The sequence below is a fragment of the Rhodococcus sp. MSC1_016 genome (assembly GCF_023667485.2).
Taxonomy (GTDB): Bacteria; Actinomycetota; Actinomycetes; order Mycobacteriales; family Mycobacteriaceae; genus Rhodococcus_F; species Rhodococcus_F oxybenzonivorans.
In genome coordinates this window covers 1,085,610-1,200,952 of sequence record NZ_JAMOZI020000001.1, presented here as the reverse complement: position 1 = coordinate 1,200,952, position 115,343 = coordinate 1,085,610, and the positions used below count along the sequence as shown (strand labels likewise).

General features: G+C 66.1%; 83 protein-coding genes and 2 pseudogenes (2 of these 85 cut by a window edge). 15 read left to right on the top strand and 70 right to left on the bottom strand.

Annotation, left to right across the window (positions count from 1 at the left end):
• The 19 genes from rpsE to rpsJ form a co-directional block, all read right to left on the bottom strand.
• Positions 1–656, bottom strand: the 5' portion of a protein-coding gene (rpsE, locus tag L1080_RS05465; RefSeq protein ID WP_109331576.1) for a 30S ribosomal protein S5. Its footprint begins 1 nt before the window's first position; 656 of the gene's 657 nt are visible here — the first part of the coding sequence; its start codon is at positions 654–656; its stop codon straddles the left edge of the window (only 2 of its three bases are visible, at positions 1–2).
• 31 nt (positions 657–687) lie between these two features.
• The gene (rplR, locus tag L1080_RS05460; RefSeq protein ID WP_109331582.1) at positions 688–1,095 is read right to left on the bottom strand and encodes a 50S ribosomal protein L18; all 408 of its coding nucleotides are present in this window, start codon (positions 1,093–1,095) and stop codon (positions 688–690) included.
• Between the two features lies 1 nt (position 1,096).
• Positions 1,097–1,636, bottom strand: a complete 540-nt coding sequence (gene rplF / locus L1080_RS05455; RefSeq protein WP_109331583.1) for a 50S ribosomal protein L6 — start codon at positions 1,634–1,636, stop codon at positions 1,097–1,099.
• 14 nt (positions 1,637–1,650) lie between these two features.
• Positions 1,651–2,049, bottom strand: a complete 399-nt coding sequence (gene rpsH / locus L1080_RS05450; protein ID WP_005239657.1) for a 30S ribosomal protein S8 — start codon at positions 2,047–2,049, stop codon at positions 1,651–1,653.
• A gap of 153 nt (positions 2,050–2,202) precedes the next feature.
• Positions 2,203–2,388, bottom strand: coding sequence for a type Z 30S ribosomal protein S14 (locus L1080_RS05445; RefSeq protein WP_005239644.1), 186 nt, complete (start codon positions 2,386–2,388; stop codon positions 2,203–2,205).
• Between the two features lie 4 nt (positions 2,389–2,392).
• Positions 2,393–2,959 carry a 50S ribosomal protein L5 gene (rplE, locus tag L1080_RS05440; RefSeq protein WP_109331587.1) on the bottom strand — a complete coding sequence of 189 codons (567 nt, stop codon included), beginning with the start codon at positions 2,957–2,959 and terminating at the stop codon, positions 2,393–2,395.
• 1 nt (position 2,960) lies between these two features.
• The gene (gene rplX / locus L1080_RS05435) at positions 2,961–3,278 is read right to left on the bottom strand and encodes a 50S ribosomal protein L24 (protein WP_109331588.1); all 318 of its coding nucleotides are present in this window, start codon (positions 3,276–3,278) and stop codon (positions 2,961–2,963) included.
• Positions 3,278–3,646, bottom strand: coding sequence for a 50S ribosomal protein L14 (rplN, locus tag L1080_RS05430; RefSeq protein WP_005239639.1), 369 nt, complete (start codon positions 3,644–3,646; stop codon positions 3,278–3,280). Before rplN ends, rplX begins: the two co-directional genes overlap by 1 nt.
• Positions 3,647–3,848: 202 nt before the next feature.
• On the bottom strand, positions 3,849–4,130 hold the full coding sequence (gene rpsQ, locus L1080_RS05425) for a 30S ribosomal protein S17 (protein ID WP_109331594.1): 282 nt from the start codon (positions 4,128–4,130) through the stop codon (positions 3,849–3,851).
• Positions 4,127–4,363 (bottom strand): 50S ribosomal protein L29, encoded by a 237-nt coding sequence (rpmC, locus tag L1080_RS05420; RefSeq protein WP_109331597.1) that lies wholly within the window; start codon positions 4,361–4,363, stop codon positions 4,127–4,129. Before rpmC ends, rpsQ begins: the two co-directional genes overlap by 4 nt.
• The gene (gene rplP, locus L1080_RS05415; protein WP_005239636.1) at positions 4,363–4,779 is read right to left on the bottom strand and encodes a 50S ribosomal protein L16; all 417 of its coding nucleotides are present in this window, start codon (positions 4,777–4,779) and stop codon (positions 4,363–4,365) included. The genes rpmC and rplP overlap by 1 nt, the downstream gene beginning before the upstream one ends.
• Positions 4,780–4,782: 3 nt before the next feature.
• Positions 4,783–5,589 (bottom strand): 30S ribosomal protein S3, encoded by an 807-nt coding sequence (gene rpsC / locus L1080_RS05410; RefSeq protein ID WP_005239635.1) that lies wholly within the window; start codon positions 5,587–5,589, stop codon positions 4,783–4,785.
• Entirely contained in the window at positions 5,589–5,993 is a 405-nt protein-coding gene (gene rplV / locus L1080_RS05405) for a 50S ribosomal protein L22 (protein WP_109331598.1), read from the bottom strand. Before rplV ends, rpsC begins: the two co-directional genes overlap by 1 nt.
• Positions 5,990–6,271, bottom strand: coding sequence for a 30S ribosomal protein S19 (gene rpsS / locus L1080_RS05400; RefSeq protein WP_003940820.1), 282 nt, complete (start codon positions 6,269–6,271; stop codon positions 5,990–5,992). Before rpsS ends, rplV begins: the two co-directional genes overlap by 4 nt.
• Positions 6,272–6,284: 13 nt before the next feature.
• Positions 6,285–7,121 (bottom strand): 50S ribosomal protein L2, encoded by an 837-nt coding sequence (gene rplB / locus L1080_RS05395; RefSeq protein WP_015889918.1) that lies wholly within the window; start codon positions 7,119–7,121, stop codon positions 6,285–6,287.
• Positions 7,122–7,160: 39 nt separating this feature from the next.
• Entirely contained in the window at positions 7,161–7,466 is a 306-nt protein-coding gene (gene rplW, locus L1080_RS05390) for a 50S ribosomal protein L23 (protein WP_109331599.1), read from the bottom strand.
• Complete coding sequence (gene rplD / locus L1080_RS05385; RefSeq protein ID WP_109331600.1) at positions 7,463–8,152, bottom strand: 50S ribosomal protein L4; 690 nt, start codon at positions 8,150–8,152, stop codon at positions 7,463–7,465. Before rplD ends, rplW begins: the two co-directional genes overlap by 4 nt.
• A complete protein-coding gene (gene rplC / locus L1080_RS05380; protein WP_009479366.1) occupies positions 8,149–8,805 on the bottom strand; it encodes a 50S ribosomal protein L3 in 657 nt (218 codons plus the stop codon). The genes rplD and rplC overlap by 4 nt, the downstream gene beginning before the upstream one ends.
• A gap of 20 nt (positions 8,806–8,825) precedes the next feature.
• Positions 8,826–9,131, bottom strand: coding sequence for a 30S ribosomal protein S10 (gene rpsJ / locus L1080_RS05375; RefSeq protein WP_003938093.1), 306 nt, complete (start codon positions 9,129–9,131; stop codon positions 8,826–8,828).
• A gap of 468 nt (positions 9,132–9,599) precedes the next feature.
• On the opposite strand from rpsJ, the gene L1080_RS05370 reads away from it, so the two are divergent.
• The 4 genes from L1080_RS05370 (at position 9,600) to L1080_RS05355 (ending at position 13,065) form a co-directional block, all read left to right on the top strand.
• Positions 9,600–10,097, top strand: a complete 498-nt coding sequence (locus L1080_RS05370; protein WP_159925628.1) for a hotdog fold domain-containing protein — start codon at positions 9,600–9,602, stop codon at positions 10,095–10,097.
• A gap of 342 nt (positions 10,098–10,439) precedes the next feature.
• Positions 10,440–11,408, top strand: a complete 969-nt coding sequence (locus L1080_RS05365; RefSeq protein ID WP_109331608.1) for an ATP-binding cassette domain-containing protein — start codon at positions 10,440–10,442, stop codon at positions 11,406–11,408.
• A complete protein-coding gene (locus L1080_RS05360; RefSeq protein ID WP_109331609.1) occupies positions 11,405–12,220 on the top strand; it encodes an ABC transporter permease in 816 nt (271 codons plus the stop codon). Before L1080_RS05365 ends, L1080_RS05360 begins: the two co-directional genes overlap by 4 nt.
• On the top strand, positions 12,217–13,065 hold the full coding sequence (locus L1080_RS05355) for an ABC transporter permease (RefSeq protein ID WP_109331610.1): 849 nt from the start codon (positions 12,217–12,219) through the stop codon (positions 13,063–13,065). Before L1080_RS05360 ends, L1080_RS05355 begins: the two co-directional genes overlap by 4 nt.
• A 39-nt stretch (positions 13,066–13,104) precedes the next feature.
• Here L1080_RS05355 and L1080_RS05350 read toward each other — a convergent pair whose 3' ends face one another.
• From L1080_RS05350 to L1080_RS05305, 10 genes are all read right to left on the bottom strand, one after another.
• Positions 13,105–14,289 carry an MCE family protein gene (locus tag L1080_RS05350; RefSeq protein ID WP_250768970.1) on the bottom strand — a complete coding sequence of 395 codons (1,185 nt, stop codon included), beginning with the start codon at positions 14,287–14,289 and terminating at the stop codon, positions 13,105–13,107.
• Positions 14,289–15,320, bottom strand: a complete 1,032-nt coding sequence (locus L1080_RS05345) for an MCE family protein (protein ID WP_250768968.1) — start codon at positions 15,318–15,320, stop codon at positions 14,289–14,291. Before L1080_RS05345 ends, L1080_RS05350 begins: the two co-directional genes overlap by 1 nt.
• A 14-nt stretch (positions 15,321–15,334) precedes the next feature.
• Positions 15,335–16,423 carry an MCE family protein gene (locus L1080_RS05340; RefSeq protein WP_250768966.1) on the bottom strand — a complete coding sequence of 363 codons (1,089 nt, stop codon included), beginning with the start codon at positions 16,421–16,423 and terminating at the stop codon, positions 15,335–15,337.
• A complete protein-coding gene (locus tag L1080_RS05335) occupies positions 16,420–17,460 on the bottom strand; it encodes an MCE family protein (protein ID WP_250768965.1) in 1,041 nt (346 codons plus the stop codon). Before L1080_RS05335 ends, L1080_RS05340 begins: the two co-directional genes overlap by 4 nt.
• Entirely contained in the window at positions 17,457–18,473 is a 1,017-nt protein-coding gene (locus L1080_RS05330; protein ID WP_250768963.1) for an MCE family protein, read from the bottom strand. The genes L1080_RS05335 and L1080_RS05330 overlap by 4 nt, the downstream gene beginning before the upstream one ends.
• Positions 18,470–19,522: an MCE family protein gene (locus L1080_RS05325; RefSeq protein ID WP_250768959.1), complete on the bottom strand. Its 1,053-nt coding sequence runs from the start codon at positions 19,520–19,522 to the stop codon at positions 18,470–18,472. Before L1080_RS05325 ends, L1080_RS05330 begins: the two co-directional genes overlap by 4 nt.
• A complete protein-coding gene (locus L1080_RS05320) occupies positions 19,522–20,382 on the bottom strand; it encodes an MlaE family ABC transporter permease (RefSeq protein WP_250769226.1) in 861 nt (286 codons plus the stop codon). The genes L1080_RS05325 and L1080_RS05320 overlap by 1 nt, the downstream gene beginning before the upstream one ends.
• 2 nt (positions 20,383–20,384) lie before the next feature.
• Positions 20,385–21,194, bottom strand: a complete 810-nt coding sequence (locus tag L1080_RS05315; RefSeq protein WP_250768956.1) for an MlaE family ABC transporter permease — start codon at positions 21,192–21,194, stop codon at positions 20,385–20,387.
• A gap of 12 nt (positions 21,195–21,206) precedes the next feature.
• Positions 21,207–22,796 carry a fatty-acid--CoA ligase FadD5 gene (gene fadD5 / locus L1080_RS05310; protein WP_250768953.1) on the bottom strand — a complete coding sequence of 530 codons (1,590 nt, stop codon included), beginning with the start codon at positions 22,794–22,796 and terminating at the stop codon, positions 21,207–21,209.
• 163 nt (positions 22,797–22,959) lie between these two features.
• Positions 22,960–23,751, bottom strand: coding sequence for an enoyl-CoA hydratase (locus L1080_RS05305; protein ID WP_250768950.1), 792 nt, complete (start codon positions 23,749–23,751; stop codon positions 22,960–22,962).
• Positions 23,752–24,125: 374 nt separating this feature from the next.
• On the opposite strand from L1080_RS05305, the gene L1080_RS05300 reads away from it, so the two are divergent.
• Positions 24,126–25,364 carry a TetR/AcrR family transcriptional regulator gene (locus tag L1080_RS05300; protein WP_308202121.1) on the top strand — a complete coding sequence of 413 codons (1,239 nt, stop codon included), beginning with the start codon at positions 24,126–24,128 and terminating at the stop codon, positions 25,362–25,364.
• Here the strand turns inward: L1080_RS05300 and L1080_RS05295 are convergent.
• Both L1080_RS05295 and L1080_RS05290 read right to left on the bottom strand, forming a co-directional pair.
• Positions 25,314–26,285 (bottom strand): oxygenase MpaB family protein, encoded by a 972-nt coding sequence (locus tag L1080_RS05295; RefSeq protein WP_374433286.1) that lies wholly within the window; start codon positions 26,283–26,285, stop codon positions 25,314–25,316. The two genes, L1080_RS05300 and L1080_RS05295, sit on opposite strands and share 51 nt — an antisense overlap.
• A gap of 26 nt (positions 26,286–26,311) precedes the next feature.
• Complete coding sequence (locus tag L1080_RS05290) at positions 26,312–27,844, bottom strand: aldehyde dehydrogenase family protein (RefSeq protein WP_250768941.1); 1,533 nt, start codon at positions 27,842–27,844, stop codon at positions 26,312–26,314.
• 154 nt (positions 27,845–27,998) lie between these two features.
• On the opposite strand from L1080_RS05290, the gene L1080_RS05285 reads away from it, so the two are divergent.
• Both L1080_RS05285 and L1080_RS05280 read left to right on the top strand, forming a co-directional pair.
• Entirely contained in the window at positions 27,999–29,171 is a 1,173-nt protein-coding gene (locus L1080_RS05285) for an acyl-CoA dehydrogenase family protein (protein ID WP_250768938.1), read from the top strand.
• Between the two features lie 46 nt (positions 29,172–29,217).
• Positions 29,218–29,907: a GntR family transcriptional regulator gene (locus L1080_RS05280; RefSeq protein ID WP_159925600.1), complete on the top strand. Its 690-nt coding sequence runs from the start codon at positions 29,218–29,220 to the stop codon at positions 29,905–29,907.
• A 36-nt stretch (positions 29,908–29,943) separates the two neighbouring features.
• On the opposite strand, the gene L1080_RS05275 is transcribed toward L1080_RS05280, so the two are convergent.
• Positions 29,944–30,885: an esterase/lipase family protein gene (locus L1080_RS05275; protein ID WP_159925598.1), complete on the bottom strand. Its 942-nt coding sequence runs from the start codon at positions 30,883–30,885 to the stop codon at positions 29,944–29,946.
• 229 nt (positions 30,886–31,114) lie between these two features.
• Here L1080_RS05275 and L1080_RS05270 point away from each other — a divergent pair, with 229 nt between their 5' ends.
• Genes L1080_RS05270 through L1080_RS05255 form a run of 4 tightly spaced genes read left to right on the top strand, consistent with a single transcriptional unit; the run spans position 31,115 to position 35,488 of the window.
• Positions 31,115–31,534, top strand: a complete 420-nt coding sequence (locus tag L1080_RS05270) for a chorismate mutase family protein (protein ID WP_213577824.1) — start codon at positions 31,115–31,117, stop codon at positions 31,532–31,534.
• A complete protein-coding gene (gene pabB, locus L1080_RS05265) occupies positions 31,531–33,603 on the top strand; it encodes an aminodeoxychorismate synthase component I (protein ID WP_250768935.1) in 2,073 nt (690 codons plus the stop codon). Before L1080_RS05270 ends, pabB begins: the two co-directional genes overlap by 4 nt.
• A complete protein-coding gene (locus tag L1080_RS05260) occupies positions 33,600–34,532 on the top strand; it encodes a prephenate dehydrogenase (protein ID WP_250768932.1) in 933 nt (310 codons plus the stop codon). The genes pabB and L1080_RS05260 overlap by 4 nt, the downstream gene beginning before the upstream one ends.
• Complete coding sequence (locus L1080_RS05255) at positions 34,529–35,488, top strand: AurF N-oxygenase family protein (protein ID WP_250768929.1); 960 nt, start codon at positions 34,529–34,531, stop codon at positions 35,486–35,488. Before L1080_RS05260 ends, L1080_RS05255 begins: the two co-directional genes overlap by 4 nt.
• Positions 35,489–35,492: 4 nt before the next feature.
• Here L1080_RS05255 and L1080_RS05250 read toward each other — a convergent pair whose 3' ends face one another.
• The 9 genes from L1080_RS05250 to L1080_RS05210 form a co-directional block, all read right to left on the bottom strand.
• Entirely contained in the window at positions 35,493–36,377 is an 885-nt protein-coding gene (locus L1080_RS05250) for a glycosyltransferase family 2 protein (protein WP_159925589.1), read from the bottom strand.
• A gap of 259 nt (positions 36,378–36,636) precedes the next feature.
• Positions 36,637–70,413, bottom strand: coding sequence for a non-ribosomal peptide synthase/polyketide synthase (locus L1080_RS05245; protein WP_250768926.1), 33,777 nt, complete (start codon positions 70,411–70,413; stop codon positions 36,637–36,639).
• 1,212 nt (positions 70,414–71,625) lie between these two features.
• Positions 71,626–73,587, bottom strand: a complete 1,962-nt coding sequence (locus L1080_RS05240) for an acetoacetate--CoA ligase (RefSeq protein WP_250768923.1) — start codon at positions 73,585–73,587, stop codon at positions 71,626–71,628.
• A 47-nt stretch (positions 73,588–73,634) separates the two neighbouring features.
• On the bottom strand, positions 73,635–74,789 hold the full coding sequence (locus tag L1080_RS05235) for an acetyl-CoA C-acetyltransferase (RefSeq protein ID WP_250769223.1): 1,155 nt from the start codon (positions 74,787–74,789) through the stop codon (positions 73,635–73,637).
• Positions 74,790–74,901: 112 nt separating this feature from the next.
• Positions 74,902–75,717, bottom strand: a complete 816-nt coding sequence (locus L1080_RS05230) for an HpcH/HpaI aldolase/citrate lyase family protein (RefSeq protein WP_250768920.1) — start codon at positions 75,715–75,717, stop codon at positions 74,902–74,904.
• Entirely contained in the window at positions 75,714–76,205 is a 492-nt protein-coding gene (locus L1080_RS05225) for a MaoC family dehydratase (RefSeq protein ID WP_109331659.1), read from the bottom strand. The genes L1080_RS05230 and L1080_RS05225 overlap by 4 nt, the downstream gene beginning before the upstream one ends.
• Positions 76,202–77,365 (bottom strand): acyl-CoA dehydrogenase family protein, encoded by a 1,164-nt coding sequence (locus L1080_RS05220; RefSeq protein WP_109331669.1) that lies wholly within the window; start codon positions 77,363–77,365, stop codon positions 76,202–76,204. Before L1080_RS05220 ends, L1080_RS05225 begins: the two co-directional genes overlap by 4 nt.
• On the bottom strand, positions 77,362–79,362 hold the full coding sequence (locus L1080_RS05215; RefSeq protein WP_250769220.1) for an acetyl/propionyl/methylcrotonyl-CoA carboxylase subunit alpha: 2,001 nt from the start codon (positions 79,360–79,362) through the stop codon (positions 77,362–77,364). The genes L1080_RS05220 and L1080_RS05215 overlap by 4 nt, the downstream gene beginning before the upstream one ends.
• 15 nt (positions 79,363–79,377) lie before the next feature.
• A complete protein-coding gene (locus tag L1080_RS05210) occupies positions 79,378–80,967 on the bottom strand; it encodes a carboxyl transferase domain-containing protein (RefSeq protein ID WP_250768917.1) in 1,590 nt (529 codons plus the stop codon).
• A gap of 115 nt (positions 80,968–81,082) precedes the next feature.
• Here L1080_RS05210 and L1080_RS05205 point away from each other — a divergent pair, with 115 nt between their 5' ends.
• Positions 81,083–81,727 carry an SACE_7040 family transcriptional regulator gene (locus L1080_RS05205; RefSeq protein WP_374433277.1) on the top strand — a complete coding sequence of 215 codons (645 nt, stop codon included), beginning with the start codon at positions 81,083–81,085 and terminating at the stop codon, positions 81,725–81,727.
• Between the two features lie 69 nt (positions 81,728–81,796).
• On the opposite strand, the gene L1080_RS05200 is transcribed toward L1080_RS05205, so the two are convergent.
• The 20 genes from L1080_RS05200 to mftA all read right to left on the bottom strand — a co-directional run bounded on the left by L1080_RS05200 (position 81,797) and on the right by mftA (position 104,643).
• Positions 81,797–82,066: a GlsB/YeaQ/YmgE family stress response membrane protein gene (locus tag L1080_RS05200; RefSeq protein ID WP_159925581.1), complete on the bottom strand. Its 270-nt coding sequence runs from the start codon at positions 82,064–82,066 to the stop codon at positions 81,797–81,799.
• A gap of 132 nt (positions 82,067–82,198) precedes the next feature.
• On the bottom strand, positions 82,199–83,836 hold the full coding sequence (locus tag L1080_RS05195) for an AMP-binding protein (protein ID WP_250768913.1): 1,638 nt from the start codon (positions 83,834–83,836) through the stop codon (positions 82,199–82,201).
• 99 nt (positions 83,837–83,935) lie between these two features.
• Complete coding sequence (locus L1080_RS05190; RefSeq protein WP_201453448.1) at positions 83,936–85,276, bottom strand: MFS transporter; 1,341 nt, start codon at positions 85,274–85,276, stop codon at positions 83,936–83,938.
• 123 nt (positions 85,277–85,399) lie between these two features.
• Positions 85,400–85,945 carry a hypothetical protein gene (locus L1080_RS05185; RefSeq protein WP_250768910.1) on the bottom strand — a complete coding sequence of 182 codons (546 nt, stop codon included), beginning with the start codon at positions 85,943–85,945 and terminating at the stop codon, positions 85,400–85,402.
• 79 nt (positions 85,946–86,024) lie between these two features.
• Positions 86,025–86,804 carry an ethanolamine ammonia-lyase subunit EutC gene (eutC, locus tag L1080_RS05180; protein ID WP_159925575.1) on the bottom strand — a complete coding sequence of 260 codons (780 nt, stop codon included), beginning with the start codon at positions 86,802–86,804 and terminating at the stop codon, positions 86,025–86,027.
• The gene (locus L1080_RS05175) at positions 86,801–88,213 is read right to left on the bottom strand and encodes an ethanolamine ammonia-lyase subunit EutB (RefSeq protein WP_109331683.1); all 1,413 of its coding nucleotides are present in this window, start codon (positions 88,211–88,213) and stop codon (positions 86,801–86,803) included. The genes eutC and L1080_RS05175 overlap by 4 nt, the downstream gene beginning before the upstream one ends.
• On the bottom strand, positions 88,210–89,664 hold the full coding sequence (eat, locus tag L1080_RS05170) for an ethanolamine permease (protein WP_159925573.1): 1,455 nt from the start codon (positions 89,662–89,664) through the stop codon (positions 88,210–88,212). The genes L1080_RS05175 and eat overlap by 4 nt, the downstream gene beginning before the upstream one ends.
• 118 nt (positions 89,665–89,782) lie before the next feature.
• On the bottom strand, positions 89,783–90,325 hold the full coding sequence (locus L1080_RS05165; protein WP_109331685.1) for a DUF779 domain-containing protein: 543 nt from the start codon (positions 90,323–90,325) through the stop codon (positions 89,783–89,785).
• Complete coding sequence (gene adh, locus L1080_RS05160; RefSeq protein ID WP_109331686.1) at positions 90,325–91,848, bottom strand: aldehyde dehydrogenase; 1,524 nt, start codon at positions 91,846–91,848, stop codon at positions 90,325–90,327. The genes L1080_RS05165 and adh overlap by 1 nt, the downstream gene beginning before the upstream one ends.
• A 76-nt stretch (positions 91,849–91,924) precedes the next feature.
• A complete protein-coding gene (locus L1080_RS05155; protein ID WP_250768907.1) occupies positions 91,925–93,235 on the bottom strand; it encodes a sigma-54-dependent transcriptional regulator family protein in 1,311 nt (436 codons plus the stop codon).
• Positions 93,236–93,315: 80 nt separating this feature from the next.
• Positions 93,316–94,791 (bottom strand): mycofactocin dehydrogenase MftG, encoded by a 1,476-nt coding sequence (gene mftG / locus L1080_RS05150; RefSeq protein ID WP_250768904.1) that lies wholly within the window; start codon positions 94,789–94,791, stop codon positions 93,316–93,318.
• Positions 94,791–96,188 carry a mycofactocin biosynthesis glycosyltransferase MftF gene (gene mftF, locus L1080_RS05145; RefSeq protein WP_250768901.1) on the bottom strand — a complete coding sequence of 466 codons (1,398 nt, stop codon included), beginning with the start codon at positions 96,186–96,188 and terminating at the stop codon, positions 94,791–94,793. The genes mftG and mftF overlap by 1 nt, the downstream gene beginning before the upstream one ends.
• A 106-nt stretch (positions 96,189–96,294) precedes the next feature.
• A complete protein-coding gene (gene mftE, locus L1080_RS05140) occupies positions 96,295–96,987 on the bottom strand; it encodes a mycofactocin biosynthesis peptidyl-dipeptidase MftE (RefSeq protein ID WP_109331689.1) in 693 nt (230 codons plus the stop codon).
• Positions 96,988–97,024: 37 nt separating this feature from the next.
• The gene (locus L1080_RS05135) at positions 97,025–98,983 is read right to left on the bottom strand and encodes a mycofactocin system FadH/OYE family oxidoreductase 2 (protein WP_250768807.1); all 1,959 of its coding nucleotides are present in this window, start codon (positions 98,981–98,983) and stop codon (positions 97,025–97,027) included.
• The gene (locus tag L1080_RS05130) at positions 98,980–99,792 is read right to left on the bottom strand and encodes a mycofactocin-coupled SDR family oxidoreductase (RefSeq protein ID WP_109331691.1); all 813 of its coding nucleotides are present in this window, start codon (positions 99,790–99,792) and stop codon (positions 98,980–98,982) included. Before L1080_RS05130 ends, L1080_RS05135 begins: the two co-directional genes overlap by 4 nt.
• Positions 99,768–101,738, bottom strand: a complete 1,971-nt coding sequence (locus L1080_RS05125; protein ID WP_250768802.1) for a mycofactocin system FadH/OYE family oxidoreductase 1 — start codon at positions 101,736–101,738, stop codon at positions 99,768–99,770. Before L1080_RS05125 ends, L1080_RS05130 begins: the two co-directional genes overlap by 25 nt.
• Before the next feature lie 14 nt (positions 101,739–101,752).
• A complete protein-coding gene (gene mftD, locus L1080_RS05120; RefSeq protein WP_250769214.1) occupies positions 101,753–102,934 on the bottom strand; it encodes a pre-mycofactocin synthase MftD in 1,182 nt (393 codons plus the stop codon).
• A 31-nt stretch (positions 102,935–102,965) separates the two neighbouring features.
• Positions 102,966–104,213, bottom strand: a complete 1,248-nt coding sequence (gene mftC / locus L1080_RS05115; RefSeq protein ID WP_159925555.1) for a mycofactocin radical SAM maturase — start codon at positions 104,211–104,213, stop codon at positions 102,966–102,968.
• Positions 104,214–104,249: 36 nt separating this feature from the next.
• Complete coding sequence (gene mftB, locus L1080_RS05110; protein ID WP_109331694.1) at positions 104,250–104,546, bottom strand: mycofactocin biosynthesis chaperone MftB; 297 nt, start codon at positions 104,544–104,546, stop codon at positions 104,250–104,252.
• Between the two features lies 1 nt (position 104,547).
• Positions 104,548–104,643, bottom strand: coding sequence for a mycofactocin precursor MftA (mftA, locus tag L1080_RS05105; RefSeq protein ID WP_005573048.1), 96 nt, complete (start codon positions 104,641–104,643; stop codon positions 104,548–104,550).
• Between the two features lie 133 nt (positions 104,644–104,776).
• Between mftA and mftR the strand changes: the two genes are divergently transcribed.
• Positions 104,777–105,400, top strand: a complete 624-nt coding sequence (gene mftR, locus L1080_RS05100) for a mycofactocin system transcriptional regulator (protein WP_250768799.1) — start codon at positions 104,777–104,779, stop codon at positions 105,398–105,400.
• Positions 105,401–105,438: 38 nt separating this feature from the next.
• Complete coding sequence (mftM, locus tag L1080_RS05095; protein WP_250768797.1) at positions 105,439–106,263, top strand: mycofactocin oligosaccharide methyltransferase MftM; 825 nt, start codon at positions 105,439–105,441, stop codon at positions 106,261–106,263.
• Between the two features lie 5 nt (positions 106,264–106,268).
• On the opposite strand, the pseudogene L1080_RS05090 reads toward mftM, so the two are convergent.
• The 5 genes and pseudogenes from L1080_RS05090 to map form a co-directional block, all read right to left on the bottom strand.
• Positions 106,269–106,928 (bottom strand): annotated as a pseudogene (locus L1080_RS05090) (HNH endonuclease); the annotation flags it as partial.
• Between the two features lie 2 nt (positions 106,929–106,930).
• Entirely contained in the window at positions 106,931–108,742 is a 1,812-nt protein-coding gene (locus L1080_RS05085) for a zinc ribbon domain-containing protein (RefSeq protein WP_250768794.1), read from the bottom strand.
• Between the two features lie 120 nt (positions 108,743–108,862).
• Positions 108,863–109,333: a recombinase family protein gene (locus L1080_RS05080; protein WP_250769193.1), complete on the bottom strand. Its 471-nt coding sequence runs from the start codon at positions 109,331–109,333 to the stop codon at positions 108,863–108,865.
• Between the two features lie 86 nt (positions 109,334–109,419).
• A pseudogene (locus L1080_RS05075) lies at positions 109,420–110,057 on the bottom strand (HNH endonuclease); the annotation flags it as partial.
• Between the two features lie 365 nt (positions 110,058–110,422).
• A complete protein-coding gene (gene map, locus L1080_RS05070; RefSeq protein ID WP_250768793.1) occupies positions 110,423–111,208 on the bottom strand; it encodes a type I methionyl aminopeptidase in 786 nt (261 codons plus the stop codon).
• A gap of 97 nt (positions 111,209–111,305) precedes the next feature.
• On the opposite strand from map, the gene L1080_RS05065 reads away from it, so the two are divergent.
• A complete protein-coding gene (locus L1080_RS05065; RefSeq protein WP_159925545.1) occupies positions 111,306–111,548 on the top strand; it encodes a helix-turn-helix domain-containing protein in 243 nt (80 codons plus the stop codon).
• On the opposite strand, the gene L1080_RS05060 is transcribed toward L1080_RS05065, so the two are convergent.
• The 4 genes in view from L1080_RS05060 to L1080_RS05045 are tightly spaced (at most 41 nt apart) and all read right to left on the bottom strand, a layout consistent with a single transcriptional unit that may run on beyond the window.
• Entirely contained in the window at positions 111,535–113,199 is a 1,665-nt protein-coding gene (locus tag L1080_RS05060) for an ABC transporter permease (RefSeq protein ID WP_250768790.1), read from the bottom strand. The genes L1080_RS05065 and L1080_RS05060 overlap by 14 nt on opposite strands.
• Entirely contained in the window at positions 113,196–114,134 is a 939-nt protein-coding gene (locus L1080_RS05055) for an ABC transporter ATP-binding protein (protein ID WP_250768786.1), read from the bottom strand. The genes L1080_RS05060 and L1080_RS05055 overlap by 4 nt, the downstream gene beginning before the upstream one ends.
• A gap of 41 nt (positions 114,135–114,175) precedes the next feature.
• The gene (locus L1080_RS05050) at positions 114,176–114,862 is read right to left on the bottom strand and encodes a MadR family response regulator transcription factor (RefSeq protein ID WP_213577120.1); all 687 of its coding nucleotides are present in this window, start codon (positions 114,860–114,862) and stop codon (positions 114,176–114,178) included.
• On the bottom strand, positions 114,859–115,343 hold the 3' end of the coding sequence (locus L1080_RS05045; RefSeq protein ID WP_159925537.1) for a MadS family sensor histidine kinase. 877 nt of this gene lie beyond the right edge of the window; only the last 485 of its 1,362 coding nucleotides appear in the window; its start codon lies off the right edge, out of view; it ends in the stop codon at positions 114,859–114,861. The genes L1080_RS05050 and L1080_RS05045 overlap by 4 nt, the downstream gene beginning before the upstream one ends.

The window sequence follows — 115,343 nt, the reverse complement described above, 5'->3', positions numbered from 1 at the left end:
TACTTCACGCTCCCAGCCTGTGCACGCGCACGCAGCATGCCGGCGGGGGCCACATCCTCGAGGGCGAGACCGCGACGAGCGGCAACTTCCTCGGGGCGCTGCAGACCCTTGAGCGCAGCAACGGTCGCATGGACGACGTTGATGGCGTTGTCGCTACCGAGCGACTTCGACAGGATGTCGTGGATGCCCGCGCACTCCAGCACCGCACGCACCGCGCCACCGGCGATGACACCGGTACCGGCGCTCGCGGGACGCAGCATGACGATGCCGGCAGCGGCTTCACCCTGGACGGGGTGCGTGATGGTGCCGCCGATCATCGGAACGCGGAAGAAGCTCTTACGAGCCTCCTCGACACCCTTCTGGATGGCCGCAGGAACTTCCTTGGCCTTGCCGTAGCCGACGCCGACCAGTCCGTTGCCGTCGCCCACGATCACCAGTGCGGTGAAGCTGAAGCGACGACCACCCTTGACGACCTTCGACACGCGGTTGATCGTGACGACCCGCTCGATGTGGTTCGACTTCTCGGCTGACTGTCCGCCGCGACGATCGTCGCGACCGCCACCACGACGGTCGCCGCCGCCGCGGTTGTCCCCCGTGTTGGGTCCATTCTGTCCGGCGGGTCCGCTTCCGCCGTCACGCCTCTGACGTCCCGGCATCAGGCTGTCCTTCCGTTCGAAATGATGGTCATCAGAACTTCAACCCGCCTTCGCGAGCTGCGTCTGCCAGGGCCGCGATGCGACCGTGGTAGCCGTGTCCACCGTGGTCGAAGACCACAGTCTCGACTCCGGCAGCCTTCGCGCGCTCGGCGATCAGCTGACCGACCTTCGCGCTGAGGGTCTTCTTGTCGCCGTCCGCAGCGCGCACGTCTGCCTCGGTGGTCGACGCCGCGGCCAGCGTGTGGCCCGCGAGGTCGTCCACCAGCTGGACGTGGATGTGGCGCGAGGACCGGTTGACGACCAAGCGGGGACGCTCGGGCGTGCCGGACACCTTCTTGCGGAGACGGAAGTGACGACGCACCTTCGACAGGCGACGCTTCGTGGACGCATCCTTGCCCAGCGGAATTCGCTTGGCTTTCTGGTTTGCAGTCTGGCTCATATCACTTACCCGTCTTTCCGACCTTGCGGCGGATCTGCTCACCCTCGTAACGCACGCCCTTGCCCTTGTACGGGTCCGGACGGCGGAGACGACGGATGTTGGCCGAGATCTGCCCGACCTTCTGCTTGTCGATGCCCGACACGGAGAACTTGGTGGGCGACTCGACCGCGAAGGTGATGCCTTCCGGAGCCTCGATCGGGACCGGGTGGCTGTATCCGAGCGCGAACTCGAGGTCCTTGCCCTTGAGAGCAACGCGGTAACCGACGCCGTGGATCTCCATCTTGGTGGTGTAACCGTCGGTCACACCGGTGACCAGGTTCTGCACCAGCGTGCGAGAAAGACCGTGGAGTGCACGGCTACGACGCTCGTCGTCCGGACGGGTGACGCTGAGCGTTCCGTCCTCGTTCTTCTCGATGGTGATCGGCTCTGCGATGGTGAGGCCGAGGGTGCCCTTCGGCCCCTTGACCGTGACGTCCTGGCCGTCGATCGACACGTCGACACCGGCGGGGACGGTAACGGGAATCTTTCCGATACGCGACATTGTGGTGGCCTCCCTTACCAGACGTAGGCGAGGACTTCCCCGCCCACTCCTTGATTGGCCGCCTGGCGATCGGTGAGCAGGCCGGTGGACGTGGAAATGATCGCCACGCCGAGGCCGCCCAGAACCTTGGGCAGGTTGGTGGACTTTGCGTACACACGCAGACCGGGCTTCGAGACACGACGCACGCCGGCAAGGCTGCGCTCACGGCTCGGGCCGTACTTGAGGTCGACGATGAGGGTCTTACCGACCTCGGCGTCCTCGGTGCGGTAGTCGGCGATGTAGCCCTCACGCTTGAGGATCTCGGCGATGTTCGCCTTGATCTTCGAGTGGGGCAACTTCACCTCATCGTGGTACGCCGTGTTGGCGTTGCGCAGACGTGTCAAGAAGTCTGCGATGGGGTCGGTCATGGTCATGAGGTTGACCTCTACCTTTCTCACAACGGTTCCCTCTGCCGTGTCCGGCGCAGGCCTATCGCGAAGTAGGTCTTACGTTTCCCGGCCCGAGATTACGAACCGGAAGTCTGTGGTGGGTGACGTCGTCATCGTCGAGGCGACGACGTCACCGGATCACCAGGAGCTCTTGTGAACGCCGGGCAGCTCGCCGGCGTGCGCCATCTCTCGGACGCAGATTCGGCACAGGCCGAACTTGCGGAACACCGAGTGCGGACGACCGCACCGCTGGCAGCGGGTGTAGGCGCGCACCGCGAACTTGGGCTTCTTGTTGGCCTTGTTGACCAATGCCTTCTTAGCCATTAGCTCAGTTCTCCTTGAACGGGAAGCCGAGGTGCTTGAGCAGGGCACGGCCTTCTTCGTTGTTGGTCGCGGTGGTCACCACGGTGATGTCCATGCCGCGCGGGCGGTCGATCTTGTCCACGTCGATCTCGTGGAACATCGACTGCTCGTTCAGGCCGAACGTGTAGTTGCCGTTGCCGTCGAACTGGGTTCCCGACAGGCCACGGAAGTCCCTGATGCGGGGAAGGGCCACGGACACGAGACGGTCCAGGAATTCCCACATGCGGTCGCCACGAAGCGTGACGCGGGCACCGATCGGCATGCCCTCGCGAAGCTTGAACTGCGCGATGGACTTGCGTGCCTTGCGGATCTCGGGCTTCTGACCGGTGATCAGGGCGAGGTCGTTGACGGCACCGTTGATGAGCTTGGCGTCGCGGGCGGCGTCACCGACACCCATGTTGACGACGACCTTGACGACGCCCGGGATCTGCATCACGTTGGCGTAGTCGAATTCGCTGTTCAGCGCAGCCTTGATCTCTTCGCGGTAGCGAGTCTTCAGGCGCGGCTGGATCTTGTTCTCAGTGGAGGTCATGTCAGATGTCCTTCCCGTTCTTCCGGGAAATCCGAACGCGCTTGCCGGACTCTTCGTCGGTCCGGTAGCCCACGCGGGTGGGGTTGCCGTCCGAGTCGATGACCGCGACGTTGGAAACGTGGATCGGGGCTTCCTGCGTCACGATGCCGCCGGAGGAAGCTCCGCGCTCGTTCGCGGAAACCGCGGTGTGCTTCTTGATGCGGTTCACGCCTTCGACGAGGACCTTGTTGGTCGCGGGGTAGGCCTGAATGACCTTGCCCTTCGCGCCCTTGTCCTTGCCGGCGATGACCAGCACGGTGTCACCCTTGTGCACCTTCATCACAGCACCTCCGGGGCGAGCGAGACGATCTTCATGAACTTCTTCTCACGCAGCTCACGGCCGACGGGGCCGAAGATGCGGGTGCCACGGGGATCGTTGTCCGGCTTGATGAGGACGGCGGCGTTCTCGTCGAACTTGATGTACGACCCGTCCGGACGGCGACGTTCCTTCGTGGTGCGGACGATGACGGCCTTGACGACCTCGCCCTTCTTGATGTTTCCACCCGGGATGGCGTCCTTGACGGTGGCGACGATGATGTCACCGATCCCGGCGTAGCGGCGTGACGAACCACCGAGAACGCGGATGCAGAGAATCTCCTTGGCACCCGTGTTGTCGGCGACGCGCAGCCGCGACTCCTGCTGAATCACTTACTTCTCCTTGACCTGGTGTTTTCGACTGGAGCGACCAACTGGCGATCACTCTGTCGTGCACGGCAGATTTCCGACCCGACGTGCGCGGTCCGTACCCGTACCCTGCATGAGGCCGCCCTGATGGGTGGCACAACGGTGGGGTTGCCGTGCATCTGTCGCAAGGCAACCCCACCATCATACTGGACACATATTGTGGTTCTTACTTGGCCTTCTCGACGACCTCGACGAGGCGCCAGTGCTTCGTCGCGGACAGCGGACGGGTTTCCATCAGCTGCACGAGGTCACCGACACCGGCGACACCGTTCTCGTCGTGGGCCTTGACCTTGCTGGTCCGGCGGATGATCTTGCCGTAGAGCGGGTGCTTGACCCGGTCTTCGAGCTCGACCACGATCGTCTTCTCCATCTTGTCGGAGACGACGTATCCGGTGCGGACCTTGCGGCTGCCGCGCTCTGTAGTGCTCACTGCTTTTTCCTCACTCATGCCGCGTCACCTGCGTCCGGACCAACGGCCAGCCCGAGCTCACGCTCACGCAGAACGGTGTAGATACGCGCGATGTCGTGACGGACGGTCCGAAGCCGGCGGTTGTTGTCCATCTGGCCGGTGGCCATCTGGAAACGAAGGTTGAACAGCTCTTCCTTCGACTCACGAAGCCGGGTGACCAGCTCTTCTTCGGTGAGCTCGCGGAGCTCTGCGGCTGGGGTTCCAGTAGCCATCAGAACTGCTCCTCCCTTGTCACGATCCGGCACTTGCAGGGGAGCTTGTGCATCGCGCGGCGCAGGGCCTCGCGTGCGATCTCCTCGTTGGGGTAGCTCATCTCGAACATCACGCGACCAGGCTTGACGTTCGCGATCCACCACTCGGGGGAACCCTTACCGGAACCCATGCGGGTTTCGGCCGGCTTCTTGGTGAGGGGGCGATCCGGGAAGATGTTGATCCAGATCTTGCCGCCACGCTTGATGTGCCGGGTCATGGCGATACGAGCGGACTCGATCTGCCGGTTGGTGATGTAGGCAGGCTCGAGAGCCTGGATGCCGTAGTCACCGAAGGTCACCTGGGTTCCACCCTTGGCGGCACCCGAACGGCTCGGATGGTGCTGCTTGCGGTGCTTGACCCGCCGTGGGATCAACATGCGTCAGCCCTCCTTCTGTTCAGTCGTAGCGGGTGCATCGGCGGTGGCGGTCGCTGCGCGACCGGCCTCGGTGCTGGTCGCGGTGGTGCCGGTGGCACCGGAACGACGGGGGCGGCTCGGACGCTCGCGCCGCGGACGATCGCCGGCGGGAGCAGCCACGTTGGCGGCGAGCTCACGCTTGCCACCGACGATGTCGCCCTTGTAGATCCAGACCTTCACGCCGATGCGGCCGAAGGTGGTCTTGGCCTCGTAGAGGCCGTAGTCGATGTCGGCGCGCAGCGTGTGCAGCGGGACGCGACCTTCGCGGTAGAACTCCGAGCGGGACATCTCGGCACCACCGAGACGACCGGAGCACTGGACCCGGATGCCCTTGACGTTCGGCTGACGCATGGCCGACTGGATGGCCTTACGCATGGCGCGACGGAAAGCGACGCGGTTCGAGAGCTGCTCGGCGACACCCTGGGCGACGAGCTGAGCCTCGGCCTCGGCGTTCTTGACCTCGAGGATGTTCAGCTGGACCTGCTTGCCGGTCAGCTTCTCGAGCTCGGAACGGATGCGGTCGGCCTCGGCGCCGCGGCGGCCGATGACGATGCCCGGACGCGCGGTGTGGATGTCCACACGCACACGGTCACGGGTGCGCTCGATCTCGACCTTCGCGATGCCCGCGCGCTCCATGCCGGTGGCGAGGAGCTTACGGATGGCGACGTCTTCCTTGACGTACTCCGCGTACTGCTTGTCTGCGTACCAGCGGGACTTCCAGTCGGTGGTGATGCCGAGTCGGAAGCCGTGCGGGTTGATTTTCTGGCCCACTACTGAGCACTTCCCTTCCGGCGATTACGGGTCGATGTTCCGGTCTTCGGCAGGCTCTCTACGATCACGGTGATGTGGCTCGTCCGCTTACGGATACGGAACGCACGTCCCTGTGCACGCGGCTGGAACCGCTTGAGGGTCGCGCCCTCGTCCACGTACGCCGTGGCAACGACAAGCGTGCTCGGGTCGAGGTCGAGGTTGTTCTCGGCGTTGGCTGCAGCGCTGGCGATCACCTTGGCGACCGGCTCGCTCGCTGCCTGCGGCGCGAACTTCAGAATGGAGAGGGCGTCTTCAACCGAACGCCCGCGGACCAGGTCCACAACTCGACGCGCCTTCATCGGCGTGACGCGCACGTGGCGCGCAATTGCCTTGGCGGTCGGGTTGGCGGTTTCGGTGTTGCTCATCGCCTCTTCGCCTTCCGATCATCCTTGATGTGACCCTTGAACGTGCGGGTCGGTGCAAACTCTCCGAGCTTGTGTCCGACCATCGAGTCGGAGACGAACACGGGGACGTGCTTGCGGCCGTCGTGAACCGCAAACGTGTGGCCGATGAAGTCCGGGATGATCGTGGAACGACGGGACCAGGTCTTGATGACCTGCTTGGTTCCCTTTTCGTTCTGCACGTCCACCTTCGCGAGGAGGTGGTCATCGACGAACGGGCCCTTCTTGAGGCTGCGTGGCATCCTTCACTCCCTCCTAGCGCTTGTTCTTGCCGGTACGGCGACGACGGACAATGAGCTTGTCACTCGCCTTGTTCTTGCGGGTGCGGCCTTCGGGCTTGCCCCACGGGCTGACCGGGTGGCGACCACCGGAGGTCTTACCCTCACCACCACCGTGCGGGTGGTCGACCGGGTTCATCACGACACCACGGACGGTCGGGCGCTTGCCCTTCCACCGCATACGGCCGGCCTTGCCCCAGTTGATGTTCGACTGTTCGGCGTTGCCGACCTCACCGATCGAGGCGCGGCAGCGAACGTCGACGCGACGGATTTCGCCGGACGGCATACGCAGCGTGGCGTAGGTGCCTTCCTTACCGAGCAACTGGATGCTGGAACCAGCCGAGCGGGCCATCTTGGCGCCGCCACCGGGGCGGAGCTCGACGGCGTGGATGGTGGTACCCGTCGGGATGTTGCGCAGGGGCAGGTTGTTGCCGGGTTTGATGTCGGCGCCTGCACCGGACTCGACCGGCGCACCCTGGAACAGGCCCTTGGGGGCGATGATGTAGCGCTTCTCGCCATCTGCGTAGTGCAGCAGGGCGATACGCGCGGTGCGGTTGGGGTCGTACTCGATGTGCGCGACCTTGGCCGGCACGCCGTCCTTGTCGTTGCGACGGAAATCGATCAACCGGTAGGCGCGCTTGTGACCGCCACCCTTGTGCCGGGTGGTGATACGACCGTGTGCGTTACGTCCACCGCGTCCGTGGAGCGGGCGAACCAGCGACTTCTCGGGGGTCGACCGAGTGATCTCGGCGAAGTCCGAGACGCTCGAGCCACGACGGCCCGGAGTTGTCGGCTTGTACTTACGGATTGCCATGAGTCTTCTCGTCCTCTATGTCTCGTCAAGTCCCGGCGCTTACGCGACCGGTCCTCCGAAGATCTCGATGGGCTTGCTGTCGGCCGAGAGGGTCACGAGCGCGCGCTTGGTGTCCTTGCGCTTGCCGTAACCGAACCGGGTCCGCTTGCGCTTGCCCTGACGGTTGGCGGTGTTGACGCTTGTCACGGTGACGCCGAAGATCTTCTCGACGGCAATCTTGATCTGCGTCTTGTTCGAGTCCGGGTGCACCAGGAAGGTGTAGGTGCCTTCCTCGATCAGTCCGTAGGACTTCTCGGAGATGACCGGAGCCAGCAGGATGTCGCGGGGGTCAGCGATGGTCGTCACTTGGCCTCCTCCTTGTTCTCTTCCTGGACGCTCTCGGCGGGCCCGTGGATGAACGTGTTGAGCGCCTCGACGCTGAACACGACGTCATCGCTGTTGAGCACGTCGTACGTGTTGAGCTGGTCGGGTGCGATGGGATGCACACCGTCCAGGTTCTGCACGCTCTTCCACGCCGCGATGTCTTCACGTCCGACGACGAGCAGGACCTTCTTGCGGTCCGAGATCTCGCCCAGGAACGCCTTGGCGCCCTTCGTCGAGGGAGTCTGACCGGCGACCAGCTCGGTGATCACGTGGATACGCTCGTTGCGCGCCCGGTCGGAGAGGGCTCCGCGCAGGGCGGCGGCCTTCATCTTCTTGGGCGTCCGCTGGCTGTAGTCACGCGGCTGCGGGCCGTGGACGGTGCCACCACCGGCGAACTGCGGTGCACGGGTCGAGCCCTGACGAGCGCGGCCGGTGCCCTTCTGGCGGTACGGCTTCTTTCCACCGCCGCGAACCTCGCCGCGGGTCTTGGTGGAGTGGGTGCCCTGACGCGCAGCTGCGAGCTGAGCGACGACAACCTGGTGGAGAAGCGCGATGTTGGCAGGCGCGTCGAAGATCTCCGCGGGGAGATCGACGGTGCCGTTGGTCTTGCCGCCGGCGACCTTGACGTCCAGCGTCAGCTTGGTCGTCGATGTCTCGGTGCTGGTCATGCCCGTGCACCACCCTTCACTGCACTCTTGACGATCACGAGGCCACCCTTGCGGCCGGGGATCGCACCCTTGATCAGCAGCAGGCCGTTCTCGGCGTCCACCTTGTGGACCGAGAGGTTCTGCGTCGTGATGCGGTCGCTACCCATGCGGCCGGACATGCGCATGCCCTTGAACACGCGGCCCGGAGTGGCGCAGCCACCGATGGAACCGGGGCGACGGTGCACAGCCTGGGCGCCGTGCGAGGCGCCCTGGCCGGCGAAGCCGTGGCGCTTCATGGTTCCGGCGAAGCCCTTACCCTTGCTGGTTCCGGTGACGTCGACGTAGGCGCCGTCCTCGAAGACCTCGGCGGTAAGTTCCTGGCCGACCTCGTACTCCGAGGTGTCGGCAACGCGGAGCTCCACAACGTGGCGGCGCGGGGTGACGCCGGCCTTGGCGAATTGGCCGGAAGTCGGCTTGTTCACCTTGCGCGGGTCGATGGCGCCGAACGCGAGCTGCACGGCGCTGTAGCCGTCACGCTCTTCGGTACGAATCTGGGTCACGACGTTGGGCCCGGCCTTCACGACGGTGACCGGAACGACCCGGTTGTTCTCGTCGAAGACCTGGGTCATGCCGAGCTTCGTGCCCAGGATTCCCTTGATCTTGGTATCAGTCATTGTTTTTGTCTCCGCCGCGCTCACTGAATATTGACGTCGACGCTGGCCGGAAGGTCGATGCGCATGAGCGCGTCCACCGTCTTGGGCGTCGGGTCGAGGATGTCGATAAGCCGCTTGTGAGTACGCATCTCGAAGTGCTCGCGCGAGTCCTTGTACTTGTGCGGCGAGCGGATGACGCAGTACACGTTCTTTTCGGTCGGCAACGGCACGGGTCCAACGACGCGGGCCCCGGTACGGGTCACCGTCTCGACGATCTTGCGCGCTGACGCGTCGATCGCCTCATGGTCGTAGGCCTTGAGCCTGATGCGGATCTTCTGTCCCGCCACGCTTAGTGTCCTTTTCTTGCCGCGTTTCGTAGAACCACCCGAGTCGGGCCGAACTACCTCGTCGTCTGCACAGTCCTTACCTGGGCCGCAACTGTCCGAACGCTAGGCGACCGGGACGCACCCGATCCGCTGCCGCTGTTCATCTGTCATGGTTCTCCGGTACACGCGGTCGGGCGTGTCGCCCTCCCACTCATTCTCCGACCCGCAACTTTTCAGCTTTCGGGCCGGGAATTCGCACCGGATGCACTCGAAATCGAGTGCACAGTAGGTACTGCTTCCGTCTTGCATGGGCCGCGAACAGCTCTTTCGAACCGCTCGACGACGTTCTTCACCCCACCTGTTTCAGGCCGCAATAGATCGCGTCCCAGACAAGGCAACCCGACCAGTATGCCGTACGAGGCCCGAGACTTCAAACCGACCCGGACCGGTGCCGCAGCCACAGAACTTACTTTCGAGTAAGGTGTCGGGATGACGACTTCGAGTCCTACCTTCGCCGCCTGGCAGAAGCTTCCGGACAACGCCCTCGGTCACACTCTCTTCTCTCTGGCGATGTGTGTACGCGTTCCCTACTTCGGCTCGGTGCTCCCCCGCGTCGTCGACATGCGGCCCGGACGTTGTGAGGTTCACGCCCCGAAATGGTGGGGCGTGCGCAACCACCTCGGCACCTTTCACGCGATCGCCGCCTGCAACCTCGCCGAGGTCGCCATGGGCATGCTGTCCGAAGCGACCGTGCCGAGCACGCATCGATGGATTCCGAAGTCCATGACGGTCGACTACCTCGCCAAGGCGAACGGATCGCTGCGGGCGATCGCCGAACTACCGGAGCCGCCGGACTTTGCCACCATCACCGAGGGCGCCGAATTGGTGGTGCCGGTACGCATCGTCGACCGCGCGGGGAACGAGGTGGTCCACGCTGACATCACGACGTGGGTGACACCCCGCAGTGCGGGACCGGAGACTTCCTAGCTCTCGGGCAAGCAGCCACGGTGAGCGCACCGACGCGGAAGCGGAGATGGCCGACGGCACGACGCATGTCGAACCTCACATTTCGGTCCCGGCCCCTCTGCGGCGGCGAATTGCCCTGCGGGAGTACTGCGGACACCGGGCCTGACGTTCGCACACCATGGCCGTCGACGTGGAAGACGCAGAGGTTGCGGCGGTCACGGGAGTGGAACTGGTACAGGTGTGCGGCATTTATCGTGTACCTGTCTGCGCGCGTTACAGAAGATTCCGCGGCCCCTTCCCCGGGCGTGGACATGGTTCGCGGGTCTGGCTTCATCTCACTTCTCGCGTGCCATACTCGAGGACATGCCTGCACCTGACACCGCCGTACTTGTCGAGGGAATCGAAAAATCCTTCGGTGACGTCGCAGCGTTGCGGGGCGTGAGCTTCGAGGTACCCCGCGGCACGGTTCTGGGCATCCTCGGTCCCAACGGGGCCGGAAAGACCACCACCGTCAACGTCCTGTCCACACTGCTCCGGCCTGATGCCGGACGGGCCTTCGTCGCCGGGCACGACGTCGTCACCGAATCGGCGGACGTGCGCCGGAGCATCATGATGACGGGGCAGTACGCGGCCCTCGACGAGTCGTTGACCGGCCGCGAGAACCTCGTGCTGTTCGGGCGTCTGATGGGTCTGCCCAAGGGCGACGCGAAGGCGCGGGCCCAGGATCTCCTCACTCAGTTCGACCTCCTCGACGCCGGTGACCGAAAGGTGTCCGGCTACTCGGGCGGTATGCGTCGACGCGTCGACATCGCGTGCGGTCTGGTGATCCGGCCGGAAGTGGTGTTCCTCGACGAACCGACCACTGGTCTCGACCCCCGCAGCCGTCAGGGCGTGTGGGGTCTCGTGTCTGCGCTGAAAGATCAGGGCATCACCATTCTGCTCACCACGCAGTACCTCGAAGAGGCCGACTTGCTGAGCGACAACATCGTGGTCATCGACAAGGGCACGGTGATCGCCGAAGGCTCGGCGGACGACCTCAAGGCCCGCACCGGCGGCAGCTATTGCGAAGTGGTGCCGGTCCAACTCTCCGATCTGCCGCGCGTGCGCGAGGTTCTTGCAGGCCTGTGCCCTCCCGACCGCGTCATCGAGGAAGGTTCCGACCGCTTGTCGATTCCGGCCGAGCACGGTGCCCAGACTCTCGCCGAGGTGCTTCGTCGCCTCGACATGGCTGGTGTGAAACTTGCCGACATCGCACTCCGACGGCCGTCGCTCGACGACGTGTTCCTCTCGCTCACCGGACATGCACGCGTCGACGAGAGCCTGCCGTCGTGACGGCGCCCCCGCAGGTAGCCTTCGAACGCGCGCTCGCGGGCAAGCACCGCAAGCCCCAGCCGTCCAACGTGCAGCAGTGGGTTGCACTGACCCAGCGAAATCTCCACACCATGTCGGTGACGGGTCAGTTCTTCATTGCGGTGCTGGCGCCGTTGATCTTCACGGTCGGCTTCTACCTACCGCTGCGTCTGGTGATGAAGTTCCAGGGCGTCGACTACGCCCAGTTCGTCATGCCGATCATCGTGCTCCAAGCGATGGCGTTCACGGCCGTGTCCGCCGCGCATCGAGCAGCGACCGAGGCGTCGAACGGTATGAATACCCGATTCCAGACCATGCCCGTGGGAGCAGCCATACCCTTGGCGGCGCGCATGTCGGCGTCACTCGTGCACTCGTCCATTTCGCTCGTCGCTGCCGTGACCTACGGGTATCTCATCGGTTTCAGGTTCGATGGCGGCACGCGGCTGACCCTCGGCTTCTGTGCCCTGGCGATGCTCATCGGGTTCGCACTCACGACCGGTGCCGATGCGCTCGGAACGCTGACGGGGAGCCCGGAAGTCACCAGCCAGGCGCTCACGCTCCCGCAGCTGATTCTGGGGATGTTCTCCTCCGGATTCGTTCCGGTGAGCCAGTTCCCGGAGTGGGCGCAGGGCTTCGTGCGGAACCAGCCGATATCTCAGTTCTCCGAATCGATGCGTGCCATGACCGAGGGGACGATCACCCTGCACCAGATGACGCCGACTCTGCTGTGGTGCGCCGGACTCGTGCTCGCTTTCGTTCCGTTGTCGATCTGGTCGAATGTGAGGCGCGGATGACCACCGAGTATCGAGCCGAGGCGCCAACCCGGGTGACGTTCCCCGCGGTGTCGAAGCCGCATCCCGAGAATTCGGCATCCGCCCTGGTGGTTCACAGCCTGTTGCAGACGAAACGGCTTCTTGTGCGTTGGGCTCGCGACCCCGGAACGATGATCCAGGCCATCGTCTATCCCGCGCTGATGCTCGTCATGTTCTGGGCAGTGTTGGGCATCTCGATCACCAAGGCCACGGGCGTCAACAGTCTGTACGGCACCGTCCCCATGATCACTCTGGTCGGCGCCATGTTCGGCTCCATCGCGGGGGGACTGTCCCTCAAGAAGGAATGGGCCAACGGCCTGCTCGGCAGGTTCTGGGTTCTCCCCGTCCACAGGGCTTCTCCCCTGGTCAGCCGGCTGCTGGCCGAGTGTGTGCGCATCTCTCTGACGACGGTCCTCATCATCGCCGTCGGAATTGCCCTCGGTTTTCGGTTCGACCAGGGCGTCCTCGCCGGCGTGGGCCTCATGCTTCTGCCACTTCTCTTCGGCGTCAGCTTCGCGACGATGGTGACGGCCCTAGCTGTCAACGCGGGGAAGGCGCCACTCGTCGAACTGCTGTCCCTGCTCTGCACCCTTCTGCTGTTCTTCAACTCGGGATTCGTACCCACCGCCGCGTACCCGACCTGGTTGCAGTCGTTCGTCGAGAACCAGCCGATGTCCTGTGCCATCGACGCGATGAAGGGTCTGTCGATGGGCGGTCCGGTGGCGGAACCACTGATCAAGACGATCGCCTGGTCGATCGGTGGACTGATCGTATTCACCTACCCCGCGGTGCGCGGATACCGAAGGGCCGCAGGGACTCCCCCGTAGCACCCACGTCCGCGTGCGGTCCCGTCGAGTCCCGCGGAATCAGCGAGGGGTCCTGCCTGTGAGGGGTGGCTGAATCACCAACGGGTCGTCTGCGGCCGGCGGACCGTACACACCCCCGCTCCGAGTCGCGTTCTCCTGCCCGAGATCGTCGGGGCGTGGAACATTGACCGCACCACGCTGTTCGAGGTACTCCTGCGACTGGCACGTCCAGTCGAGGGCCGGTTCACGTGGTTCCGCCTCGGTGACCAGTCGGCGGGGGGCGTCGTACACGCACATCGGGCCCTGCGTGCCGACGAGGAGCAGATCGGCCAGTCCGCCCTTCTCGATCGAACCGATCTTCGGCAGTGCCGTGGGCATGATCGACAGGCCGTAGTCGAGTGACGGTTGCCGATCCGCCACGATGCGGGTGGGGAGGACCAGATCGGCGAGCATGGTGCCGAGGGAGTCGCGGTTGCCGGCAAGCAGGGAGTCGAGGCTCGCCATCGTTTGGGGCGAGCGTCCCATCAATTCGACGAGGGCCGCATCGTTGGCCTGCAGTTGTTCGAAGACATTTCGTGCGGTGCTCGCCGATCCGGGCAGTGCTGCAGCCAATCCGTCGGCGCTGTCCAGGAGTGGCATTCCCTTGTCGACGATGGTGGTGAGCGCTTCTGTGCGGCTGTCGAGTAGCTGCGCTGCCTCGGCCGAATTGTCGAGCAGGTTCTGCAGGTCCGGTCCGGTTCCCTGGAAGGCGGTGCCGAACGTGTCGGCAATCGTCGAGAGGTCGCGCACGTCGAGTGTGTTCACCAGGTCGGTCGCCTGAACGAGGGTAGCGTCCAGCGACTTCGGAACCCCGTCCGCCGGGATGGCGATGACGTCTCCGTCGACCAGATAGGGCGGCTGGTCGGTGGTGGGCATGATGTCGAGCGACTGAATGCCGACCGGATTCTCGGTGCTGATCTTCGCGACGGACCCGATCGGTATCTCGGTGCCCGGATGCAGTTCGATTCCGAGCACGATGCCCGAACCGGACGGGCTGACGTCGACCGATTCGACTGTGCCCACTCCCACACCGCGGTAGTTCACCGAGGTTCCGCGGGCGAGCCCGGCTGCGTTGTCCAGCTCGGCGCTCAGCCGGAGAGGATCGCCGAACGTGTCCGGTCCGGCGACGTACCGCAACCCGAACAGGATCGCGACCAGCGAGATCACAACGAACATGACGAGCTGCGCCACGACGTGCCGGGTCATCAGCGGACACCTCCGCCGAGGACCTCGGCCAGCGTCCGGGCTTCCGGGACCTCGAGGGGCGCCGAGCCGGTGAGCAGTTTCGCGATGACCGCCGTGACGTCGAAAGTCCCGTTGAAGGTCACGTAGTCGCCGGGTGTGGCGGCGGCGAATCCACCGAGGAACCGTGCGACCGCGTCCAGTGTCGGCGCCAGCTCCGATTCGAACCCTTCGAGGGCGGCCAGTACCGTGCCGGCGTCATCGATTTCGGCCGACAGCTCCGTTCCGGCGCTCCCGAGGACACGTTCGGCTTCCCCGGTGAGTGCGGACGCCTGGTGCATGAGCGCGGTGATCTGTTCACGCTGGGACAGCAGTAGGTCGATCACCGGCGACATTTCGGTCAGCGCGCGATCCAGTATCGGCTGCCCGGCCGCCAATTCGGCGGAAAACGCATGGGACGCCCCTATTGCCCTGTTCAGTTCGTCACGGTGGTCGTCGACGACGCCCAGCGTGTCGTTCAACATGTCCGCGAGGTCTCGCACCTTGTCGGAGCGGCCGGCGAAGGCTGCGCTCAATTCCCTCATGATGGTGCTCATCTGATCGATTCCACTGCCGTTGAGCACGGTGGCGAGCGCTGCCAGTCCACTTTCGATGTCCGGGCCGCGCGACGTGCGTACCAATGGAATCGTGTCACCGTCGCCCATCGGCGCCCCGATTCCGTCCTCCAAGTTCAACCGCACGAACGGATTGCCGAGGGCAGTGGGCAACTCGATCCGCGCGGTGACATCTCGAGGCACACGGACGTCGTCACGAATCCGCATCTCGAGCCTGGCCGTGAAGTTTCGGGTGGACACCTCGGATACGCGACCGATCACATCCTGTCCGGCCCGGACTTCGGCACCGGGTACGACCCGGTCGGCACCCGCGAACTCTGCGGTGATGCGATACGACGGCCCGTCGGGCGCGTGACCGACCGACAGGCCTTGAAGGCTGAGCGAGCATCCGGACGTGATCGCGGCGGCCCCGAGGATCACCACAGTCGTCAGTGCGTGCATTCTGCTAAGAATCGTCATCGTCCTCCGACCATGAGTTCATGTAGCCCGAACGGATCGGACATGCTGGGAGGGAATTGAATCGGGTTGGTGATTCCTGGCCCGCGGCAGAGGATCGGATCGACCACCTGACACAGAGGCGACGTCGGCTCGGCCTGCGCAAGAGTGGTCGAGATGTTCAATCGGATGCGGGCACGCTGGTCGGGGGTGACCGCACGCTGAATGTTGTCGACAAGCAAGGGCAGCAGATCCATGATCTCGGCGAGGTCGGTGTCGTGCTGTCGAAGAACTCCACTCATTCCGGCGAGGTTGTCGATACTGGCACTCAGGTCGCCGCCGCGAGCGGCAACGAGCTGATCGATGTGGTCCAGCAGGGTCGTGAGCTGCACTATCGTGGAGCCGATCTCGAACTGCTGTCCGGCGAACTCGTCGCCGACGACAGTCAGCGACTGTGCCAGCGAGTCGATCTGAGCCTGCCGCGCCGAGATCGTCGTGACGAGCACCTCCACATTATCGATGAGGGCGCCGAGATCCTCGCTGTTGCCGGCGACGACCGAACTCGCCTGGGACAGCGTGCGGATGGCATCGTTCATCGCCTGGCCCGTACCGTGCGTGGACGCCGCGGTGGCCGAGAGTGCGGCTCCCACGTTGCCGCCTTCCGGACCGAGCACCTCGACCACAGTCTCGACACTGTCCATCAGTTGGTCCCAGGTAATCGGCGAGTGACTGCGCTCGAGCGGGATGGTGTCGCCACTGCCCAGTACCGGTCCCCCGGTGTAGGCCGGTCCGAGTTCGACGAAGCGTTCACCGATCGCGGACGACACCAGCACATACGAATGCGCATCCGCAGGAAGGCTGACGTCGGCGGCGACCGACATGGTGACCAGAACGGTCGCACCCCTCGGTTCCACCGCCTCGACGGCGCCCACCGGGACACCCAACACGGTGACCTTGGTTCCGGGAAAGACCCCGTTCACGTAGGCGAACTCCGAATGCACTGTGGTTGAGGACGAACGGAAGATCACCAGCCAACCGGCCACTGCGATCGCCACGACGAGCCCGACCGTCAGAGCGATCCCCACAGCCCTGCGCGCCGCGGTCTTCACGAACACCCCGTCAGCAGTCCGACGACGCACAGCAGGTTGTCCGCGATGAAGGCGGAGGGTGCGGAGACGTCGGCCCAATCGCCCGTTCCGGTCGAGTTGACCAGGGCGCGTGCGGCCGGTGCACCCTGTGTGAGGAGGGTATCGACATTGCCCAGGTTGGCGTTGAGGCGGTCCGTCACCGCACGTGCGTTCGCAAGCAGGAGGTCGAGATCGTGTGTGTTCTCGCCGAGGAACTGCGACGCCTGAGCGACCAGGGACTCCAGATCGTCGACCATCTGACGTATCGCTTCCCGTCGCGTCGCCAGCGTCTTCATGACGACCTCGGCGTTTCCCAGCAGCGTCGACAACTGGTCCTGTTGACTTACCAGCACATCCGTCACAGTTCGGGAACTGTCGAGCAATTGCGAGATCTGGTCGGCATTCTTGGCCAGGATCGCGGACGCTGCGCTGATCCCTGCCAGCGCATCCCGATTGAGGGTGGCATCCGTGGGCATCGTGTCCGTGACCGTCGCAACCATCTTCTGCAGTCCCTCGACGTCCAGTTCGCTCGCTGCTTCGATCGCGCCGGACCCGATGTCGTCGAGGGAGTAGGGCACGCTGGTGCGGCTCAGCGGGATCACTCCGTTCGACGGCGTTTCACCCGGCCCGGAAGGCGCGACATCGAGATATCTCTTACCGAGGATGGTCGACAGTTTCACTCCCGCCGAAGTCGTGGAGCCGAGGCGTCGTTCACCGTCGAGCCGGAAATGTACGTGGACCCGATCGCCGGCAAGCTCGACCTCCGTGACCCGGCCGGCAGGAACTCCGGCGACGTAGACGTAGTCCGAGGTGGTCAGGCCTGCCGCGTTGGCGAGTTCCGCCGTGTACGCGTCGGTCCGAACGGTAAAGCTCAGCCGAGGGACGACGAGGACGACTACCAGAACCAGTGTGGCGGCCGTGATTCCCACGGCTCCCACGGCAAGAGGACTGACCGGTCGCACACGTTCCTTGCCGGACAGGGAGTCCCAAACGTCCCGAACCTTGTCCACGAACGTCATTGGCAATACCTCGAATGCAGGTCTGGACCCAATGCGCCTTCCTGACCGTCGACATTGACGATGAAGGTGCACAGGTAGATGTTGAGCCACGATCCGTACTCGCCGGCGCGGTTGACGGAGGCGAAGAAGCTCGGAGTCGCCGTCATCAGGTGGTCGAACTCGGCGTTCGCGCCGAGCATCGCACCCGTAAGCGAATTCATCCGGTCTACCGTTCGGGTGAGTTCGGGAACTCGGCCGTCGAGGATGTCGATCATGGAGGCACTGACGGCAGCCGTGTTGTCGAGGGTGTCGATCAACACGTCGTTGTTCTCGGCGAGCATCCCGGTGAACGCGGTGAGGCTTTCCACCAAGTGCGAGAGTTCTGGTCCCCTGGCGGCCGCGGTGGTGGCGACGACCTCGAGATTGCCGATCAGCTCACCGATGACCTGATCGTGATTCGCCAGATTTCCGGTCACCGCGGTGACCCGTCGCAGCAGGGTGTCGACACTCGTTCTCCGGCCGTCGAATACGGCGACGACCTCGGAGGCGAGTTCGTTGACCAGTGTGGGGTCGATCGCCTCGAACAGGGGCTTGAAACCATTGAACAGACCCGTCAGGTCCAGGGCAGGCGAAGTGCGGTCGAGCGGGATCGTCTCCCCCTCCTCGAGCGTGCCTTTCCCGATTTCTCCTGCACTCAGGTCGAGGTACCGGACACCCAGCAAGTCGCCGTACCGGATGGCGACGGTGGTGTCGGCGGGCAACTTCTGATCGCGCTCCACCCGGAAACCGACCAGGGCAGAGGCGGTTCCGGCATCACCGTCCACGATCTGCACCGAATCGACCTTTCCTACTCGCACGCCGGCGATGGTGACGTCGCTGCCAGGCGTGACGCCCTGGGCGTCGGTGAACATCGCCTTGAATCCGACCGTCGGGCCGGGGACGGGGACGCGCAGGGTGTTGACCACGAGAACTGCGGCGAACACCGCGACGACCAGGAAGATCGCCAATTTGAACGCCGATCTGCGGACGTTCATCGACCACGTCCTTCACCGCAGTTGGGCCCGCTGAGGCCGGGATAACGAGGGCAGTCCGCAGCGGTGTACGGCCGCGGATTCGACAGGTCGGCGGCGACCCGCACAGCAAACTTGCCGGTCGCGAAAACCGATGCCCCTGCCTCGCCGAACGGACCGAGCTCGTCGAGTGTTGCCCGCAGCATGTCGGACTTACTCGCCATCGTGCCGAGGGTGGGTGAAAGATCCAGTGCTACAGCGATCAACGAATCGGCGTTCTCCTCCACGACTGCCCCCGAGTTCCTGGAGACGACGAGACTGGCGGCGAGAAACCCGGTGAAGCTGTCGGCGTTCTCCACCAGGGTGTGCGACAGGGACGTCGCCGCCTCCATCGTTGCCAGTAGATCCGGGGACGCCGCAGCCAGCTGCTCACTGAGACGGGCGATCTGCGGGGCGCGCTGCGCCACCGAATCGACGAGCGGCGCTGTCGCCTGCGCGACCTCGTGGAAGCTGTCGAGAGTGTGACCCAGCTGCTCGCCTCGGCCGCGCAGCGCGTCCGCGACGGCACTGAGGGCCGCCTGCATCTGTTCCGGCTCCACCTCGGACAACAGCTGGTAGACGCGCGAGTACAGGTCGTACATCTGCACCGTTTCGGTAGAGGTGTCGGGTGGGAGGTGCGCTCCCTCGGCGAGTCTCGCTCCGGCTGCGGCGCCGGTGGGTACGAGGTCCACGATCTGGTCGCCGAACAGGGTGCGGGGCACGATCCGAACGCGAACGCTCGCCGGGATGTGGTGGATCTGCTGGGGATCGAGGCTGATCTCCAACCCCGACTTCTCGATGCCGGGATCGACACTGGCCACGGTGCCCACCGCGGCGCCTCGGTACGACACCGTCGAATGCGACTTCACGGCGCCCGCCTCTGCAGGCAGGGTCGCGTGCACGACGGGATCGGTCACGATCGACTCGGTGCCGAAGCCGACGAGGAGAATCGATCCGGTGGCGAGGGCGACGACGCCGAGCAGTCCGCGAACGGCGAGGGCGATCGTCCCTGGGCCGCCCGGGCGGCCCCGCATCACGGCAGCCCCAGCGCGGGAGCGGACGGCACGAGACCCCAGAGTGCAAGAGTCAATAGCAGGTCCACGATTCCGATGGCGAGGATGCTGGTGCGCAACGCGCGCCCGGCGGCCCGGCCGACGCCCTCGGGACCTCCGAATGCGTGATACCCGTACGAGCAGTGCACCAGCGCAATGATGGTGGCGAAGACGATCGCCTTGACGAACGAGTACAGGATGTCGGTGGGAGTGAGCATGAGATGGAAGTAGTAATCGTAGGTACCAGCGGACTGTCCGGCGAAGGTGACGATCACCAGCCGCGACGCCAGGTAGGATGACAGGAGCCCCACGATGTAGAGCGGCACGACACAGATCAGGCAGGACACGAGCCGGGTGCTCGCCAGAAACGGCAGCGAGCGGATCGCCATCGCGTCGAGCGCGCTGATCTCCTCCGAGATCCGCATCGATCCCAGCTGCGCGGTGAACCCGGTCCCGACCTTGGCCGCGAGCGCTATCGACGCAATCACCGGCGCCAGCTCACGCGTGTTCAGAATCGCGGACAGGAGCCCGGACAACGACCCCATTCCCAGTAGATCGAGCCCGCGCAAACCCTCGATGCCCACCTGAGTGGCCGCAACTGCGGACATGGCGAACACGACTCCGATCGCGCCGCCGCCGGCGAGCACAGTGGCGCCACCGAAGCTGATGTCACCGACCTGACGCATGATGTGCCGCCAGTACTTCACCACTGCGAGGGGGATTCCTGCGACTGCGCTTCCGTAGAAAGTGAATTCCCGGCCCAGCCCCGTCAGCAGATTCAGGGGTTGACGAGCCTTCGACTTCGCCCAGTGCGCCGCGGACCATCTGGCATCGACCACCACCATCAGTAACCACCCACTGGGACGACGAGAACGGAATAAAGCTGACTGAGGACGGTATTCACGATGAACACCAAGATGAAAGCGAGGACCACTGCCTCGTTGACGGCATCGGCAACACCACTGGGACCGCCCTTGGTGTGCAGGCCCTTGAAGCTGGCGATCAGCGCTGAGGTGACGGCGAAGGCGGCGGACTTGACGAGCGCGACGACGAAATCCGAGAGCCGGGTGTACTGGGACAGTGCGGTGAGGAAGCTGCCGGCCGAGGTGTCCTGGACGACGACCTGAAAGAAGAAGCAGGCCGACACACCGATCGCCGTGACCATCGCACACAGCGCGACCCCGACGACGACCGATACGAGAACCCTCGGGACGACCAGCCTTTCGATCACGTTGAGCCCGATGACTTCCATGGCCTCGACCTCTTCCCGGATCGTGCGCGACCCCAGGTCGGCGCAGATCGCGGAACCCCCGACACCGGCCAGCATCAACGCGCATACCAGTGCAGACGCCTGCCCGACGATCACGAAGCCGACGACCGCCCCGGTATATCCCTCGGCACCGAGCTGACCGGCGAGACTGCCGATCGTCACAGCGATCAGAACCCCGATCGGGATCATGAGAAGCAGTGCAGGCGCCGAGGTGACCGACGCGAGCCGCCACGCCTGGTCGAGAAATTCTCGCCATGCCAGCTTGCGCCTGCTGAGCACTCGCACTGCGGCAACCACAGTCGCAATCGAGAAACCGATGAGCGCGCCGACCTCATGGGCGAACTGGCTCAACGGCCCCTTCGTGGGTGGCAGTTCGAATGTCATCTCGGCACGGGTTCAGACCACGACGCTGTTCGCGCCGTGCATTTTTCGAAGTTCGCCCTTGACGACCTTGCCGCTGGCATTGCGCGGTAACGCCTCGACGACGACGACGTCTTTCGGATGCTTGTAGCGAGCCAGTTTGTCGTCGAGCCATGCCGTGAGCTCGTCGGCCGAGAGGTCGTCACCGTCGTCGGCGAGCGCCATGATGGCCACGGGCACTTCGGTCCACTTCGGGTCGGGGCGGCCGACGACGGCTGCCTCGCGGATCCTCGGATGTGCGAACAGTACGTTCTCCACCTCGGCGCAGTAGATGTTCTCGCCACCCGAGATGATCATGTCTTTCTTGCGGTCCACGACGTAGACGAAGCCTTCCTCGTCCTGCCGCACGAGGTCACCGGAGTGGAACCAGCCGCCGGCGAAAGCCTCGGCTGTGGCGGTCGGGTTTTGCCAGTACTCCTGCATCATGGTCGGTCCGCGGTAGACGATTTCGCCGACGGTGCCCGGCTCGACGTCGTTCATCTCGTCGTCCACGATGCGGGTGTGGAGCGTCGGGATCGGCTTGCCCACGGAACCGAGTTTGCGCATCGCGTCGTCGCCGTCGAGCACGCACGTGATCGGTGACATTTCGGTCTGCCCGAACACCGCGACGATCAGAGCGTGCGGGAAGGTGTCCGCCATGGAACGGAGGACCGTATCCGACGCCGGGGCTGCACCCCAGCTGATGACTCGCAGCGCGAGATCGCGACCCTCGACGGTGGGGTCGGCACACACTGCCTGCCACTGAACCGGTACCAGGAAAACGGAGGTGACCCGTTCCTGTTCCCACACGTCCAGCATCTCGGTGGGATGAAAGGCCTTGAGGGGATGGATCACTGTGGTCCCCCCGAGCATCAGCATGGGGGCGACGGAACCGAGCGCGGCGACGTGGAATACCGGTGACGCAAGGAACCCGATGTCGTCACCCCGGTCGTAGCGCATGGCGCGGATGCAGGTGATGGCCTGCCCGACCATGTTCGAGTGGGACAGCACCGCCCCTTTGGGGGTTCCGGTGGTTCCGGAGGTGTACAGAATGAGCGACGGGGTGTCCTCCGGAAGGTCGACAGGGTTGTACGCAGGCCCGCCTTCGACGAGTAGCGCCTCGTAGCCGAGCACGTCGCCCTCGGTCACCGCGCCCATGTTCACGACCAGGCTCAGCTCCGGAACTTCCTGGCGTACGGCCGCGACCAGCGGCGCGAGCGCCGGCTCGGTGAACACGGCACGTGCACCGGAATCGCGTGCGATGAACGCGACCTCAGGGGGTGTGAGCCGAAAGTTGACCGGCACGGCGATGGCGCCGAGCGCATTGATCGCGAGCACCGCTTCGAAGAACTCGGTCCGGTTGAGGGTCAGGAGGAGGACGCGATCACCGAACGCGACTCCACGGCGGGACAGTGCCCCGGCAAGCGCCTCGGAGCGGTCGTGGAGTTGACGCCAGGAGGTGTTCTGCCCGAGGAAGCGAAACGCGGCATGGTCCGGCTTCATCTCGGCATGGGTCGCTACCCAATTGTTCCAGTGGTTGCGGCGGGATTGCAGTGGCTGGGTGAGCAGCTCGCTACGAGATGGCATTGTGTTCGTGGTCCCTTCGCTGTACTCGTCTCTTCCAGCGCGCTTCGACGGACCTGCGCGATGGCTGTGACGAGTATTACAGATCATGACTGTGATCGGAACGGTTTTGTTAACCGGAATTCGCATAGTGAACGGATGCGGACGGCTCGAATGATCGGTGGAATCACCCCAGGAATCGAGCCGCTCGCTTGCCGAGCATCGCGGTCACTCCCTCGACGAAATCCTGCCCCTGCAGCAGTTCGGTCTGCCCGGCCTTTTCCCGCTCGAGGGCACCTTCGAGCGCTGTCAGCGTCGATGCCGTGAGCGCCCTCTTGGTCAGTTCGACGGCACGCCGCGGACCATGAGCCAGCTTCGCCGCGACGGCGTCGACGTGAGCCGCCAGTTCACCGACCGGTAAGACTCCCGCGATCAACCCTTCGCGCTCGGCCTCCGGCGCCCCCAGGCGTTCACCGAGCAACGCCATCCGGGTTGCCCTCGCGCGGCCGATCGACGCAGCGATGAGCGCACTGGAACCGCCGTCGGGCATCAGCCCGATGTTGACGAACGCAAGGAGCAGGTACGCATCCTGGCAGGCGTAGGTGAGGTCGGCTGCCAGCGCGATCGAGGCGCCGACCCCTGCTGCGGCACCGCTCACCTGCGCTATGACAGGCACCGGCAGGTCGACGATGGCTCGTACCACCCTGTTCGCCGCCTCCATCACCACCTCGGGTGACGCCTCCCTACCGCCCGCCGCCGCGGCGGCGGCGAGGTCGGCACCCGTGCTGAAAGCCTTTCCCGCTCCGGAAATGACGACGACCCGGACGGAGCGGTCGATGGCCGCGTCGGTGAGGATCGCACCGAGAGCTGTCATGTGCGCCAGGTCCAGCGCATTCATCCGGTCGGGGCGATCGATGGTGATCCGGAGGATCCCGCCGTCGCTGACGACGCGGAGGCCGTCGACCGCGGGAGCGGTCACGACGCTGCCCCGACGCGCATACCCGTCGCGTCAGAAAGTCGTCGAGTGATCAATGCTTCGGCTTCGGTGAATTTCGTTCTCAGCATCTCAGTGCACCTCTTCATAGGTGCCGCCCCGCGGCGGCCCGGTTATCGACGACGTAGAGCGTGCGCGGCCCCGAACCGGCTGAACGCGCATGCGAATACTGGTTAACTTATTCGCCAACTCACACCGGTGTCAATGCTGGGCAAGCACTATCAGTACGTGTACACAGCGATTTCGGCATGTTGGCGCGAGCCGGGCCCCGGAACTGCACCCGGAGTCGATCGATACGCACGGGAGTGCCGGTTAAGATGACGAACAGATAAACTGGCAGCACAGGCCGACTACCGGAGGTGACCGTGGCCCGGACCAACACGGCGGCCGGCGCCGCCACCGAAAGGCCCATTCGCCGTCGGCCGAAAGACCGCAAGGCGCAGATCGCCACCGTCGCGGCGGAAGCGTTCAGCGAGCGCGGCTACCACGCCGTCGGCGTCGACGACATCGCAGCCACCATCGGAATCTCAGGTCCCGCCCTCTACCGGCACTATCCCAACAAGTACGCCCTGTTCGTTCATGCAGCCACCACGACCGCCGATGCACTGCGCACCGCCGCCGACGATGCACTCGCAGGCCTCGACGAGGCGGCCGCCGGGGAGCGGCTCGACCGGCTGATCTCCGCGCTGGTCACCAACACGATCGAACACCGCAAACTGGGGGGCCTCTACCGGTGGGAGGGCAGGTACCTCCAGGCCGACGACCGCACGCGCATCCGGAACGTCTTCGTCCACGTAACCCAATGCGTGGCGGCGCCGCTGCGAGAGCTGCGGCCGGAACTGTCGGCCGTCGATGCCACGACTCAGGGTGCCGCGACGCTCAGCGTGATGGCCAGTATCAGCGCACACCGCACCGCCCTGGCTACTCGTCGCCTCCACGCGCTTCTGACGAGCGCGTGTGAGTCGATTCTCCGCACAACCCTTCCGCCTGCCGTACCGACCGGTGACGTGCCGGCACGAGTCGAGGGCACGGGCGGGCTGACCATGACGTCCAAGCGCGAGTTGCTGATCAACGAGGCCGTGCACATTTTCGACCGGAACGGCTATCACGACTCGAGTATCGAGGAAATCGGCGCGGCCGCTGGGATCAATGCCTCCAGTGTGTACCGGCACTTCCCCAGCAAGGCAGATCTTTTGGCGGCAGTTTTCTATCGTGCGGCGGATCGGCTCGCAGTGGCGACGTCGGCTGCCTTGTCCGCCGCTACCGACCCTCGGGCGGCGCTGTGCACCCTGGCGGAGTCGTATCTGGAATTGGCCTTCCGCACTCCGGCCGTGCTGTCCGTCTACTTCGCCGAAATCGGGAATCTGCCCGAGAACGAACGACGAAATCTCCGCAACGTGCAGCGTCTCCACGTCGAGGAGTGGGTACATCTCGTCACCGCGGTGCGGTCGGAGCTTTCGGCAGCCGAGGCGCGGTTCCTCGTACATGCCGCGCTCGGCCTGGTACTCGACATCGGCCGGCTCATCCACTTCGATACCGCCGAGGAGTCACGCGCCCGGCTCCACGCTCTGATGGTGGCCGTCCTCCTCGGACAATGACGGACCAAGGGCGCCGCGGTGGTTGTCCTTGTCTGCGCCGAGGTCCCGCGGCCGGTAGCCCACCGGATAACCCGGATAAGTGCGATTTCGCGCGTCCCGGGCGGCCTTCGAGCTGGTGCGCGGCGGCAGGAAGCGTACGAACTTGCCCCGCAATCGGAGCACACGCCGGGCGGTGTGCTGCAACCACACCGGTGCAGCGTCGAAACCGAACGCCGACAGCATCATCGGGTCGAGCAGAGCATTTACTCCCTGCGCCACGAAGGGCCGCAACGGCCTGGGGAACCACGAGCAGAACAAATCTCGCGTGTAGGTTCCGACGCGATGGTTGTCCTCCGTGTACCGGAAGTGTTTCCGCTCGTAGTCGGCTTTGAATCGGTAGAAATCCTCGTAGCTCGTGGGAATGTCCTTGATACCCATTCGAACCCCGACGCCGCGGTAGAAGTGGAAACACGCGAGGCGCTCGTGCGGAGTGAGCCGCCGCCACCCGAAGCGGTCGATCCAATCGATCGGCTCGTAGATGAACGTGGTGAGCACGTACAGCATGTCGTCATTGTCGATGTCGTACTTGCCGTGCATGCGGTTGACCACACGCAGGGATTCGATCCCCCGCTCGGAGTCGTACCCGTGTTCGACGAGTTCTGCCATCAGGAGGGCCGTGTCGTCGTAGCGCTTCTGTGGCCGCTTCTCGAATTCACCGGTGCGCTGGAGCAATTCGGAGACGGTCGGGACACAGTAGGTCCGGAACAACGCGAACTCGAGGGACCGCTGGTAGTCCCAGGGAAACTCGAAACCTGCCGTGATGCGGTGAATCTCCTGGTGATCACGCACCGGATCGAGTTGTTCGATTCGGTGTACCCAGCCATACCTGCCGCGGGGAGCGGCGCCTGGGGGCCTGTCGGCACTGTCGTTCTTCATCAGCATGGGATTGTCGCCCTTTCCGGCCGCACTCAGCGCCCGTGACGGTTCTTCAGCATCCAGGCGGAAGCAAGCATGTCGCGCTTCTTTCGCTCCATCGTCAGCAGATTCAACGGTGCCGCGAACCGCTGCCGGGCGATCGACTTGACCCTACAGAACTCGCGCAGCCCGTCCGCTCCGTGGATGCGACCGAAACCCGAGTCTCCGACGCCGCCGAAGGGCAACGCAGCGACACCGGCGAAGCCGAGTACCGAACCGATCGTGACGACGCCGACCCGCAAGGCTTCGGCCACGCGCATCGCCTTTCCGGCGTCCTTCGTGAATACGGAAGCACCGAGGCCGAAGGCGGTGCCGTTCGCTCTCGTCACCGCCTCGTCGAGACTCGCGACCTTGTTCACCACGACCGTCGGCCCGAAGGTCTCCTCGCAGATCGCCGTGCTGTTCTCCGGGACGTTGGTCAGGACGATCGGGCCCACGTAGCCGTCCTTGATGGAGTCGAGCCCGCCGACCACGGCGGAGCCACCCTTGTCCAACGCATCCTGTACGTGACGGCGCACGACGTCCGACTGGCTGGTCATCGTCATCGGCCCGTAGGACGCATCCTTCGGACCTGGGTGCAAAGCTTTCGCCTTGTCGGTGACCAATCGGACGAAATCGTCGTAGACCGAATCGACCACGTAGATTCGCTCCACTCCGGCGCACGTCTGCCCGGCGTTGCCCATGGCACCGAAGACGGCGAAGCCGGCCGCTTCCTCGAGATCTGCGTCCGAGTCGACCAGCATGGCGTCCTTGCCGCCTGCCTCCACGACGAGCGGAGTGAGCGTTTCCGCACACGCGGCCATCACCCGCTTGCCCGTCGCGGCAGAACCTGTGAAGGCGATCTTGTCCACGCCGGCTGCGACGAGCGCCGATCCGGTGGACCCATCACCCGTGACGACCTGGAGGACAGGCTGATGCGGGACGAGGGCCGCCCACTTCTCGGCGATCCATACCGCCACCCCGGGGGTCAGCTCGCTGGGCTTGAACACTACGGCGTTGCCCGCCGCCATTGCGTAGGAGACGGAGCCCATCGGGGTGTACACCGGATAGTTCCACGGACCGATGACGCCGACCACGCCCATCGGCTCGTATCCGACGCTGCTCGCCTGATTGGCACTGACCAGGCCGGAAGCCACCTTGCGGCGGCGCAAGACTTTGCCGGCGTTCTTGGCCGCCCAGTCGAGGTGCTCGATCGCGAGCATGACCTCGAGGAGTGCGTCGTCGTACGGCTTTCCCGTTTCGGCCGCAACCAGCCGGGCGAGTTGCTCGCCGTCCCGCGCCATCGACTTCTTCCAGTCGAGCAGCCACTTCTTTCGGCCGTCGAAACCGAGTCCCTTCCACCACTGAGCTGCGCTGCGGGCTCGCTCGACCGCGTCACGCACGTCACGCTTGCCGTGGATGGAGTACTCGGCCAGTACCTCGCCGGTGCGCGGGTCCAGGGACGAGAACGTTCCTGGTGACGGCTCCGCGGAAGGCAACGGCGTGGTGCCCGCACTCGTGTCGGTCGTTTCGGCCTGCTGTGGCATGGCACTTCCTCCCTGGGATCACATCAAATATATGTGATGTGATGTAATGTAGTGGACATCACAGTATGCGGCAGACCGCATTCCGGCAAGCCCCGCACAGACCCCTGCGCCGGGCCGGCCGTCCGCCGCCTCACCCACGAGGAGCCCTTCGCACATGAGCGTCGAATTCACCAGTGAACAGAAAGACTTCGCCGCGGCGATCGCCGATTTCTGCAGGCGCGAGACCGGCACCCGGGAACTGCGGGACAAGCTGACGAACCACGGGGAGCACAACCACAACCAAGACGTCTACGAGAAGATGGCCAAGCTCGGCTGGCTCGGAATCACGGTTCCGGAGGAATACGGCGGCTCGGGCGCAGGCCTCGTCGACATGTGCATCCTTCTGGAGGAGGCTGCCAAGGGAATGGCCCCGATCGGTGGCATCGGGCCGACGTGGATCACCGGTGGCGCATACGCCAAGTTCGGTACCGAGGCCCAGAAGGACGTCGTCCTGCGCGGCATCGTGGCCGGCCGATCGCAGTCGATCTCGATGTCCGAACCGGAGGCCGGATCGGACGTCGGAAATCTCAGCACCCGCGCGGAGAAGACCGCCGACGGCTGGGTGATCAACGGGCAGAAGACGTGGTGTTCCAACGCGCACTTTGCCGACAACATCCTCCTCGTGGCCCGCACGGGGCAACCGGTCAAGCGCGGCGCGGGGAGTTCTGCCGGGGAGGGAAAGCACGAGGGGCTGACGATGTTCCACGTGCCCGCCGGGACGGAAGGGCTGACGATCAGCGGCATCGGCACCATGGGCGGCAAGGAGGTTAACGACCTCTACTTCACCGATTGCGCGCTTCCCGCGGATGCCGTGGTCGGCGAGGTCGGCAACGGCTGGCGGCAACTGATGACCGGCTTGAACTTCGAACGCCTGATCCTCGCGGCCATGATGCTCGGTACGGCGCAGCGGGCGTTCAACGACACCCTCGAGTTCATCACCCAGCGCAAGCAGTTCGGGAGGCCGGTCGGAACGTTCCAGGTACTACGTCACCGTATCGCCGATCTCGCCACCGAAATCGAGTGCTGCAAGCTTCTCGTCTACAGCGTCGCCAAGGAGGCCGACGCCCACCCGGACAAGATGCTGGCCCGCGAAGCGTCGATGGCCAAGTTGAAGGTCACCGAGACTGCCAAGAAGGTGGCGCTCGAAGGCATGCAGATGATGGGCGGTTACGGCTACGCCACCGAGTTCGACATGGAGAAGCACGTTCGCTCGACCCTCGTCTCCAGCATCTACGGCGGCACCAACGAAATTCAGCGCGACATCATCGGTAAGACCTACGGCTTGTAAGCACCGCTCGCGGTTTATGCTGGTTGCCGCATCTAAGGAGTTACCCATGACGTTGCCCTCCGTGTCACGAAGCTCAGCGGCCCTGCGCCGTCGACCGCAGCTGTCCGACGACGTCGCCGTGCACGTGCGGAACCTGATCATGTCCGGGGGCGTTCGTCCGGGTGACTTCATCCGGCTCGACGACACCGCCGCGGAGTTGGGAGTCAGCGTCACGCCGGTGCGCGAAGCCCTCCTGACCCTGCGCGGTGAAGGGCTCGTCGAACTCGTCCCCCACCGCGGCTACGTGGTCGCCCCACTCAGTCGCGAGGACATCCACGACCTCTTCTGGCTCCAGAGTCAGATAGGCGAGGAACTCGCGGTGCGGGCCACCCGGGCGGCCACCCCCGAAGCCATCGAGGAATTGACCGACATCAACGACAAGCTCGAGCGGGCGGTGGAGGACAACGACGCCGCCCGCATCGAGGATCTCGAGTTCAAGTTCCACCGGGTCATCAACCACCTGGCGAACGCGAACAAGCTGTCGTGGTTTCTTCTCAGCGCCACTCGCTACACGCCGGCGCACTTCTACTCCTCGGACCCCGACTGGGGCGAGTCGGCGGTCGCGAGCCATCGCCGTCTCATCGCGGCCATGGCGGAGAAGAAGGCCGACGTGGTGGGAGCCGAGAACAAGGCACACTTCATGGACGGTGCCCAGCGATTGGTCGCCCACCTCGACGAGATCGGCATCTGGGACTGAGTCCGTCCCGACTGGGTGCCGCCCTCAGGGCACGTCTCAGCCCACCTCACAGGGGGCCGGGTTCCGGTCGGCGTACGTGGGGTCGAGAGCCCGCTGAATGATGTAGAGCGCGCGCGGATCGGTCGTCAGCTCGTTGTGCTCGGCAGCGTTCGACTCGCACCCGTCCTGAAGCCACACGTTGTGCACGGTCGCACCCGGTCCGGCGGTGAGGAACGTGTTCTCCGGCGGAGTCGAGACCGTGTCCCGGCGACTCGCGACCACTGTGTACTCGATACCCGGGTCCGTGTCGCCCGCGGCATTGAGAACCTGCAGGAACGGCGAACCGACCATCTGCTGGATGTACGAGGGCCCGACGGCCACGCCGGCGAGCGTCGTCACGGGCACACCCAGCGCCTGGGCGACGGCACCGAGCATCTGCACGTCCCCGAAACTGGTGCCGTGATTGGTAGCACCCAGCGTGACGAGCGAATGCACCTTGTTCAGGGCGGGATTGTTGCGATCGGCGCCACCCTCGAAACGGAGGTACTGCCGGGAGAGCGTGCCACCGAGCGAGTGCCCGACGATGTCGACCTGCGGGGCACCCGTCGTGGAACGGACCCGATCGACGAACACCGCGAGTTGCTGGGCCGACTCGGCGATGTCGGCACCGCCGAACATGCGCAGCAGATTGCCTTCGGTGAGACCGGCGACCTGCCCGTAGTTGAGGGCGAAGACGCAGTACCCCTCGGCCGCGAGAGCCGGCGCGAGGTCCTTCCAGGTGGCCGCCATGCTGACCCACGTGCCGTGCACGAGCACGACCGGGCGGGGGTGCTCGGGCGAGGGCTTGCAGTTCCAGTCGTTCGCCCCGGGCAGCACCGCAGGATCTGCGACGGGCTCGGGCTCAGTCGCCGCAGGGTCCGCCGCTGCAGGTGCCGCGCCGAGCATCAAGATGCCCGCAAGCACTAACATCAGGGCCTGGGTGGCCGACGAAATACGCATATGCCTCATATCCTGGATAGGCCGAAAATAGACTTCTGGTTACGTTACCCAAAAGTCCATCGAAGTCTCAATCCGTGATTGAGACTATGGGGGTGATCACCACCGGTTCGCATCCGCAACCCGACATTTCGCCGTCTCGGCAGTCCGGGAGGCGCGGAGAAACGAACCACCACTGAGACACGATAGTCGGGATGAGAAAGCTACTGCCGATCGAGTGACTGGGGCGACTATGTATTTCTCCGTAGAAGAGGGGAAGAGCGATGATTCCGGAAAGGCCCCTGACGCCTCGGCGCACCAGGCACTCGAGGATCTGCGCGCCGAACTCGACGCCGTCGACGCCACGCTGCTCGACGCCGTAGGCCGGCGACTCGAAGTGTGCCGACGTATCGGTGAACTCAAGCGACGCTCCGACATCGCGATGATGCAACCGCACCGGATCGGCCTGGTGCACGAACGCGCTCGCCGCTACGCGGACAGCCACTCCCTGTCCCCCGCCTTCTTCGACGCGCTCTACGACCTGCTGATCGCCGAGACCTGCAGGCTCGAGGAGTTGGTCATCAACGGCGAGACGGGCGCGAGCGGTCCCGGTGACAGTGGCCACAACGGCCACCACCGCCCCCATCCCTCGACGAATGTCGAATCGTCATGAGTACGCGGACGCTGCTCGTCGACAACTACGACTCCTTCACCTACAACCTCTTCACCTTGCTCGCGGAGGTGAACGGCGAGCCCCCGACCGTCGTGCACAACGACGTCGAATGGGACTCCGTGCGGTGGTCCGAGTTCGACAACATCGTCATCTCCCCCGGTCCAGGACGCCCCGAACGCCCCCGTGATTTCGGCATCAGCGCCCGGGTGATCGCCGAAACCGGACTGCCCGTCCTGGGGGTGTGCCTCGGTCATCAGGGACTGTGCCAGTTGTTCGGCGGACAGGTCGTCCTGGCGCCGGAGCCGATGCACGGCCGCGTATCGCTCGTCGAACACCACGGCAGCGAACTCTTCGAGGGCATCCCGTCGCCGTTCCCCACCGTGCGGTACCACTCGTTGATCGCGCGGGATCTGCCCGAGGACCTCGAGGCGACGGCGTGGACCACCGACGGTCTCCTGATGGGCGTGCGTCACCGGAGCCGGGCCCTGTGGGGCGTTCAATTCCACCCCGAGTCGATCAGTACGGCGTTCGGACACGAACTGCTCGCGAACTTCCGCGACCTCACCCCGACGCACTCGGGTACACCGACTCCCGGGTCGATGCTGAAGATTCCCGTCCCGCACGCGCCGTACGTCATCTCGCAGGTCCGCATCGACCACGAGGTCGACCCGCGCACCACCTTCGAGGATCTGTTCGCCACGGGGCCGAACGCCTTCTGGCTCGACGGCACGTCGGCATCGGAACCGACTTCTCGCTTCACCATCATGGGCAACTGCTCCGGGCCCCGAGCCGAGTACATCACCTACGACGTCGGTGAATCGATCGTGCGGATCATGCGCGAGGGGCTACCCGTGGAACAGGTCCACGCCCCGTTCTTCGACTACCTCGAACGCCAACTGGCGGCCAGGTCGGTTCCCGGACTCCCCGGCGTGCCGTTCGGGCTGGGCTACGTCGGCTATCTGGGCTACGAACTGAAGGCCCAGACGGGTGGCGCCGCCGCCCACCGATCGCCCACCCCCGACGCTGCACTCGTGTTCGCCGACCGAGCCGTGGTCATCGATCATTCCAGCGAGCGCACGTATGCGCTGTGTCTCAGCGATCACCAGGACGATCCCGAGATGCGTCGGTGGCTCGACGAGATGGAGGCGGCGCTACGGCGGCTCGCGGAGCCCGACCACCCGGCGTCGGCAGTGCCTCCGATCAGGAAACCCGAATCGACGGAGCTGGCACTGCGTCACGACCACGACCGGTATCTCGAGCACATCGCGTCCTCGCTCGCCGAGATTCGGACGGGCGAGTCGTACGAGGTGTGCCTGACCAACATGGCGACCGTCGATCAGACGATCGATCCACTGCACACCTTCGAGCTGCTTCGCACCATCAGCCCCACTCCGTACAGTGCGTACCTCCAATTCGCGGGCCTGTCGGTTCTCAGCGCGTCGCCCGAACGCTTCCTACGGATCGGCCCGGACCGCGTGGTGGAGTCGAAACCGATCAAGGGAACGCGTCCGCGTGGGGCGACCCCGGCCAAGGATGCGGCCCTGCGTCAGGACCTGCTCGACAGCGAAAAGGACCGCGCCGAGAACCTGATGATCGTGGATCTCACGCGCAACGATCTGGCGCGGGTGTGTGTGCCGGGGTCGGTGCACGTTCCCAAGCTCTTCGACGTGGAAACGTATGCAGCGGTCCACCAGCTGGTGTCCACGGTGCGTGGGACGCTCAGTGCCGACGCCTCGGTCGTCCAGTGCGTCCGCGCCGCCTTCCCCGGCGGTTCCATGACGGGCGCGCCGAAGATCCGGACGATGGAGATCATCGACCGGCTCGAGTCGGGACCGCGCGGTGTCTACTCGGGAGCGATCGGTTACTTCTCGCTGACCGGCACCGCCGACCTGTCGATCGTCATTCGCACCATCGTCGCTACCGACAGCGAAGTGACCTTCGGGATCGGCGGCGCCATCACGGCACTGTCCGATCCGGAGGAAGAATTCGACGAGGCCATGGTCAAGGCCGCCACCATGGTGCGGGCGTTGTCCGTCACCGCGGACACCCCGAACGAAATAGGACCATGACCATTCCGGCGACATCATCCCGGACCGTCGCACTGATCGGCGGCCGCGGTGATGTCGGCCGAATGCTGACCGGTCGGCTCCGCGACGACGGCATGCGCGTCCGGACCGTCGACATCGACGTTCCGGATGTGGCCGACGCCGACTCCGTGCAGGGCGACATCACCGATCCGTCACCCGAGGTGCGCGCGCTGGTGCAGTCGGCTGACGCGGTGGTGCTGGCGGTACCGGAAACCGTGGCGTTGAACGCACTGACGTTCCTGTCCGAGTCGCTGGCCGAGCACGCCCTGCTGGTCGACACCCTGTCGGTGAAGTGCCGATTCGACGCCGCTCTGCGGGCGAACCCGCTGCCCAACAGCGCCCTCGGCATCAACCCGATGTTCGCCCCCGCACTGTCGCCGCAGGGCAGGCCGATCGCGGCGGTGACGTATCAGGACCGCGGTGACCTCGGCTGGTTCCTGACGTCGCTGTCCGGGTGGGGTGCGTCGGTCGTCCATCTGGACGCCGAGCGCCATGATCGGCTGACCGCGCTCACCCAGGCACTCACCCACGCCGGTGTGCTCGCATTCGGACTGGCGCTGGGCGAACTGGGGGCCGACGGCGCCGAGCTGACGGCGATGGCAACCCCACCGCACCTGATGTCTCTCGCCCTCCTCGCACGCGTGGGGAGTGGGGTACCCGAGGTGTACCGGGACATCCAGGTCGGCAATCCGTTCGCCGCGCAGGCCAGACGCGCGCTCACCGACGCGATGCGCACTGTCGACCACACCGTCGAGAACGGCACCGACCAGGACTTCGCCGACCTTATGTCCCGGTCGATCTCGACACTCGGTGACCGGCGCGAGCCCCTCGCCCGCCTGTGCGCCGAACTTTTCGCCGACCTCCAGCACACCGCGCCCCGGTTCTGGGACGGGAACGGAGAATCCTCATGACGATCGACAACGCCCACGCCCTGCCGGAGCACGACCGGAACGACCCGGTCGAAAGCGCCGTGGTTGCCCGGCTGGCCCGCAATTGGGGGCAGCGGGCGACAGTGAAGAAGCCGGAACCTGATCTCGACGCCCTGTTCGACCTCGACAAGCGGGACTACCCCGACGAACTGCTGCCTTTCGCCGACCACGACAGTTTCCGCCACGCACCTGAGGATCAGCAGAACAGACTTCGCGCGTGGGGCTGGATCGCGTTCAACAAGAACGTGATGGACATCGAGCAGTACGTCGTGAATCCGGGCTTCGATCTCGTCGCCCACGACGCCCTCGACACCGGTATCGGCGACACGTTCGCGGTAGCGGTACACGAGGCCATGGTCGACGAGCAGTACCACACGCTGATGCATCTGAACGCGAGCGCGGTGACGCGCAGGCGCCGCGGCTGGGCCATGCCGAACAACGCGTTGCCGGACGTGCTGACACTGCGCCGCCAGCGTGCCGCCACCGCTGACGCCGCCGACCCCCGGAAGCGGGCGATCACCACCTTCGCCTTCATGACGGTCGCCGAGATCTCCATCAGCTCGTACCTGGACCTCATCTCCGAGAACGAGGCGATCCAGCCGGTGAACCGGGCCACGGTGCGACTACACAATCGCGACGAGTACTGCCACGCCTCCATCGCCGACGAGATCGCGGGCGTCGTCTACGACACGCTGGGGCCCGACGACCGGCGGCATCTCCTGGACGGGCTCGTCGATGCGATGACCGCCTTCAGCAGCAACGACTACTCGACGTGGCGCACCATCGTCGAGGTCATCGACCTCCACGGCGGCCAGACGATGATCGACGACGCCGAACACGACACAGGCCGTTCTGCTCTGGTGCAGGACTTCGGCGGTATTCACAAACTGTGCAAGCACCTCGGCGTCGCGGGCGAGATGTCGTTCGACTGGACATAGCACCTCACACGTGCGCGCGAGGCTGCGGTCGCCGTTCGGCGCCGGCGAAGAGGCGGCCCAGCGAGAACGACTCCCGCTCGGGATCCCACGCACGGAACGGCACCCACATGAGGAGATAGAACGGCATCGCGGTCGCGGCGACAGCGAACGTCCCGAGGGCCGCCGACAGGCGCTTGCCGTGCAGCGCAAGCGTGCGAGGACCGCGCAGCACGTAACGCCAGTAACTACCCACCGGAGACAGATACCGACGACCGGAGATGCTCGCTTCCATCCCCGGCACCATCGCACAGGACAATCCCTCGCTCTGCAGGGTCAACGACAGATCCGTGTCCTCGTGGACGTCCTCGCCGTCGTGTAACGCGGACTTGATGTCCTCCCACGCCGTCTTGAGAATCGCCATGTTCGAACCGAAAAGTCCGGGCGCGGCGATCGACTCACCCCGCTCGAGTTTCGCCTCATTCTTCGCATTCATCTTTCGCTGCAAGGACGCGAACAGCCCCTGAAACGGAAGGTCATAGCAGGTGCAGGTACCGGTCGCCGCGGCATATCTGTCGCTGTGCCGGGAAAAGAACGATTTGATATTCGCGGCCCAATTCTCATTTATTTTCGTGTCGACATCAATTCTCGCTACGATATCTCCCGTCGCGGAATTCATTCCCGTGCTACGCGCAGGCGCACAACCCTGTGCCACTTCCTTGACGAGCCGCACCTTGGGTTCCCGGTGCTGCGCAGCAGCAACTATCGCTGCCGTCGCGTCGGTCGAGTTGTTGTCGACCACGATGACCTCGTCGATGTGATCGATCTGCTCGAATATCCTGTCCAGACACTCCTGGATTGCCGCTTCCTCGTTGTACGCCGGGATAACCACAGAGAGAGTTGAAATCGACATGACTCAGTAATAGCAAAGGTTCCGCATATCCGCGCACCGAGGCCATTAATTGGACAATTGTTCAAAATACTCTAGGTCTATCGCGAAGACCCTCGCCACTTGGAGTTATCGAGTAATTCACACTGCACGGTACCGAAGGCGGGTTATGCGCCGATTCAGTGAACTCGAGGTATTTACCGAGGCGGAAATACCACCGGGGTCGGCTCCGGCCCGTCCTGGCGGCGGAAGAGACGAGCTCTCCCACCGCCCGGACGATGCCTCAGCGTCCGGCTCGCGACCGCGCCTGTGCCACCAAGCCGGTCAGTGCCGCTACCCAGCACTGCCCGAAGTCGTCCACCTCGGAGGCCGTCAGAATTCCCGGGGGGAACGACATGAACGCCGTCAACTGCCGACCATCCGCGGTATCGGTGATCACCGATTGGATGTCGAGCACCGCCTGGGCCGGCATCTCACTGTTCACCTGTCCACCCGTCACCGAGGTCTCGAAATCGGGCAGCCAGTCCAGGCCCTGCGCCGCCTCGGGAATTTCCGCAGCATTGACGCGGCCGATGTAGTTGAACACGATCTGCGGTTCCGGCCAATTGCTCATGACCGCGGCGGTCTCCGGGTTCAGGTAACGCAGCAACCCGTAGCCGATGCCCTTGTCAGGTACCGCACCGAGCTGATTCCGTACCGCCTGTACCGCGGCTGCCGCACTCGGGCCACCCTCGATCGCCTCACCGATATCGACCCCTGCGAGATCGAGTCGAGCCGGATACATCGTGGTGAACCAGCCGACCGTACGGGACAAATCTGCACCGGGAACCACTGATTCTTCGCGACCGTGGCCCTCGAGAGTGACTACCGCCGACGGCTCGTCGATCCCACGGCCCTGCCGCCAGGCGGCCACCGCGAGTGCGAGGGCCGCGGCGAGCACGTCACCGATTTCCGCGTCGAGTGCGCCGGGAGCCGTCCCGAGCAAGGCCTCGGTGACCGGGGCCGGCACATCGACCCGGGTGCGCTCGAGAGTGCTGATGACGTCGGACCGAAGATCCAGTTCCCGCGACCCCAGCAGGGGGTCCGGGCCGGTGAGCATCCGCTCCCACACGGCCAGTTCGGCCACCCGCTCCGGACTCACGGCTGCCTCGAGGAGGCCGTCGGTCCACCGCCGCAGTGACGTTCCCACCGGCTCCAGCGACGGCGTCTGCCCCGCTGCGATCTGGGCACCGGCCGTTGCGAGGTCCGGGACCAGGATGCGCCACGAGACCGAGTCGATCACGAGGTGATGGGGCACCACCAGCAGTCGGCCCGCCCGGCTCGAATCGGCCGGGTCGAACCACACGAACTGGAGCATCGAACCTGTTCGGGGGTCGAGCCGGTCGAGCGCCTGCGCGAAGGCGGCACTCGCCACCTCGTCGAACTCCGGGGAACCGGGCTCGGCGGTGACGGCGACACGCTCCACGGCACCGTCGAGGTCGACACTGCCGGCGGGTGCGATCTCGAGGGCAGGCTCCGGCGACTCCGACACCAGCGTGGCACGGAGAGCGTCGTGCTTGTCCACCACCGCAGAGAGTGTCGCGATCAGCTGGTCACGTCCGATGCCGGCAGGAAGCGTCACCATCAGCGGCATCACGAAGCGGTCGAAATTCCCACCGCGCTCGACCATCTTCCGGGCGACCGGAGTGAGCGGCACCGTGCCGACACCGCCGCCCTCGTATTCCTGCAACGCAGCTGCCGCGGACTCGCCCGAATCGGCGACCGCCGCCAGCTCGGCGACGGTGCGCCGCTCGAACACGTCGCGTGCGGTGAAGTGGATCCCGGCCGACCGTGCCCGCGCCACCAGCTGAATGGAGACGATGCTGTCGCCACCGAGCTCGAAGAACGAGTCGTCGACACCCACGCGGTCCCGCCCGAGCAGTTCCGCGAAGATCGACGCCAGCGCCCGTTCGCTGTCGGTGCGCGGCGCCCGGAACTGGGCCGCCGAGGCGAAGTCGGGCACCGGTAGGGCACGCCGGTCGAGCTTGCCGCTGGTACCCAGTGGCAGTTCGGCCAGAACCATCACGGCGTCCGGCAGCATGTAGTCGGGCAACAATTCTGCGACGAACCCCGTGAGCGCAGCCGTGTCGACAGCCGAACCCGGCTTCGGGACGACGTACGCCACGAGCCGTGCGCCGACCTCACTGTCCCGCACGATCACAGCCGCCTGCGCCACGGTGGTGTGGCGCACGAAGGCCTCCTCCACCTCACCGAGTTCGATACGCAGGCCGCGGACCTTCACCTGGAAGTCGGTACGGCCGACGAACTCGAGTTCACCACTCTCGTTCCACCGCACGAGGTCACCGGTGCGGTACATCCGTGCGCCGTCGACGCCGAAGGGGTCGGCGACGAATCGTTCGGCGCTCAGTGCAGCGCTGTTGATGTATCCGCGCGCCAGCTGGGCCCCGTCGAGGTACAGCTCACCGGGCACACCGATCGGCGACGGCGTCAAGTGCGCGTCGAGCACGTAGGCCCGGGTGTTCCAGACCGGGCCACCGATCGGCGCGATGGTCCCGGTGCGCGAACGGTCCACGACCTGAGCCGCCGAGTTGATTGTGACCTCGGTCGGTCCGTACAGGTTGACCAGCTCGGCGGAACCAATCCGTGCGAGCCGATCCGCCGCCGACTGCGGAAGTGGTTCACCGCCGGCGAAGACCAGCCGCAGCGAACCGCACAGGTCGGCCGTGGCCGCGTCGAGGAACATCGTCAGGACCGACGGAACGAACTGGACCACGGTCACCGACTCCGCGCCCACCGTCTTCGCCATGTACTCGGGGTCGCGGTGACCGTCCGGGGAAGCGACGACGAGGGTGCCGCCGACCACTAACGGCAAGAACAGCTCCCACACCGAGGCGTCGAACGTGAAGGGTGTTTTCTGCAGGACCACGTCCTCGGCACCGATGCCGTACTCGTCCCGCATCCACTCGAGCTGGTTGGCCAGCGCCGAATGCGGAATCGCCACACCCTTGGGGCGTCCCGTCGAACCGGACGTGTACAGCGCGTACGCCAGGTTCTCCGGGTGGAGTTCACCGAGCCGCTCGGCATCCTCGACTGCAGTGTCGGCGTAGCCGGAGAGGTCGAAGTCCTCCACCAGATACACGGGCACGTCGACGTCGAGATTGGCGATGTCGTCGGCAACGCTCAGCACACACGTCGGGGCAGCGCTGTCCACCACGTAGGTGGTCCGGTCGGCCGGATGCTCCGGGTCGATCGGCACGTATGCACCACCCGCCGCGTGCACGGCGTACAGGCTGATCACCATGTCGAGGGAGCGTCGCATCGCGATGCCGACCACCGAGTCCGGTCCCACGCCCAGCGCGATCAGGTGACGGGCCAGCCGGTTCACCCGCGCGTCGAACTGCGCGTAGCTCAGTCGATCCTGCCCGGCGACCACGGCGGTCGCATCCGGGGTGCGCGCGACCTGAGCACGGAGCATCGAGGTCACGGACTGGGCGGAGACGCCGTGCGCGGTGTCGTTCCACCGGGACAGGACGAGGTCGCGTTCCTCCACCGCCAGCAGGTCGAGATCGCCGACCAGCGTGGCACCGCCGGCAGCGATGGTGTGCAGGATGCGGTCCAGGCGTGCCCCGATCCGCTCGACAGTGTCTGCCCCGAACACGTCCGGGAGGTACTTCAGTACCAGCTGGACCTCGGCGTCCGACTGCGCCAGGAGGCTCAGCGGGTAATGCGAGGCGTCGCTGATCTGCGCACCGGTGACCCGCAACCCGTCGATGTCGCTGGACTCGGTGAGACCGGCCCGATCGATCGGGTACGACTCGAACACCGTCAACGTGTCGAACAGTCCGCCGATTCCGGCGATCTGCTGGATCTCGGGCAGCCCGATGTGGTGATGCTCGAGCAGGGCCGACTGTTCGGCCTGGAGACGCTCGAGAAGCCCGAGGAGCGACTCGCGGGGATCGATGCGCACGCGGATCGGGATCGTGTTGATGAACAGGCCCACCATCGATTCGATGCCGTTGACCTCCGGCGGACGACCCGACACCGTGGCACCGAAGACGACGTCTTCGGACGCCGTCATCCGGGACAGGAGCAGACCCCACGCTGCCTGGACGATGGTGTTCATCGTCAGGCCACGATCCCGGGCGACGCGCGCCAGGTTCTCGCTGACCGCCGGACCGAGGCGTACCGCGAACTCGGCGGGCTCGGGGCGTACCGGACCGCTGGGTGCGGGGGCGAGCACGGTGGGACCGTCCAGCCCGGCAAGTGCGTGCGCCCAGGCCGTGTGTGAGGCGTGCGTGTCACGCGCGGACTGCCAGCTGAGGAAGTCGCGGTAGCCACGTACCCGCGGCAACACCGAGCTGTCTCCCCGGGTGGCGTACAACACCAACAAGTCCTTCATCAGCAACGGCATCGACCATCCGTCGAGCAGGATGTGGTGGTTGCTGATGGAGAAGCTGCAGGTATCCGGCCCCGTGCGAATCAGCAGGAATCGCATCAACGGGGGCCGCGCCATGTCGAAGCGAGCCGAGCGGTGCTCACCCAGAAGGGTGCTCATCCGTTCTTCACGTGCCGCCTCGGACAGTCCGGACAGGTCGATTTCTTCCCAGGGCAGTTCCACGGAATCGACGACCACCTGCACCGCTTCCCCGGCATCGTCGGTGACGAAGGCGGTACGCAGGTTCGCGTGACGCGCGATGAGCGCCTCGGCGGCAGCCCGCAATCGGGCGGCATCGACGGTGCCTGCGAGGCCGAGCACCACCTGTGCGGTGTACACGTCGACGGCGTCCTCGGCGAGCACCGAGTGGAAGAACATGCCGGACTGCAGCGGTGCCAGCGGCCACACGTCGGAGGCCTCCGGGTAGCGCTGTTCCAGGATCTCGAGATCGTGCTGGGTCACGGTGACGAGCGGGACGTCCGACGGGGTCAGGCCGCCGCCCTCGGGCCGTGACGCGTGCTCTGCCAACGCAGCCGCCGCCGCGTGCCAGAGTTCGGCCAGCTCCCAGACGTCGGATTCGTCGAGGATCTCCTCGGCGAACGCGATCTTCGCCTCGAGTTGGGGACCCGATGCCGATTCGGAGGTGACGGCGTTGATGCTGAGCACAGCAGGCGCGACCATCTCGTCGTCCATTGCGCCGCCGAACTCGCCCGAGTCGCTGTCGGGGACCCAGCCGAGGTCCCGGATTTCCTCCGGGAGGTCGACCGAACCCGCGCGACCGAGATAGTTGAAGCCGATCTGCGGCGTCGGCAGCGCTGCCAGCGCCGGGGCGGTCTCCTCGTTCAGGTAGCGCAGCAAGCCGAAGCCCATGCCGCGGTCCGGGACCGCCAGCAGCTGTTCCTTGACGGCCTTCAGCGCCGCACCCGCAGACCGTCCGCCGTCGAACGCCTCGGCCAGGTCGGCACGTGAGACATCGAGGCGCACGGGGAACAGGCTGGTGAACCAGCCCACGGTCCGCGACAGGTCGGCACCCGGGACAACGGATTCTTCACGGCCGTGGCCCTCGAGATTGATGAGCACCGACTGGTCGCCCGGGGCGTCGTCGACTCCGGTCTTGTTCCTGCGCCACTGCGCGACAGCGAGCGCGAGCGCCGCGAGAAGGCCGTCGTTGACGCCGCCGTTCACGGACTGCGGGATCGAGGTCAGCAACGCCTGCGTCACCGGTGTGGAGAAGGTCATGCTCAGACTGTGCGTCCGGGCGATCACATCCCGCTCCGGGTCGAAGGCCCGCTTGCCCAGCAGCGGATCGGTGCCGTCGAGCATGGTCCGCCAGAAGTCGAGTTCGGCCACGCGGTGCGGAGACTTCGCTTCCTCCACCAACCCGTGCGCCCACGCCCGCACCGACGAGCCGACCGGCTCGAGCCGCGGCTTCTCGCCCCGCGCGACCTGTGATCCCGCGGTGGCGAAGTCGGGCAACAACACTCGCCACGACACACCGTCGACGACGAGGTGGTGCGCCAGCACCAGCAGTCGTCCGCTCTGTCCGGGCAGCGACTCGGCGGGAGCGAACCAGACGAATTCCGTCATCCGCCCCGATGCGGGATCGAGTCGGCTCGCGGCGCGGTCGAGTGCCGCACGCCCCAGCCGCTCGAATGCCTCGGTCCCCGGCTTGTCGGTGAACTCGACGCGTTCGAACAGCTCATCGGCGCCGAGAGCCTCGCCGACGGGCAGTGTGTCGAACACCCACTCGTTCCCCGAGCGGGTCAACCGGGATCGGAGGATGTCGTGGTGACTCAGGATCGCGTCCACGGTCTCCACCAGCTGCTCCCGGGTCACGCCTGCGGGCGTGGTCAGCAGAACCGCCTGCGAGAACCTGTCGAATCGGCCCGCGCTTTCGGTCAGCCAGTGCGCAATCGGCGTGAGGGGTATCGAACCGACTCCGCCGCCGGGCAGTTCCTCGAGGGTCACCGACTCCACGTCGGTGGCCCAGGCGGCGACGTCGGCGAGTTCGGCAACAGTCTTGCGCTCGAACACGTCTCGCGCCGAGAACAGGACACCGGCGTTCTTGGCCCGCGTGGTCAGCTGGATCGACACGATGCTGTCGCCGCCGAGGGCGAAGAACGAATCGTCGACGCTGACCCTCTCCACACCGAGGACCTGCGCGAAGACGTCGGCGATGGCCTTCTCCATCGGCGTCGACGGCGCGCGGAACTCGGTGGCGACCGATACGAACCGGGGTTCCGGTAGTGCCTTGCGGTCCAACTTTCCTGCGGGTGTCAGCGGCACCGAGTCGATCGGCATGATCGACGAGGGCACCATGTAGCCCGGCAGTGTCTCGGACACGAACGCGGACAACTCGGCGACGTCGATCGACGCGCCCGGGGCAGGCATCACGTAGGAGACGAGGACGGTCTGACCGGTCTGCTCACGATGATGGCCGAGAGTGACCGCGAAGTCCACGCTCGGATGCCTTCCGAGTTCGGCATCGATCTCGCCGAGCTCGATCCGGAATCCGCGGACCTTCACCTGGAAATCGGATCGACCGACGTAGTCGAGGACGAGCTCGCCCTGTCCTTCCGATCCTTCGTCGTCGGCGTAGACCCAGCGGACGACGTCGCCCGTGCGGTACAGCCGCTCCCCCGGACCACCGAACGGGTTGGCGACGAAACGCTCTGCAGTGAGGGCGAATCGGTTGTGGTAGCCGCGTGCCACGCTCGGCCCCGCCACGTAGAGCTCACCCGCGACACCGACCGGGACGGGGCTGAGCCGGGAGTCGAGCACGACCACGTCGACACCGCGCGTCGGACCGCCGATGGTGACGGGCCGATCGGCCCTCATCGGGGCGCTCGACGTGCTCCAGATCGTCGCTTCGGAGGGGCCGTACAGGTTGTACATGCGCCGGCCGGGCGCCCACCGCTGCATCAGCTCGGGCGGGCAGGCCTCACCGGCCACCGACAGAACCTCGATGCCGCCCAGGCCGGCGGGATCCACCGTCGTCAGCGCCGCCGGGGTGATGAAGGCGTGGCTGACCTCCTGCTCCCTGAGCAGTCGGGCCAGTTCCTCGCCGCCGTACACGACCCCGGAGGCGATGACCATCGTCGACGAGGCGGCAACGGCCAGAAGCAATTCGAACACGGACGCGTCGAAGCTCGGCGACGCGAAGTGCAGGACCCTCGACTGCGGCGTGAGCCCCAGCCGTTCGACCTGTTCCCGCGTGACGTTCGCCAGCCCGGTGTGGGTGACGACGACGCCCTTCGGCAGACCGGTCGAGCCCGAGGTGTAGATGACATATGCGGCGTCGTCCACCCGCGTGGGACGGATTCGGGTGTCGTCGGTGACGGCCTCGGACGAGACGTGGGCGCATGCACTGTCCATGTCTTCGTCGCCCAGGACGAGCCACCGCACCGTGTCCGGCAGGTCGGTGCTGTGCGCCGCCGTGGTCAGGCCGATCTCCACGCGGGAATCGGTGACCATGTGCAGAATGCGGTCGTACGGGTAGCTCGGGTCGACGGGCACGAAGGCGGCACCCGTCTTCGCGACCGCCCAGATCGAGAGGATCGACTCCACCGATCGGGTGAGTGCAAGAGCCACGAAATCGTCCGAACCGATTCCGCGGCCGATCAGTACCCGGGCCAGACGGTTCGAGCGCTCGTCGAGTTCGCGGTATGTGACCTGCTGGTTCCCGCACACGACCGCCACAGCCTCGGGGTTCGCCTCCGCCGCGGCGGCGAGGATACGGGCCAACGTCTGCGGCGGAACCGATGCTGCACCGCGCACGGGCGCGAGGACCCGCTGCTCGTCGTTGTTCAGGACCTCGATGTCACCGATGACCACCGAGGCGTCGCGAGTGATCGCCTCGAGGATGAGGCGGAACCGGAACGCGAACGCGGCGATGGTGCGTTCGTCGAACAGGTCGGTGGCGTAGGTGAACACCGCGCGCATAGGCGCGGAGCCGCCGGTGCCCGCGGGCTCTCCGGCGGCGTCCGCGAGGGTCAGCTGGAGATCGAACTTGGCCGCGCTGACTCCCCCGTCGAGACCCTCGACGGTCAACCCCGGAAGTTCGAGGTGGGCCTGCTCGACGTTCTGGAAGGCCAGCGCAACCTGGAACAGCGGCGAGAAGGCGGTCGACCGCTCCGGCTGCAGAATCTCCACCAGACGCTCGAACGGCACATCGGTGTGCGTGAACGCGCCGAGGTCGTGCTGGCGGACCTGCGCGAGCAGATCGGCGAATCGGTCGTCGACATCCACCTGCGAGCGCAGCACCAGGGTATTGACGAACATGCCGACGAGGTCGTCGAGAGCTGCCTCACCGCGTCCTTCTATCGCGGTGCCGATGGCGATGTCCTGCGTTGTGCTGAGCCGGGCCAACAGGACTGACAACGCGGCGTGCGCCACCATGAACAGCGACGCATTGTGCTCGCGGGCGAGCACGCCGAGGCGTCGACGGAGTTCCGCATCGATCTCGAATTCGAAGTTGGCGCCTCGCATCGACTGGGCCGGGGGCCGAGGTCGGTCCGTCGGCAGCGGCAGCACGTCCGGCAACCCGGCCAGGGTCTCGCGCCAGTAGTCGATTTGCTTCGCGGCCAACGAGTCCGGGGCGTTCTCGTCGCCGAGCAGTTCATGCTGCCACAACGCGAAATCGGCGTACTGGACGTCGAGCGGGGCCCAGTTGGGTTCGGATCCGGCGGCCCGGGCGCTGTAGGCGACCACGACGTCACGCGCCAGCGGCGCCGTCGAGGCACCGTCCGCGGAGATGTGGTGGACGACGATCACCAGCACGTGATGCTCGGAGTCGAGCCGCAGGAGGCGGGCCCGGACGGGTACTGCCTTCGCGACATCGAATCCGGCGGTGACGAGGGCGATCACGTGGTTCCGCAGACCGTCCTCGTCGGCGACGCTCTCGACTTCGAGTTCCGTGAACGCCTCGGCGCGGGACACGACGACCTGCCCGGGACCCTCTCCCGTGTCCGGGTAGCGGGTGCGCAGGGTCTCGTGCCGTTCGACGACGTCCCCGAGGGCCTGTTCGAGCGCCCGGACGTCGAGTTCGCCGGTCAACCGAATGGCGAGCGGGATGTTGTAGGCCGCCGATGCGGTGTCGAACTGGTTGATGAACCACATCCGAGACTGCGCCGGGGACAACGGGATCCGCGCCGGACGCGGTTGCGGGACCAGCGCAGGCCGGCCGACCCCCGTCGAATCGGATTGCTCGACCCGTGCGGACAGGGCGATCACGCTGGGCGCCTCGAAAAGCTCACGCACACCGATCGAGGAATCGAGTGCGGCGTTCACCCGGGCCACCACACGGGTGGCCACGAGCGAGTTGCCACCCAGGTCGAAGAAGCTGGAATCGACACTGACACGCTCGTGGCCGAGCACGTCCGCGAACACTCCCGCGACGATCTCCTCGACCGGGGTCCGCGGCGCCTTGTACTGGTCCGAAACCCCCGCGAACTCGGGCTCGGGCAGCGCCTTGCGGTCGATCTTGCCGTTGATGTTGAGGGGCAACCGGGCGAGCGTCACGAGTGCCGCCGGAACCATGTATCCCGGCACCGAGCGGCCGACGGATCCGAGCACGTCCGCGATGTCGAGTGCATCTCCGGACTCCGGCACGACGTAACCGACCAGCCGGTCACCGGTGTGGCGATCGCTGTGCACGACGACGACTGCCTGAGCCACCGCGGGGTGCGCGAGAAGCGCGCGCTCGATCTCGCCGAGCTCGATGCGGAATCCACGGACCTTCACCTGGAAGTCGGAGCGGCCCACATAGTCGAGGTTGCCGTCCCTATTCCACCGCACCAGGTCACCGGTCCGGTACATCCGGGCACCCGAAGGCCCGAAGGGGTTGGCCACGAACCGTTCCGCGGTGAGGTCGTGGCGGCCGAAGTAGCCGCGCGCCAGCTGGTCACCCGCCAGATAGAGCTCACCTGTCACGCCGGCAGGCACGGGGTGCAGCCGGGTGTCGAGAACGTACGTCTGCGTGTTCCACTCGGGCCGCCCGATCGGGACGGAACCGCCCCGTTCGACGCCGCACCGGTAGTGCGTGACGCTGACCGCCGCCTCGGTCGGGCCGTACAGGTTGAAGATTTCGGCACCGCTGACGTCCCGCAGGCGCTGCACGGTGTCGGCCGGAAGAGCCTCACCGATGCAGAGAACCCGTCGCAACGACGCGAGCTGGGCAGACTCCGCCACCGAGACGAAAGCCGCGAGCAGCGACGGAACGAAGTGCACGTTCGTGACTTGCTGCTCGGCAACGAGTCCGGCGAGGTACGACGGATCTCGGTGACCGTCCGGCTTGGCGACGACGAGCCGTGCCCCCGAGGTCAGCGCCCACCAGAACTCCCACACGGAGAGGTCGAAGGTGGCCGCTGTCTTCAGCAGCACCGCATCGTCGGCGGTCAGGGGGTACTCGTCCTGCTTCCATCGCAATTGGTTCGCGATGGCACCGTGCGTGATGGTCACGCCCTTGGGCCGGCCGGTCGAGCCGGACGTGTAGATCACATAGGCCGCATGGGTCGACCGCAACGGTGCCCGGCGATCGGCATCGGTGATCGCCGTGTCCGCCGCCCCGGTGAGGTCGAGCTCGTCGAGGACGACGACATCGACACCCGTCGGCAGCGACGCGACGACGCTCCGGAGGGTCAGCACACACACGGGTTGCGCGCTGCCGAGCACGTACGCCGTCCGCTCGACGGGATGATCCGGATCGATCGGCAGGTACACGCCGCCGGCCTGCGCAATGGCATACATCCCGACCAGCAGTTCCACCGACCGCGGAAGGGCAAGGCCCACGACGGTTTCCGGTCCCACACCCAGATCGATGAGGTGGCGAGCGAGCCGGTAGACCCGTGCAGCGAATTCGCCATAGGTCAGCGACTCGTCCTCGAACACGACCGCGGTGGCGTCCGGATCCCTAACGGCCGCGGCGGTGAACATATCGGCGAGTGTCGTCTCGGGCAGTGCCCGTGCCGTGTCGTTGAACCCCGACACCACCTGGGCGCGCTCGTCGTCCCCGATCAACGGCAGATCACCGACAGCGACCTGCGGTGACGCGACGGCAGCCGAGAGCACCCGCACGAACCGATCCGCGAAGCTCTGCACGGTTACCGCGTCGAACAGGTCGGTGGCGTAGGTGAACACACCGGACATCTCCTCGCCCTCGGGGCTGTCCCCGAGGATGAGGTGCAGGTCGAACTGAGCTGTGTCGCCTTCCATGTCGAGCGGTGCGACGGTCAGGTCGGGTAGCTGCAGGTCGGACTTTGTCGTGTTCTGGAACGAGTAGCCCACCTGGAAGATCGGGTGATGGGCCATCGAACGTGCCGGATTGAGCACCTCGACCAGCCGCTCGAACGGCACGTCGGCGTGCGAGAACGCCTCGAGGTCCGCTTCACGTGCACGGTCGAGGATCTCGTCGAAACTCTGCCCGTCGTCCACCTGCACGCGCAGGGCGAGGGTGTTGACGAACATGCCGACGACGTCGTCGAGTTCACGCTCACCGCGGCCGGCGATCGGCGTTCCGACCGAGATGTCGTCGGTGCCCGACAGCCTGCTCAGGAGCACCGCGAATGCCGCGTGGACGGCCATGAACACACTGGCGTTGTGCCCTCGGGCGAGCGCCGCCAGGCCTCGGTGCAGCGCCGCGTCGATCGTGAAATCGACCCTCGCTCCGCGCAGCGACTGCACGGGCGGACGCGGGCGGTCGAGCGGAAGCTCGAGAAGGTCCGGCACACCGGCCAGCGCCTTCTTCCAGAAGTCGAGCTGTGCCGAGATGAGACTCTGCGGATCGTCTTCGCTGCCCAACAGTTCGCGCTGCCAGATCGCATAGTCGGCGTACTGCACGGGAAGCGGACCGAAGCCCGGCTCCCGTCCCGCTGCACGGGACGCGTACGCCACCATGACGTCGCGCACGAACGGTGCCGTCGACTCGCCGTCGGTGGACACGTGGTGCACGATGAGCGCGAGCACGTAGTCCTGAGGGGCAGTCTCGAACAACCGCATCCGGATCGGGGGAACGTCGGCGGTCACATCGAATCCCGCGGTGGCCATCTCCACCAGGCGGGAGCGTAGTTCGTCGCCCGTCACGGCAACCGGCGCGAGATCGACCGGTACCTGCTCGGCGGGGAGGATGACCTGATGGGGTCCGTCCGCGGAATCCGGGTAAGTGGTCCGCAGTGATTCGTGCCGTTCGAGCACGTCGAACACCGCGGCCCGCAGCGCCTCCACGTCGAGGGCGCCCGTCAACCGGACCGCCAACGGGATGTTGTAGGCCGCCGACTCGGGATCGAAGCGGTTGATGAACCACATTCGCGACTGCGCGAGGGAGAGGGGAATGTGATCCGGCCGCTTCCGTGGCCCGAGCACGGGTCGAACCTCGTCGCTGGTGGCAGTGGCCGAGATGCGGACGGCGAGCGAGGCCACGGTCGGCGCCTCGAACAACTCCCGGACACCCACCCGGAGCCCGAATGCCTGCCCCACCCGGGACACGACGCGAGTGGCGCTGAGCGAGTTGCCGCCGAGGTCGAAGAAACTGTCGTCCACGCTCACCGCGGACAGACCGAGGACCTCGCAGAAGATCGTGGCGACGGTCTCCTCGGCCGGTGTCGACGGTGCGCGGAACTCTGCACTCGAGGAGACGAACTCCGGCTCGGGCAGGCGCGCGCGGTCCAGCTTGCCGATTCCGGTCAACGGGATCTCGTCGAGCAGGATCACCACCGACGGCACCATGTACGGCGGAAGGGTCTCGCCGACAACCGTCTTCAGCGATTCCGGATCCACCGTCGCACCATCGACCGGCAGGACGTAGGACACGAGGGTCGTCAGGCCCGCGGGGTTCTCACGGCCCACGGTCACGGCGAACTCGATGTCCGGCTGGGCCGCCAGTGCGGCGTCGATCTCACCGAGCTCGACGCGGAACCCACGAACCTTCACCTGGAAGTCGGACCGGCCGACGTACTCCACGCGGTGGTCGTCCGCCCACCGCACCACGTCTCCGGTGCGGTACATGCGCGAGCCGGGCTCGCCGAACGGGTTGGCCACGAAACGCTCCGACGTGACCGCCGGACGGTTGTGGTATCCGCGCGTTACTGACGGTCCACAGATGTAGAGCTCGCCGGGAACGCCTTCGGGCACCGGGCGCAGGCGGGAGTCGAGGATGAGTGATTCGACACCGCGCAGCGGCTTACCGATCGTCACCCGTTCCCCGGCCACCATCGGTTCGGTGATCGTGACGATCACCGTGGTCTCGGTCGGCCCGTAAGCGTTACGCATCTCGCGGCCGGGCGCCCATCGGGCAACCAGTTCCGGTGTGCACGTGTCGCCGCCGACCACGACGGACCGCACGGAGTCGAGTCCCTCGGGATCGACGGTCATCAGTGCGGTCGGCGTCATGACGACGTTGTTGACCTGCTCACGGCGGATCAGGTCGGCGAGCTCGTCGCCGCCGTACACGTCCGCGGGTGAAATCACCAAAGTGGCGCCGGCACTGAACGCGGCGAGCATCTCACCGACCGAGGTGTCGAAGCTCGGCGACGCCACGTGCAGGAAACGCGAACTCGGCGACACGACGTAGTGCTCACGAACCTCGCTGGTGAGGTTCGTCAGACCGCGGTGGGTGACCACGACGCCCTTCGGTTTGCCCGTCGAGCCGGACGTGTAGATCAGGTACGCCGGGTGATCGACGGTCAGCTGACGGCGACGATCGGCGTCGCATACCGGAGCCGCCGACACCGTACGCGTCTGGTCGGCGAACTCGGGAGCATCGAGGACCATCCAGGACACCGTGTCCGGCAGGTCGTCTCGATGACGATCGACCGTGAGACCCAGGACAGCACCCGAATCGGACAGCATCTCGTTGATGCGCTCGAACGGAAGCTTCGGGTCGACGGGCAGGTAGGCGCCACCCGCCTTCGCGATCGACCAAATTCCCAGGATCGATTCCACGGAACGGGTGATGGCGAGCGCCACGTAGTTCTCCGGCCCCACTCCCCGATCGATCAGCACGCGCGCCAGCCGGTTCGACTGCTCGTCGAGTTCGCGGTAGGTGAGCTCACGGCCATCGAAGGACAACGCAACCGAATCCGGTGCGAGGTCCACGCCCGAACGCAGCAGCTCGGGCAGTGTCCGCGGTTCGAGTGACCGGGGACCGCGCACAGGTGCGATGGCAGCCTTCTCGGCCGCGTCGAGAATTTCGATGTCGCCGAGAATCACGTCCGGCTCGGTCGCCACCGCTCCGAGAATCCGGACGAACCGATCGGCGAACCTCTGCACCGTCCGCTCGTCGAACAGATCGGTCGCGTAGTTGAACGACGCGACGATGCCTGCCGCTCCCCCGTCGACGTAACGCTCACCCACACTGAGCTGGAGATCGAATTTCGCGACATCCAGCGGGGTCTCCAGGACCGAGACCTCGAGGCCGGGGAACTCGAGAGTCGAGCTACCGGTGTTGTTGAACGCCAGGGCAACCTGGAAGAGCGGTTGGTGGGCGGTGGAACGGGGGACGTTCAGCACGTCGACGAGCCGCTCGAACGGAATGTCTCCGTGTGCGAATGCCTCGAGGTCGGTCTCCCGAACCTGCGCCAGCAGCTCCAGGAACCGCAACTCCGAATTCACCGAACTACGCAGGACGAGGGTATTGACGAACATGCCGACCATCTCGTCGATCTCACGCACGCCGCGGCCCGCCACAGGCGTGCCGATGGCGAGATCGGTATTCGAGCTGAGCCGCTCGAGCAGTACGGCGAACGCGGCATGCACGACCATGAACATGCTCGCGTTGTGCCGGCGGGCGAGCGCCGCCAGTGCGCGATGCGTGTCCGGGTCGATGTCGAAGTCGAGCGTCGCCCCGCGCAGCGACTGCACGGGCGGACGCGGGCGGTCGGTGGGAAGTTCGAGCGACTCGGGAAGGTCGGCAAGTGCGTGACGCCAGTAGTCGACCTGGCGCGACGCGATCGACTCCGGGTCGGATTCGTCGCCGAGCACCTCACGCTGCCACAGCGCGAAATCCGCGTACTGCACGGGCAGTGGTTCCCAGCCCGGTGCGTCACCGCCGGCGCGGCTCACGTACGCCTGCATCATGTCCCGGAACAGTGGCGCCATCGAGGCGCCGTCCGCGGCAATGTGGTGGACGACGAGCACCAGAACGTGCTCGCCTCCACTCATCTGGAGGAGACGGACCCGGAACGGCACCGAGAGACTGACGTCGAAACCTGTGTTCGCGAGCGCACGCGCTCGCCGATAGGCGTCGGCCTCGTCCGTGGTCGGCTCGACGGCCAACGGCTCCACGGCCTCGGCGGTCGGAAGTATCACCTGATACGGACCATCGGGCGACTCGGGGAACAGGGTGCGCAGCGACTCGTGACGCTCCACCACGTCGGTGAGAGCAGCACCCAGCGCATCGATGTCGAGGTTTCCCCGCAGACGCACCGCCATCGGCAGGTTGTACGCCGCCGACTCGGTGTCGAACTGGTTGATGAACCACATCCGAGACTGCGCCAGTGACAGAGGGATTCGTTCCGGCCGCGGCCCCGCGGTCAACGGCAGGCGCTCGCGGTCGGCGTCGGCCGAGTGCTCGGCAACGGCCGCCACGCCCTCGACCGTCGGGTTTTCGAAGACCGAGCGGACAGTCAATTCCGTGCCGAGAGCCTCTTCGAGACGCGCCACCACCCGGGTGGCACTGAGGGAGTTTCCACCGAGGTCGAAGAACGAATCGGTGGCGCCGGCCCGTTCGATACCGAGAACGTCGGCGAAGACGCCGGCCACGATCTCTTCGAGCGGAGTACGGGGAGCGACGTACTCGTGGTCGTCGGAGTCGAAGTGCGGTTCGGGCAGCCGCTTACGATCCACTTTGCCGTTGTTGTTCAGCGGCATGGATTCGAGGACTACGAGGACGTCGGGAACCATGTGCGCGGGAAGGGTCTTCGCGAGCGAGGACAAGACTTCCCGCGAATCGATATCCCCGGCAGCCGGCACGGCGTAGGCGACGAGCCGCTGTCCCTGCGGGGTGTCCCGGACGACGACGACTGTCTGAGACACGTCGGGGTGCGCCAGCAGAGCGAACTCGATCTCGCCGAGTTCGATGCGCAGGCCGCGGATCTTGACTTGGAAGTCGGTCCTGCCCAGGAAGTCGTAGTTCTTGTCGCTTCGGCGCCGCACCAGGTCGCCGGTGCGGTACATCCTGGTGCCGGGAGCGCCGAACGGGTCCGCGATGAACCGCGTGGAGGTGATCCCGAACATGTTGCCGTAGCCGCGGCCGACCGCGATACCACCGACATAGAGCTCACCCGTCATACCGTCGGGAACCCGGCGAAGCCGGCCGTCCAGAACATACAGCGCCACGTTGTCGAGCGCGGGGCCGATGGGAAGCCGCAATTGATCGGACACCGCATCTTCGGGCGTGATGACGTAGGACGTGACGATGTCGGACGCTTCGGTAGGCCCGTAGCTGTTGTGGCAGCGGACTCCTCGGTCGAGGAACTTCTTGAGCGGCGCAGCCTTGACCGCCTCACCGCCGAGCGCGATGATGCGGACGCTACGAAGTTCCTCGTTCTGCTCGAGCTCTGCGACGATCTCGAAGGCGCCGGGCGCCATGTTGACCACCGTCAACTCGTTCTCGTCGATCTGACGGAGAATCGACTGGGGTTCGAATCCCTCGACCGCAAGGTGGATCGCTCCACCCGATGACAGCGTTCCCCACACCGTCTTCTGCGTCAGGTCGAATCCGGGTGCCGAGGAAACCAGGACGCCGTCGCCCTGCTCGAGCGCGAGTTGGCCGCGGAACCACACCATCATGTTGCAGAATCCGGCCATCGGCACCAGCGCAGGTTTGGGCCTACCGGTCGAACCGGATGTGGAGATGACGTAGGCCAGGCGAGCGCCGGATCCGTCCTCGGTCCAGTGATTGACGGGGTCGGAGTTCTCGTGTGCCGCCAACTCCGACGCCACGGTGGGGTCGTCGAGTACGAGAACGTCGGCCTCGACGTCGTCGGCGCCTGCCCACGCCGTCGTGGCGACAACGGCACGAGCACCACAGTCGTGGAGCATGGCGCCGATACGTTCCGCGGGGTAGGCCGGATCGATCGGTGCGTAGGCGGCGCCCGCTTTCCACGTTGCGAGCATGCCGATGATCCACTCGATCGAGCGGGGAACCACCAGGGCAACCACGTCGTCGGGACGGACACCGCGGGACGCCAGCTCACGGGCCAACTGATTGGCCCGGGCGTTCAATTCCCGGCGGGAGAGAGCGTGGCCGTTCCCCTTCAACGCAAGGGCGTCCGGACTTGCCCGGACCTGCTCCGACCAGCACTCCACGAGGTCGACGGGAAGCGCACCGGCGCGGCGATCCGACGCAGAAGTGGCTTCGGCGATCACCCCGGCGAGCATGCCGGCGAACTGATCCGCGAAACCTTCACCGGATGCTCCGTCGAGCAGACCCGGCAGCAAGGTCGACAAGGCCACCGTCACAGCAGCCTCCGGTCCGACACCGACGCTCGCAAGCGTACGCGCCAGCTCACCGGACTTCTCGTGCCATTGCCGGTAGGTCACATCGTTACCGTTGTGAGACAACGCAATACCGTGAGGATTGATCGATGCTGCCGCATCGAGCAACTCCGGCAGCGGCCGCGTCGCGAGCTCTTCCGCAACACTGTGCGACCCGAGCGATTCCACCGCGTCGCTGGAAGTGCCACCGAGTTCGGCATGTTCTGCGGCCGACAGGATGTCGATGTCACCCACGATCACCGAACTGTCCGCCACGACCGCATCGAGGATCGCCAGGAACCGAGACCGGTAGCCCTCGATCGTCGCTTCGTCGAAGATGTCCGTCGCGTAGCTGAACATCGCCTTCGTCGGACCGTCCGCGTCGGCGCCCTGCTCGTCGACGGCGAGGGTGAGATCGAACTTTGCCAGGTTGGCCTCGTTGTCGAGTGCCGTCACCGTCAGACCGGGCAGCTCGAGCTTGGCCGCCTCGTTGTTCTGGAAGGTCAGCGTCACCTGAACGAGCGGTGCGTAGGTGTTCGACCGCGCCGGGGCGAGTGCCTCGACGAGCCTTTCGAAGGGGATGTCGGTGTTTCCGAAAGCACCCAGATCCGTGTTGCGCACGCTGTCGAGCACATCGGCGAAGGTCGCCGACTGAGAGACCTCTGTCCGCAGCACCAGCGTGTTCACGAACATGCCGACCAGATCGTCCAGGGCGGCGTCGCCGCGGCCGGCGACGGGCGTACCGACCACGATGTCCTCGGTACCGCTCATTCGCGCCAGCAGTACGGCGAACGCCGCGTGTACCACCATGAACACGGAGGCCTGGTGCGCCTGCGCGACGTCCGCGAGGGCCGCTTTCAGGTCAGGACCGAACTCGAACTCGACTCGCGCAGACTGCGGAACCCGGTTGGGCGTGCGCTGGCGATCGAGAGGTAGCTCGAGAAGCTCGGGCGCATCGGCGAGCGTGCTCACCCAGTAGTCCAGCTGCCGGGCAGCCGGCGACGCCGGATCTTCCTCCGAACCGAGCACCTCCCGCTGCCACAGGGCGAAGTCGGCGAACTGCACCGCGAGGGGCGCCCATGCCGGAGCGGAGCCCTCGACCCGCGCGCTGTACGCCGTGAACAGGTCACGCGCCAGTGGCGCGATCGAGCCGCCGTCCGCGGAAATGTGGTGGATGACGATGAGGAGAACGTGCTCGGTGGAGTCCGCCTCCCCCACCCGGAAGAGCGTTGCGCGGACCGGCACGGACTTGGTGACGTCGAACCCGGTGGTGGCGACGGTCAACAGACGATCGCGGAGTTCCGACTCGTCGGCGACGTGCGTCACCTCGAGGTTCAGATCCACCTCGGCGGCCGGCCGGATGACCTGGTGCGGCCCGTCAGGGGAACTCGGGAACTGGGTACGGAGAGATTCGTGGCGTTCGAGCACATCGGCGAGAGCGGACTGCAGCGCTGTGACGTCGAGAGCACCCGACAGGCGCAGTGCCATCGGGATGTTGTACGACGGGGAGGACGGATCGTAGCGGTTGGCGAACCACATCCGCTGTTGCGCGAGCGACAGCGGGATGCGGTCGGGACGCGGACGCGGTGCCAGAGCAGGGCGGGCGGCGATGCCGGTGCCACGCGCATCCACCCGCGACGCGAGAGCGCCGACGGTGGGAGCCTCGAAGAGTTCGCGGACACCGATGTCCGTATCGAGGGCCGTGTTGATCCGGGACACGACGCGGGTAGCGATGAGCGAGTTGCCGCCGAGTTCGAAGAAGGCGTCGTCGAGCCCCACTCGCTCGACACCGAGCACTTCGGCGAACACAGCGGCCACCGTCTGCTCGATGTGTGACTGCGGAGCGCGGTATTCGCGTGTGACGGCGAACGTTTCGGGAACCGGCAACGCCCGCCGATCGAGCTTGCCCACAGGGGTCAGGGGCACGGATTCGAGAGCGATGACAGTGGCCGGAACCATGAACGACGGCAGGAACTCACCCGCGAAGTCCATCAGTTCTGCCTGGTCCACGTTTCGTCCCGCCGCGGGCAGCACGTAGGACACCAGGGCGGCGTCGCCGGAAGAGGTGGTCAACGCAGACGTGGTGACGAACTCGACCGACTCGTGTCGCGCGAGGACGGCATCGATTTCACCCAGTTCGATCCGGAAGCCGCGAACCTTCACCTGCTGGTCCGACCTGCCGACGTAGTCGGCCGTCAGCGCACCGTGTTCGTCCCGCTTCCATCGGACGACGTCGCCGGTGCGGTACATCCGGTCGCCGGGTGCGCCGTAGGGGTTGGCGACGAAACGTTCGGCGGTCAGCGGCGTACGCCGGTGGTATCCGCGAGCCAGCCCGAGCCCCGACAGATAGAGCTCACCTGCGATACCCACCGAAACAGGGCGCAGACGATCATCGAGCACGAGGGCACTGGTTCCCCGGATCGGGCCACCGATCGTCACCGGACCGTCAGCGGACATCGGGTCGCTGATGTTGGTCATGATCGTGGTCTCGGTGGGTCCGTAGCCGTTGAACAGTGAACGCCCGGGGGCCCAGCGCGCGGCCAGTTCTGCCGGGACCGCTTCGCCACCGGCCACCACGAACTGGAAGTCGTCGAGACCCGCCGGGTCGACGGACGCGAGGGCGGAGGGCGTGACGAAACCGTGCGTGATCCGGTTCTCGCGGAGGAACTTCGCGAGCTCGGGACCGCCGTACACGTCCGTGGGGGCGATCACCATAGTGGCACCGGCGCCGACCGCGAGCAGCAGCTCGAGCACCGACGCGTCGAAGCTCGGCGAGGCGAAATGCAAGGTCCGCGACGCGGTGGTCACCTGGTAACGCTCACGCTGTTCGGCAGCGAAGTTCGCCAGACCGCGGTGGCTGACGACGACACCCTTGGGCTGCCCGGTGGTGCCGGACGTGTAGATGACGTACGCGCTGTTCGCCGGTGTCACCGATGAACGACGGTCCGCGTCGGTGACCGGAGCCGCCGAGTACTGCGCCCAAGCGGTGTCGGCGTCGTCACCGTCGAGGAGCAGCCAGTCGACGCCGGCCGGCAGCCGGTCGAGCTCGGATGCGACGGAAAGCCCCAGCGTCACACCGGAATCGGTGACCATGTGGGCGATACGCTCGTCTGGGTACTTCGGGTCGATCGGCACGTAGGCGCCGCCACTCTTGGCAACGGCCCAGATGCCCACCATGGAAGCGATCGAGCGGGTGATGCCCAGGGCGACGAACGACTCGGCGCCCACCCCTCGCTCGATCAGTGCCCGCGCGATGCGGTTCGAGCGTGCGTCGAGTTCCCGGTAGGTGATCGATTCGCTGCCCGCGACGACGGCGACACCGTCCGGGTCGGCGGCCACGGCACCCGCGAGCAACTCCACGAGCGTCTGCGGCGCCGCTCCCTCGACGCCCCGGACCGGAGCCAGCTCAGCGGCCTCCCGCGGATCGAGGATGGGGATGTCTCCCACGGCAATGCCGGTGTCGGTCGCGACGGACTCGAGGATTCGCAGGAAGCGATCCACGAAGCCGTGAACCGTGCCTGCGTCGAAAATTTCCGTCGCATACCCGAGCGACCCGGTGATGCCGGTGGCCACTCCCGCGTCGGACCACTGCTCCTGCAGGTCGACGGTGAGGTCGAATTTGCTGAACTCGACGTCGACCGCACCGGGAACGGCTTCCAGTCCCTCGAACTCGAGCGACGGAATTCCGTTGACCTGATGCGTCAGAACCACCTGGAACAGCGGCGTGTAGGCGGTGGACCGGGTCGGCTTCAGGGCGTCGACCAGCTGCTCGAACGGCACGTCCTGGTGGCTGAAAGCTGCAAGATCCTGCTCCCGAACGTGTTCGAGGAGAGCCGTGAACGACGCACCGGGCTCGACCTGCGTGCGCAACACCAGCGTATTGACGAACATTCCGACGAGGTTGTCGAGCGCCTCCTCGCCGCGGCCGGCAATCGCCGCGCCGATGGCAATGTCGGTACCCGCACTCACGCGCGCCAGCAGCACGGACAGCGCCGCATGCAACACCATGAACGAGGAGACATTGTGCTCGCGCGCAAGATCATTCAGCCGGCGGTGCAGGTCGGCATCGATGGTGAAATCGACGGCGGCACCCGTCATCGACCGCACTGCCGGCCTGGGCCGATCGGTCGGCAACTCGAGAACGTCGGGCAGACCCGCCAGAGTCTTCGCCCAGAAGTCGATCTGCTGCGCCGCAAGCGAGTGCGGGTCGTCTTCGGATCCGAGCAGAGCGCGCTGCCAGATCGCGTAGTCGGCGTACTGGATCGGGAGTTCGGGCCACTGCGGCTCCCCTCCCGACACACGCGCGGCGTAGGCCGCCATCACGTCGCGTGCCAACGGCAGTGTCGACGCGCCGTCGGAGGCGATGTGGTGCATCACCACGACCAGAACGTGATCGTCCGCGGCGATGCGGAACAGGCGAGCGCGGATCGGGAGCGTGTCCGTGACGTCGAACCCCTGCGAGCCGAAGTCGAACAGGCGAGCCGTCAGATCCGACTCGGCGACCTCGACCGGATCGAGACCCAGGTCGACGTCCGATGCGGGAAGAATGACCTGGTGTGCGCCGGCATCGGAGTCGGGGAACACGGTTCGCAGGACTTCGTGACGCGCCACGACGTCGGACAGAGCCGACGCCATCGCGGTGACGTCGAGATCACCGCGGAACCGGACCGTCAACGGCACGTTGTATGCGGGCGAGGTCGGGTCGAAGCGGTTGAGGAACCACATGCGCTGCTGCGCCAGCGACAACGGAAGCTGCTCGGGCCGCTGCTGCGCGACCAGGGCGGGTCGGGGCGCCCGATCACCGTCCTGCCGCTCGATGAAGTCGGCGAGTTCGGCGACAGTGGGGACTTCGAAGAGATCTCGCATGCCGACGGTGGCGCCTGTCGCCGCCGACAGACGGGACGCGACGCGTGTGGCGCTCAGCGAATTACCGCCGAGATCGAAGAACGACGCGTCGACGCTCACGCGGTCGACACCGATCACGTCACCGAAGACCGCGGCGACGACCTCCTCCAGCGGGGTGCGGGGTGCGACGAACTCGGCACTATCGGTGGCGAATTCCGGTTCGGGAAGCGCCTTGCGGTCGATCTTGCCGCTCGCGTTGAGCGGCATCTCGTCCACGACGACGAGCGCATCGGGAACCATATGCGACGGCAGAACAGCACGCAGACGCGCGGTCACGTCGTGAGCCGTCACGGAGGCGCCCGCCGCGGCGGTGACATAGCCGACGAGTCGCTGCAGTCCGTGACGCTCGGAGACCACGACGATCGACTGCTTGATGTCGTCCATCGCCGTCAGAGCCGACTCGATCTCGCCGAGTTCGACCCGGAGGCCACGAATCTTGATCTGGAAGTCACTGCGCCCGAGGAAGATCAACTCTCCGTCGGCGCGCTCGCGCACGAGGTCGCCGGTGCGGTACAGACGCGAGCCCGCATCCCCGCGGGGATTCGCGACGAAGCGCGAGGCGGTGACATCGGCCATTCCGCCGTAACCGCGCCCGACCACGACGCCGCCGATGTACAGCTCGCCGGTCACGCCGGCCGGGACGGGACGCAGACGCTTGTCCAGCACGTAGTACTCGGCACCGGGCAGCGGCGACCCGATGGGGATCGGGGTTTCCTCGGCATCCGGAGCCGTCAGGTCGAGCTCGTAGGACGCGGTGACATCCGACGCTTCCGTCGGGCCGTAGGAGTTGACGAGGCGGACGCCTCGTCCGACCAGCTTGGCGTACGCGGCCGGTCGAATCTGCTCACCGCCGAGGACCACGCAGTCGAGCGACGCCATCGTGTCGTCTGCGTCGAGTTCGGCCAGCAATTCGAAGGCGCTGGGCGCCATGTTCACGATGCGGACGTCCGCCATAGCGAGGTGCCGCAGAATGTCGGCGGGGTCGAAGCCCTCGGCCGCCAGATGGACGACGCCGCCGGACATCAACGGAACCCACACGTTCTTCTGCGTCAGGTCGAACAACGGCGAGCTCGCCACGAGAACACCGGTGCCCTCGGCGATGCGCATCTCGTCGCGGTACCAGCGGTAAGTGTTCAGCACACCCGCCATCGGCACCATCGTCGGCTTCGGCCGTCCCGTCGAACCCGATGTCGAGATGACGTAGGCGAGACGTGCTCCCGCCTCGTCGCCCACCCACGGGTCGAACGCGAGATCGCTTCCGTCGCGGGAGTCCAGGGCCCGAACGGTGTCCGGGTCGTCGAGGACCACGGCCGTGTCGAGGACGCGATCGCCCAGCGGCTTCCGTGCGAGTTCGCGCCACGACGACGTGGTGATCGCCGCGCGAGCTCCGCTGGTGTCGATGAGACCCGCGATGCGTTCGAGAGGCCATGCCTGGTCGAGTGGTGAGTAGGCGGCACCGACCTTCCACACCGCGAGCATGCCGACGACCCAGTCGAGTGAACGAGGCAGGATCAGGGCGACGACGTCGTCGTCGCCGATACCCCGCTCGGCGAGCTCGCGGGCCACCTGGTTGGCGCGTCTGTTCAGCTCGGCGCGCGTGGTCGATACTCCCCCGGCGACCACCACGATCGCCTCGGGGTCGCGTTCGACGCTGTCCTGCCACTCCGCGAGGGGCGACTCCAGCCGGGCGGTCGCCGCGTCCGCCGGGGCCGGCTCCACGACGGCAGGTGCGGCCGCGAACTTCTCGAGGTCCACGTCGCCGACAAGCCGGTACGCGTCGGCGATCACCTTGTCCAGGATCGCTCCGAAACCGTCCTGCCCGTCCTGCGACGGCGGGGCCATCATGATGGTCGGAACCAGACCGGACAGAACGACGGACACGATCGCGTCCGGAGCCATTCCCCGATCGGCCAACGGCGCAGACATCAACCGGAGGCGTTCATCGAACTCCCGGTACGTCACCTGCATGCCGTCGTGTGCGACGGCTACGGCGTCGGGCGCGACGTCCACCGCGGCTGCCAGCAGCTGCGGTAGTTCGCGGACCGTCATCGTGCGGGCAGGTCGTGCTTGGCTCAACTTTGCTCTCTCGTGTTCGGTGAGAATGTCGATATCGCCTACGGCGACGAGTGGGTTCTCGACGACGGCCTCGAGGATCCGCACGAACCGCTGCGTGATGCGCTCCACACTCTCCCGCTCGAAGAGGTCGGTGGCGAAAGTGAAGCGGCCGCCGAGGCCGGACGGCCGGCCCTCGTCATCGGCCTTCTCGGACATGGTCAGGGTGAGGTCGTATTTGGCGCCCTCGGCCATGTCCTCGATGACCCGCACGGTGAGTCCGGGCAGTTCGAGCGATTCCAGGCGGTTGTTCTGGAACGCCAACATCACCTGGAAGAGCGGCGAATACGAGGCGGACCGGCGAATCTGCAGCGCTTCCACCAGTTTCTCGAACGGCACGTCGGAATGCCCGAACGCCGCGAGGTCGTTGTCGCGGATCCGTTCGATCAGCGCTGCGAACGAGTCACCCGCGTCGACCCGGGCCCGCAAGACGAGCGTGTTGACGAACATGCCCACCAGATCGTCGAGCATCTGGTCGGTTCGCGCCGCATGGGGCGTGCCGACCGTGATGTCGTCGCTGTTACTCAACCGTGCCAGCAAGGTGGTCAACGCCGCGTGGGTCACCATGAACAGTGACGCTCCGTGGTCTCTGCCGAGCTTCTCGAGCCCGCTGCGCAGTTCGGGCGAGATCACGAAGTCGACGGAATCACCGATCATCGACTGGCGGGCAGGCCGCGCGTGATCCCGAGGGAGGTCGATCAGCTCCGGTACCCCGGCCAGTGCGTTCTCCCAGTAGGAGATCTGCTCGGCCGCGAGGGACTTGCTGTCGGCGGGATCGCCGAGCACCTCGCGCTGCCACAAGGCGAAGTCGGCGTACTGCACCGGCAACGGCTGCCAGAGCGGAGCCGCACCCGCTGTCCGGGCGCTGTAGGCGACCATCACGTCCCGCGCCAACGGAGCCAACGAGGCACCGTCTGCGCAGATGTGGTGGATCACCAGGACGAGAAGGAACTCCGTGTCGCCGGTCGCGAACAGGCGGATACGCAGCGGCGGGGCCGCCGTGACGTCGAACCCTTCGGTGGCGAATGCGGTGAGTACCGAGTGCAGCTCGGACTCGGGCACCGGCACGGGCGTCAGATCGACCGGCACCTGGTCTACGTCGACGACCTGCTGGTACGGCCCGTCGGCGGAGTCGGGGAACACGGTCCGCAGTGACTCGTGCCGCGCGAGGACATCTGCCACCGCCGACGACATCGCCTCGATGTCGAGGCTGCCGGACAACCGGACCGCGAGCGGGATGTTGTATGCCGACGACGTGGTGTCGTACCGGTTCATCAGCCACATGCTCTGCTGGGCCATCGACATCGGAACCCGCTCGGGACGCGGCTGTGCGACCAGCGCCGGCCGGTCGGACCCCGAACCCGCGCCGTCGGTGACCAAGACAGCGAGTCGCTCGACCGTCGGCGCCTCGAAGAGCTCGCGCACACCCAGTCGTGTTCCCGCTGCCGCGTTCACTCGCGCGACCGCCTTGGTGGCGAGGAGTGAGTTACCGCCGAGGTCGAAGAACGACTCGGCCACACTGATTTTCGGCAGTCCGAGTACCTCGGCGAAAACCCCGGCGACCAATTCTTCTGCCGCCGTGCGGGGTTCGACGACCTCACCCTGCAGCGCGTCGAAATCGGGCTCGGGCAGTGCCCGGCGGTCGAGCTTGCCGGCGGTGGTGAGCGGAATTTCGTCGAGCACCAGAACAGCACTGGGCACCATGTGTGCAGGCAGCGTGCCGGAGACGAATCGGGTGATTTCGGCGGCGTCCACCGTGCTCCCGGCCGACGGCAGCACGTAGGACACGAGCGCTGTCGCGCCCGAGGGCATGGTGCGGCCCACCGTGGTCGCGAACTCGAGGGCGGGATGCTGAACCAGGGCAGCGTCGATCTCACCGAGTTCGATCCGGAATCCGCGGACCTTCACCTGGAAGTCACTGCGGCCCACGTACTCGACGCCGTACCCGGCGCGATGTTCGGGGTCGACGACGAACCGGACAACATCACCGGTTCGGTACATCCGAGAGCCGTTCCCGCCGAACGGGTTCGCGACGAATCGCTCGGCCGTGAGGCCGAAGCGGTCGTGGTAGCCGCGAGCGAGTCCAGCTCCGGCGATGTACAGCTCGCCGTCCACACCGACCGGCACGGGACGCAGCTGCCCGTCGAGGACGTACACGGTGACGCCGCAGACCGGCCCGCCGATCTCGATCCGCTTGCCGGGCTCGAGCACGTTACTGACGTTGCTCATCACGGTGGCCTCGGTCGGACCGTAACCGTTGTACATCCGGCGGCCGGGAGCCCAGCGCTCCACCAGTTCCGGGGGGCAGGCCTCTCCGCCCACCACCACGACACCGAGTCGGTCCAGCCCCGACGGTTCGACCGACGCCAATGCTGCCGGCGTGACGAACGCGTGCGTCACCTGGTGTTCCGCCAGGAAGCTGCGGAGTTCTTCACCGCCGTACAGGTCTGCCGGCGCCACCACCATCGTGGCCCCGCACCCGAAGGCGAGCAGGAGTTCGAGGACGGACGCGTCGAAACTCGGAGACGCGAAGTGCAGCGTGCGTGCTGCGGGGGTGACCCCGTAATGGGTGCGCTGTTCGGCGGAGAAGTTGGCCAGCCCTGCATGGGTCACGGTGACACCCTTGGGCAGACCGGTGGTGCCGGAGGTGTAGATCACGTAGGCCACATGGAGGGCACGCAGCGGCGCGGTACGCTCAGAATCTGCCAGCGGTGCCGATGATTCCCGCGAGCAGAGTGCATCGCACTCGGCGGAGTCGAGGACCAGCCAGTCGAGGTCCTGGGGAAGTCCCTCGCGCTGCGCCGCGACGGTCAGGCCCAGCATCGATCCGGAGTCGGCGATCATGTGCTCGACCCGCTCGGCCGGATAGCGCGGATCGACGGGCACGAACGCTGCCCCCGTCTTCGCGACCGCCCAGGTGGCGACCACGGAGTGCAGAGAACGCGTCATACCTAGCGCCACAGCAGTTTCCGGACCGACACCGCGCCCGATCAGGACGCGCGCGAGCCGGTTCGACCGCTCGTCGAGTTCGGCGTACGTCAGCGTCGCGCCGTCGGCGATGACTGCGAGGTGCTCGGGATCGAGTGCCACCGACGCGGACAGGATGTCGGGCAACAGAAGCTGTTCGGCGTCCTCGGTGCCGGACACCGCGAGGAGCGACGCACGTTCGGTGCCGTCGAGGATGTCGATGCGGGCGACCGGTGTGTCGACGTCGCCGGACACCGCCTCGAGAACACGGACCACCCGCGCCATGATTTCCCGCACCTGGGTGGATTCGAAGATCTCGGGCAAGAACTTCGCGGTCAGATGAAGGCGCGGGTCCGTCATCGCGACGATGGCGAGCGGGTAGTGGGTGGCGTCGTTGGACGTCACGTCGAGAACACGGAGCCCTTCGATGTCACTGCTCTGCGTGAGTGCCTCACGGTCGAGTGGGTAGGACTCGTAGACCATCAACGTGTCGAACAGCGCGCTCAGACCCAAGCCCTGCTGAATATCGGTCAGTCCGATGTGGTGGTGGTCGAGGAGCTCGGTCTGCTCGTGCTGGATCCGGTCGAGCAGGGTTCGCACGGAGTCGCCGGGGCGCACCCGCACCCGCACGGGAAGGGTGTTGATGAAGAGGCCCAGCATCGATTCGATTCCGGGAACCTGCGGTGGGCGGCCGGAAACGGTGGTGCCGAACAGCACGTCGTCCCGTCCGGTCAGCCTACCCAGCACGATGCCCCAGGCCGCCTGGACCAGGGTGTTCATGGTGACGCCGAGCTCACGCGAGCGTTCGGTCATCGCCGCGAGCAGCTCGTCGGGCAGGTCCACGACGAGTTCGCCCGGCGTGAGCGTCGCAGCCGTGTCCTCGTGCGCCGGCGCGAGAAGGGTGGGTTCTTCGACGCCGGCCAGTGCCTGTGCCCACGCGGCCACGGACTGTTGCGGATCCTGGGTGGCAAGCCACTCGAGGTAGTTCCGGTACGGGCGCGGCTGTGGCAGCGCCAGAGCCTCACCGTCCACCGCGTACAGGGTCAGCAGGTCCTGGATGAGGACCGGCAACGACCAGCCGTCGAGCAGGATGTGATGGTTGGTGACGGCGAAGCGGTACCGATCCGGCGCGGTCTCCACGAGCAGGAAACGCACGAGAGGCGGCGCCGTCATGTCGAACCGGTCCGTCCGGTTCGCGAGCATCAGCGCGTCGACTCGAGCTTCGCGGTCTGCCTCCGGCAGCGATCGCAGATCGACGTGCGTCCACGGGACGTCCACATGGTCGACGACGACCTGCATACCGGTGCCGTCCTCGTCCAGCACGAAGGCGGTGCGCAGGTTAGGGTGCCGCGCGACGAGGGCCTCCGCGGCCCGGCGCAGGCGATCGACGTCGACCGTTCCACCGAGGTCCATCACGAGCTGGGTGGTGTAGACGTCGGTGGTGCTACTCGCCAACGCGGCGTGGAACAGCAGGCCCACCTGCAGGGGAGCGAGCGACCACACGTCGGCGAGCGCAGGATAGCTGCTCTCGAGCGCATCGATTCGGGGCTGACTCAGTGGTACGAGATCGAGATCGGAGGGAGTCCGTCCGCCGGCGTCCGGCCGCTGAGCGTGCTCGACGAGAGCCTCGAGCGCGCGTTTCCACAGCGCGGTGAACTCCTCCACCTCCGCGGTGGTGAGCACACCCTCCGGAAAATCGACTGTGGCGGAAAGTCGTTGCTCCCCTTCGACATCGACGATCATCGCATTGATGTCGAGCGCGAAGTGCACCGGCATCTCGCTGTTGCGGGTGCCGGTGAGTTCCATGGTGTCGGTGTCGGGCATCCAGCCCGCCGCACGCAGGGCCGCCGGGATGTCGCCCACCGACACGCGACCGAGGTAGTTGAAGCTGATCTGCGGGCTGGGCAGATCGGCGAGTACCGACCTCGTCTCGGCGTTCAGGTAGCGCAGCAGGCCGAAGCCGATACCGTGCTCGGGCACCTGCGCCAACTGCTCCTTGACGGTCTTGAGCGCCGTGCCCGCGGCCTTCCCACCGGCGAGCGCGTCCCCCATATCGTCCACTGGCGCCGCCAGCCGAACGGGATACATGCTGGTGAACCAGCCCACTGTCCGGGACAAATCTGCTCCCGGCAGGACCGTTTCTTCACGGCCGTGACCCTCGAGGTGCACCAGAGTCGACGACTCGGAGATTCCGCGCTCCGCACGCCACGCAGCAACCGCCAGTGCGAGCGCCGTGAGCAGCCCGTCGTTGACACCACCGTGGAACGCACGCGGCACGTGGGTCAGCAGACCGTCGGTGACGTCGGCGGAGACCTCGAGCCGAACCCGACCGGTGGTGGAGACCACGTCGCGGCCGTCGAGAGCCCGCGAGCCGATCAACGGATCGGAGCCGTCGAGCGTGTTGCGCCAGAAGTCCAGTTCCCCAACTCGCCGTGCACTTTTGGCGTTGTCGGACAGTCCGTGCGCCCAGCGGCGCACAGACGTGCCCACCGCCGGGAGCAGCGGATCGGCCCCTGCCGAAATCTGCGACCACGCGGCCGCGAAGTCGGGCACCAGCACTCGCCACGACACACCGTCCACCGCGAGGTGATGGATGACGACGAGCAGCCGACCGGACTGCGGCTCCGTGTCGGCGCCCTCGCCTTCGGCGCTCGCGGCTTCGGTCCCCTCGGGGGCGTCGCCGCCCGCTGCGAACTCCGCGGGCGCGAACCAGACGAACCGCACCACGCGGCCTGCGGTGGGGTCCAGCGTGTCGACGGTTCGTTCGAGGGCGTGTGCCGCGAGCGCCTCGAACGAGTCGCTGCCCGGCCCCTCCGTGAACTCGACCCGGTCGACGAGCTCGTCGACGTCGACGGAGCCGATCGGCGAGATCTGGAGCGTCCAGCCATCCGCAGCGTCGTTGCGCCGCAACACGGAACGAAGAGCGTCGTGGCGATCGACGACCGCCGACAGGGTGCGAAGCAGCCTCTGCCTCTCGACCTTCGGCGGGAGCGTGAGGAGAATGGACTGGGAGAAGCTGTGGAAGTCGCCGCCCAGTTCCGTCATCCAGTGCACCACCGGGGTCAGCGGCATCGTGCCGATACCGGCGCCCGGCAGTTCCTCGAGAACGTGGACCGTCGCGGAATCGGAGGCCGAGGTGGCGACCTCGGCGAGAGAGGCCACGGTCTTGCGCTCGAAGACGTCGCGGGCCGTGAAGAGGACGCCGGCTTCCTTGGCCCGGGACACCAGCTGGATCGAGACGATGCTGTCGCCGCCGAGCGCGAAGAACGAGTCGCCGACGCTGACGCGCGGAACGCCCAGAACCTCGGCGAAGAGGCCTGCGATCGACTCCTCCATGGCGCTGCGGGGAGCGATGTATTCACTGGCTTCCGCCGCGAAGACAGGTTCGGGCAGTGCCTTGCGGTCGAGTTTTCCACTCGCCCCGACCGGCATCTCGGCGATCACCATGACGGAATCGGGAACCATGTAGGACGGTACGGCGCGGCCGACGTGGTCGATCAGCGCTGCGACATCCACGTCCGAGCCGGATTCGGGGACGACATAGCCGACCAGCCGCTGCCCCAGGGAGCTGTCGTGCACCACCGCAACCGATTGCGCGACATGGGGATACGAGGACATAGCGGCCTCGATCTCGCCCAGCTCGATCCGCAGGCCCCGAACCTTGACCTGGAAGTCGGTGCGGCCGAGGTACTCGATACTGCCGTCCACCCGCCACCTGACCAGGTCGCCGGTACGGTACAGCCGGGACCCGGAAACCCCGAAGGGGTTGGCTACGAAGCGTTCTGCCGTGAGGTCGGGCCTGCCCTCGTATCCGCGAGCGGTTTGCGCCCCCGCCAGATACAGCTCTCCTGCGGATCCGACGGGCGTGGGTCGCAGGTGACCGTCGAGCACGTACGCCTCGGTATTCCACACGGGAGTTCCGATGGATACCGTGTGGACGGCCTCGCGGTCGACTTCTCCTGCGGTGGCGTGCACGGTGAATTCGGTGGGGCCGTACAAGTTGTGCAGCGCCGCGTCGGATCGTGCCCGGAACGCAGCCGCCACTGACGGCGGAAAAGCCTCTCCCGCAACGAGAACCAGCCGAAGAGAGGCCAGTTGGTCCCGGCCGGCCTCGGAGGTGAACACCGAGAGCATCGACGGAACGAACGAGGTGGCCGTGACCTTCTCGCGGGCGATCAGATCGGCGAGGTATCCCGGATCGCGGTGCCCCTCGGGCGCCGCGATCACGACGCGTGAGCCCGAGACGAGTGGTGCGAACAGCTCCCACACCGAGACGTCGAAGGTCGTGGGGGTTTTCTGCAGCACGACATCGTTCGCGTCGAGATGGTAGCGCTCCGCGATCCAGGCGACCTGATTCAGCACGGACCCGTGGCCGACCGCCACGCCCTTCGGACGTCCGGTGGACCCGGAGGTGTAGATGACGTAGGCGGGATTGGCGGGCCGAAGGTCCGCCAGTCGCTCGGCATCACGGATCGGGCCGGCGTCGATGCTCTCGAGGTCGAGTGCGTCGATCTCGACCACGTCGTGGCCGGGCGGAAGTGTCAACCGGTCCCGGGTCACCGTCAGGATGCACTGCGGTCGGGCGCTGTCGAGGACGTAGGCGGTGCGCTCGGCTGGATGATCGGGGTCGAGCGGGACGTAGGCAGCACCCGCCTTGACCACCGCGTACATCGCCACCATCGAGTCGAGGGAGCGGCGGATCGCGAGGGCAACCTTCGTCTCCGGTCCCACACCACGCCCGATCAGCACCCGGGCCAGACGGTTGACGCGCGCGTCGAACTCGCGATACGTCCACTCCTGCCCCTCGAACACCAGCGCCGTCGCGTCGGGGGTTCGGGCGACCTGGGCGTCGAACAGGTCGACGATCGTTCCGGCCGGCGGTGTGACGACCTCGCCGTTCCAGCCCGACACCACCTGCTCACGTTCCTCGGAACTCATCGGGGCCAGATCCGACACGGGCGCGTCGTCGCCGGCCCCGAGGAACCGCTCGAAGAAGTCGAAGAATCGGCTGTGGTGCCGGTTCAACTCGTCCGCGGAATACAGATTGGGGTTGGCTTCGAAGTCGATGTGGATCTTGTGGCCCGCGACGCCCTGGTAGATGTTCAGGGAAAGATCTTCGACCGGGCCCGTCGTGAGCACATTCTGATGTCCGGTGACGGTGCCCAGCTTGATCTCGCTGTGGAACATCATGATGTTGATGGACGGGCCGAAGAAACCGCGCTGTCCCTGGGGCGCGCCGGCGTCGCGGCGGATGTCCTCGTGCCGATAACGCTGACGGCGCAGAGCGCCCGTCAGCTCGATCTGCACACTCTTGACCAGCTCCGGAACCGTCATCTCCGGAGTGATCTGAAGGCGGAGCGGCACGATGTTCGACACCATTCCGCCGGAGCGGCGCAGCGTGGCGGTGGTGCGTGCCGAGACGGGGAGGCTGAGCACGACGTCCGTGCGGTCGGTCATGTGGGCGAGGTAGGCGGCGAATGCGGCCACCACGACGGGAGCGGAACTTGCGTTCGTCCCGTCCAGTGCCTCGTCCAGCAAGGTCGCGGTCGATTCGGGCAGTGCCTCGGAGGAGAGCCGCGCGAACTTGCCCACCTTCGCGGCGCGACCGGCGAGGCTGGGCGCTTCCGGCAGGTGCGCGGTGCGTTCGGCCCAGTATTCCCTGTCTTTCGCGAACCGTTCGGAGCTGCGGTAACGCTGCTCGTCTTCGACGATCCGGACGAGGTCTTCCGCGCGCGGTGCAGGCGGCTCCGTGGACTCGACCAGCGCCGTGTAGATCTCTGCGATCCGGGCGATGAGCGCCATCGCCCCGAACCCGTCGAGCGCGATGTGGTGAATGCGGCAGAACCAGAAGTAGTGATTCTCACCGACGTGCAGAAGGTAGACCACGACCAGACGGTCTTCGAGAAGGTCGACGGGAGCGCTGTAATTGGCGCGCATCCACTTCTGGGCAGCGTCGACGGAGTCGTCCTCGCCGCGGAGGTCGACGTACGTGATGGCGTCATCCAGCGTCTTGTCGACGTACTGGTGCGGCACACCGTCGATCTCGACGAGGCGGAGGAAGCCCGAGCCGAATTCCCGGCCGGAACGGATGGTGGCTTCGGTCAGAAGGTCGAGGTCGATGTCTCCGCGGAGTTCGATGTACTGAGCGATGGTGAGAGGAATGTCGCCCATCGCATGTTGAGCGAACCAGATCCCTCGCTGCGCAGCTGACAGCGGAAAGGCTCCGATGGGAGCACCGTTACTACCCGCTGCATGTCCCGACCCCAAGGGTTACTCCGTTCTCGAACGCGTGGCTTGCCGCCGCCTGTGTGACTGGTGATTGGTAGCTCTGAACGCCACTACATGCACGTGCCTCGGTCCGAGGCCACTCGCGAATCGGGAACGGGACGGCCCACCTTGGGCTGATCGACGAGTTCCACCACAGTGGAGATCGATGCAGTGCGCCCTGGGGCGCTCTGGCATCCCGGATCATTCGCGGTGAGCGGGTTCATTCCTGGCTCCGTTCCTTCATCGATCCAACAAGCGGCCACCCAATCGGTGCTCGTCACCCTCGGAGTCGACAGACGAGTCTACGGCGGAAATGGACGTCCGAACTTTCGCCACACTCATGCCTGCACCCTCCTCTCACTCGTCGGTGACCATCTCGGTTCGTCCTGTGTCGAAATAACGCCGGGGTATACATCGGTCACATACCCACCACTGTTACCTGCCGAGCTGTGACCTTCCCGACCGTCGATACTTCCAGAATCAGTCGAAATTTGGATCGGCGACGCGCACATGTTCAACAGCGAGAACCACATTCCGGGCGTCGCGTACACGTGCGAGGCGAAAAACGTACCGCGGGTCGGAATTCCGCCGGACGGACAAATGTCGTGTCCACATTTATCGCCCCCTTCCCGAACAATCCACTTCGCGCGGTACCAAACGATCGGCTGATCGGCCGCGGGGGCGGACGTCGCACCGACCACCGCTTGTTTACCAACCATCGTGTCTACCAAAGCCCCGCGCAGGTCTCAAAGCGGAACACTTGCGGCGAAGGCGAGGCGGGAATGAAATCGAGAGCCGCCCAGGAGTGACGCACACGCGCCTCCGGCAGCGACATCCTATGCGCCCGAAACTGAACTTCAGGGCGGAATTCGCTCTGACCTGCATGGGCGCGGTCAGTGGGGTCGTCTGGCGCGCGGATGCGGCACCGTATCGCCCGCGGCGGCGATCACACTTGGCCGGCGATGAGACGAGATGCAGCGCGCGTGACGTCCCATTTGTCGCATCCCGGCGCGGGCGCTCGCTGGATCAATAGGGAGATATCTCACACCCCACGCCACACACCACGCCCGACCCACCTCTTGTTACCGATCAGTAACAAAAGGAAGCCTTACCTGGTCAGCCACCCTGAGCCGCCGTGCGGCCATGCCGGGCGAACCAGTCGAGCAGTGCTGGATCATCGACGGCGCTGCGGTCGACTGAACGAGCCGCGTCCGCGCCTTGGAAAATTTTCTTGAGTGGCACCTCGAGCTTCTTGCCGGTGCGAGTGTGAGGAATGCCGGGCGCGAGGATGATGTCGTCCGGCACATGCCGGGGCGAGGCCTGCTCACGGATCGCACCCCGAATTCGGTCTTGCAACGCGTCGTCGAGCTCCACCCCGTCGACGAGGACCACGAAGAGCGGCATCCAATATCCGCCGTTCGGCAGGTCCACCCCGACCACCAGTGCTTCTGCGACCTCGGGCAGCTTCTCCACCACCTGGTAGATGTCCGCGCTCCCCATCCGGATCCCGTTGCGATTGAGTGTGGAATCGGACCTTCCGTGCATCAGCACGGTCCCGCGTTCGGTGATCGTGATCCAGTCACCGTGCCGCCACACACCGGGAAACACGTCGAAGTAGGCGTCGTGGTAACGCTTCCCATCCGGGTCGTTCCAGAACGACACCGGCATCGACGGCATCGGGGCCGTGACCACCAGTTCACCGACCTCGCCGCGCACGGGACTGCCCGTTTCGTCGAAGGCGTCGACGGCGACACCCAGACAGGGAGCCGACAATTCACCGGGCCAGACCGGAACAGTCCGCGCTCCACCGATGAAGGCCGAGACCACGTCGGTCCCACCGGTGATCGACATGACGGGAATGTTCCGACCGACGTTGTGCGCCAACCACAATGACGACGCGGCAGGCAACGTGGACCCGGTGCTGCCGACCGCGCGGAGCGCCGTCAGGTCGTGGTCGCGGACGGGTACCACCCCGGCCTTGTCGCAGGCGAGTACGTATCCGGGACTCGTCCCCACCACCGTCACACCGAGACGGGAGGTCAACGCCCACAACGCATCCGCCGTGGGCCACCCGGGGCTCCCGTCGTAACACACGATGGTGGCCCCCACGAGCAGGCCCGCGGTCTGGAAGTTCCACATCATCCAACTGGGACTGGTGTACCAGAAGAGGATGTCGTCTCGGCCGACGTCGAGATGAAGCGCGAGTGACTTGAGGTGTTCGAGAAGCACTCCGCCGTGGCCGTGCACGATTCCCTTCGGAAGTCCGGTGGTTCCCGAAGAGAACACCACCCACAGGGGGTGGTCGAACGGGACGGCCACCGGTTCGAGTGCGGCCTCCCGGCCCGTGGCCTCAGCCCACGTGGTGGCGTCGCCGACCTCCGATTCCCGTCGAAGATGGGGCACGATGACGGTCAGGGCCAGAGAGGGCAGCCCGGCCTGCAGGTGGAGTACGGCATCGACGCGGTCGTGCTCTTTGCCGCCGAACCGATACCCGTCCGCGGTGATCAGCGCCTTCGGGTCGAGCTGTCCGAGCCGATCGAGGGCTGCCGGCGCGGAATAGTCCTGCCCGCACGCGGCCCAGAGTGCCCCCACCGAAACGGTCGCAAGGAACGCGATCACTGCCTCGGGAATGTTGGGCAGGTATCCGACGACGCGATCGCCGACACCGACGCCGTGATCCCGCAGTGTGGCCGCGAGCGCCGCGACCTGCGAGCGCAACTCGTCCCACCCTATAGCGACGTCGGCCCCACCCTCACCGACGTACCGGATGGCGGGCCTGTCTGAGCGGGCATTGCGGAAGACCTGATCGACGTAATTGAGAGTGGCGCCGGGAAACCACACGGCGCCCGGCATGGAGGACTCGGCCAAGGCCGGACCCGGATCTGTCGCAGAGCGGATGTCGAAGTAGTCCCACACGGCTTGCCAGAACGCGTCGGGATCGGCCACCGACCAACGCCACAACGCCCGGTAGTCGTCTACCGGAACGTTGTGGCGCCGTGCAATGAAAGCACCGAAGTCGGTGATCACCGCGTTGCGCAGATCAGCCTCGGTCGGTATCCACTGCGGATCGACTGTCATGGTTCTATCTTCCCCGACAGCCGGAGTGCTCCGCGTTCTTTTGGTACCTAGCTGGTGGGAACGCGCACGATCAGGGCGTCACCCTGACCGCCGCCGCCGCACAGCGCGGCCACACCCACACCGCCGCCGCGGCGTTGCAGCTCGAGGGCCAGATGCAGGGTGATCCGCGCCCCGGACATGCCCAGCGGATGCCCCACAGCGATCGCCCCACCATTGACGTTGACCTTCGCCGGATCCAGCCCCAGCTCACGGGTCGAGACGATCCCGACAGCCGCGAAGGCCTCGTTGATTTCGACGAGGTCGAGATCCTTCGGGTCGATGCCCTCCTTCGCGCACGCCTTTGCGATCGCCCGGGCCGGCTGCGACTGCAACGTCGAGTCGGGTCCGGCGACCACCCCGTGTGACCCGATCTCGGCGATCCACTCGAGACCGAGCTCCTCGGCCTTGGCCTTGCTCATCACGACCACGGCCGCCGCACCGTCGGAAATCGGTGACGCGGACCCGGCCGTGATCGTTCCGTCCTTCGCGAAGGCGGGACGCAACCGTCCCAGCGTCTCCACCGTCGTATCGGCACGCACTCCCTCGTCCTGGCCGAACACGATCGGTTCACCCCTACGCTGGGGAATGGACACCGGCACCACTTCGTCGTCGAACAACCCGTCCTTCCAGGCCCGGGCCGCGTTCTGGTGCGACGCCGCCGCGAACGCATCCTGCTCCTCGCGGCTGGTCTGCCGACCGGGTTCCATGTTCTGCGACTCCGTCAGACTTCCCATGGCCTGATCGGTGAAAATGTCGTGCAACCCGTCGAACGCCATGTGATCACGCATCGTCACATCGCCGTACTTGAACCCCTCCCGCGACTTCTCCAGCAGATGCGGCGCCCGCGACATCGACTCCTGCCCACCGGCAACGACCACCTCGAACTCCCCCGCCCGGATCAACTGATCCGCCAACGCAATCGCATCGATCCCCGACAAACACACCTTGTTCACCGTCAACGCCGGCACATCCATCGGAATCCCGGCCGCGACCGCCGCCTGCCGCGCCGGCATCTGCCCCGCCCCCGCCGTCAGGACCTGACCCATGATCACGTACTCCACCTGATCCGGCGCCACCCCCGCCTTCTCCAGCGCACCCTTGATCGCGATCCCACCCAGATCCGAACCCGAGAGATCCTTCAACGAACCCATCAACCGACCCATCGGTGTACGGGCCCCGGCAACAATCACCGACGTAGTTCTTTCAGGCACTGCAGTTCTCCATTCCTGTGTTGTAACCGTGTGTACTCGTCAACCATCCGCGGCTGAAGAGTATTCACGGGGTCGTGCCGGATCTCCTCAGGATCGCCTCTGCGTGACGCAGGACGGGTGCGTCCACCATCTTGCCCTCGAAGGCGAAAACTCCGCGTTGCTCGTCGACGGCGGCCAGAACTCTCGTAGCCCAGTCGACGTCGTCGTCGGAGGGTGCATACGCCTCGCGGATCACCGCGACCTGGCTGGGATGGATGGCGACCTTGACATCGAACCCGACCGCTACGGCGTCGTGCGCCTCGGCGCGAAGACCGTCGAGGTCCTTGATGTCCAGGTAGACGGAATCCAGGGCGAGGCGATGGAAGCCCTTCGCCGCCAGCAACGTGGACGACCGTACCTGCCGGGCCACATCGCGGTACGTGCCGTCCTCGCGGCGGCTGGAGTTGCCGCCCATCGCGGCCACCAAGTCTTCGGCACCCCACATGACACCGATGGTGCTCGCCGCGAGCGCGATCTCGCCGACGGCGAGCGCCCCGAGCGGCGACTCGACGAGGGCGATCACCTCGCGTGGCGCCAGCGACAACACCTGATCGGCGGTCTCACATTTGGCCAGCATCAATCGGGTGTAGCGAGTGCCGTCGAGGGCGAGGAGGTCGAGTTCGTGGTCGTCGGTGCCGACGGGATTGACGCGGACCACTGTTCGCTCCGGATCGAGCGGGGTGTCGATCAGCGCGACCCGCGCCGCTTCCTTGTCGGCCTGCGCGACTCCGTCCTCGAGATCGAGGATCACGACGTCGGCCGCCGCAGCCGCCTTCGCATACCGTTCGGGCCGGTCGGCCGGGCAGAACAACCAGGCCGGTCCGGGCAATGCCCAGCTCACGACGGCTTCTTCTGGACGAGGGTCTTGCGCACGGCGATCGCCACCACGTCGCCGTTCTGGTTGCGCCCGGTGTGCTCGAGCGTGACGATGCCCTCCCCCGGTCGGCTCTTCGACTCCCGCTTGTCGGCGATGCGTGTCTCCGCGTAGAGCGTGTCGCCGTGGAACAGCGGCTTCGGGAAACTGATCTCCGAGAATCCCAGGTTCGCGACGATGGTCCCCTGCGTGAGTTGCGCCACCGACAACCCGACCAGCGTCGAGAGGGTGAACATCGAGTTGACGAGGCGCTCACCGAACTGGGTGCCCTCGCTGTAAGCGGCATCGAGGTGCAGGGCCTGGGTGTTCATCGTCTGGGTGGTGAAGAGGACGTTGTCGGCCTCGGTGACGGTGCGGCCGGGGCGATGCTCGTAGACCGCTCCGAGTTCGAACTCCTCGAACCACAGCCCACGCTGGACGATCCGGTTCGGCTCCTCGGCTCCTGCTGCGCTCACAGTCCGGCCTCCCGCGCGATGAGCATCAACTGCACCTCGGTGGTGCCCTCGCCGATCTCGAGAATCTTGCTGTCTCGGTAATGCCGTGCCACCACGTACTCGTTCATGAATCCGTAGCCACCGTGGATCTGAGTGGCGTCCCGCGCGTTGTCCATGGCGGCCTCGGACGCGACGAGCTTGGCGATCGCGGCCTGCTTCTTGAACGGCTTGCCCGACAACATCAGTGCGGCGGCGTCGTAGTAGGCGGTGCGGGCGGTGTGGGCGCGTGCCTCCATGCGCGCGATCTTGAACGCGATGGCCTGGTTGTGCCCGATGGGTCGCCCGAATGCCTCACGCTCCTTCGCGTACTTGACGGACTCGTCGACACACCCCTGCGCCGCACCGACACTCAGTGCGGCGATCGCGATGCGGCCCTCGTCGAGGATGCGGAGGAAATTCGCGTATCCGCGACCCCGCTCGCCGAGCAGGTTCTCCTCGGGGACGCGCACGTCCGAGAACGTGAGGGGGTGGGTGTCGGAGGCGTTCCAGCCCACCTTGTTGTATGCAGGTTCGGCGGTGAAACCGGGGGTCGAGGTGGGGACGAGGATCGTGGAAATCTCCTTCTTGCCGCCGTCCTTCACGCCGGTCACGGCGGTGACGGTGACGAGCCGGGTGATGTCGGTGCCCGAGTTGGTGATGAATTGCTTGTTGCCGTTGATGATCCACTCACCGCTGTCGAACTTGGCGGTGGTCTTGGTGCCGCCCGCGTCGCTTCCGGCGCCCGGTTCCGTGAGACCGAAAGCAGCGAGGCTCTTTCCGCTCGTCAGCTGCGGCAGCCACTCCTGCTTCTGTGCTTCGTTGCCGAAGCGGTAGATCGGCATCGCACCGAGGGACACGCCGGCTTCGAGGGTGATGGCAACGCTCTGGTCCACCTTGCCCAGCTCCTCGAGGGCGAGGCACAACGCGAAGTAGTCACCGCCCATTCCGCCGTATTCCTCGGGGAACGGGAGGCCGAACAGACCCATGTCGGCCATGCCCGACACCACCTCGTACGGGAAGGTGTGGTTGGCGTCGTGCTCTGCCGCGACCGGTGCCACCACGTTCTTCGCGAAATCGGCGACCGTCTTGGCAAGCTGCTGGTATTCGTCGGGAAGCTGGCCGGTGGCGAGATATTCGGTCATGACTCGTTCTCTTTCGTGTCGGTGTGCGGGGTGACTCGTGCGAGCAGCTGGTCGACCATCACCTGGTCTCCGGGTGCGACGAGGATGTCGACGACGCCGTCGACGGGTGCGGTCAGCGAGTGCTCCATCTTCATCGCCTCGACGACGACGAGCGTCTGGCCCGCGGTGACGTGGGAGCCCGCTTCGGCGCCGACGGCGATGACGGATCCGGGCATGGGGCTGGTGATCTCGGCCTCGCCGGCATGTACGTCACCGGTGCGGACGCTGAGCTCCTCGACTTCCCGGAGCATCGTCGTGCCCTCGGATCCGGCGAGCCAGATGTGCCCGTCGGTCTCGGCGACCCGATAGGTTTCACGTCTGCCGTCGATCACGACGGACAGTGTGGTTCCGTCGAGGGCCGCCGTCAGGGACAGGGTGTCGCCGTCCTCCACCTGCGCGGTGGCGTCGGCGGGGTGACCGGTGATCCGCACGTGATCGGTACGCGTCGGCGATGCCAGCCGAATACTGGTGGGCGCGGGAACCCCGACCCGCCAGCCGCTGGGAACGTCCCACGGATCGGCCTGTGAACGCTCCGGCCAGCGCTGCAACCAGCGGAAAGCGGCCGCAGCGATGAGGGCGGCATCGGTGGCCTCCGCAGCGACGAAGTCCTCGAGCCGGCGGTCGAGCAGACCGGTGTCGAGGTTGCCCGCCACCACATCGGGATCGGCGAGCAGGAAGCGCGCGAACTCGATGTTGGTCACCACACCGAGCACACCGGTGCCCGCCAGCGCCCGGTCCAGCTTCCGCAACGCACCGGCGCGGTCGTCGGCGTGCGCGATCACCTTCGCCAGCATGGGGTCGTAGTCGCTGCCCACCACCGTGCCCGCAGCAAGACCCGAGTCGACGCGGATTCCCGGGCCCTCGGGTTCGACGACGTCGGCGACGAGACCACCGGTCGGCAAGAAGCCTCGGCTGGGATCCTCGGCATACACGCGGGCTTCGATGGCATGTCCGGTGAGGGTGATCTCGCCCTGGGTGAAGCCGAGCGGTTCGCCCGCCGCCACCCGTACCTGCCACTCGACCAGGTCGAGTCCCGTCACGAGCTCCGTCACGGGGTGTTCGACCTGAAGCCGGGTGTTCATCTCCATGAAGAAGAACTCGTCCGGCTTGTCGGCGGAGACGATGAATTCGACCGTTCCGGCACCCGAATAGTCGACACTGCGCGCCGTGTTGCACGCCGCCTCGCCGATACGGGCCCGCGTCGGCTCGTCGAGCAGAGGCGAGGGCGCCTCCTCGATGACCTTCTGGTGGCGACGCTGCAAACTGCACTCGCGCTCACCGAGATGCACCACGTTGCCATGCCGGTCGGCCAGGATCTGCACCTCGATGTGCCGGGGACGCAACACGAATCGCTCGAGGAACAGGGTGTCGTCACCGAACGCGGACGCGGCCTCGCGGCGTGCGCTGAGCAGGGCGTCGGCCAACGCGCCGGGCTCCTCGACCAGGCGCATCCCCTTGCCGCCGCCGCCCGCCGACGGCTTGACGAGGACCGGGTAGCCGATCTCTCCTGCGGCCGCGATCAGTTCGTCGTCGGACAGGCCAGGCCGGGCGATGCCGGGTACGACGGGCACGTCGAACTTCGCGACGGCGTTCTTGGCGGTGATCTTGTCGCCCATCACCTCGATGGCGGCGGCGGAGGGACCGAGGAAGGCGATGCCGGCGTCTGCGCAGGCACCCGCGAACTTCGCGTTCTCCGACAGGAACCCGTATCCCGGGTGGATCGCCTGAGCTCCCGTGGCCTGGGCTGCCGCGATCACCTTCTCGATCACCAGGTAGCTCTCCCGGGCGGCGGCCGGGCCGAGCAGGACCGCGGTGTCGGCCTCGCGGACATGCCGCGCGTCCCGATCCGCTTCGCTGTACACCGCGACCGAGCGGATTCCCATGGTCCTCAGGGTGCGGATTACCCGCACGGCGATCTCACCGCGGTTGGCGACGAGGACGGTATCTATCCGTGTCATGTCAGTCATGTCCGTTCACATCCGGAAAACGCCGTAGGAGACCGGTTCGAGCGGTGCATTCGCGCACACCGAAAGAGCCAGCCCGAGAACAGTTCTGGTATCGGCGGGATCAATGATGCCGTCGTCCCACAGGCGGGCGGTCGAGTAGTACGGGTTGCCCTGCGCCTCGTACTGCTCGCGGATCGGCGCCTTGAACGCCTCCTCGTCCTCCGCCGACCACGGGTTGCCCGCACTGTCCAACTGGTCACTGCGCACCGTCGACAACACCGACGCCGCCTGCTCACCACCCATCACCGAAATTCGCGCATTCGGCCACATCCACAGGAAACGCGGGGAGTACGCCCGCCCGCACATCGAGTAGTTGCCCGCCCCGTAGGAGCCGCCGATCACGACAGTGAGTTTGGGAACCCGGGCACAGGCCACCGCGGTCACCATCTTCGCGCCGTGCTTCGCGATACCGCCCGCCTCGTAGTCGCGGCCGACCATGAAGCCGGCGATGTTCTGCAGGAACAGCAGCGGAATCTTGCGTTTGTCGCACAGTTCGATGAAGTGGGCACCCTTCATCGCCGACTCGGCGAACAACACCCCGTTGTTCGCGACGATGCCGACGGGATGTCCCTCGATGTGCGCGAAGCCGGTGACCAGCGTCTTGCCGTACTCGGCCTTGAACTCCTGGAAGGTTCCGCCATCGACGATGCGGCCGATGACCTCGTGAACGTCGTACGGGGTGCGCGGGTCGGTCGGGACCACGTCATACAACTCGGTCTGCGGCGCCGACGCGGGGACGGCGCTGATCACGTCCCACGGACGCTCGGCGCGCGGGCCGAGCGTGGCGACGATGTTGCGCACGATCCGCAGCGCGTCCTGATCGTCTTCGGCGAGGTGGTCGGTCACTCCCGACACCTTCGAGTGCAGGTCTCCGCCGCCGAGATGTTCCGCGGTGACGACCTCACCGGTCGCGGCCTTCACCAGCGGCGGACCGCCCAGGAAGATCGTGCCCTGGTTTCGGACGATGACCGCTTCGTCGCTCATCGCCGGCACATAAGCGCCGCCGGCCGTGCAGGAGCCGAGGACCGCCGCGATCTGCGGGATGTCCTGCGCGCTCATCGTCGCCTGGTTGTAGAAGATCCGGCCGAAGTGCTCGCGATCGGGAAACACCTCGTCCTGCCGGGGCAGGAACGCGCCGCCCGAGTCGACGAGATAGATGCACGGCAGCTGGTTCTGCAGAGCGATCTCCTGCGCCCGCAGGTGCTTCTTCACCGTCATCGGGTAGTACGTGCCGCCCTTGACCGTGGCGTCGTTGGCCACGATCACGCATTCACGGCCGGACACCCGGCCGATACCCGCGATCACACCCGCTCCGGGGCATTCGTCGTCGTACAACCCGTTGGCCGCGAGCGGGGCGATCTCGAGGAAAGGACTCCCCGGGTCGAGCAGGGTGTCGACTCGATCGCGCGGGAGCAACTTGCCCCGGCTGACGTGCCGCTCCCGCGACTTCTCACTACCGCCCAGAGCCGCAACGGCCAGCTTCGACCGCAGCTCGTCCACCAATTTGGTGTGCTCTACCCGGTAGCCCTCTCTCGTAGTGCTTCCGCCCAGTGCCATCCTGCCGCCTTCTCGTCTTGACGCCCGTGCCGAGTGAGTTAATACTCGATAACTGAATTCAAGATAACTGTGATTAACTGAGTTGTCCAGACCGCAACCCGAAAGGAGCGAGGCAATGACCGCACACGTCGACGAAACCGGAGCGCCGGCAGCACCGACAGCGTCCACCGACGGCGCCGGAGCACCGATCACGCGTCGCGAACAGATGAAGGCGGATCGCCGCCGGCAACTTCTCGACGCCGCCGCTCGCCTCATCGCCGAACGGGGATTTCTCGGCGTCCGGCTCGAAGACCTCGGATCCGCCGCCGGGATCAGCGGTCCCGCCGTCTACCGCCACTTCCCCAACAAAGACGCCGTATTGGTCGAACTACTCGTCGGCATCAGTACGCGACTCCTGGAGGGCGGTTCCCTCGTCGCGGCGGAGGCATCCTCCCCCGAGGCGGCACTCGACGGCCTCATCGATTTCCACCTCGACTTCGCACTCGGCGAATCCGAACTGATTCGCATTCAGGACCGCGACCTCGAAAGCCTTCCCGCCGAGGCGCGGCGTGAGGTCCGGCAGAAGCAGCGACGCTACGTCGAACTGTGGGTGCAGGTGCTGCTCCGGGTGGACCCGTCGCTCGACGAAACGGATGCCCGTACCAAGGCCCATGCAACGTTCGGGTTGATCAACTCCACACCGCACAGCGCCGATCCCGCGACTCCGGCGCGCACTCGGAAGGTTCTGCGCGAGATGGCACTCACCTGCCTGCGTCCGTAATCTCGGGTACCCAGGCGCACGGCAAGGGCCCCGCCCTGGATTGGACGGGGCCCGTGCACAGCCGGGTATCTACACTCTCCGCTTACTGGTCATGGACGTGTACGCCAAGGTCAGCACAGCTGCCGCAGCGATACTGATAATCCACCGTATCCAGTCGATTCCGCCGGTATCACCCTTGTCGCTGATCGCGCCCCACACCCAATATCCGATGAGGGCGCCTGCAATGCCGAGGACGATGGTGATGAGCCACCCCATCGCCTGCTTCCCTGGGATGACCAGACGCGCGAGCACGCCGATGACCGCACCGAAGATGATGGTGCCGATGATGTCTCCAACCATTACCCTCTCCTCTCCACACGCGAGTGCGAGCGGAAGGCCACCGCTCCTTCGCAGATTAGCCAGCGTGGCAGCGGTTCAACCGTGGTTGGACAAATCGTTGCCGAATGGTTCATCTCCGGGACACGAAGAGGCTTATGACCCGCCGATCAACGCCATCGACTGTTCACGCATCTCCACCTTGCGCACCTTGCCGGTCACCGTCATGGGGAATTCGTCGACGATGTGCACATATCTGGGGATCTTGTAGTGGGCGAGCTTGCCGGTGCAGAATGCCCGGACCGCGGCTTCGTCGAGCGGCTGCGCACCGTCCCGCATGCGGATCCACGCCATCAGTTCCTCGCCGTACTTGGCGTCGGGAACACCGATCACCTGGGCGTCGAGAATGTCGGGGTGGGTGTAGAGGAACTCCTCGATCTCGCGGGGATAGACGTTCTCCCCGCCCCTGATCACCATGTCCTTGATCCGGCCCGTGATCGCCACGTACCCGTCGGCATCCATCACGCCGATGTCACCGGTGTGCATCCACCGCGCCGCGTCGATGGCCTCGGCCGTCTTTTCCGGGTTGTTCCAGTACCCGAGCATCACCGAGTATCCGCGGGTGCAGAGTTCACCCGGCTCGCCGCGGGGAACCGTCAATCCTGTTGCAGGGTCGATGATCTTGACCTCGAGATGGGGTCCGACCCGCCCGACCGTCGTCACCCGCTGGTCGATGGTGTCGTCGGAGCGGGTCTGCAGCGACACCGGTGACGTCTCGGTCATGCCGTAGCAGATGGACACCTCGGCCATTCCCATCTGCTCGATCACCTGCTTCATCACCTCTACCGGGCACGGTGATCCCGCCATGATGCCGGTGCGCAGGGTGGACAGGTCGCACCGGTCGAAGTCCGGGTCGGCGAGTTCGGCGATGAACATCGTCGGCACCCCGTACAGCGACGTGCATTTCTCTGCCTCGACGGCTCGCAAGGTTGCCCTCGGGTCGAAGGAAGGCCCGGGAATCACCATGGCGGCGCCGTGACTGGTGCAGGCGAGATTGCCCATCACCATGCCGAAGCAGTGGTAGAACGGCACGGGAATGCACACCCGGTCGTTCTCGGTGTAATGACACAGTTCGCCGACGAAGAATCCGTTGTTCAGGATGTTGTGATGACTGAGGGTGGCCCCCTTGGGGAAACCGGTTGTTCCCGAGGTGTATTGGATATTGATCGGGTCGTCCGACGACAACCCGGCCTGCGCTGCCTCGAGCCGCGACGGGTCGTCGGCGAGGGCCGCCGCGCCGTCCGTCATCAGCGTGCTCCACTCGGGACTGCCGAGGAGAACGACCATGTCGAGATCGGGGCACTCCGGGCGCACCTCCTCGATCATGGCGCCGTAATCGGAGGTCTTGAACTCAGAAGCTGACACCAGGAGCCGGATCCCTGCCTGCCCCAGCACGTACTTCAGTTCGTGCGCCCGGTAGGCGGGGTTGATGTTGACCAACACCGCACCGATCTTCGCTGTGGCGTACTGGATGAGCGTCCACTCCGGGCAGTTCGGCGCCCAGATGCCCACCCGGTCACCTTTGACGATGCCGCGGGTGAGCAGGGCCGCCGCGAGCGTGTTCACGTCCTGCGCCAGTTCGGTGTACGTCCACCGGCGACCCGAGGGAACGTCGACCAGGGCGTCGCGACGACCGTGCGCGGCCACCGTTCGATCGAAGTTGTCTCCGATGGTGTCCCCCAACATCGGGGCGTCGCCGAGCCCGGACGTGTAGCTGGGAAGTGGCGTTGTCATAGCTTTCCTCTCCAGGCGTCGCGACGGACACCTACGGGACGGGCAGGCACACGAGGCCGTTCCGTTCTCGAATTTACTCCCGGTCGACGTGACGCCCGGTCAGAGAGCTTCGTCCTTCGTCTCGACGAGCGCCTTCGTGCACACCAGGCTCACGACGGCCAGCCCGGCGAGCATGACGCCGATCGCTGCACTTCCGTATGCCGACGCGAGCGGCGCTGCGATCAGGGGCGGTACTGCCCCGCCGAGCACACCCGCGAGGTTGTAGCCGAGGCCTGCCCCGGTGTACCGGTAGCGGGTCTGGAACATTTCGGGCAGCAGCGCCCCGCAGGGGCCGTACGCGACTCCGAAGATCGCGAGCGTCACCATCACGCCGATCGCGAAGGCGACGGGTGAACCGGTGTCGAGCAGCGGGAACAGTGCCAGCGCCCACACCACGGCCAGCGCACAGGAGATCATGATGACCCGGCGGCGACCGATCCGGTCCGAGTACAGCGCGGACACGATGATGGTGAGCCCGAAGACCACCGCCGAGACGATGCCGACGGTCAGAACGAAGGGACGGCTGAATCCGAGCGTCGCGGTGCCGTAGCTGGTGAGAAAGGCTGTGCCCATGTAGAAGAAGGCGAAGAGCGTGGCGAGGGCACCGGCGGAGAGAAGGATTTCCTTGGTCTGGTAGCGCCACGCATCCATGAGCGGGAGCGTCCGGGGTGCAACATCGGCCCGGTCGGCCTCCTGCACGGCGCGGAACACCGGTGTCTCCTCGATCGCGAGGCGCATGTAGAGACCGATACCGACCAGGACGGCGCTGAAGAGGAACGGTATCCGCCACCCGTAGTCGAGGAAGGTGGAGTTCGTGTCACCGAAGACGGCGCCGGTGACGAGGAAGGTGGCACTCGAGAGGATGAACGCGACGGCGGGGCCCAGCTGGGGGAACATCGCATAGAGTCCGCGTTTGCCCGGTGGGGCGTACTCGGCGGTGAGCAGTGTGGCGCCTGCCCATTCACCGCCGACCGCGAATCCCTGACCGAATCGCAAGAGCACCAGAAGAATCGGGGCCGCGACACCGATTGTGGCGGCACCGGGAAGCAGTCCGATCAGGAACGTGGAGACGCCCATCAGGATCAAGGTGGAAACGAGGGTCTTCTTACGACCGATTCTGTCCCCGTAGTGACCGAAGAGCATGGCTCCTACCGGTCTGGCGACGAAGGCCACCGCGAACGTCGCGAACGACGCCACGGTTCCGGCGGTCGAGCCCAGGGCGGGGAAGAACACCTTGGGGAAAACCAGCGCCGCAGCGGTTCCGTAGATGAAGAAGTCGTAGAACTCGATCGTCGTCCCGATGCCACTGGCGACGGCCACCTTACGAACGCTGGTGCCGCCCTTGCGCACCGGCGCGGGAGTGTGGGGCACTCCCGCACTCGATGTGGAGACTGTGCTCACTCGATTCCTCCGTGGTCCGTGTGGATGTCCCGACTTCCGGGACAAGAGGAAAGGTAGTGACCTGGCTCACGTCGTCACCACCCCCGAATGGGGGGTGGTGACTTCCGCCTGCCCGGGAGGGCTTCAGGCCGGCGTGCCCGCAGCGCCCAGCAGCTCCCTGCGCAGTTCCGTCCACACCGTTGCATAGGAGTCGATGACCGGCTCGGCTATCCACTTCTTGTCCCCGGCAGCGGCTTTCGCGAGCGCGTCCGCGAACAGGTCCTGATAGCGGGACAACCGCGGGACGAACGCCGACAGGTCGTCGAACACCACGGAGGCGCGGCGATCGAGGTCTGCAAGCTGATCGGCGTCCGCGGTGTCGATCAGTGCGACGAACTCCTCGTGGAACGGCACGAAGCTCTCGTACACCTCCGCGATGGAATCCTCGTCGATGGACACCCGCTCGGCGTCGAGCTGGTCCTCGAGTTCGGCCAGTCCCGCCTCGGTCAGAGCGATCCGGCCACTCGATACTTCCTCCGCCTTGCCCTGGCTCAGCAGGGCGTCGTAGGCGGCCTGCGCGGACGCCGCGGCGACTCCCAGGTGTTCGGCGAGCACATCGGCACTGACCTGCTCTTTCAGACGCACAGCCTGCAGTAGGGCCAACTCGTCCACATTGCCAGCGAAGGCCATAGGTCTTCTCCTCGTCATACCCGTGCAGGGTCGTTACGGGCAGACCCGGGCGGACCTGCCGACCCTCTAGGTAACACGACTACAGTTCGAGGATCTCCGAGGGGGCCGCCAGCGCATCCGCACGGGAGGTGTCCTTCAAATCCACACCGGATCTGCCGAGCTTCCTGGCACCGACGACGAGCGACGCCACGACGCGCGCCGCGACCTCGTACCCGAGCCCTCCGGGGGGATGGATATTGGATACGCAGTTCCGGTCTGCGTCGGTGCGTCCGGGCCGGGGAAGGTGGGTCAAGTAGACACCCACACTGTCGGCCACCGACAGGCCGGGCCGTTCCCCGATGAGCAGTACGAGCGTCTGCACTCCCATCGCCTCGGCGATGTGATCACCGAGCGCCACCCGGGCCTGAGTGGCGATGACGGGCGGTGCAAGAGCGTAGGTGTCACCGAGCTGCGCGACCAGAGCCGACAGGAGTGGAACCCCGTGATCGGCCAGCGCGCGGGGTGAGAGACCGTCGGCGAGCACGAATCCGACCTCGGCGGTACCCCTCGGAATGGAGGACAGGTCGGCGGGGGACCTGCCGAGGTCCGGTCGTCTCAGGTACTCGCCACGGTCGCTCGCCTGACTGGCGACGACTACCGGCCGTCCCAGACCGACCGTCTCGACCTGGTCCGCCAGCGCTGCCGCGTCGAGCGGCTGGTGCACCGCATCGCGCGCCGCGGCGTGCGCCGAGCGGAACTCGAGCACCCGCCGAGTGGGCAGCGCATCACCGGCCCGGCCCAGCCCGATTCGGGCCTGCGTCGTGGCGCGCAGTTCGGTCCAGAAGTCCTGCGCTGCAGGTTCGTGCGCACTGTGGTTCACGATGCCACCGTCAGAGCCCGCAGCGGTGAGGCCGCCGCATCCACCGGCAGAATCCTGCCGTCGCCGTCGACCATGCCGAGACGGCGCAACCAGTCCTCGAACTCGGGTGCAGGCCGGAGCCCGAGGACCTGACGAGCGTAGAGGGCGTCATGGAACGACAGGCTCTGGTAGCCGAGCATCACGTCGTCCGCACCGGGCACCGCGATGACGAACGCCGCGCCCGCGACACCGAGCAGGGTGAGCAGCGTGTCCATGTCGTCCTGATCGGCCTCGGCGTGATTGGTGTAGCAGACGTCGACGCCCATGGGCAGTCCAAGCAGCTTTCCGCAGAAGTGGTCCTCGAGCCCGGCCCTGATGATCTGTTTTCCGTCGTACAGATATTCCGGTCCGATGAACCCGACCACGGTGTTGACGAGAAGCGGCTCGAGGTCGCGCGCCACGGCATACGCCCGGGCCTCGAGGGTCTGTTGGTCGACGGCCCGGCCGCCCGTACCGAGGTGCGCGCCCGCACTGAGCGCCGATCCCTGCCCGGTCTCGAGGTACATGACGTTGTCGCCGACGGTGCCGCGCCGCAGCGAGCGGCCCGCTTCGTTGGCTTGCCGCAGAAGCGCGATATCCACACCGAAACTCGAGTTGGCGCCCTGGGTTCCGGCGATGGACTGAAACACGAGGTCGACGGGAACGCCTGATTCGATCAGTCCCATGGTGGTGGTGACGTGAGACAGGACGCACGACTGCGCAGGGATGTCGAATCGCTGACGGATGTCGTCCAGTAGATGAAGGAGCTCCGAGGTGGCATGCGGGGAATCCGTCGCCGGATTGATGCCGATCACCGCGTCTCCGCACCCGAGGAGCAGACCGTCGAGTGTTGCGGCCGCGATCCCGCGCGGGTCGTCGGTGGGATGGTTGGGTTGCAACCGGGTGCCCAGAGTGCCGGGCCGGCCGAGCGTGGTTCGGAACCCGGCGGTGACGTGCACGGCCCGGGCCACAGCGATGAGATCCTGGTTCCGCATGATCTTGCTGACCGCGGCCACCATTTCCGGAGTCAGTCCCGGGCCGACTCGCCGCAGGATCTCGGCCGCATTCTTGCCCGCTGCCACCTCGAGCAGCCAGTCCCGGAATCCGCCGACCGTGAGATGTGAGATCTCACCGAAGGCCACCCGATCGTGCGAGTCGATGATGAGCCGGCTCACCTCGTCGTCCTCGTAGGGCACGACGAGTTCGTCGAGGAAGGTGGTGAGGGAAACGTCGGCGAGGGCCCACTGCGCCGCAGCACGTTCGGCGTCCGAAGACGCGGCGCAGCCGGCGAGCTCGTCCCCGCTGCGAAGCGGCGTGGCCTTGGCCAACAGGTCGACGAGCCCGTCGAACGTATATCCGACACCGGCTATCGAGTGCGTGTACATGGTCATCCCAGCTCTTCCTCTGCCTCCGCAAGAGCAGCAAACTCCTCGTCGGGGGAATTGGCAACCAGGTGATGGCGGCTGTACAGGCCGAAGTAGGCCATGAACCCGGCAAAGGCGATCAGCGTCCACAGTGCGGCGACCGGGTCGACGAGGAACGTGGCAATCACCGCAGCGGCCGCGATCACGAGGGCGAAGGAGGTGGTGGCAATTCCGCCCGGGGTGCGGTACGGGCGCGTCATGTCGGGTTCGCGGCGGCGGAGCACGATGTGACTGATCATCATCAGCACGTAGCTGACGGCTGCGCCGAACACCGCCATGTTGAGCAACATGGCACCTTCACCGGTGAGGGAGAGCGCGAAACCGATGACGCCCGGGACGATGAGCGCGAGGGTGGGAGCCTTGCGGGAATTGGTAACCGACAGATTCTTCGGCAGGTACCCGGCACGCGACAACGCGAAGGTCTGCCGCGAGTACGCGTACATGATCGAGAAGAAGCTTGCGACCAGCCCGGCCAGGCCGATGTAGTTGACCACCTTGGCGGCGGTACCGTCACCGAGGGCCTCGACGAGTGGATTGCCCGAAGTCGCCAGACCCTCGGCGCCCATCGCTCCCGTGGCGAGGAACAGCACAGCCGCCGCCGTGACGAGCAGGACGAGCATGCTGATGATGATCCCGCGCGGTACGTTCTTTTCCGGCTCACGCGCTTCTTCCGCGGCCAGCGGAACACCCTCTACCGCAAGGAAGAACCAGATCGCGAACGGTACCGCAGCCCAGATGCCGAACAGGCCGAACGGCAGGAAGCTCGACGCTCCCACCGCGTCGGTGGGAGCGATGTCCGTCAGATTCCCCGCATCGAACAGCCCGATCGCCGAGATCACGAAGATGACGAGCCCGACGAGGGCGATCGCGGTGATCACGAACATGGCCTTGAGAGCCTCGCCCGCACCCGTGAGGTGGATGCCGATGAAGATGGCGTACACGGCGAGGTACACCCACCAGCCGTCGGTGATCCCGAAGAGCTCGAGCGATTCGACGTAGCTGCCGATGAAGGTGGCAATCGCGGCGGGTGCAATCGCATACTCGATGAGAATGGCCGTGCCGGTGGCGAATCCACCCCACGGACCCAGTGCGCGCCGGGCGAAGGTGTAGCCGCCTCCCGCCGCCGGGAGCGCAGACGACAGCTCCGCCATACCGAGAACCATCGCCAGGTACATGCCTGCGATGACCACACCGGCGATCAGCAGACCACCGAATCCGCCCTCGGCGAGCCCGTTGTTCCACCCCGCATAGTCACCGGAGATCACATAGCTGACTCCGAGGCCGGCGAGAAGTACCCACCCTGCCGATCCCTTTCGGAGGGTGCGCTTTTCGAGATAACTGCTGTCCTCGGAGTGATAGTCCACACCATCGTGGTGGTCACCGGTTCCGGAATTCTTGGATGGTTCAACGAGTGACATTCCGTCCCCTACATCGATATGAATGCTGCCGCGGCGCACGTGCCGAGGCGAACGGTAAGCGTGCTGTGTACACGTCGTGTCAGCGTGGGGTGTCCACGACGTAAAAACCGGAGCCGCGTCATGTGCCCGGGCGGGCGCCGGGCACGGGGCAGGCGTCGACCGCCTCGGCGACCACCTGCGGCTCGGCGGACGGGGCGGGCCGCCAGCCCTGCTCCCACCGCTCACCGACGATGACGTCTTCGGCTGCGAGGCTGGTGTTCTCCTCGGGTGTGAAGGCGCGGGCCCGGCTGAGGAACCGCATCCCTTCGGGGCTTTCGACGCTGAAGCCCGACCCACGACCCGGCACGACGTCGAGTACGAGCTGCGTATGCTTCCACGCCTCGAACTGCGAACCGGAAATCCACACCGGAACCGCGTCGACGCCCTCGGGGCGCGTCGGCAACGTCTCACCGACGCCGAGACGGAGGTCCAGGACGCCGAGCAGCACGTCCCGGTCCCCCACGATGAACTCGCCGTCCGGGTAACACATCGGCGCGGAGCCGTCACAACATCCACCCGACTGATGCATCATCAGCGCGCCGTGGATACCGCCGAGGCGGCGGAGAAGCTCCACCGCCCCGGCGGTTGCCTTCAGGCGCGCGGGCGCCCGAACCGCGTCCATCAGAAGAAGCCCTGAGCCTTCGCGGCGTAGCTGACCAGCAGGTTCTTGGTCTGCTGGTAGTGCTCGAGCATCATCAGGTGGTTCTCACGGCCGATGCCGGACTGCTTGTAGCCACCGAAGGCGGCGTGCGCCGGGTACTGGTGGTACGTGTTGGTCCACACCCGGCCGGCCTGGATGTCACGGCCCGCGCGATAGGCGACCCCGCCGTCACGCGACCACACACCGGCTCCGAGGCCGTACAGGGTGTCGTTGGCGATCTCGATGGCCTGGTCGTAATCCTTGAACGAGGTGACCGACACGACGGGCCCGAAGATCTCCTCCTGGAAGATCCGCATCTTGTTCTGGCCGGTGAAGATGGTCGGCTGAACGTAGTACCCGCCCGACAGATCGCCGCCGAGCTCCGCGCGCTCACCACCGGTGATGACCTTGGCGCCCTCACCCTTGCCGATCTCGATGTAGGACAAGATTTTCTCGAGCTGATCATTGGACGCCTGCGCGCCGATCATCGTGTCGGTGTCGAGCGGGTCACCCTGACGCACGGCCTTGGTGCGAATGGCGGCCATCGCCAGGAACTCGTCGAAGATGTCCTCCTGGATCAGCGACCGCGACGGGCAGGTGCACACCTCGCCCTGATTGAGGGCGAACATCGTGAATCCCTCGAGTGCCTTGTCCTGGTAATCGTCGTTGGAGGACAACACATCCGAGAAGAAGATGTTGGGGCTCTTGCCACCCAGCTCGAGGGTGACCGGAATCAGGTTCTGCGAGGCGTACTGCATGATGAGCCGGCCCGTGGTGGTCTCGCCCGTGAACGCGATCTTCCTGATCCGGGGGCTCGACGCCAACGGCTTGCCCGCTTCGACACCGAAGCCGTTGACGATGTTCACCACACCGGCGGGCAGAAGGTCACCGATGATGGAGATCAGGTGCAGGATCGACGCCGGAGTCTGCTCGGCAGGCTTGAGCACTACCGCGTTTCCGGCGGCCAGTGCCGGCGCCAGCTTCCACACGGCCATCAGGATGGGGAAGTTCCAGGGAATGATCTGGCCGACCACGCCGAGCGGCTCGTGGAAGTGGTACGCGACGGTGTCGTTGTCGATCTCCGACAGCGCCCCCTCCTGCGCTCGAATGGCCCCGGCGAAGTAGCGGAAGTGATCCACGGCCAACGGAATGTCCGCGTTCAGGGTCTCGCGGATCGGCTTGCCGTTGTCCCAGGACTCGGCGAGCGCGATGGACTCGAGGTTCTCCTCGATACGGTCGGCGATCTTGTTCAGGATGATCGCGCGCTCGGCCACAGACGTCTTGCCCCAAGCCGGTGCCGCGGCGTGCGCGGCGTCGAGCGCGAGCTCGATGTCCTCGGACGTAGACCGGGCGACCTCACAGAACGGCTGGCCGGTGACGGGTGTCGGATTCTCGAAGTACTGGCCCTTGACGGGCGCAACCCACTGGCCGCCGATCCAGTTGTCGTAACGCGATTGGAAGGACATGACGGCGTCGGGCGAACCCGGGCGGGCATACACGGTCATCGATAACTCCCTGGTGTCGTGAAGCTCAATTGCTTTTCGGATGTGACTCACAACACTAGGGAACGTACCGTTGCAACTACGTTGCGTACTGCTGATCGAACAGATCGACCCGAGACTTGACCTGCGAGTACAGGGGCGAACGTGGATCGAGTCCGGCGAGATAGGCCTCCCACGCGGCCACGTCTGCTCGGCCGTGCACCGACGTGGTCCACCGCGCCAGCAATCGCTGGTCACCCTCACGGAGCAACGCGGCCTGCACCCGCGCACGCAGTTCGTCCCGGATGTCCTCGACGCCGGGTGCATCGGATCCGGGCAGCACCGGACCGGAGTAGATGTCCAGTGCAGCGGCGAGCTGGCCCCGGTCGAGGGCACTGCGCACCTGCTGCACATCCGACACCAGGTCGGCGAGCAACCGATACGGACGCGAACCGATACCGGCCGTCCCGAAAACTTTTCGGAGCCGGGACATCTCGGCCCTGATCGTGACCGAGTCCAGATCACTCTCGTCGAGGAGGACGGCGAGACGGTCCGAACTGAGCCCCTCGGGATGCTCGGCGAGGAGCAGCAGGATTTCTGCGTGGCGCCGCGACAGCGGAGTACGCCGGCCTTCACGGACGAGGCTGGGCCGACCCGAGCCCAGTACCTCCAATCGGGTGACGGTGTCGACGAGGGGCTGCGGCGAGCGCAGCAGATTCAGCCGTAGTTCGGCTTCTGCCGCGGCAACGGTGGCTCGAATCAGCGAGAGCACCTCGGGGACGGCTACCCGCGGACCACCGGTGATGTCGATCGCCCCGACGATCAGCCCGGTAGCAGGATCGTGGACCGGGGCAGCCGAGCAACTCCACTCGTGGACCGAACGGCTGAAATGCTCGGCACCGAAGATCTGCACGCAGTGATCGAGGGCCAGAGCCGTTCCCGGCGCGTTGGTGCCGACGGTGTCTTCACTCCAGTCGGCACCCTCGACGAAGTTCATGTTCAGCGCGCGATCCTTGGCCGTGGAATCGCCTTCGACCCACAGTAGCTGTCCCTTCTCGTCGGTGATGGCGACGAGAAGACCGGTATCGGCCGCGTCCTCGACGAGCAGTTTGCGCACGACCGGGCGGATCAGCGCCATCGGATGCGAGGCCCGGTACTCGGCCAGCTCCGAGGCGGCAAGATGATCTGCCCGGGCGGCGCCGTCCGGATTGACGCCCTTACGGGTGCTCCGCATCCACGAATCGAGGATGACGGAGCGGACGGCATTCTGCTCCGTGTCGGGGACGGCGGGCACGGACCGGTCGACGAACAATTGGTGCGCCGAAGACACCCGTCGTGCGAGCACTGCGACATCGTCGCCGGGTCGTACGGCGACCCACGGGTTGCCCCCGGTGGGCGGTTGCTTCTGCATCGGATCCTCCACGGCGTCTCTACTACTGTAACGCGGGCCACACTTCCGGCGGGCAAGGGCTGTCGGGCAGGTAGGGGCTGTCACCCCGAGAGGAAGGTACTGACCCGTTCGGCCACCATCACCGCGGTGGCGTGCGGGCCACGACTCGGCACCACCGGGAACACCGACGTGTCGGCAATGGTGAGTCCGTCGATTCCGTGGACGTTGCAGCGCTCGTCGACCACCGCGCCGGCGTCGTCCGAATCCCCCATTCGGCAACTGCCACAGAGGTGCTGCGACGTCCCCAGGTGGGCGCGCACCGCGTTGTCCGACACTTCCTCTGATACCGGCTCCACCAGCGGGCGGAAGGCCGGCGATCGGAGAAGTTCCACACCGAGCGCGACGCCGTCCCGGAGCGCCCGGCGATCGGAGTCCGTTTCCGCGTAGCGATACTCTATCCGCGGACGAACGCGGCGGTGCGGGGACGCCAGCCGAATTCGACCACGGCTCTCCGGGGTCATCACACCTATTCCGAGCCGGGGAACGGGCTGACCGGACCCGGGCACGAGGACATCGAAAGATGCCGTGTACGGACGGATTTCGATCTGCCCGACGTTGAGCACGGCCTCGAGCACCGGACTGGTGGCGTCGCGGCGCAGTGGAGCCCGCACCCGATAGGGCAGACCCACTTCGGGGTGGTCGCTGAAGTCGCTCCCGACACCCGGTGCATCCGTCACCGGACGAATGCCGTTGTCCCGCAGATGTTCAGCCGGCCCGATTCCCGAGTGCATCAGCAGCACAGGCGTCTCGACGGCGCCTGCCGCGAGAACGACCCGATCCGCCCGGACCACCCGTCGAGCGCCGCCGCTGTCGATCTCGACGCCGACCGCCCTGGTGCCGGAGAAAAGAATGCGAACGACGTGCGAGTCGACGTCGACCGTGAGATTGGGGCGATCGAGGGCGGGCAGCAGATAGGCCGACGCCGTACTGACCCGCCGGCCGTCGCCGACATTGAGCGGCACGGGTCCGATTCCCTCGCCGTCGCGCCCGTTCTTGTCCGCTTCCTCCGCGAACCCCAGGTCGAGGGCGGCGAGGTGGAAGGCTGCACTCACCGCACTCAGCCGATCGGCCGGTTGCCTGCGCACCGGCACAGGGCCCGTTGCCCCATGCAATGGACCCTCGAAATCGACATCTGTCTCCAGTGCGCGGAAGAAGGGCAGCACGTGGTCGTACGACCAGGACGGCGGCCACCGATCGAAGTCCGGCGCCGTCCCGCGGATGAAATATGCACCGTTGACGGCGCCCGAGCCTCCGAGGACATGACCGCGCACCATGGCCGAAGGTATGCCGGGCGTCAGTTCGATTCCGTAGGTGTCGCCGTAGGGACTGCGCGGGCCGACCGGCAATGTGCGGTAGTCGAGCACGGAAGAACACTCGGCCGCCGATCGATACCCGGGACCGGACTCGAGCAGGACGACGGTTCGGTCAGGATCCTCGCTGAGCCGCGCAGCGACGACACAACCACTCGAACCACCGCCGACGACTACCACGTCGGCAGCTCGGACGGGACCGGCCACTACGATTTCAGCCGAGGCTTCACGGCGTCGAAATCACGGGCAGCGATCACGCCCTTCCACAGTCCGGCACCGTAGGCGATGTCGTCGATCCGTTTGAACGCAGTGTGCCGCACGGGACCCAGTCCGCCGGGTTCACGGTGGGTGACCCAGTCGGCGACCCCCTCCGCGATCGCGATGGCGAGGGCGATCCGGCGAATCCGTCTCGACAGCACCACCGCCAGGAGCGTAATCGGCCAGTAGTGCCGGCACATCGCGGAGGCGAGCTGCCAGGCACCGCCCGCAAACCCTTGGGCTGCGAGGATCGCGGCGATTCGGGTTGGCTGATCGAGCCCGGTGAACATGCGGCGAAGACGCACCACCATCATCGCCAGGGTGGCGACGGCTCCGAGCAGACCGAGCCGAGTGCAGGTGGCCGCGGCGATGCACGCGAAAAACGTCCACGGAGACATGGACAGCGGCGGAACCATCCCCGCGTGCCGCGAGGCGAGCGGCGCCGCACCTGTCCCGTAGAACAACTTGCGGTCGAACCACCTGCCGAAGGTGACCCGGTGATCATGCGCCACATGAGCCACAGGCTCGTACCGCAGCCGCCAGCCGGATTCCTGCAGGCGCCAGCACAGGTCTACATCCTCGGCAACGTGCATGGACTCGTCGAATCCACCGAACTCGTCCACCACCTCACGGCGGGCGATCATCGCCGCGCTGGGCACATACGACACGGGCCCACCGGATTGGACCGCCGATTCCTTGCGCCCCAGATCCAGTGAGGATCGGCCGTGCTCGTATCGCGCCAGCGTGCTCGCCTCGGGGTCGAGAGCGACGATCCGCGGGGCCACGAGCGCGACCGCAGGGTCGCTGAAATGGCCGAGCATCACTTCGATCCATCCCGTTCGAGGCAGCACGTCGGAGTCCAGAAAGGCAACGAAGGGGGTTGCCGCGGAACGGAGACCGGTGTTTCTTGCCGCGGCGGGACCCCTGGCGGTGTCGTGGCGGAGAACGGTGACACGTCCGCACCCGTTCTGCAACGCGGGAGAGACCACCGGAACGTCGGAACCGTCGTCCACCACGATCACTTCCAGGCCCCGCAGCGACGCGAGGAGGCGGTGGAGCCCGCCCGGATTGTTCTTCACCGGAATGACCACGGTGACGTCCTGGGGTGAGGGAGTGCTCATCGGCCGCGGATTGGCGACGCCGGAATCGAGGAGTCTGCGGGCGACCACCGCCGACTGCGGATCGACGACCTCCAGAAATCCGTCGCCGATCATGGCCGCAGCGGTAGGCGCGAGTTTCAACATGCGTGTCGGTGAACCGCCGATGAGGACTCGGCCGCCGGAATATGCGCGCACCTTCGGATCGATCCGGATCCCGAATCCATCGGGAAGTCGAGCTTGGCGCATCAGTCGATGGTAGGCGGGTCGGACAGCACGGGCAGGTCATACCGGATATCGGGAACACCGAAGGTACGACGATGCGTCCTCAGCCACCCGAGGACTCCCGCGTGGGTCATGTGAGCCTCCCATCGGGGCCCGGCTCCCACCGGGCCAGTGCCTTGGACACGTCTTCGACGAGTGCGCCGAACAAGTGCGCCCCCTCCGCGGCCGTGGCGCCCGTCGGATCACCGAGCACGCCGTTGGCCGACACGGCGACCATACCGCCTTCGCGCAGTCTTGGCATCAAGCTTGCGAGAGGTTCGACATTGCCGGGTTCGGCGCTGGACAAACGTACCCGGTCGGGTGAAAGGTGTAGCAACAGGGACGTTTCCGTACGGCCGGCGTGCGCATCTGCACCCGGCACGGCGCAGGGGACCCAGGCGACATCCCGGCCCTCGTACCGGAGCAAGGCAACAGCCTTGACCAGCGCGGGACCGTTGCCGCCGTGACCGTTGACGAACAGCACCCGACCCGCCCAGCGGCACGCCGACCTCCCGTACTCCACCAGCACCGTGTCGAGCGCATCCGCGCCGAGCGACACCGTTCCCGGAAACGCCTCGTGCTCGCCGCTGGCTCCGTAGGCAATCGCGGGCGCCGCCAGCACACCGGGCAAGGCCCCTGTCACCGCTGCGGCGATTGCCGTGTCGGTGTCCAGCGGAAGGTGCGGGCCGTGCTGCTCGAGGGAGCCGACAGGGACGGCGACAGTCGCCCCGCCGCGGTCCAAATCCGTCCACACTGCGTCCTCGAGGGGCCCGGAAGCGGTCATGCCCCGATGCTATGCGAGGCGGAAGAAGGCGCTGCCATCAGAGCGACAACGCGACCCGTTCACCCTCTATGACGGCGGAGTGCGCACGCCGCGGGGCGAGGACGTCGCCGATGCGATGCACGTCGAAGCCCGCGGTAGTCAACGGGGCCCACAGGTCGTCGTCGGGCTCCTGATGGACGGAAACCACCACCCAATCGACGGTCAGTCTGCTGACCCGCCCGGTCGGGTGATGCAGCAACGCAACGGCGACCCGCGATTGCTCGCCGGGGTCACTGCCGGTCGGCACCACCTCGGTCAACTGGGTGATGCCCTTGCGGTGCGCCCGCTGATTCCAGCCCTCGAGGTCCAGGGTGATGCCGAGGTCCTGACCGACGATCATTCCCGGTGTACAGATCGTGACCTCGCACCCGCCGTCCGCAAGGAACTCCGCCACCGACGTTCCCTGGTGGAACCCCAGGTCGTCGACCACGAGCACCGTCCCCTGCGGCCCGGCCCGTCCTTCGAGGACGTCGCGCACATCCACGATCCGATCGGATCGGCCGGCCCAGTGGGGGCGCACCGGACGAGCTCCCGTTGCCAGCACCACCACGTCCGGGGAGCACCCGGCCACGGCCTCTGCCGTCGCCGATGTGCCGGTGCGCAGATCCACACCGAGACGGCGGCACTCCTTCTCCAAATTCGTGACCAGGCTGAGCAATTCACGGCGGCCGGGGACCACTGCGGCAGTACGGACCTGTCCCCCGAGTTCCCGCGCCCGCTCGTACAGCGTCACGGTGTGACCACGCAGCGCGGCCGTCGCGGCTGCCTGCAATCCCGCCGGACCGCCCCCGACCACAACAACACGGCGCCCGCGGACCCGCGGTTCGGGCAGGGCCACGGATTCCTTGCCCGCACGCGGGTTGACGACGCAACCGAGCCACCGGCCCAAGCCCATCCGGCCGACGCATTCCTGATTGCACGACAGGCACGTCCGGATGCCGGCCGTGTCCCCCGCCAGCGCCTTCCCGGCGAAGTCGGGATCGGCGACCTGTCCGCGCACCACACCGATCAGGTCGCAATGGCCCTCTGCCAAAGCCCGGTCGGCCTGAGCTGGATCCGTGAACCGTCCGACACCGACCACGGGAAGACCCACCCGTTGCCGGATGGCGTTCGGAATGAACAGTGCATAGCCGCGGGGCACCGCCATCGACGCTTCGATCATGTGCAGGGTTTCGGTGGCCACCCCGATCGAGGTGTTGATGTAGTCGACCTGCCCACAGGAATCGACGAAGGTCGCCACCTCCACGGCCTCGCCGAGCTCGACGCCTCCCTCGAACCGATCGTCACCGGCGAGCCGCACCCCGAGTGCGCGGTCCGGTCCGATCGCCTCGCGGACCGCGGCCACGACCTCGAGGAGGAACCGTGCGCGGTTGCGGAGCGAACCCCCGTAACGGTCGGTGCGCTGGTTGGTCGCCGGCGCCAGGAAGCTACGGACGAGCGAAGAATGGGAGCACTGCAGTTCGATGCCGTCGAAGCCGCCGCGGATGCACTGCTCGGCGACGAGTGCGTACCCCTCGATCAGCGTCCGGATCTCCCCGCTGTTTACCTCCTTCGGTACTTCACGGAACAACGGGTCGGGTACGGCACTCGGCGCCCACAGCGGCCGGCGTGAATACAGGCTCGACCCCTGACCACCGTTGTGGTTGAGCTGAGCGAGAATCGGCACGCCGTACCCGTGCACGGCGTCGGTGATCCGCCGATACCCGGGCACCACCTCGGGGCGGTAACCCGCGATCACCTTCTCGTACGGCCAGTCACCCGGATGGGTGGCATGTTCCTCGGAGATGATCAGCCCGGCCCCGCCCCTCGCGCGCGCCGCGTAGTAAGCGGCGTGTTGCTCGGTGGGGAGTCCGTCGACGGCGTATCCCGTGAGGTGCGCCGAGAAGACCACCCGATTGCGCACGGTGAGCGGTCCGAGGCGCAACGGGGTGAAGAGGTGACGGTAGGCGGTGTTCACACCTTGGTGTTGCCCATGTCGAGAGCGACCTGACTTCCGGTGACCGTGCGGGAACCGTCACCCGCCAGCCACAGCACCGCATCGGTGATGTCGTCGGTGCCGGCCAGCGGATGCTCGGTGAGGATCGTTCCGAAGCTCGACAGATAATGGGGGTGCTTCTCGAGTATCACCAGACTGCCGGGGTCGGTGCCCATCGGGGTCTTGACACCGTACGGGTGAATCGAGTTGACCCTAATCTTGTACTCGCCGAGCTCTTTTGCCGCCGTCTGCGTCAGGCCGACCAAGCCGAACTTGGAAGCTGCATAATTGGCCTGACCCGGCAAGGGTTTGATACCGGCGACCGAGCTCACGACGATGATGGACCCACCCCGTCCGCCCTCGATCAAAGCCGGCACTGCCGCCTTCAATGTCTTCCACGCACCCGTGAGATTGACATCGATCAGCGTCTCCCACTGCTCGTCGGGCATCTCCCAGAATCTGCTCCAGTTACAGATGCCCGCATTCGCGATCACGATGTCGAGCCGCCCGAACTGTTCGACGCCCCGATCCACCACAGCCCGCAGCGCGGCGCTGTCCCGGACGTCGGCCTGCTCGGCGAGGATCTTGCCGCCTTCGGACTCCACCAGTCGCACCGTTTCGGCCAGATCGTCGGGCGTCGCCGGTTCATAGGTGTTGTACGTCGATACCGGTCCGCAGATGTCGACGGCGATGATCGCCGCGCCCTCACGGGCCAGCCGCACAGCGTGCGTCCGCCCCTGCCCTCGGGCGGCCCCGGTGATGAACGCTACCTTGCCGTCGAACTGTCCCATGACATCGTCCTATCTCTCGTTGACGCGGGTAACCGAAGGGCATGTGCCTCGAGGCGGCCTTCGCGGATCGCTTCGAGAAGTGTTCGGGGAGCGACGCAGTCACCGACCCGAACCGCGCCGGAGCGCAGAGTGTTGTCGGGTAACCGGGGTGAACAGTCGATCACGGCGGCACACGGCACCACTGTTTCCGTACCGGTGTACCGATTCCGGATCCGCGCACCCGAGTGTCCCGCCGACACGATCCGGCTCGACAGGTGACGGGCGACTCCTGCCCGTTGCAGACGCCCGTTGGCGTCGAACAGGTCGCCGCTCGGGCCCAGACGCGATCCGGCCACCGGGTCGGGAGTCACCACACCGACCTCGCGCCCCGACGCCGCGAGCCATTCGGCGAGGGCGACCGCGACCGGGCCTCCGATCGGATCGAAGACCAGAACCGGACCCTCGTGCAGGGCGGCGCCGCTCAACACGTCGACGGCGTCGACGCACTGGGTGGTCCCGTCGACGGGGAATGGCGCTGGGCGGGGCCGGCTACCGGTGGCCACCACCACAGTCACCCCGTTCTTGTGGGCAGCATCGATGTCCGCGTCGGACACAGTGACACCGAGGCGGAAATCGACACCCAAGGACCGGCACTCGGCTTCGAGCCAGTCCGTCAGAGGCTGCAGGTGCGGTGCATAGGCGGCGGCTGTCCTCACCAGACCGCCGAGGCGGTCTGCCGCCTCGGCGACCGTGACACTGTGACCGGACGTCGCGAGGATTCGCGCCGCTTCGAGTCCCGCCGGCCCCCCGCCCACCACGAGCGCCGTCTCCGCATCTGCGGATATACACGGATACGGTTGCGGTTCCGGTGGGTCGACGACCTCGTGCCCGGCGGTCGGATTGCCGACACAGGTCACGAGAGGATTGCGGGGGTCACGCACCCGGCAGGTCTGATTGCACAGGATGCAGGGTCGTGGCGCGGAACCGCTCCGGATCTTGGCGACCAGATCGGGGTCCGCGATCTGCGCTCGCGTCATCTCGATGACGTCCGCGACACCGTCATCGAGCGCCCGCCGAGCGAGAGCGGGATCGATCACGCTGCCCTGCAGGGCGACCGGAACGCCGCCCGCCACCGCCCGCCGAACAGACAAGCACGTATCCGTGTTGAATCCGGCCGGAGTGTGAAAATCGGGACGGTACGCCGTGACCGACAGTGCGCCGCCGCGGACCACGACCAAGAGATCGAGCGCACCGGCCAATCTTTTCGCCTGCTCGACGGCGACGGAGGGTGTGATGCCGCCCCACGACGTCCGTTCATCGCACGAAAGACGCAGCGACAGTACTCGACCCGGACCCAGTTCCTCCCGGACAGCGGTAATCACCTCGCGGGTGAGCCTGAGACGGTCAGCCCCGTACTCGTCGCCGCGTACGTTGGTGAGCCCCGAATGGAATTGACGTAGTAGCCCCCTCGGCCCGGCGTCGAGTTCGACCCCGTCCATGTCCGCCTCGACCACACCGACCGCGGCGGCGCGGAAACCCTCGACGAGTTCCTCGATTTCACGCCGCTCCATCTGCATCGGCATCTCCCGCGACACCACGTCGGGCACGCGGGACGGTCCCCACAGCACGGACTGTGAATAGGCGCTCGAGCCCTGGAGTCCGGTGTGGCCCAGCCCGGCCAGCACCAGAGTGCCGTGTCGGCGGCACGCCGACACGACGTCACGCCAGCCGTCAACGCAGTCGGCAGCGAGTGGCGTGCGCTCGTAGGGCCAGTCGGAGGCGTGCACCGACGCGACCTCGGTGACGACGATTCCCGCACCACCTCTCGCCCGCCGCTCGTAGTACGCAACGTGACGCGGGGAAATAGACCGTCGCACACCGAGATTCGTGACGTGCGGACCGAAGAGCACCCTGGAGGAGGCATGACGCCCCGCCAGGGTGATCCGGTCGGTCAGCTGCGCAGCCATCTACGCGTGTCGAGTCAGGATTCGGCGCCCAGGACGCGTTCGAATCCGGGCGGGATCACAACGTCGGATGCACTGAGGTCGTGAATGGACGAGTGCCCCAGTCCGAGGAGCGCCGAATCGATGCCACCACGAAGGACGTCGAGAACGTTTTCGACACCGGCCTGACCATTCGCCGAAAGGCCCCACAGGTACGCGCGGCCGATCATGACCGCCTTGGCGCCGAGAGCGAGCGCCTTGACGACGTCGCTGCCCCGGCGGACGCCACCGTCCAGAAGGATCTCGACCTGATCGCCGACCGCATCGGCGATAGCAGGCAACGCCCGAATCGGCGCAGGTGTGCCGTCGAGGTTGTTACCACCGTGATTGGACACCGAGATGGCCGTGACACCGGCGTCGACGGCACGCTTGGCGTCGTCGATGCGCATGACACCCTTCAGCATGAACGGTCCACCCCACTGCTCACGGAGCCACGCGATGTCGTCCCAGGTGGGCAACGGTGTCTGCATCCATTCGCCGTACGCCCCGAAGAACGTGGGCGGTTCCTGACCGGGTGCCGCGAGGTTCGGTGTGGTGAGATCCGGGATCTTCCGCGTCTTCGCGAACTCGTAAAGCCACTTCGGACGCGTGATGCCTTCCGGTGCGAACTGGATCATCGCCTTCAGATCCATCTTCTCCGGGATGGCCGGGCTGCCCCAGTCGCGCCCGTAGGAGAAGGACCAGTCGGTGGTGATGATCAGCCCCGTGGCGCCGGCCGCACGAGCCCGCTCCATCCGCTGAATCAGCACGTCCCGGGTACCGACCCAGTACATCTGGAAGAAAGTCTGGGGATTCGCCGCGGTGACCTCTTCGACCGACTTGCTCGCGAACGAACTCAAGCCGATCGCCGTCCCCCGCGCCGCCGCAGCACGTGCGACCGCGACCTCGCCGTCGGGGTGCACCGCCTGCACACCGGTCGGGGAAATCACGACGGGAAGCGAAATGTTCTGCCCCATCACGGTGGTCGACAGCTCGCGCTTGTCCGAGAGACCGACGGCGTGCGGGGCGAACCCCAGCTCACCGAACGCGGTGACATTGTCGTCGACCGTCAGCCCGCGCTCGGAACCGGCGATCAGCGCCGCATACACGGACTTCGGCAAACGCTTCTTCGCGCGACGCTGGGCCTCGGCCACAGTCTCGAAGAACGGATTCTTACCCATGTCGAAAAAACCTCTCATACCGACAGACGGTTTACGTCTGTTCCATTCCCGCAAGCGGGTTCTCGTCACAAATCTTTGCGGGCGGACGCACCATCAACGTCAGCGGAACCGGTGCCCGCGGAGTCCGACGCTGGCCGGTGCGGGAGTGGTCGACGCTGGATTTCGGAATGTCGCCGCGCTCACCTGCGAGCGCCGCCTCGCCGTATCCCTGAACACATTCGGGGTCGGGCCCGTCCATCGGAAGTCCGGTGAAGAACTTCGCGGCCATACAGCCGCCGCGGCAGGAGTCGTAGTGGGCGCACTTGCTGCACGCTCCCCCGGTCTGCGGAGACCGCAGTTCCTGGAACAGGTCGGAGTGCTGCCACACATGTTGAAAGCCGCCGTCCGCCAAGATATTTCCGGCGAGGAACTGCTCGTGAATGGCGAAGGGGCACGCGTAGACGTCACCGATCGGGTCGATCAGGCAGACTACCCGGCCGGCGCCGCAGAGATTCAGACCCGGCAACGCGTCACCGTAAGCGGAAAGATGGAAGAAGGAGTCGCCCGTGAGCACGCCGTCACCGTTGGCAACCAGCCAGTTGTACAGCTCACGCTGCTGCGCCTGGGTGGGGTGCAGCTCGTCCCACACGTCCGCTCCTCGGCCGGACGGGCGCAACCGGGTGATGCGCAGGGTGGCGCCGTACTTGTCCGCCAGGGCCTTGAAGTCGTCGAGCTGGGACACGTTGTGCCGGGTGACCACCACGGAAATCTTGGCGTCCTTGAAACCGGCCTCGGACAGATTCTCCAGCGCCCGCACCGCCATCGCGAACGACCCCGGACCACGAACGGCATCATTGACCTCGGCCGTCGCGCCGTCGAGGGAGATCTGCACGTCGACGTAGTCGCTCGCCGCGAGCCGGGCGGCAACCTTCTTGTCGATCTTCACCCCGTTCGTGGAGAACTTGACTCCCACCTGGTGCGCGGTGGCGTAATCGACGAGCTCCCAGAAGTCGGATCGCACGGTGGGCTCGCCGCCACCGATGTTGACGTAGAACACCTGCATACGCTGCAGTTCGTCGATGATCGCCTTGCACTGCTCGGTACTCAGCTCCCGTGGATCACGCCGCCCCGACGAGGACAGGCAGTGCACACACGACAAGTTGCACGCGTAGGTCAGTTCCCACGTGAGGCAGATCGGGGCGTCGAGTCCCAGTTCGAACTGGTCGACGAGTCGGCCGACCGGGGCGAGCGAAGCGACGGGGGTTGTCACCGCGGAGGGCCTTTCGAGCATGGAAGTCATGGGCTGGATCCTCTGATACGGGGCGAAGAGAACTGGTCAGGCGGGGACGATCATGTGCGACTCGGCCAAAGTGCCGAGGGCTCGCGCATACTGCGGAGCGGTGTCGTCCCCGATGCCCTGCGCCCGCAATGCGGACCGGGCGTCGGAGTGGTCGGGAAGGGCCTCCACCACCGCGACGATTGTGCGGTTCTTCAGGAACGACAGCTTGCGTGTCCCGAAGTGGTAGAGCAGCGCCCCGAACGGCTCGGGACGCAGCGCCACCTGCGGATGAAGCTTCCAGCCCACATCGAGATCGATACCGGCTGTACCGGTCGCTGCGGGTGCTTCGGGCATGTCAGTACACGCCGCACATGCCGTCGATCGACACCTCTTCGACGAGAGATTCCTCGACGAGGTCGTTCTCCAGCACGTTGTTGTCACGATCGGACATGATTTCCTCCTACTGTTCGGTGATACGTAGGCGAGTCACTGGGATGCTTCCCGTCATAGAAGGACCCTTCTGTGACTCGCCTCACCACTGTAATGGCATCGAGTGCAGAATGACAGACCGGGAGGGACGAAACATGAAAAGTCGTCGAAAACCAGCCAGTCGGATAGGGCGACGCCCGTCCACAACGCAGGACCGGATCAGTACCGTGGGGATCGAGCTGTTCACCAGGCAAGGGTTCGACGCCACCAGCGTCGACGAGGTCGCCGAGGCATCCGGCATCGCCCGGCGCACCCTCTTTCGCTACTTCCCGTCCAAGAATGCGATCCCGTGGGGCGATTTCGACGCCCACCTCGCCGAGATGCGCGCTCAACTCGCCGCACAGCCGGACGACATTCCGATCGCGGATGGCCTCACGGCCGCCCTCCTCGAGTTCAACGCCTTCCCTGCAAGCGAGGAAGTCAATCACCGCAAGCGAATGGGCCTCATTCTGCGGGTACCTGCGCTGCAGGCATATTCGGTGGTGATGTACGAAGGATGGCGCAACGTCATCGCCGAGTACGTGGCCGGCCGACTCGGAGTCTTACCCACCGACCACATTCCGCGCACTGTCGGCTATCTCCTACTCGGGGTTGCGATGTCGGCATACGAGCAGTGGCTCGATGACGATTCGCTCGAACTGAACGAACTACTCGCCAGCGGAATGCAATCGCTTTACGATGGGCTGAGTTCCCTCGGCGAGCCCGACACACGAACCTGATCTCCTCCCGCCGTCACCACTAGGCAAGGTTGCCTCGAATGTCCTCCACTCTCGACACACCCGCTTTCGACTCTCTCGCTCCGTGCGAATCCGGTCTCTGGTCACACGGTCACGTCACGGTAGAGCGCGTCACCGCCGGACCGCTCACGCTGACTCGCGACGGCGACTACTTGCGGGTGCGGCATGCCCTGACACCGGAGGATCTGAGCGAGCGGCTCGTGGCCTCGGTGACCGCGTCGATCGAGGACGCCGACTTCGGTCAGGACGAATTCGAGTCGACCATGGTCGGGCTTGTTCGCTCCACCGTCGACGGTGCGCTCGAGGCCTGGACCGTCTACTACCGCAACTCTCTGGACGAATTGCTGGACGGCACCGCCGACTTCGCACCGATCCACGAGAAGGCGGAGGAACTCGTCCGCGGTTCCGTCCTGGACCTCGGGTCGTGCTTCGGATTCTTGCCCCTGCGACTCGCCCGCGCGGGGCGCTCCGTCACGGCGACCGACATTCTGCCCGGCACCATGACCCTCCTCGACGCCGTGGCACCAGAGCTCGGACTGGACCTGGACACCCTCGTCTGCGACGCCGCGCACGTACCGGTTCCCGACGACAGCTTCGACACCGTCACCGCCATCCACCTCCTCGAACACGTCGACGACAGCATCGGTACCGCGGTGATATCCGAGGCCCTCCGCGTTGCCCGCGACCGGGTTGTCGTCGCTGTCCCCTATGAGGACGAGGCAACCGCGTGCCACGGACATATCCGCACCTTCGACACCCGGTCGCTCACGAAGCTCGGCGAAGCGACAGGACGCCCGTTCGCGGTGTTCGAACACCACGGCGGCTGGCTCGTCATCGACTGCTGACCGCCTCACGATGCGCGCAGGTGCGCGGCCGCCGGTAGCGGTGGGGCCGTGGAGCGATAGTGGTGTCCGGTCGGGGTGCCGAGGTCGATGAGGTGGGTGCGGCCGGGATTGCGTAGTGGGCGGGCGTTCCAACCCGGTGCTTCCTTCGCGTAGTTGCAGGCCTCGCACAGCCCGGACCCGTTGTCCGCGCTGGTCGCACCCGCGTTGCTGTACGAGCGGATGTGGTCGTGATGGCGGATCGGGGCATCGCACCACGGTGTGCGGCAGGTGCGGTCCCGGAGATCGATCAGCGTCTTCAGGCTCTTCGGGAACGTGCGCGACTGGGATTCCATCGCCGTCAACGCCCCCGACTGTGGGCACGAATACACCCGCCGCAATGTCGTCTCGGCAACTCCATCGATGGCGTCAGCCACCATGTGTCGTGCTATCCCCGCCGGCACCGGCCCGAACCCCTGCAGGTGGGCTGCTTCGTGGCCGCCGGCGAGCAGCGACTCGTCCGACAGCACCAGGTTCACCGACACCGGCACACCTGACGCCAGTGACGCTCCGGTGCCGCGCGCGAACAACAGGTCCACCATCACCTGATTGCGGGTGCGGCCACCACTGTTGCCGATGGCGATGAGACTGTCGGCGTCCCGGCCCAGCGTGGCCTGCAGGCAGACAGCGTCTACTTAAATCTCATACTATCTGCCACTGACGTGGCCGATGCCGGAGATGTAGGTACGTCACGGCTACCCGTAACACCGTGCGATGTGGCGGGTTTGACCGTGTCCCACACCGACGCTCGAGGTGCAGGAACAATCTTTTTCTGATTCACCCCCGCCTGGGGTGTCGCGGTGGGAACACTGCGGCGGACCCGGCGATGCCGTGGCCGGCTCGGGGTGGGACTGGTCTTGTCGCGGCACTGCCGGACCGGCGCATGCTCGGTGTTCCGGATTTCCGGGTTCTTCCCGCGCTTGCGAACAACTCTGCTGCGCCCGAGCAGTGCACGTTTGGCGAGGTTCACCGCTGCTACGTGGTCACGATTGCCGCCTACCTTGCACCGCGCGCACCACGCCCGGTGATAGCCGCCCGGCCGGGAGAGGGTGTCGTTGCAGCCGGGGCACAGTGCCGAGGTGCCGCGGGCCGGGACGGACACCATCGTCACGCCGACCCCCGCGGCGGTGTGCGCGAGAGCGTCGACGGCTTTGCGGCGGGCGGACTGCGCGGCCCGGTTGTTGTTCACCCGGCCGTGTCTCCGGGTTTCGAGGGTGCTGAGGTCTTCGATCGCGATCACTGCCGCACCGGCCGCGGCGGCGTAGTCGGTCACTTCCCGGCCGAAGTGGAAGGCTAGTTCCCGGTTGATCTTGCCTCGTTTGACACCGACCGCGACGCGGTGAAGGTCGAGGACCGCGATCTTGTTTTCCAGGTTGACGCGCACCTCGGGTGGTGCGGTCGCGGCGAGCCGCGTCAAGCGTGCGGCCTTGCGGTGCAGGTGTTGGCCTTCCGCTTGCAGCCGGGCCAGTTTGATACCCAGGCCCCGGTCGTCGTAGGTGAAGCCCCGGTAGTCCGAGACCAATCCGTCGGGGCGTTCGGTGACGATCGCGGCTGCTCCGAGGGTGGACGGTGACCAATCCACCCCCACTGCCGTCGATCCCGACGTCGGATCGGGTGCTGGAACGGATTCGGTGGCCGCGCAGCGCAGCAGCAGGCCACGGTGGTCGAGGACGAGGGTCGGCAGATGCCAGTCCGTGATTGCTCTGGTGTGCAGGTGCGGTGGGATCGCCGCGATCAGGCGGACCCGCTGCCAGTGCGCCCGCCCTGCCGGGGCCGGATTCGTGGGAAGTTTGACCGTCAACGTCATGACGGCGTCGGTGACGGCGATCTGGGAGAGTTGCTTGTCGGCGGCCGAGAGCCTAGCCATCGGAGCAGACGTCGGTGGCGTTTGCACGTCTGTGATCCGCACGCGTGCGGTGGGACGCTCCCCGCTTCCGGCGCGGCGGGAGCGCACTGTGAGTTGCCGTGCCACGCCGCGCGCGAAGCCGGGCGGCACGTATTCGCCGGCCGTGGTGGGCGGCGCGATTCGGCCGGTAGCCGGGTCGAACCTGGCCGACAGCGAACTGATGGCGGTATCCCGGTACGCCAAGGTGCGTAGCGTGCCGATCGCCTGGGAGGTGATCACCCGGGTCACCCGCGAGGGCACGTACACACCGGTCGGGTAGGACGGGTTCCACCCCAGACGCGCCGCAGCGACATGCCCCTGCGCCGGGAGCTTCCGGCCCGAACCATCACGTCCGGCGGTAAGGGCATCGAAGGTGGCCGGTTGCCACAACCGGAACACCAACTCAGACTCGGCACACGAAATCAGGTTCAGCAACCACCGGACACGAACATCGATGATATCGAGCCCAATCGGGGCGTCGGTAGCGTCGTCGACCGCCGCGTACGGGCGGGTGGTGAACGAAAACTGACGCAGCACAGTGAACCCGGCAACAGTCATCGGCTATCCCTCCTCCAACCTCGCTGCCGCATCGCCCGAGAAGTCGGCGTTGATCCTGCTTCGACCGCAGCCGGTAGCACCGGCCCGAAAACGACGCGAGCACCGCCATGAAGTCATCCATCAACTCCTCCACCACCGACTTCGCCATGCTCCCGCAGGACCTCGACCGTAACCCCGACCACCGACAAATACCTTTCGATCCAGGCGACTCCGAACCGGGCCAACCGATCCCCGCCACACCACCCGCACCACCGTGAAGTGGCCTTTCGCGGCGTCGTCGAGCATCCGGTCCACACCGGCCCGCGTTTCCCTCACACCAGAACCGCGATCCTTGTACACCCGGTACACGGCCCCGGAAGCGCTCTCGCGCAACATCGACTCCTGATTGGCGAGCGAGGACTCCTGCCCCGTCGAGCCGGACGCCCGGCGGTACCACGCTTCCACCCGGTCGGCCGGAGCCTTATCCAGGGCCGGAGGACGGCCGAGGTAGGCATCGAGGTCAGTGCGATCAAACACGCGCTGGCCGGAACCTGTACGCCGGGAGGGCAACCGGCCTTCCGACGCGGCCTTACGGACGCCCACGACAGACATGTTCAGATACGCCGCGGCCTCGCCAATTCGCATGAATCGGAAGTAGCAGAAAGAATCAGGGAGTATCATATGTCACATCAACTGTTGAGAGCCTGTTCCACAGGCATCAACACGCTGAAATACGCCATCGAGTCCGGCGCCGGACGGGTGGTGACCCGTCGCTCCGAGATTGCCTTGCGGTGCCTTCGGACGACCGCCGCGGCATCGAGCTCGACCGCCAGGGCTTTCGCTCGCGCAACCAGACCCCGGTCGCCGACTCCGTCGAGAATGCCTGGTTCCGCGCACAACCCGCGATCGACGATCCCCCCGATCATGCGCTGACAGACAGGCTGTCTCCCGTACCAAACAATGTGGCCCGCCATTCGTTCATCCGCCCCGATCGCAACAAGTCCAGGGTGTGCGGCATTTCATGCACCAACGCCCGCGCGAACCCCAGATGCCGGCCACCTCGGTTCGGGGATTCCCTGCGCGCCAATGTAATTTGCGACGCAATCCCCCGGTCCCACTCGGACCGCGGCAGTTGTCGAGCTTCACGGTCGTGTCGGATACTCGTGGCGACGTCGTCGGTGATCACCGCCTGCACTGCGCAGCCCACCGACTTCATCGTCTCGATCGCATCGAGTAGATCGATGCCCAACCCCGCATCGCCGTCGGCAGAAGCCAGACGAAGCCGTGCGGTGAACGCACGCACCTCGTCCAGATCCGGTACCGCTAACTTCCCCATAACCAACCTCCCCCAAGGCCGTTCGAAAATTTGTTCGATTCTAGCGTCTCGGCCGGATTCGAGCAATAGGTCGCGTCGACTCGTCAGAAATGCCCCCCGCTACACGCGGGCCGACAAGGTCGCCAAAGGAATACCCCGTGTGACACCTCTGCAGAGTCGTTGCTGCTCAACAAAATCTGTATGTTGCAGTCACAGTTGACGAGCTACCTCTACCCGCAGCAGAAACTAATGCCCAAGGATCGGGACGGCGCGACGGTGATCAGGGATCACGACACAGCGGCCAACCCCTACCACCGTGCCCTCGCTCACGGTCGGGTCTGCGCGGAGAACCCCTGTGGCATAGGGTTTCATCAGCCGCCGAACCACTACTCAGGGGCCGCGACGTGATCCCGACGCGTCAGCACGAGTGGCGCGCCGTCGGTGACGGCGATGGTGTGTTCGCTGTGTGCGGTACGGGACCCATCGGCCGAGCGGATGGTCCACCCGTCGTCGTCGTAGATGATTTTGTCGGTGCCGGCGGCGAGCCATGGTTCGAGTGCGAGGGTCAATCCAGGCTTCAGCTTCAGACCACGTCCGGCGCGTCCCATGTTGGACACGTGGGGGTCTTCGTGCATGGTGCGCCCGAGTCCATGGCCACCGAATTCGGTGTTGACCGGGTACCCGTAGTCGGCGGCGACGGCGCCGATCGCAGCAGAGATGTCGCCTAGGCGGTTACCTGGCAGCGCAGCCGCAATCCCCGCTGCCAGGGCACGCTCGGTCGCCTCGATGAGACGCTCGTCCTCCGGCCGCGGAACACCCACGATCACACTCCGCGCCGAATCGGCGACCCACCCGTCGATCGATACCGCGATATCCATGCTCAGCAGGTCTGCGTCACGCAGAACGTAGTCATGCGGAAGCCCGTGCAGCACTGCATCGTTGACCGACAGACAGATGACATTGCGGAACGGCCCTCGCCCGAAGGACGGCGCGTAATCCCAGTAGCACGACTGGGCACCGCGGTCGGCGATCAGCTGGCGGGCGCGGTGTTCGAGTTCGAGCAGGTTTACCCCCGGCTCGGCCCGGGAGGCGAGGTCGTCGAGCAGCTCGGCGATGAATACACCGGTGACCTGCATCGCTTCGATCTCCCGAGGGGTCTTCAATTCCAGCACAGATTTTCCTCTCCATCCGACCCGATAGCCGGTATTAAAATACCACCATAGTCGATGGTCCGGTATTTTTATACCAACCGTCGAGTAGGCTGGTGGCATGGTGCGTCTCCCGCTCACTCCGGCCCAACTGGCGGCAGGTCAGCGCTTGGGCGCGTATCTTCGCCGCGCCCGGGGCGATCGCACTCTCGCCGAAGTTGCTCAGGAGGCGGCGATTTCACCGGAGACTTTGCGCAAGATCGAGACCGGCCGGATGCCCACTCCGGCATTTACGACAATTGCAGCTCTGGCCCGAGTCCTCGCCGTACCCCTCGACGACCTCGCGCACGCTACGAACTGGTGATGTCGCGTCGCCGGAACAGCACCACCCCGACGGCGATCACGACGACGGCGATCGTCGCGAGCAGCACGAGCGGAGCGGCCGTCACCTCCGCCGCGGGAACGGCGGGGACGTGCGTGAACGGCGACAGGTCGCGCACCGCCTGAGGCAGACCGAGCAGTGGTCCGAGGAATCCGAAAATCAGGCAGGCGGCGAGCACGCCCCAGGAGAGCCCGGTCGACCAGGCCGGGGCACCACCGAACGACACCACCGCCACGGCCGCGACCACTGCGATCGCAGGCACGAAGACCAGAGCAGCACCGGTCAGATGCACCACCTTTCCCGGTACGTCGTCGGTCACGAGACCGTACGCGAGCCCTGTTGCCGCCCCGGTCAGTGCCTGCAGGACAACGATTCCCGACACGACCAGACCTACATGTGCGAGCATCCACCGCGGACGCGAGAGCGCTGTCGCGAGAACCGGTTCGAGTCGTCCCGCCGATTCTTCACCCCGCATTCGGAGTAATGCCTGTACGGCGTAGCCCGCGACCGCGATCGCCATCATGCCGAAGATGGCGGCAAAGTAGGCATCGACCATGTCGGTGGTACCGCCACCGAGCTGCTCCATCATGTCGGCCACCTGCTCGCCCTCGCCGAGGAAGTCGTCGATCTGGTCCGCGATTGCGCCGTACACCACGGCGAGGACGGCAATGCCGAATGCCCACCAGAACAGGATCGTCCGTTGTATCCGCCACGCCGAGCCGAGCGGCGTCGGCAACAACCCGGACGCGCGGGCGGGGCCGGGGCGGGTCGGTACGAGGCCCGAGCCGATGTCCCGGCGTTCGGTGAGGGCGAAGCCTACCGAGCCGACCGTGAGTGCAAACAGGACAGGCAACGCCAGCACCCACCAAGCATTGTCGTCGTAAGAACGGACCTGTTCGGCCCAGCCGATCGGCGACAGCCAGGTCGGCCAGCTACTCACCACCCGGGTGCCGTTTTCCGTCACCGTCCCCGTCATGTCGCCCACTGCACGCAACAGGAACGCCACACCCAGGGCGGCGCCGGCCAGTCCGTTGGCGGTGCGGGCACTGTCCGTCACCTGCGCGGTGACCGCGGCGACGGCGGCGAACGCGATGCCGGCCCCCGCGACAGCCGCGCCCAGAGCCACAGAACCCGCGAACGGCAGACCCTCCGCGACCAGAACGACGACGTTGATCAGTCCGAGAAGCAGATTGGCGCCGACCGCGACAACCAGTGCGGCCGTGAGCAAGGCTCTGCGCCCGACGACGGCGGCCTCTACGAGTTCGGCGCGGCCGGTCTCCTCGTTCTGCCGCGTATGCCGCACGACGAGCAGGGTGGTCATCAGGCCGGCAGCGAGAGACAGCGGCATGACGATCTGGCTGGCGAGCACGGCACCGACGCTGTACCCGGACACCAGACCGTTGGTGGCCAGGGCAACCGGTGACGCCGCAGTGGCCACCGCGAAGCTGCGTAGGTCACCCTCCGTGGGATACAGGCCGAGCACACTCGACGCCGAGAACGCCTGCAGCGCTGCGAGTGCGAGTAACCACACCGGCAGCTGGACACGGTCACGGCGTAACGCGAGCCGCACCAGCCGGGCGGTTCCCGCGTACTGCCCGCGCCCCACCTTCTCCGGTGCCGTCACGGCGCTCATCGTGTCTGCGCCCCGGATTCGGCGCGCCGGTGGTTCACGCCCTCACGGGCCAGTTCGTCGCCGTAGTGCCGTAGGAACAACTCCTCCAAGGTCGGTGGCGTCGACGTCAGCGACGAGATGCCGAACGACAGCAGGTGGCGCAGCACCCCGTCGATCGCACTGGTGTCCACCTCACATCGAGAGTGCAGGCCGTCGACCCGCACGTCGTAGACCCCCTCGATGCTCTCGAGTCCGGTCACCGGCCGCTGCGTCTCGGCCGTGATCGACGTACGCGTGAGATGACGCAGTTCCGCCAGTGTGCCGGTCTCGACGGTTCGGCCCTCGCGGATGATGCTCACCCGATCGCACAGCGCCTCGACCTCCGCGAGAATGTGGCTCGACAGCAGGATCGTCCGCCCCGAGTCGGACATCTCCTCGACGCAGTCCTGGAACACCGACTCCATCAGCGGATCCAGCCCGGACGTGGGTTCGTCGAGCACGTACAGTTCGACGTCGGACGCGAATGCGGCCACGAGCGCGACCTTCTGCCGGTTGCCCTTGGAGTACGTGCGCGCCTTCTTCGTCGGATCGAGTTCGAACCGCTCGAGCAGTTCTGCACGCCGGGTCTCGTCGAGACCGCCGCGCAACCCCGCGAGGAGATCGATCGCCTCACCCCCGGTGAGATTGGGCCACAGATTCACATCACCCGGAACGTAGGCGAGCCTGCGGTGCAACGACACCGAATCACGCCACGGATCCCCGTCGAGTAGACGAGTGGTACCGGAGTCGGCGCGAAGCAGTCCGAGCAGGACCCGGATGGTGGTCGACTTGCCGGAGCCGTTCGGCCCCAGGAAACCGTGCACCTCACCGGCGCGCACCTCGAGATCCAGGCCGTCCAGGGCGCGGGTGGCGCCAAACGTCTTCACGAGTTTCTCCACCGAAATCGCAGCAGCCATGGTAAGGACGGTACGCCGATCGTCTACCGGTCACGGCTGTTTCAGATCAGTCCGAGCTTGCCCGCCTCGTACACGGCCTCCGCCCGCCTACCCACGTCGAGCTTGCGCATGATGTTGCTGACATGGAACTTCACGGTGGTGGCCGAGATGAAGAGCCGTTCACCGATTTTCGCGTTCGACAACCCGGTGGCCAGCAGTTGCAGGACCTCGAGTTCGCGCTCCGTGAGTCCTTCCCGCGGGGTCGTCTGCCCGTTCAGCGACCGGATCACCGCGGAAGCACTCCGTGAGTCGAATGCGCTTTCTCCACGCGAGACCGCGCGGATGGCGCGCACCAGTTCGGTCGTGTCCACATCCTTCACCACGTATCCCCGGGCGCCGGCTTGCACGGCACGGACCACCAGCTGCTCGTCGAGGAACGTTGTCAGCACCAGAAGTCCCAGTCCTTTGTTCGCGGACGACAACTGCGCGCACAGCACGAGCCCCTCGTAGTCGGATGCCGCCGACAGCTTCAGATCCATCAACACGACGTCGGGTTTCACCTGTCCGACGACGTCGAGTGCCTCCCCGCTCGTGGACGCTTCTCCGACCACCTCGAGATCCGGTTCACGCTCGAGTACCGAGCGCAGCCCCTGCCGAAGAATCGCGTGATCGTCGACGAGGACGAGCCGGACCACCGACGTTGCTCGTGCAGATCTCGCCTCGTCCTGCATCGGAGTTCGCATCGTCATCGCTCCACCTCGTTGTCGTTGTCTCCCCTGGAAGGTTTGTCGCCGAGAGGAATTCGTGCAGCCACTCGCACTCCGCCGAGTCGCGCCCTGGCCACTTCGAAGGTTCCCCCGAATTCCGCAGCCCGGGCCTGCATGTTCGCCAGACCGCGATGGTGTCCGTCCAGGTCGTTGTTTGCCGCCATCCGCAACATGAGCCGCATCTGCTTCGGATCCCCGTCCCCGTCGTCGGCGACGGACAGGAGTACAGAATCCGCCGAATAGGTCAGGCGCAGAACGGCGCGCGTCGCGTTGGCGTGGACAGCAGCGTTGAACAAGGCCTCACCGGCAATGCGCAGCAGCGCGTGCTCGCGGTCACACGACAGCTCCGCCGGTGTTCCGCCCACCCGCACGCTGACCTCGAGGTCGTCGGGCATGTGCACCACACCGAGCTGCTCGAGCATCCCGGGCAGCGACGTGCGGTCCGAACTCTTGGAGTGATTGA

Excerpts from the sequence above, each read along its gene's own strand:
- rpmC (WP_109331597.1), bottom strand. The coding sequence starts at position 4,363 with ATGGCTACTGGAACCCCAGCCGCAGAGCTCCGCGAGCTCACCGAAGAA.
- mftA (WP_005573048.1), bottom strand. The coding sequence starts at position 104,643 with ATGTCCGATCGTGACAACAACGTGCTGGAGAACGACCTCGTCGAGGAA.
- adh (WP_109331686.1), bottom strand. The coding sequence starts at position 91,848 with ATGACCGTGTATGCCCGCCCGGGTTCGCCCGACGCCGTCATGTCCTTC.
- L1080_RS05335 (WP_250768965.1), bottom strand. The coding sequence starts at position 17,460 with ATGACGTTCGTGGACAAGGTTCGGGACGTTTGGGACTCCCTGTCCGGC.
- L1080_RS05250 (WP_159925589.1), bottom strand. The coding sequence starts at position 36,377 with ATGTCGATTTCAACTCTCTCTGTGGTTATCCCGGCGTACAACGAGGAA.
- L1080_RS05350 (WP_250768970.1), bottom strand. The coding sequence starts at position 14,289 with ATGACCCGGCACGTCGTGGCGCAGCTCGTCATGTTCGTTGTGATCTCG.
- mftR (WP_250768799.1), top strand. The coding sequence starts at position 104,777 with ATGAAAAGTCGTCGAAAACCAGCCAGTCGGATAGGGCGACGCCCGTCC.
- L1080_RS05270 (WP_213577824.1), top strand. The coding sequence starts at position 31,115 with ATGTATTTCTCCGTAGAAGAGGGGAAGAGCGATGATTCCGGAAAGGCC.
- eat (WP_159925573.1), bottom strand. The coding sequence starts at position 89,664 with ATGTCACTCGTTGAACCATCCAAGAATTCCGGAACCGGTGACCACCAC.
- mftM (WP_250768797.1), top strand. The coding sequence starts at position 105,439 with ATGTCCTCCACTCTCGACACACCCGCTTTCGACTCTCTCGCTCCGTGC.
- L1080_RS05445 (WP_005239644.1), bottom strand. The coding sequence starts at position 2,388 with ATGGCTAAGAAGGCATTGGTCAACAAGGCCAACAAGAAGCCCAAGTTC.
- L1080_RS05345 (WP_250768968.1), bottom strand. The coding sequence starts at position 15,320 with ATGCACGCACTGACGACTGTGGTGATCCTCGGGGCCGCCGCGATCACG.
- mftF (WP_250768901.1), bottom strand. The coding sequence starts at position 96,188 with ATGCGCCAAGCTCGACTTCCCGATGGATTCGGGATCCGGATCGATCCG.
- L1080_RS05365 (WP_109331608.1), top strand. The coding sequence starts at position 10,440 with ATGCCTGCACCTGACACCGCCGTACTTGTCGAGGGAATCGAAAAATCC.
- L1080_RS05085 (WP_250768794.1), bottom strand. The coding sequence starts at position 108,742 with ATGACTGTTGCCGGGTTCACTGTGCTGCGTCAGTTTTCGTTCACCACC.
- L1080_RS05285 (WP_250768938.1), top strand. The coding sequence starts at position 27,999 with ATGAGCGTCGAATTCACCAGTGAACAGAAAGACTTCGCCGCGGCGATC.
- L1080_RS05055 (WP_250768786.1), bottom strand. The coding sequence starts at position 114,134 with ATGGCTGCTGCGATTTCGGTGGAGAAACTCGTGAAGACGTTTGGCGCC.
- L1080_RS05210 (WP_250768917.1), bottom strand. The coding sequence starts at position 80,967 with ATGGCACTGGGCGGAAGCACTACGAGAGAGGGCTACCGGGTAGAGCAC.
- L1080_RS05050 (WP_213577120.1), bottom strand. The coding sequence starts at position 114,862 with ATGACGATGCGAACTCCGATGCAGGACGAGGCGAGATCTGCACGAGCA.
- L1080_RS05080 (WP_250769193.1), bottom strand. The coding sequence starts at position 109,333 with ATGTCTGTCGTGGGCGTCCGTAAGGCCGCGTCGGAAGGCCGGTTGCCC.
- L1080_RS05235 (WP_250769223.1), bottom strand. The coding sequence starts at position 74,789 with ATGGGTCGGTTGATGGGTTCGTTGAAGGATCTCTCGGGTTCGGATCTG.
- L1080_RS05295 (WP_374433286.1), bottom strand. The coding sequence starts at position 26,285 with ATGCTGATGAAGAACGACAGTGCCGACAGGCCCCCAGGCGCCGCTCCC.
- L1080_RS05275 (WP_159925598.1), bottom strand. The coding sequence starts at position 30,885 with ATGCGTATTTCGTCGGCCACCCAGGCCCTGATGTTAGTGCTTGCGGGC.
- rplF (WP_109331583.1), bottom strand. The coding sequence starts at position 1,636 with ATGTCGCGTATCGGAAAGATTCCCGTTACCGTCCCCGCCGGTGTCGAC.
- rplB (WP_015889918.1), bottom strand. The coding sequence starts at position 7,121 with ATGGCAATCCGTAAGTACAAGCCGACAACTCCGGGCCGTCGTGGCTCG.
- L1080_RS05240 (WP_250768923.1), bottom strand. The coding sequence starts at position 73,587 with ATGACAGTCGATCCGCAGTGGATACCGACCGAGGCTGATCTGCGCAAC.
- L1080_RS05060 (WP_250768790.1), bottom strand. The coding sequence starts at position 113,199 with ATGAGCGCCGTGACGGCACCGGAGAAGGTGGGGCGCGGGCAGTACGCG.
- L1080_RS05325 (WP_250768959.1), bottom strand. The coding sequence starts at position 19,522 with ATGCGGGGCCGCCCGGGCGGCCCAGGGACGATCGCCCTCGCCGTTCGC.
- L1080_RS05195 (WP_250768913.1), bottom strand. The coding sequence starts at position 83,836 with ATGACAACGCCACTTCCCAGCTACACGTCCGGGCTCGGCGACGCCCCG.
- L1080_RS05155 (WP_250768907.1), bottom strand. The coding sequence starts at position 93,235 with ATGCAGAAGCAACCGCCCACCGGGGGCAACCCGTGGGTCGCCGTACGA.
- rplX (WP_109331588.1), bottom strand. The coding sequence starts at position 3,278 with ATGAAGGTGCACAAGGGTGACACCGTGCTGGTCATCGCCGGCAAGGAC.
- pabB (WP_250768935.1), top strand. The coding sequence starts at position 31,531 with ATGAGTACGCGGACGCTGCTCGTCGACAACTACGACTCCTTCACCTAC.
- rplE (WP_109331587.1), bottom strand. The coding sequence starts at position 2,959 with ATGACCTCCACTGAGAACAAGATCCAGCCGCGCCTGAAGACTCGCTAC.
- mftD (WP_250769214.1), bottom strand. The coding sequence starts at position 102,934 with ATGGGTAAGAATCCGTTCTTCGAGACTGTGGCCGAGGCCCAGCGTCGC.
- rplR (WP_109331582.1), bottom strand. The coding sequence starts at position 1,095 with ATGAGCCAGACTGCAAACCAGAAAGCCAAGCGAATTCCGCTGGGCAAG.
- L1080_RS05290 (WP_250768941.1), bottom strand. The coding sequence starts at position 27,844 with ATGCCACAGCAGGCCGAAACGACCGACACGAGTGCGGGCACCACGCCG.
- fadD5 (WP_250768953.1), bottom strand. The coding sequence starts at position 22,796 with ATGCCATCTCGTAGCGAGCTGCTCACCCAGCCACTGCAATCCCGCCGC.
- L1080_RS05330 (WP_250768963.1), bottom strand. The coding sequence starts at position 18,473 with ATGAACGTCCGCAGATCGGCGTTCAAATTGGCGATCTTCCTGGTCGTC.
- rpsS (WP_003940820.1), bottom strand. The coding sequence starts at position 6,271 with ATGCCACGCAGCCTCAAGAAGGGCCCGTTCGTCGATGACCACCTCCTC.
- rplC (WP_009479366.1), bottom strand. The coding sequence starts at position 8,805 with ATGACTGATACCAAGATCAAGGGAATCCTGGGCACGAAGCTCGGCATG.
- L1080_RS05370 (WP_159925628.1), top strand. The coding sequence starts at position 9,600 with ATGACGACTTCGAGTCCTACCTTCGCCGCCTGGCAGAAGCTTCCGGAC.
- L1080_RS05185 (WP_250768910.1), bottom strand. The coding sequence starts at position 85,945 with ATGGCCTTCGCTGGCAATGTGGACGAGTTGGCCCTACTGCAGGCTGTG.
- mftE (WP_109331689.1), bottom strand. The coding sequence starts at position 96,987 with ATGACCGCTTCCGGGCCCCTCGAGGACGCAGTGTGGACGGATTTGGAC.
- L1080_RS05355 (WP_109331610.1), top strand. The coding sequence starts at position 12,217 with ATGACCACCGAGTATCGAGCCGAGGCGCCAACCCGGGTGACGTTCCCC.
- mftB (WP_109331694.1), bottom strand. The coding sequence starts at position 104,546 with ATGCCCGAAGCACCCGCAGCGACCGGTACAGCCGGTATCGATCTCGAT.
- L1080_RS05125 (WP_250768802.1), bottom strand. The coding sequence starts at position 101,738 with ATGGCTGCGCAGCTGACCGACCGGATCACCCTGGCGGGGCGTCATGCC.
- rplD (WP_109331600.1), bottom strand. The coding sequence starts at position 8,152 with ATGACCAGCACCGAGACATCGACGACCAAGCTGACGCTGGACGTCAAG.
- L1080_RS05130 (WP_109331691.1), bottom strand. The coding sequence starts at position 99,792 with ATGGGACAGTTCGACGGCAAGGTAGCGTTCATCACCGGGGCCGCCCGA.
- rplV (WP_109331598.1), bottom strand. The coding sequence starts at position 5,993 with ATGAGCAACACCGAAACCGCCAACCCGACCGCCAAGGCAATTGCGCGC.
- L1080_RS05175 (WP_109331683.1), bottom strand. The coding sequence starts at position 88,213 with ATGACCATGTACACGCACTCGATAGCCGGTGTCGGATATACGTTCGAC.
- L1080_RS05065 (WP_159925545.1), top strand. The coding sequence starts at position 111,306 with ATGGTGCGTCTCCCGCTCACTCCGGCCCAACTGGCGGCAGGTCAGCGC.
- rpsH (WP_005239657.1), bottom strand. The coding sequence starts at position 2,049 with ATGACCATGACCGACCCCATCGCAGACTTCTTGACACGTCTGCGCAAC.
- L1080_RS05280 (WP_159925600.1), top strand. The coding sequence starts at position 29,218 with ATGACGTTGCCCTCCGTGTCACGAAGCTCAGCGGCCCTGCGCCGTCGA.
- L1080_RS05245 (WP_250768926.1), bottom strand. The coding sequence starts at position 70,413 with ATGGGCGACATTCCTCTCACCATCGCTCAGTACATCGAACTCCGCGGA.
- L1080_RS05215 (WP_250769220.1), bottom strand. The coding sequence starts at position 79,362 with ATGACACGGATAGATACCGTCCTCGTCGCCAACCGCGGTGAGATCGCC.
- L1080_RS05255 (WP_250768929.1), top strand. The coding sequence starts at position 34,529 with ATGACGATCGACAACGCCCACGCCCTGCCGGAGCACGACCGGAACGAC.
- L1080_RS05200 (WP_159925581.1), bottom strand. The coding sequence starts at position 82,066 with ATGGTTGGAGACATCATCGGCACCATCATCTTCGGTGCGGTCATCGGC.
- L1080_RS05205 (WP_374433277.1), top strand. The coding sequence starts at position 81,083 with ATGACCGCACACGTCGACGAAACCGGAGCGCCGGCAGCACCGACAGCG.
- rplP (WP_005239636.1), bottom strand. The coding sequence starts at position 4,779 with ATGTTGATCCCACGGCGGGTCAAGCACCGCAAGCAGCACCATCCGAGC.
- L1080_RS05165 (WP_109331685.1), bottom strand. The coding sequence starts at position 90,325 with ATGGACGCGGTTCGGGCGCCCGCGCGCCTGAAGGCAACCGCCGGGGCG.
- L1080_RS05260 (WP_250768932.1), top strand. The coding sequence starts at position 33,600 with ATGACCATTCCGGCGACATCATCCCGGACCGTCGCACTGATCGGCGGC.
- mftC (WP_159925555.1), bottom strand. The coding sequence starts at position 104,213 with ATGACTTCCATGCTCGAAAGGCCCTCCGCGGTGACAACCCCCGTCGCT.
- L1080_RS05220 (WP_109331669.1), bottom strand. The coding sequence starts at position 77,365 with ATGACCGAATATCTCGCCACCGGCCAGCTTCCCGACGAATACCAGCAG.
- L1080_RS05315 (WP_250768956.1), bottom strand. The coding sequence starts at position 21,194 with ATGACATTCGAACTGCCACCCACGAAGGGGCCGTTGAGCCAGTTCGCC.
- rpsQ (WP_109331594.1), bottom strand. The coding sequence starts at position 4,130 with ATGAGTGAGGAAAAAGCAGTGAGCACTACAGAGCGCGGCAGCCGCAAG.